This window comes from Paenibacillus sp. FSL R7-0272, assembly GCF_037969905.1.
GTDB lineage: Bacteria > Bacillota > Bacilli > Paenibacillales > Paenibacillaceae > Paenibacillus > Paenibacillus polysaccharolyticus.
On record NZ_CP150221.1, the window covers coordinates 5,418,874 to 5,534,216 of the forward strand.

A 115,343-nucleotide genomic window follows, 5' to 3' on the forward strand; every position below is an offset into this window, starting at 1 on the left:
TATTGGTCATTCTGAGCCAGCATAGCTCCGCCGTGTACACGCACGAGCAATCCCATACTCTCCAGCTTATCGAGATCCTCTCGCACCGTTTTGCCAGTCACCTGCAACAGTTCGCTCAGGTCACTAACCGTGACCTCCTGGCGTTCCAGCAGAGCCTCCATGATCTTTTCATGTCGTTTCAATGGATTCATCTAATCAACTTCCTATTTCTTTCTTATTTCAGATCCTTCATCGCTACGCCGTCCATGTCTTCGAACGTTTGGTTTTCTCCAGCCATTGCCCAGCAGAAAGTGTAGTTGCTTGTGCCCACACCGCTGTGAATAGACCAGCTTGGAGAGATGATCGCCTGACGATCACGTACAACGAGATGACGCGTTTCCGTTGGCTCGCCCATCATATGGAATACAACGCCATCTTCAGGCAGGTTCCAGTACAGGTACACTTCGGAACGGCGGTTATGCGTATGTGCCGGCATCGTGTTCCACATGTTACCTTTGTTCAACTCTGTGATACCCATAACGAGCTGACAGCTCTTGATCCCGCCTTCACCTTGGTGAATGTAACGGTAGATGGTACGTTCGTTGGAGGTTTCGATGCTGCCGAGGTGGTTCGGCTGTGCTTGCTCTTGAGTTGCTTTTACCGTTGGATAGGTATGGTGAGCTGGTGTAGAAACAAAGTAGAACTGAGCCGCCTGCTCTGTGCCATTGCTCTTGAATACCACTTCCTTAACCCCTTTACCGATGTAGAGGCATTCTTTGGCTCCAATCTCATACACTTCTCCGTCCGCTGTTACTGTGCCTTGTCCACCCACGTTAATGATACCGATTTCACGACGCTCCAGGAAAAAGTCCGTTCCGATATCTTTCAAGTTAACTTCAAGAGTGATGTCCTTGCTCTGTGTAACTGCAGTTCCGACAATGTAACGATCCACATGGGAGTACACAGTCACCAGTTCGTCTTTGGCAAACAATTGCTCCATAAGGAATTCCTCACGCAAACGAGCTGTATCATACGTTTTTACTTCATTCGGGTGTGCTGCATAACGGTTTTCCATTAGTAATCCATTCCTTTCGTCTTGTGAATTAAGTTTAGAGTTGAGCTCATTGATGCCTTGTGGCTTTCAATGAAGTTCACTATGTTTATTAAAGTTCATATGAGTTCATTTTAGTTCATTTCCTATCATTTGTGTACCCTTATTTTTATGATTCAACCAAATCACTGAATTGTGTTGGCTATTTCTAGTAAAACTTGTGACTCCAGTAACAATAAAACTCACTACGAAAAAAAGATGATTTCTGCAAGATAGCAGAGATCACCCTTTTTTAGTCAACTCTCTTTTTTTAGATCACTTGATGAATAGAACTGTATTTACATTAGATCAATTCGGACTTTTGAAGAAGCTTCCGGATAATCGTGGCTACCTCAGCTCTTGTAATATAAGCCTTAGGTACAAGTGCTGTGGCACTTCTGCCAGATATGATGCCTGCTTGTACACTTTCCATAACGCTACTTTGTGCCCACTGAGAGACACTAGCCGCATCTTGGAATGAATGAAGTATTCCATTTGTCGATTGTACAGGCTGCTTTTCCTTCAATCTGGTCAGAGTCATTGCCTTGGAAAGGATCACCATTGCCTGTTCACGTGTAATCTTATCCATCGGACGGAAGGTACCATCTGGATAGCCATCAAGCAATTCGTATGCATAAGCCGTACTAATTACACTGCTGTACCAATCGGAAGACTTAACGTCCGAGAAAAGCGTAGTCTCGTTCTCAAGTTTAAGTCCCAGTCCTCGAACAATGCTGGCTGCGAATTCGGCACGTGTAATATCTTGGTCGGGATTGAACTGTTCATTGCCGGTACCGTTGACAATCATTCGGGAACCCATATCGTTCACAGCTTCTTTAGCCCAGTGCTTTGCAACATCACTGAATTCTAGTGGGTGCCAGACAACGCTATAAGTGCTGTTTGTTAAACTGTTGATCTGAGCGTAATACATTCCCTCCTTGAAAATCACTTTGGTTGGTACATGCCTTACCGATCCATCCGGCTCTACCACCAAGCCTGTTGTGATCTTATTCGGATCAATACCGTTCGGAAGAGCAACGCTTCTTTCAACATATGCGTTAAATTTTGATACGTCAATGGTCGTACTTCCATATGTTGCGCTAATCTTGAAATCCGTCGGTGGAGCAACGAGCGTGAGCCCAATCTTCCCTGCCGCTTGGTCTACCACTTGCATCATATCCGTTATTGGAGCGGCAATTTCAATGCGAACTTTGATGTCTTGCAGGTTCAACTCTTTACCCAATTGGGCGGATAGGGCATTAATATTTATTTGTTGAGCTGGCAAGGTATATGTTGCTCGGGCTGTTCTAATCTCCAATGTTGCACTATAGTTTTCCAGATTTTTAATCATCTGACCGTTCAATTCACCAATCACAATATCCGATTTCGTATTAACCGGTAAAGTCACTACGGCTCCTGAACCTTCCGATGCAAGCTTGTTGTCCAGCTTGTTCTGGTCGACGGATATCGTGGTCACGCTTTGATTGTTGCGTTGCGATGTCGTGGCTGTACCCGCACTCTCCACTTTCCCGTTAACAAGAATGTCTACTCCAGTAGTGCCGCTTGAAGGAGCGATGCTACCAGAACCGCTATTTATCGAACTAGTCGGCGAACTTGGTACGTTAGGGTTGTTAGGTACGTTAGGGTTGTTAGGCACGTTCGGTGCATTATCCGTCGTGATGTTCGAGACAACGTTCGATGTACCGGCATTCGCGCCGCCAGCGACTACGAGGCGGAAATTATATGACGTTGCCGGGTTCAATCCTGTTACGGTTGCACTTGTGGCATTGGACGCAAGGGCTCCGCTTGTAGAGGCCGTAGTCCACGTATTCGTGCCTGCTGGCGATTGTTCAATCACAATCCCTATTGCTCCGCTGGCTGCTGTCCAGCTAAAGCTTGCACTTGTACTCGTCTTCGCCGTATTCGCAAAGTCGGTGATTGGCACGCTCGGTGCATTATCTGTCGTGATGTTCGAGACCACATTCGATGTGCCTGCATTCATACCGCCAGTGACCACAAGTCGGAAATCATACGATTTGGCTGGGTTCAACCCTGTTACCGTGGCACTTGTGGCGTTTGCTAAAATCGCTCCACTCGTTTGTGCCGTTGTCCACGTGTTCGTGCCCGCTGGCGATTGTTCGATCACCAGCCCTGTTGCTCCGCTCGCTGCTGTCCAGCTAAAGCTTGCACTTGTACTCGTCTTCGCCGTATTTGCAAAGTCGGTGAGTGGCACGCTCGGTGCATTGTCTGTCGTGATGTTCGAAACAACGTTCGATGTACCGGCATTCCCACCACCAGTAACCACAAGTCGGAAGTCATACGACGTGGTTGGGTTCAACCCTGTTACCGTGGCACTTGTGGCGTTGGTCGCAAGGGCCCCGCTTGTAAACGCTGTAGTCCATGTGTTCGCACCTGCTGGGGATTGTTCGATCACGATCCCGGTTGCTCCGCTGGCTGCTGTCCAGCTAAAGCTTGCGCTTGTACTCGTTTTCGCCGTATTGGCGAAGTCCGTAAGAGGCACGCTCGGTGCATTATCCGTCGTGATGTTCCAGACCACATTCGATGTGCCAGCGTTCGTACCGCCAGTAACCACGAGTCGGAAGTCATACGACGTGGCTGGGTTCAATCCTGTTACCGTGGCACTTGTGGCATTGGATGCAAGGGCTCCGCTTGTAGACGCTGTAGTCCACGTATTCGTGCCCGCAGGAGATTGTTCGATCACAATGCCAGTTGCTCCACTGGCTGCTGTCCAGCTAAAGCTTGCGGTTGTGCTCGTCTTCGCCGTACTCGCAAAGTCGGTGAGCGGCACGCTTGGTGCATTGTCTGTCGTGATGTTCCAGACCACATTCGATGTGCTAGCGTTCGTACCGCCAGTAACCACGAGTCGGAAGTCATACGACGTGGCTGGGTTCAATCCTGTTACCGTGGCACTTGTGGCATTGGATGCAAGGGCTCCGCTTGTAGATGCCGTAGTCCATGTATTCGAGCCCGCTGGCGATTGTTCAATCACAATCCCTATTGCTCCGCTCGCTGCTGTCCAGCTAAAGCTTGCACTTGTACTCGTTTTCGCCGTACTCGCAAAGTCGGTGAGCGGCACGCTTGGTGCATTGTCTGTCGTGATGTTCCAGACCACATTCGATGTGCCAGCGTTCGTACCGCCAGTAACCACGAGTCGGAAGTCATACGACGTGGCTGGGTTCAATCCTGTTACCGTGGCACTTGTGGCATTGGATGCAAGGGCTCCGCTTGTAGATGCCGTAGTCCATGTATTCGAGCCCGCTGGCGATTGTTCAATCACAATCCCTATTGCTCCGCTCGCTGCTGTCCAGCTAAAGCTTGCACTTGTACTCGTTTTCGCTGTACTCGCAAAATCGGTGAGCGGTACGCTCGGTGCATTGTCCGTCGTGATGTTCGAAACCACGTTCGATGTGCCAGCGTTCGTACCACCAGTGACCACAAGACGGAAGTCATACGATGTAGCCGGGTTCAATCCTGTTACCGTGCCACTTGTGTCGTTGGTCGCAAGGGCTCCGCTTGTAGACGCTGTAGTCCACGTGTTCGCGCCCGCAGGGGATTGTTCAATCACAATTCCAGTTGCCCCGCTGGTTGCTGTCCAGCTAAAGCTTGCAGTTGTACTCGTCTTCGCCGTACTCACAAAGTTAGAGATTGGTGCCATCCTGTTGATACTGATCTTGTAGTACAAGGTTGTATTGTCTTCTGCAACGACTTTGATGTATACATCTGTTCCTGAACCCGATGTAAGGTTTACTGTCCCGACCTCAGGCGTCACGAATGTACTGTCTGTTCCGTAGAAAGTCACCATTGCACCTGCGTCGTGCTTGACGATATCCCCGGCCAATGCAGATGATACTCCATTGCTTACCTCGATGGTTGCAGTCTTCGGAGCTGACGTTGTACCCGCTTCCGCTCCTGTTGTAATGTTTTGCCCCAATACACTGCTCAAACTTGCATCGTTGCTTGCGCTGGAAGAAGCAAAAAAGTCGGTTTGTTTTCCATAAACATAACTTGCTTTAGTTGTGTCCTTTTCAAAGTACTGCAACATCAGATTCCCGGTTGACGGAACAAAAGGATGCAACCAGTCCAAATTCTTGCCTATCATATTGCTTAATTCGGGAATATCATTCTTCCCTTTCATCCAAGTATTACTTCCAGCGAATTTTCCATAATAATAATAAGAGGTAGCCACATAATTTGATGGATCAATGGAAGCTGCAAGGACAAACATATTATCATTAGCATCGATAACCAAGCGGCTCACCGCTTGAGGAGAATCGTTTGAAGTTGCGACGTAGTCGACATTATCAATTACTGTTGTTTCCCATGAACCCCCGTTTCCGGTATTAGATACAACTTTAAAACCTGCATCCCCATAGAGAACATGAATGTGATCCGATGAATCTATTGCGGATCCATAATAAGAATAATAGTTATTGTCTCCAGTTAGTACTTTAGTGGAAGTGGCAAAGGGGGCGCTGGATACATAAATATCTGGACCAATCCCCGTCTCAACTGAATAAACAACACTTAAATTTCCGTTATGATCGCTCAAAAGGCTATTAATGCTTACGGAAACTCCTGTATTCAATATGGTCTCGGACCAAGTGGTATTTGAATTCGAACCGACTTTAATTTTAATATGGTAATTCTGATTTGGATTTGTATTTTTCACATAGGCAATAGCAGCCTCACCCAATGAATTCACTTGAAGTTGTAGCGATGTATAAAAGTAACGGGTTGCACTTAATTGTGTAGGAAGACCCTGTGTCTCCATTTCCGAAAATTCATTTGACCAAGAATTGCTGTTTGTATTGTATGTGCCGTAATATACTCCTTTGGTATAGGCGTACCAATTCGAATCATAGAAAGAACCTGTTTTTATAAAAGCAATGTATAATGTGCCGTTGGTGTCAACTGCCATCTTTAATTCCCCATAATAGACATCAAATTGGTTCAGTCCAACCGCTGCGTTGACACTTGTTTCTAGTGAAAAAGAATTGCTCGCTGAAGTCCATTTATAAATTTTAAAATCCTTAATACCCTGGCTTCCACCTTGAATAGTTCCCATTTGAGGATATGCGAGATACATATCCCCATTCGAGGCTTTGGCCACTGCCGATGGTATGCCATTAAATTCAGGATATGAATTGCTTGTAATTCCTGAAGCAGCCGATACAGGAAAAGAATGCAAACTAACGAAAAGTACAATTACCATGAAAGAAGAGAACACCTTATTAAGGTAGCTCTTCGCATTTTTTGTTGGATGGGATAAATGTCTTTGCAGCCCGGTTTCCTCAGCTATGGCCTTTTTCATCGCTATTCTCCTTTTTATTGAACCGTAGATTATGCAAGAGTTATTACAAATCTTATTTTGACCGAGATTACATCACTAATTTTAGAATCCTAAATTTAAAGTTTCACCCCAGCCCCTCCCACAAATCATCCCTATAAAGTCTATATCGGTTTGTAACCATACCGCCATCAGACCTAATTGAAAAAAAAAGAACCTTCCTGTCTGAAAATTCAGACAAGAAGGTTCTCGTTAAAGACTATTAATGTGCAACTGCGTTGTTCAGCATGATCCAGATCGAACCAATAACGATAGTCAACATCATCAGCAATCCGAAAATAAGAGCCATCACGTTCCAGCGAGGTTTCTCTGTTTCACGGATATGCATGAAGAAGAAGAGTTGAACGACAAACTGCAGTGCCGCAGTTCCCAGAATAACAATCATCGTTCCTGTTTTGCCCATCATGTCGTTCAGCACCACTACCAGAGGAATGATGGTCAGAACGATGGACAGTATGAAGCCGATGACATAAGACTTCAGGGAACCATGTTGTTCATGGCCATGAGAATCATGTGCGTTGTGCTGTGCCATCTACATCACCCCCATCAGATAGACGATGGTCAGGAGGAAGATCCATACAACGTCCAAGAAGTGCCAGTACAAGCTGATTACGTTGATTTTACCGCGAGTGACATCGGTAATACCCCGTTTTTTCAGTTGGAACATCAGGCCGATCATCCAGATCAGACCGAGCGATACGTGAAGTCCGTGAGTACCCACGAGGGTAAAGAACGCGCCGGATGCTGCACTTGTTGTGTAGCTGAATCCTTCGTGAACCATCTCAACAAACTCATAAATCTCCAGGGCAAGGAAGCCTGCACCCAGAACGGCTGTAACAATCAGCCAGTTAATCAATTGTTTTACTTTGCCTTGGTTCATTGCCAGAACCGCAAGTCCGCTCGTAAATGAACTTGTGAGCAACAAGAAGGTTTCAGCAATAACACCAGGCATTTTGATCAGTTCAGACAAAATCGGTCCGCCCGCCGTATTGTCACGCAACACAATGAAGGTTGCGAACAATACGGAGAACAGGATAACGTCGGAAATCAGGAAGAACCAGAATCCGAGAATTTTCATTTCCTGTGGATCATGGTGGCCATGGTCATGACCGTGTGCATGATTCTCACCGTGTTTAGCGGCTGCTTGAGCCATCTATACCGACCCCCTTAACGACGCTTCGGTACGCTTGATTTCATCGACCGGAATGTAATAATCCGTATCGTAAGAGAAGGAACGAGCAATCATGCAGATACCCACGCCAGCGAGTCCGAGGATTGCCATCCACAGCCATCCAAAGACGAAGCCGAAACCAGCAACGAACCAGAAGACAGACATAATGAACGGAATCGAGGAATTTTTCGGCATATGAATTGGCTCATATACAGGCTCAGGCGGATGAATGCCTTTCGCACGACGTTCTTTCTCTTCCCACCACTCATCCACATCGTCTCCGCGCGGTGTAACAGCGAAGTTGTATTCTGGTGCTGGTGAAGGAATCGACCACTCGAGCGTACGACCATCCCATGGATCGCCAGAAGCTTTGAGTGTTTTGTATTTGCGAATACCGTCTGCAATTTGTGCAACTTGGAACAAGAATCCAACACCCATCAGGAATGCCCCGATTGTGGATACGAAGTTCAGTTCCCACCAGCCGGTATCCCAGCCGTAAGTGCTCAGACGACGAGTCATACCCATCAGACCGACAGCATACTGCGGCATGAAGCACACGTAGAAACCAATATTCCAAGTCCAGAATGCCCATTTGCCCAGTTTCTCTTCCAATTGGAAACCGAACATTTTTGGCCACCAGTAGTACAGACCTGCGAAGTATCCGAAGACAACGCCACCGATCAATACTTGGTGGAAGTGGGCAATCAGGAAGTAACTGTTGTGGAACTGGAAGTCAGCAGGAGCAACGGATAACAGAACCCCTGTCATACCCCCGACGATAAAGCACGGGATAAAGGCAAGTGTCCACATCATCGGAGTGGCCATGCGTATCCTTCCTTTATACATCGTAAACAGCCAGTTAAATATCTTAACCCCTGTTGGAATGGCAATCAACATCGTCGTAACCGCGAAGAATGCATTAACGTCCGCTCCGGAACCCATCGTGAAGAAGTGATGCGCCCAAGTGAAGAAGGACAGGAAGCTGATGATCAGCATCGCGAATACCATCGATTTGTAACCAAACAGTTTTTTCTTCGAGAATGTACTTACAATCTCGGAGAACACACCAAATGCCGGCAAGACGACAATGTATACCTCAGGGTGACCCCACATCCAGATCAAGTTGATATACATCATTGGGTTGCCGCCCAGATCAAGTGTGAAGAAATGCGCCCCGGCAAACCTGTCGAGGAAGAGCAATGCAAGCGTCACAGTCAAGATCGGGAATGCAAACAAGATAATGATACAAGTGGAGAATACTGACCATGTGAACATCGGCAGTTTCATCCATTTCATGCCTGGCGCACGCATTTTAATGATGGTAACCATAAAGTTGATACCGGTTGCCAGGGAACCGATACCCGATATCTGGATACCCCATATATAGAAGTTCTGTCCTACCCCTGGACTGTGTGACAGCTCCGATAGAGGCGGGTAACTCAGCCATCCTGCATCCGGTGAACCACCGATGACGAAGGACAGGTTGAACAGCATTGCGCCTAGGAAGAATAACCAGAAGCTCAGTGCGTTCAGGAACGGGAATGCAACGTCCCTCGCTCCGATCTGTAACGGCACAATAACGTTAAACAAACCGAACATAAATGGCATCGCCATGAACAGGATCATGATCGTACCATGTGTTGTGAAGACCTGATTATAGTGTTCTGGATGTAAGAAATCCATATTAGGCATAGCCAGCTGCAGACGCATCATCAATGCATCCACACCACCACGGAACAACATGATAATGGAAGCAATGATATACATAATACCGATCTTTTTGTGATCGACAGTAGTTAACCAGTTACGCCAGAGCCAGCCCCATTTTTTGAAATAAGTCAGCACCGTTACGATGGTAATCATCGTAATCCCGATCGCCACGTCTGCTCCATAGATCAGCGGGTCACCGGTAACGAAAAACTCCGATGCAAACTCCTTTAATCTCTCTAACATTGGGGGCCTCCTTTCGAATCTTTAGTTCGTACTTGTATTTAATTTCGGTACAGACAAGGATTTATCTCCAGCAGCAGACTCGTTCGAGCTTGAACCTTCATGCTTGCTGTGAGCACTTTTACCGTCAACAACATATTTAGTTACGATTTTCTGGAACAGTCCTTCAGGGAATGCAGAATAATACGCAACATTGCTTGTTCCTGGCTTAGCCAGTGTGTCATACGTTTCTTGAGTCATTGGCTGGGATTGTTGCTTCACTTCAGCTACCCATTTATCGAATTCTTCATCCGACGTTGCATTAACATCAAAACGCATCTCTCCGAAGTGTTCACCAGTGAAGTTGGCTCCTGAACCCCAATATTGACCTTCATGGTCAGCTTGCAGGTACAAGGTCATTGCCATTCCTGACATCGTGTAAATCTGTCCACCCAGTTGCGGAATCCAGAACGAGTTCATCGGTGAATCCGCAGTGAGCTCAAATTTCACAGGCCGGTCTGCAGGAATATTCAGTGTGTTAACTGTTGCAATGCCCTGCTCAGGATAGAGGAACAACCATTTCCAATCCAGTGAAGATACCTGAATCGTAATGGGCTCTTTCTCATGTGCCAGTGGTTTGGAAGGCTCCAAATCATAGGTGTAGCGCACAGTAACGATGGCCAAAAGTCCGATGATAACAATCGGAATTGTCCACCAGATGACTTCCGCCTTTGTACTATGAGCCCAATTTGGCTTGTACTCATTTTTGTTTTCTGGTTTGTCGCGGTAACGCCAAACGATTACAGCGGACATAATCAACACAGGGACGATGACAACAGCACACAGAAGAGTTGAAATAATAATCAAATCTTTCTGTGCGGCGCCAATAGGCCCCTTCGGATCCAGAACAACATACTGCCCGCCTGCCAGCATTGGCCAGACAATCAACGCAATTGTAACCAACGTCAGGACAACCGGAATAATAATCCGGATAAGCGACCTAGGTTTCTTGTTCATTTTGATCCCCTCTCCTTAAATATTCGCTAATACTAAAAAATCAGTATACTACTCTCTTCCTACTAAAGATATCAGAAACGAACGACTTTTTTGTTCATGTTAACAAATTTGTCGATTTTACACCCCAAATGTGTGAATTTTTTCTCACAAATCGCTTGATCGGTTGATATTTGTACATTGTAATCTTTACACTCCAGGTCACAAAATAAAACCCTTTGCAGTCCCGTTGAACGATTGTCAACGTATCCGCAAAGGGCTTTATTGACTGGATTTCCGAGGAATACTCCAGTCTTATTATGGACGATATTACGCAAGATTATAATTAATCTGCACCTTCATCTTCATGCCGTGTATGAACCAGACCAATCGATTTAGCAATGACGTAGATAAATACGCTACCTACAAGAAAGCCAATGCCGACCATTAATCCTAAATTGCGATCATTAAAATCATTCAAGTTGATGAGGCACAGTACCACTCCAGTGATGAGCGCAACCCATGCCAGAACTGTCATCGTTAAAACTGCGCGACGCATATTTTTATCTTTACGCTCTAATTGGCTGACCATTGCTGTTTTAGATGCCATAGTAAACACTTCCTTTTCCCTTTTTGTAAGTGCTTTCCTAATACCAATATACCACATCAGTATGAATTTTAGTCAAGAAATGTTCAAATTTATTTCTCATTTTGGACACTTTATTTCTTTTAATTGTATTGACAAAGTTATTATCACCATCTCTATACTTCTTATAACCCAAAAACAATCCATTTATAACAGAAACTTAGTTAACCTTATGAACAGTTTAGTAAATTCCGATTTCACTTGTGACAACAGAGATGCTTAACGATTATCTGGCTCTGTTCTTTTAGTTAAACGAAGAGGAAGTTAGATTGGGAATGCTAAGATGCTGAGACGGCTCGATTTTCTAACGATCACCAGAGACGCTATTTAGGGTATATCACACCTTTTTATTTTCTAACGATCACAGGAGAGCTTATTTGAGTTGTTTGGCGCTAAAATGGGCTTGTTTCTTCTGTTTTTGTTGAAATAAGCTTTGTGGAGATCGTTACAATTTCAGAAGGCTCTATTTCGCTCAAATAAGCTCATCTGAGATCGTTAGAATAAGAAAAAGACGGTCTGCCTTAGAAGTCCGACAGAACCGCCTATATAATAGTAGAAAAAATAATTTTTGTTAAAGAGTTATTCGTTCAAAGTTTAATTCCGGATCTCAAGCCAATTATTTTTGATCACGTTCTGATACCAGTAAAAGCTCTCCTTAGGCGTTCTCACAAGTGAACGAAAATCAACATGCACCAAACCAAAGCGCATCCGGTAACCTTCAGCCCATTCATAATTATCCATCAGCGACCAGGCCATATACCCTTTCAGGTTGATGCCGTCATTGATGATGCGATGGATCTGGGCCAAGTGTTGCTCATAATACGAAATGCGGCGATCGTCGTTAATTTTACCATTTTCCAGATCATCGTTAATACATGCACCATTCTCTGTAATATATACATCCACGTTACCGTACTTTTGCAGGTAATGCATGAATTCATACAAACCGCGTGATTCCACAGGCCAGCCGATGTCTGTTTTAATTAATCCCATGTTCATTTCTTCCGACTGAAGCACACCGGCTTCGGGATTATGACGGTTAATGCCCATCGTATAGTAGTTAATGCCAAGCAAGTCAATCGGCTCTGAGATAATTTCCATATCTCCATCTTGAATCGGTACAGTTGCTCCTGCTTCTGCAAACCAGTCCACCAGAAACTGAGGATAGGAGCCTTTATAGATTGGATCAAGGAACCAGTCTGTATTCAGTGCGATAGAGCGGTCACACGCTGCCTGATCCTCAGCAGATTTACTATATGGCTCAGCCCAGCATACATTCGGAGCGATACCGATCTGACCCGTAATGCCCATACGGCGGAAAGACTGTACAGCTTTGCCGTGTGCCACGAGCAGACCATGAGCCACATTAATAGCCGTTTGCACATCTTTATTACCCGGCGCATGAATGCCAAGCATGTTGGACAGGAAGGCAATACACCATGGTTCATTGAAGGTTAACCAGAAGTTGATCTTGCCTGAAAATTCTTTGAAGATCACTTCAGCATATTTTACAAATGCATTCACCGTTCTACGGTTTCCCCAGCCTCCGTCATCCTCCAGCGTCTGTGGTAAATCCCAGTGGTACAGTGTAAGGAACGGTTCAATACCAGCATCTAACAGAGCATCTACAAAACGATGATAGAAATCCAGACCTTCACGGTTGATCTCTCCATCCCCATCTGGAATAATGCGTGGCCACGCAATAGAGAAACGATACGTGTTAATGCCAAGCTTTTTCATCAGTGCAATATCTTCTTCATAACGGTGGTAACTGTCACACGCAACATCACCATTATCACCGTTAAACACTTTACCAGGAGTACGTGCGAATGTATCCCAGATGGATACTCCACGCCCTCCCTCTTGTGCAGCCCCCTCAATCTGATAGGATGCGGTTGCGGTTCCCCAGCGGAAATCTTGCGGAAATTGAAAAATAGTCATAATTAAATCCTCCAGTTCAGATGACGTACGGATCGTGCTTCCCACGTCATTCATTAGTAATAGGTCGTGCATGTAAGGCATGATTCAATCTCGCTTAACACCTATTTTTTTCTTTTTTTGAAATAAGGAGTTAGCGAAACTAGTTTCCTAAAACGTTTTCGAAAATGCGAAAATAAAAAAGTTTCAATGGTGTAAACATGCAAAACTTAGAATTCATCCATTATGTTGACTGGAAGTGCTTACAATAAGAGGATTATATGCGATTTCAAAAATGTCGTCAATGATTCTCGTTACAGAATTCTCAAAAGATACTACTACAGAAAAAAGCCCTCACAATGAGGGCCTTTTCCTATTACTCCGATTCAAAACTGGAATAAAGATAAACTCTAAGATGAACTCTTATTATTTAACGTCTTTACCCGTCCACAGGGATACACGATCTTTAACCCATTCCGTGTATTGTTTCTCCATTTCTACTGCACCGGCTTTATCCAGTTCAGCCAGGAATGCATCATAGGTTGCATCGAAGTTCGCTGGTGAAGTCAGAACAGCTTCCGGAATACGTTTGCGCACGATATCCTGTGTTTTCTGGAATTTTACACTGTAATCTGTACCGGAAGGTACGGGCATATTGTACGCTGCCCCCCACTCTTTCAGCTTCAGATCGTCTTCAGCAGGATAGAAATCCTTCCACGTGTTAATACCATAAGCTTTCAACGTTTCCTTCTCAGCCGCTGTGTATCCAGCCTGAATCTGCTCAGGGAAGTTGGTCGTGTAATAATTGTCCGTTGCATCCTTCACACCATCACCGTATCGGGCACTGAAAATGTTGTACATGCCAATACCTGTTTCTTTGGTGAATGCGGAGTTATCGTTTACTTTGCGATCCTGAATATCTTGTGGAATGACACGTTTGCCATCCTCTACTTTGTAATGTTCATTTTCAATGCCCCAGTTTCTCAGGACTTGACCTTCATCTGATGCCAGCCAATCCATGAACTTGATGATGCGAACCGGATCTTTGGCAGACGTCGTGATCCCGATGCCATAACCATCAAAGCCGGTCGGCTGGAACGTGTGGTCTACGATGTCCTTGTTCAGAGACACAGAGAAGTGAGCATACGTGCTGTCATCTTTGCCTGCGGATTTGAGCGCATTCTCTGCTTCACCATAGTTCCACTCCTGATCAATCAGACCCAGAACACGGCCGCTGGCGATTTTGGACTTGTACTGGTCATCCTTTTGCACAAATGTATCTTTGTCCAAGAGACCTTCATTGTACATTTTGTTCAACCAACGGAAGTACTCTTTCTCCTCTGGACGTTTATAATGAAGCATCGCTTCATACGTCTCAGGATTAATGTAATACTCCCCATCATCCGGTGCACCCGTTGCCTGGAAGGCCGGATTCGTAACCGTGATCATGATTTTCCAGTCATCGGCATTCAGCGTCAGTGGAATCGTTGGCTGTCCGTCGATGGTAGGATGTTTTTCATAATAGGCACGAAGTACATTTTCATAATCTTCAAGTGTTTTTACTTCAGGGTAACCCAGTTCTTTCAATACCTTTTGCTGGATTTCGAATCCGCCTGTAGCGTCAAAAACAACGTTGTCTACCCCCATATTGGTCGGGATGGTATAGATCGCCTGATCTTCGGTGCTGTATTTCAGACGATTCATCTGGTCACCATAGATTTTTTTCAGGTTAGGAGCATGCTCCTCGATCAGATCGGTAAGGTCAATCATTGCACCTGCATCCACCAATTTTGACAAGTTTCCTTTTGGGAAAATCATGTCTGGATAGTCACCGCTGGCCGCCATCAGTGCAACCTTCTGGTCACCGCCATTGTTCACATCATACTCAGCCTCAATCGTAACGCCGGTTTGCTTCGTGATCTCTTTACCAACGGCATCCTGCATGTTGTTCCAGGTTGGACTTGGATCTGCGCCAAAGAATGAGATCGTAATCGGGTCGGTACCACTGGATTCAGTAGTCTCTTTGCTACCGGAGTTACCGCATCCAGCTGTAACCAACATTGCACTAGCCAACATTAACATCGCAAACGTCTTGGGTGTCTTACCTGTCATTCTGCCTTTCATTTTGCCTCTCATTTGTCTATCTCCCCTATTTATGAAGGTTTTATCTGTATAACAGGCTTGGTGCCTGTGAATACCACGTCTTATTTGAGCCAAGCTTAATCCTGAAAAATATAATTACATTTTTCCTTCAATGCATTTGTCATGCTAAAACTTATTTCACATCTTTACCTGTCCAGAGGGATACACGATCTTTGATCCAGACGGTATATTGTTTTTCCATCTCCACTGCGCCTGCTTTATCCAATTCAGCCAGCAGCCCGTCATACACACTGTCAAATTGATCCGGTTTGGCCAAGATCGCTTCTGGAATACGTTTGCGGATGATATCCTGTGTTTTCTGGAAAGTCACGTTGTATTCTGTATCGGAAGGCACCGGCATGTTATATGCTGCACCCCAATCCTTTAGTTTCAACTTATCCTCAGATGGGAAGAAATCTTTCCATGTTGTGATGCCATACGCTTTCAACGTTTCTTTCTCAGCTGCTGTATATCCAGCCTGAATCTGTTCAGGGAAGTTCGTTGTGTAGTAGTTATCTGTGGAATCTTTCATACCGTCACCATATCTGGCACTAAAGATGTTATACATTCCGACTCCAGACTCTTTTGTGAACGCGGAGTTATCGTTAGTTTTACGATCCTGCACATCATCTGGTACGATGCGTTTTCCATTCTCTACTTTGTAGTGCTGGTTCTCAACACCCCAGTACCGGAGCACCTGGCCTTCGTCAGAAGCAAGCCAATCCATAAACTTGATGATACGAACCGGATCTTTCGCAGACGTTGTAATACCAATGCCGTAACCGTCAAAACCGGTTGGCTGGAACGTATGATCTACGATGTCTTTGTTCAGGGACACGGAGAAGTGAGCATATGTGCTCTCGCCGTTGTTTTTGGATTTGAGCGCATTCTCAGCTTCGCCATAGTTCCACTCCTGGTCGATCAGACCCAGTACGCGGCCACTGGCGATTTTGGACTTATACTGGTCATCCTTCTGAACAAACGTATCTTTATCCAAGAGACCTTCGTTGTACATTTTGTTCAGCCAGCGGAAGTATTCTTTTTCCTCTGGACGTTTGTAGTGCAGCTTTGCTTCATACGTCTCTGGATCAATATAATATTCACCATCGTCTGGTCCGCCCGTTGCTTGAAAGGCCGGGTTTGTAACCGTAATCATAATCTTCCAGTCATCCGCATTCAGCGTGAGCGGAATCGTAGGCTGACCATCAATGGTTGGATGTTTCTCATAATAAGTGCGTAGCACGTTTTCATAATCTTCAAGGGTTTTCACTTCGGGATAACCCAGCTCTTTCAACACTTTCTGCTGAATCTCGAATCCGCCGGTAGCATCGAATGCGACGTTACCTACACCCATATTCGTTGGAATCGTATAAATTTTCTGATCTTCATTGCTATATTTCAGACGGTTCATCTGGTCACCATAGATTTTTTTCAGGTTAGGTGCATGTTCCTCAATCAGGTCGGTTAGATCAAGCATGGCACCTGCATCCACCAGCTTCGACAGGTTTCCTTTAGGATAGATAATATCAGGGTAATCACCACTAGCAGCCATCAGCGGAATTTTCTGGTCTCCACCGTTATTCACGTCAAACTCAGCTTCAAGCGTAACACCGGTTGCCTTCGTAATCTCTTGCCCAACAGCATCCTTCATGTTATTCCAGTTCGGACTTGCATCGGCTCCGAAGAATGTAAAGGTGATTGGCGTTGTTGTATCCCCCGTATCCACCGGTTTTTCTTCAGCTGATTTCCCTCCGGTAGTTCCGCATCCTGCTGTGATCGCAAGAGCGCTCGCTAACAAAAGCATTGCAAATGTTTTTGGTGTTCTGCCCTTCATGTATAATCCCCCTTTGGATAAAATGAAGCTGTGTATTTGTACAACAGGACACGCCTGCTCATACCATATCCGGGTGAATCAAATTGCATTTCTCAGATTCGGGTAACATTAAAAGCGCTTACTTTTCCCCCGTCTGTGGGGATGAGAATCTGACCTAGCTGAGCTTTGATGAATCACACACTTACTCAATTTAGTATTAACGTGTAAGTCTATTCAACATCGTACAAGTTTTGTAAGTGCTTTCACAGTTGAATCATAATATCTAAAAATACCCTTGTCAATAGCTAATTATAAAAATCTAAAACGGTTTCACTAAAACGTTTTCTGTATAAAACAAACCCGATATTCCGGGTTTGTTTCCATTTTTGAAACAGACAAGTCTGTACTACTCCAACACTAATCAGCGTTCCACAAACGAACGCGATTTTGAATTAAAATGGTATATTGTTTTTCCATTTTTTCTGCTCCTGCCTGGTTTAGTTCAACGATCAAGCCATCATAAATGGCATCAAATTGATCCGGCGAACTTAAAACAGCTTCGGGAATCCGTTTGCGAATGATATCCTGTGTTTTCTGGAAAATGACATTATAATCCGAGTCTCCGGGTGTAGGCATGTTATAAGCTGCTCCCCAAGGTTTAACCGGGAATTCCTCTTCCTTTGGAAACAGGTCCTTCCAAGTGGATGCACCATATGCCCGTAGGGTCTCTTTCTCCGCCTGGGTATACGAAGCCTGAATTTGCTCAGGAAAATTCGTCGTATAATAATTATCAGTCGAGTCTTTTACACCATCCCCGTAACGTCCAGACATATTTTTATATAGTCCAATGCCAGACTCTCTCTGGAAAGCAGAAGCATGGTTTGTTTTTTGATCCTGGACTTCTGCGGGAATTACACGTTTGCCATCCTTGATTTCGTAGTGCTTGCCTTGAATGCCCCAGTTCATCAAGATCTGACCCTCTTCGGAAGCCAAATAATCAAAGAACTGGATGGTCCGCACCGGATCAGGGTTAGAAGTCGTTATACCAATTCCCCAGCCTGATACAAATCCCGTGTCTTGAAAAGAATGATCCTTCATGTCTTCGGACAACGTCACCGGAAAATGTGAATAGGTTGCCTCCGCTCTGCCCGCCGATTTCAATGCGTCCTCAGCGTCGGCATATCCCCAATCCTGATCGATCAGGCCCAGTACGCGTCCACTCGCAATCTTGGATTTATACTGATCTGACTTTTGTACAAAGCTTTCCTGATCCAGCAAACCTTCGTTATACATATGGTTCAACCATCGGAAGTACTCCTTTTCCTCTGGGCGCTTATAATGTAGCTTCGCTTCATAGGTAACCGGATCAATGTAGTATTCGCCGTCATCCGGCGCGCCTGTCGCCAGAAACGCAGGATTCGTAACGGTGATCATGATTCTCCAGTTGTCAGCATCCAGCGTTAACGGAATGGTCGGCTGACCATCCGTCATGGGGTGTTCTTCGCTGTAAGCTCGCAATATATTTTCATAATCCTGGAGTGTACGAACCTTGGGGTATCCCATCTCTTTGAGCACACGATGCTGAATACCGAATCCACCGCCGGCGTCAAAATACTTCTGATCCACCGCATAATACGTCGGCAATACATAAATAGACTGATCCTCGTTGCTATATTTCAACCGATTCATGGAATTACCATATAGCTTCTTCAGGTTGGGAGCGTGTTGTTCAATCAGGTCTGTCAGGTCGAGCATCGCTCCAGCATCAACCAGCTTGCTAAGTTCCCCCTTGGGAGAAACGATATCTGGATAGTCTCGGCTTGCTGCCATTAATGAAATCCTATCCTGTCCCCCGCTAACGGCAAATTCACCGTTCAGGGTGATGCCTGTTTTAGCTGTAATGACCTTGCCCACTTCATCCTTCATGCCATTCCAGTTCGGACTCGGATCAACACTGAAAAAATCGAACGTAAGTGGAGATGGCGCTCCACTCGTATTCGTAAGTGACGTTTTACCGCCAACGCCTCCATCACAGGCTGTAAGCACAAGTAAAGCCAGAACAGGCGCCAGTGCGACCTTCATTTTGAAACTGGACATAATGGTAATCCTCCCTATTCATACGTCTGTCTTATACGGAACTGTTCTGTTCCTCTCTATAGCTTCATGAGTATCCTCTGCCGCCGTAGCTGAAAATCATGCCGTTACGGCAGCAGTTCGGATATCCCGAGCTTCTTGTATAAGTACTTTATTATAGGTGTACAATCCATTATTAAGCCAGTCTTTACATCGGATCACAGGTCTATGCTTTTACCGCTCCAAGCGTCATTCCGCCAACAAAATACTTTTGCAGGAATGGATACACAATCAAAATTGGAACGGTAACGACGATTGTAATCGCCATTTTGATCGACTCTGGAGAGATTTGCGTCATTTGCTGTGCCATATCATTCGCATTTCTTCCGGCTCCCGAACCTTGTTGTGTACTTTGCAGTACTTTCATCAACTCGTATTGCAACGTCGTCAGATGTGCTTTTGAGCCGTTATACAGATACGTATCAAACCACGCATTCCACTGACCCACTGCCAAGAACAAAGCAATCGTTGCGAGTACCGGCTTACACAGCGGTAGAATGATCCGGTAATAGATTTTGAAATCATTCGCACCGTCCAGCTTCGCTGATTCCTGCAAGGCATAGGGCAAGCCGTCAATGAATGAACGGATGATAAATACGTTCCAGGCACTGATCATACCAGGCAATACGTATACCCAGAATGTACCGATCAGGTTCAGGTCACGCATCAGGATGTATACCGGAATCAGACCACCCGAGAAATACATCGTCAGCGCCAGTGTTGTAGATACAAATTTCCGAAGACCGAAGTCAGGCCTGCTTAGCGTAAAGGCGATCATGGATGAACTGATCAGTCCAAGCAGTGTACCTACAAGCGTACGCATAATGGAGATTTTCAAGCCCTGGAGCAGACCTTCATACTGGAAGATCGTCTGATAGTTCTGTAATGTAAATTCACGAGGCCATAAGTAAATTCCGCCGCGTACTGTATCTGCTGAGTTGTTCAGTGAGATCGCCAGTACGTTAAGAAATGGATAGAGTGTTACAACCAGCACCATGGTCATCGCGAGGATATTGAATATATCGAACACTTTATCGCCCCGTGTGGCATTGAATGCTTTGTTCGCCATAATGTCTCCCCCTCCCTACATGATGCTTTCTTTGGTGAATTTTTTGAACAAACCGTTGGCCGTAAACAACAGGATGATACTGACAACAGAGTTGAAGATACCTATCGCTGTACCGTACGAGAATCGGCCCATATTCAAACCGTAATTGAGTGCGTAGAGATCAAGGACTTCCGAGTAATCCAGGACCAGACTGTTCTGTAGCAAAAATTGTTTCTCAAAACCGATGCTGATCAGATGTCCGATGGACATGATGAACAATACAGAAATCGTCGTCCGGATCCCTGGCAGTGTGATATGCCACATCTGTCTAAAACGGTTTGCACCGTCTACACGGGATGCTTCATACAGTTCTTGGTCAATACCAGTGATGGCCGCCAGATAGATGATCGCATTCCAGCCCGTTTCCTTCCACATATCTGAAGCGGTTACAATGTACCAGAACAGATTTCCCTTAGCCATAAACTGAATCGGCTGATCAATAATATTGAGACCAATGAGCAGGTCATTGATAATGCCTCCATCCGTGGACAGCATCTTGGTAATAATCCCCGCAACAACGACCCAGGATACAAAGTGAGGCAGGTACGATACGGTCTGTACAGCCCGTTTGAAGAACATGCCTTTCATTTCGTTCAGGAGGATCGCGAAGAAAATCGGCACGATAAAACCGACAACCAGTCCCATCAAACTCATCGCAAGTGTATTTCGAAGCACCAGATAGAACCTGTCATCACTGAACAATTCTACAAAGTGTTTAAAACCAACCCAGTCCTGTTCACCAAACGACCTGGCTGGTTTATAGTTTTGAAAAGCCATCGTCCATCCCCACAGCGGAAGATAGTTAAATACAAAAACCCAAGCGACGAATGGCAATGACATAAGATAAAGATACTTCTGCTGTTTCATTCTGTCCCAAACTCCGTTACGCCTTGGCTTCAATGGTGGCTGGGAGTCACTGCCTCTTTTCGCGGAAGCGGATTTCTTTGTTAGCGTTTCCATCTCCGTTCCCCCTCCTCTGTTTTTATAAAATAATCATAATCGATAGAGCGTTTTCAAAATACCATCTGGATTTTAGAGAAAATCATATAAAAATTAGATATCCCCCTCTAGAATCAGACATTTATCCGTTAAAATTAGAGATATTAAATACTTATTAGTGTCATAAAATCTATATGAAGTAAAAAATAACTTTTTAAACTAAAATACGAAAACGTTTTTCGGAAATCGTTTACTTTACATTTTATGCATCAAAAAAGAGACCTGGTTAGGTCCCTTTAGTGTCTTGATTCGTGTCTTATCACAATGTGAATTGAATAGGTTGAAGTTTGAATACTCCTAGCAACTCGGCGGCTGTAACGGAGCTTTCCGGATGAAACTGCTCTCCGCAGGCATAAGACAACATCTCTTGAAAAAGACAAGCAGCTTCCGGACGCTTCATCAAGGCGGTGTCGGTAAAAGGAAAAGTGGATACCAGGATACTCCCCTTCCCTGCTCTGGCCTCAAAAGCATAAGCGAGCCGTTTCGCTCGGTGAAAATGATCTACCACCTCGATCAGCGGTGTAGCCCCCTGCATGGTATCCAGGCATATGGCCGGCGTATCATTCACAAGATGATACCAATGCCAGTCCGAAGCTCCATCCTGCGGAAAAGCTCCGAGAAGAGCTGTTTCTTTCTCCATATACATACCCATCGTAGCCCCCGGCTGGGTGGCAAACATGAGATAATTCCAGAACACCGGCAGGTACTTCGTTTCCACTGGATCATACAGATCCGTTGCACCCGGCATAAGCCAAACTCTTCCACCATTCAAGAGAAGATCCAGTACATTGGAGGTTAAGGACTTTACAATCAGCAGGTCATGCTGATTTTCCTTTAACCATCGGAAACCATTCACATGATCTACAGCATCATGATAAGAATCAGCGAGTAGGGGCTGTAGTTCTTTTACCGTATTCCAGATGCGCTTCATCTCTCCATAACATTCGTTTTGCATCTTCATCTGTGGAAAAGACCAACCATGCCACTCATTCTGAGCTACCGTAACGGTTGCTAAACGATGGGAAGAGTGAACCGTGGAATACTCCGCATTACCGGGATGCAGCGGATCATTCACATGGTCGCAACGTAGCTCAGCCTCCACTCGAAACGCAACTACACCTTCGGCCTGAGAGTTAACCATTATACTCCCGAGAGATGTTACCGCACCGCACGGCATATCTCCGCAGCTCCATTCTCCTTCAGCCAGCATCCGTTCGTCCGTAACCGTAACCATTCTCCAGTGAATGGAAGCATTTTTTAACACCCTTTTGCCAAAGTGGGATACACGTACTTCGATTTCAATCGGTTCTCCAGCATAGTATGTCCGCTCTCTGGAGCCAAGAAGGATGACTACCTCAGCATTGAATTGTTTTACTTCATTCGGTGTGGTTATCCCTTTATCGTCCCAAAAAACGTCCAGAAAACCAGTGGTGGCGTGTCCCTGTCCCGGGAAATCACGGATATCCAGCAGTTGGATGCCCGCAGCATCTGGCGTACGTCTTACTCGCTCCATCGCTTCTTTAAGGGATCGCATCAGATGTATGCCCGTTGCCTGCTGGTATTGTTCCAGCTTTGCCATCATGCCTTTACGTGTAAGCGACTCTTCGACGGGTTCTAACCACGTAGGACGAAGGACACCTGTATACTTCTCTCGTTCCTGGGGACGTACATACATCGTAAATTGCGCATGTTCATGCCCGATCACCGGATGTGATGCAAGCCGTGTAACCGCATGATAATCCAGCGTAGTGTCGGGTACCGCCGCCAATACAGACTCCAGCGGGGGATGCCAGTTGAATGATTGAATAAAATAATCACTCTCCCTGCCTTGAGCTGGAAGGTGTCCAAAGCCTGTGTTATCTGTATATAGTCTCGACGGATCTGTATCTCTCGCTCTTGAGATAAGCGCATTCAGTTCTGGATGCCCGTTAGCGTCAATTAACTCATTGCCGAGGGAGAACAGGACAAAGGAAGGATGACGATGCAATGCTTCCAGCAACCGATCTAGCTCCTGTGTCAGATACGTACGTATTTCAACTGGAGCAGGCATATCCCGCTGTTCAAAAAAACGTGACCAGTGAGGAAGCTCTGCTTGTACAAGCATACCCTCTTCATCGGCAGCTTCCCAGAATGGTTCCGGTGGACTCCACCCGTGTAAACGAACATGGTTGAAGCCATATGACTTGGCTATGCGAAATTGCTCCACATAGTACTGTGCATCCCAAACGGGATATCCCGTAAGTGGAAAGATACAACAGTCCACATACCCGCGCAAAAACACTGGTGTTCCGTTCAGGACAAGTTGTTTTCCACTGGATGCAAAAGAACGCATGCCAAACCGCTGCTCCACATGGTCAAGCTTCTGTTCGCCTGCCTGCAATTGAACTACCGCCCGATATAAGAGGGGATTCTCATCGCTCCACATGGCAATCGCATTCTCGGAGTCCAATGCAATCTGGCATACCCCCGTCAACCAGCCCTTCTCAACACTGCTATTCAAGGAATTATCATCACTTCCAGTGTTTGCACTGTTCCCAGTACAATCGATATCCAAACACTCGCGCTTTAGCCATGAGCCATCCGGATGCTGGATATTGATTAGAAGCTGCAACGGTGCGACTGAGTCTGCAGCTGGATTAATAACCGTGTACCGAACTGCTATCTTTCCGTTAGCAGGATCAGGTTCAATACGCACCGTATGTACCCGCTGCATGGGTTGCCTCTCCAAATAGGCTCCTCCTGTAATACCTCCCCAAGCGGTAGCCGTATGTATTGAATGAATGTGACTGCCGGCGAGAGGAAGCTTCATCGTGTTATCAACCCAAATCTCTACACGGTTCATCTCGCCAGGCTTCACCCAAGGGGTCACATCCCACGTCTGTTCCGTCAGCAGACTATCCCTTTCTCCCGCTTCGTTCCCATTGAACCACAGCCTTGATGTCCAGCGTACACCTTTCAGTCTGAATACATAGTGTCCGTTCTGTGCATCATGTGGAACATGGACATCCTGCGCATACCAAGCCGCCCCCTCATACTCTCGGATTTTGGTCCACGTGTCGATTCTGGCATACCCCGGTTCTTCGCCATATCCTTGCTCTTCCCATGACCCCGGAACTTGAATCGTATCCCATAAGGCATCATCCCGGTGCGGGGGGATGTATGTCCCAGCATTCTCTCGCTCTCTTCGTTCTCCACTCGGTTCACTTAATTGAAAATGCCATGTTCCGTTCAAATTGATCGTGTGACGTACAGTTGTTAAATCAGTACGATTCATATCCTGCAGCCATCCCTTCATCTGGACTCTTGTACTTTGTACAATCAGTCTACGGTGTACAGCTTGGACATACCATTGCTTATTCGGGGAAGTACATGGACTATATTATGAAGAACTCCAGCACCACCGCCGGTTATTCATCTTCATTGTCATGGTGATTCGTTTCTCTCGTGTGAGATTGGGATCTGGATTGTTTATACGCCGAAGGAGATTCTCCTACGTATTTTTTGAACTTACCGTGAAAATAGTCCACATTGGCATAACCGACTCTTGAAGCTACCTGATGCACCTTTAACCCTTCGTCAAGCAATGCTTTCGCTTTCTCGATCCGAACTTTATCCAGAAAGGCGTTAAAAGATTCGCCCGTGTGGTTCTTGAACAATTTCCCCAGATAACTGCTGTTGTAGTTAAACACCTCGGCCAGAACCTCCAGCTTCAGATTCTCACCGGGATTACGCTGAATGAACTCAATCATCTGCTTCATCACGGTATCTGTACTGCCTCCGCCCATACGCTGAATCAGACGATGCAAATGTTCCGCCGCCATCGCTTTAAGATCAGCCATCGTGAACTGATGATATACCTCATTAATCAGCACGGAGTGATCCTGCATAATGGTTTGCATGTGCTGATTCGCCGCAGCAAGTTTATTGAACGCGAGCGAGAACACCTGCGAAAATGCCGTTTTGATTGCTTGCTCCGTCCAATGATACGGAATCAGTCGCTCCTCCATCTCTCCAAGCACACGCATAACCGATTCACTGCTGCGAATGTCCAAGGCATAATACAGCTTGTCCGCCAGCTCAACTTCATCAGGCTCTTGAATGCCGTCTGCCTGGGCTCCCATACCGTTACTCTCCGCACTTGAAGGAGACAATCGCCCTTCATCCCAGCGTTTGATCCGTTGCTCTGTGAACAGGAACCGTTCTGCCATAAGGCTGCTCGCCTGTGTATATGATCTGGCAATCTCGGTAGTAGACTGTACCGGTTCTCCAGCGGTAGCGTACATGTGAATGTTCCACTCTGCGAGTAATGTTTGCAATTCATCATATAGATTCTGTGATGAGGTATTCTGAGTAACCGCTTCTTTGATCAATAACCCCAAGCCGGAATGATATGAAAATACGATACCTTTGTCCTTCTGATCGAATGCTTCAATCAGTTTGCGTTTCATCTCATTGCCCCGTTGCAGATCAAGCGTTGCATGAATCTCCAGCAAAATCACTTGGTACTGAGGCCAATGCAGTCCAAGACTGTCCTCTTCCTTGCTCCCCTTACCTTGTAAAGAGTCATATAATAATGCTTCAATCTGATGTTCTCTGTATGCCGTATCTTCGCCAGCGTAGCGGGCCTGCGTTTCCTGTTCCTGATGAAGCTGTCCCGCAATTCGTTCCAGTTCAGCGATGATCTCTTCTTCGTCAACCGGCTTCAGCAGATAACCATCCACGCCGAAGCTGATTGCTTTCTTGGCATAATCAAAGTCAGCATAACCGCTCAAAATCAGAAAATGTGCGTCAGGTTCATGCTGGCGGATCTCTTCGATGACTTCCAGGCCAGTCATGCCTGGCATCCGTATATCAATAATGGTCAGGTCCGGCTTGATTTCGTTGAAACAGGCGATGGCCTCGCGCCCGCTTCCGGCTGTAGCCATGACCTGGAAGCTGTATTTTTCCCAATCGATAATCGTGGTCAATCCCTCGCGAATGCTTGGTTCATCGTCTACCAACAATACTTTATACATGCTGGTTCCCTCCTGCTGGCAAGGTGAAAGAAACCTCTGTTCCTTCCCCGTACACACTGTTAATCTGTAACCCGGCATTTTCCCCATACGTCAAAGTCAAACGCTGATGCACATTTCGCATGCCAATCCGGCTCTTCTCCTCTTCTTCAGGACCGCTGACAAACTGCATCACTTCTGCAAGTCGTTCCGGCGTGATGCCCGCTCCATCATCTTTCACTTGTACCGTGACCATACGATCCACCATACAAATCAGAATATGCACCCGCACGGTTCCTTCTTTGTTCTCTAGTCCATGCACAATAGCGTTTTCTACAATCGGCTGAATAATCAAAGGCGGGATATACATCCTCTCCACCTCAGGGTCCAGATGAATCTCAAAGGCTAACCTGTCCCCATACCGAAACTTTTGAATCTCCAGATAGGAACGCACCATTTCCAGTTCTGCCCGAAACGTTGTTTTGCCGCTGCCAATCTCCAGACTTTTCCGCATCAGCTTGCCAAGCAACCTGACAATATTCGCAATCTCTGCTTCTCCCTTGATGTGAGCCTTCATGCGAATGGATTCAAGTGCGTTAAACAAAAAATGAGGATTAATCTGGCTGGCCATCATTTTCAGTTTAATCTCTTTTTGGGCGATTTCCAATTGGTTGTTCTGTTCTGTTGTCTCGACCACCTGAGTCATCAGTTCGTTAATACTTTTCACCATGTAGTTGAACTGACGTGATAATTGCCCGATCTCATCGTTCCCGTCAATGCGCGAAGTGACGTTCAAGTCTCCAAGAGCCAGCTTGTTCAGATGTTTACTGAGGCGCAGTAGCCGGTTGGAGGTGAGGAATGAAATAATGTAAACCAGAAGCAACGCAATCACCAGCACCATGGTAATAAAAATCATGCCGATCTGGCTAATCTGGTTGGCATCTTTCACGATATTTTTGGTCGCAAACACCGAGATAACCTTCAGTTTGTTAAAGCTTGATCCCGGCCCCAATTCATCAATGACAATATTCGAGGGTTCCCCCTGAAAATCAGCTTCAATGGTTCCCTTAGGTTGACTCTGGAGGTCTACGCCAAAATCAAGCTGACCCAGCGTTTTCCCGACCAGGTCGGTATTTTTTGCTGCAACAACGTAACCCTGCTCATCGGTAATCAATGTCTCGAACTGCTCTTGGCGCAACAAACCGTTAAGTTCTTCCTGATTGATTACAATCATGAGCACACCTTCGGTCTTATATTCGGCAAAAGGAACTTTACGTACCAGACTAAGCCGGTGAACCGGATTGTCTTCGTTGCCAGGGATATAAAACCAGCCAATGCTCGTTGTTTTCAGCGCTTCCTTGTACCAGTAACTCTGCTTGGTTCGTTCATTGACCGGAATAAATTCCAGATTATTGATCAATGTCGGGTTCGTTGAGTAAAAACGAATACCCGCAATTTCCCGATATAACCGCCTGTATTCTTGAAAATCTTTATATGCGAGGTAAGCTGAGGTCAGCTCCACCACACTTTTATACTGTCGATTCACGATCTCCTTGAGATCGGTGTTAAACATGAGCAAGTTGGATATGTCTGTAGGTACGCGCAGCATCGTTGCCGTCTGGCTTTTAATTTTATCCACATTGATGATCGTTTGCCCAATGGCATTATCCAGCGCTTGCTGACGAAAATAACTGGTCACTGCGAGACCAATAATCAGGACGGGAACCATGACAACAAGCACGTAGGAAATGAGCAATTTATGCTTTAATTTGAGATCATTTGTAATACGAATCAGCCGTTTTAACATATCCGCACCTTCCGTCATCTTGTATAAGCGCTTACAACTTGCGATCATCCGAAGCAGGTCACTCTCACCTGCGCATCCATCATACCACATAACTGCAGCCTTCGATTTGACATTAAAGTGGAGATATGGACCTGAGTTGTTATGGATACATCGATGGGATTCAATAAAATATGACTATGCTAAAAAGACACTTCCGCGATTGGAAGTGCCTTTTCATTCAAACTAAAGTGAAATTAAAGCTTTTTAAGGACGAGGTGTGCTCACGCCATTGAGGATCAGCTTCGGATGGATATCTGCGCTCAGTGATGCGGAAACGGCGCAGTATTTCTCTTCAGCCATCTGGATGGCTTTCCAGATCCGGTAATCCGGTATATCTCCGTCCACTTTGAAGATCAGGTCAATGGACGTAAAACCTTTGGGCATATCCTCGCTCCGCGTCCCTTGTGCTTCAATCTCAATCGAATCGATCTTGTCCAGAAAAGCATCCAGAATCATCGTGATGTCGATTCCCATACAACCACCAAGGCCAGCGAGTAACAATTCCATCGGCGTAGCGCCTTGGCTATCACCGCCATATGCCGCTGTGGCATCCATGCCTACAGCATACCCTGAGGGTCCTTCGGAGGTAAACGCGCGTTTTCCCTTCCATACTGTGGTTACGTTCATGATGTTTTCCTTCTTTCTATAATTAGTTTACACATACACTCCGATGACAGAATAACCTTCCCATCACTGGGTGGTTTAAAATTCGGTAATCTGCCGCAGGAACTGGCGTGTACGCTCTTGCTCCGGATGTTCAAAAAAGGCTTCAGGGCTAGCTGTCTCCACAATGGAGCCGTCTGCCATAAAGACAATTTTGTTCGCCACGTTCCGGGCAAATTTCAGCTCGTGTGTCACGACCAGCATCGTCATGCCTTCCTGCGCCAGCTCTTTCATCACCGACAGCACCTCTCCAACCAGTTCGGGGTCGAGGGCCGAGGTCGGTTCGTCAAACAGCATCACTTCCGGCTCCATCGCCAGTGCCCGTGCAATGGCTACGCGTTGCTGTTGTCCACCGGATAAACGGGAAGGATAAGCATCCTGCTTATCCGACAGCCCTACACGATCCAGCAAAAGCCGGCCGCGTTCGGCGGCTTCGTCCCGCTTTATTTTTTTCACCGTCACAAGACCTTCCATAACATTACCAAGCACCGTCTTGTGCGGATACAGGTTAAACTGCTGGAACACCATACCGGTCTGGCGACGAATCTCCAGCACCCGGGCACGTTGCACACGCAGCGGATCTGCGCTGTTTACCACAATGCCGTTCACTTCGATCTGTCCGCCGGACAACTGCTCGAGTCCATTGAGACAGCGTAGCAGTGTACTTTTGCCTGAGCCACTGGGACCCAGCAGGACAACAATATCCTTGGCATCTACATGCATATCGATATTGGTGAGCACTTCATGATTTTGAAAACGTTTGGTTAATCCAGTTGTAGTAATCACCCGGTTCTCTCCCCCTTTAGTAAGCCCGGGCCAGCCGGCGCTCCACTTGTTCCAGAATGGCCGAGAAACCGATGCTCATAATCCAATAAATCACGCCGATTGCCAAATAAAATGGCATGTTGAGCGCATACTGCGAAACCAGAAGCTGCGCAGACCGCAACAGCTCGGTAACGCCAATTGCAGCAACAAGCGATGTTTCCTTGAGCATTCCGATAAAGGTATTCCCCATCGGTGGAATGGCAATGCGCACAGCCTGCGGGAAAATGATCCGTCTCATCGCCTGTGCCGGAGTCATACCGGTAGCGTATGCCGCTTCCGTTTGCCCTTTCGGTACAGCTTGAATCGCACCGCGGAACGTTTCCGACAGGAAAGCCCCCGCGTTCAGACTGAGACCAAGACAAGCGGCCGTTAGTGACCCGAGAGTTACGCCGTAGTCCACAAGCCCGTAATAGATAACGAATAATTGCACCAGCAGCGGGGTTCCCCGCATGATGGATACATAAAATCTGGCGATCAATCTTAGCCACATCGGTCCTTTAAGCCTGGCAATGGCTACAAGCACCCCGATAATAAAGGCAAAAAACATAGAGATCACCGTAACATAAAGCGTATAATAAGCCCCCTTCAAAAAGAAGGGGATATTTTCGAATATCAGTTCCATGGATCAAACTTCCCTTCGCCTTGCAGGTTCATTATTGCGCAGGCTCTTCACCAAACCATTTTTTGAAAATGGTATTGTACGTGCCGTCATCCTTCATGCCTTTCAGTGCATCGTTCAGTGCCGCTACAAGTTCAGGGTTGTCCTTACGCACCGCGATACCTGCCTCGTCACTCTTGATCGCTTCGCCAACAGCTTTAATTTTGAATCCATTCGCATCTACGATAGGTTTCAACGCATACAGGTTGTTGATCGTTGCATCGATCCGTCCTGCGTTCAGGTCTTTCAGAGATGAGATAACATCATCATACGTTTTAATTGTAAAATCTCCGACTTTGGGCAACACTTCGTTGCGCAGGTACGTTTCATCGTTTGTGCCCAAACCTACACCGATTGTTTTGCCTTTGAAATCTTCCAGTTTCGTAATATCGTTGTTGTCTTCTTTGACAATAATTTTGACCTGGTTGGTGATGTACGGATCACTGAAATCCAGCACTTTTTTACGATCGTCCGTAATCGTCATTTGGCTGATAATCGCATCCAGCTTTTTCGCTTGCAGACTTGGTGTCAGACCGGAGAACTCCTGAGATACAAACTCAACCTTAACGCCAAGACGCTTCGCGACTTCACGTGCGATATCCGCATCAAATCCGTCCATTTCTTTCTTGTCATTCAGGAAGTTGTATGGACGATACGTACCCATCATGCCGACTTTCATGACACCTGCTGATTTGATCTGTTCCAGTTCGTTGCCACCAGACTGTGCTGCATTGTTTGTATTGCCATTCTCCGCCGCGGGTTTGCTACCGCAAGCACTCAGTACGAGCACAACCATGAGCAGAATCGTGGTGATAGACCACCCTTTGCGAATTTTAGTTCCATATGTGTTATTCATGACGTTAACTTCCTCTCATTCATCTTATGTTCTCTTGGTGATTCCATTATTCCCTGTGACTGGCTTAATCATGTGAAGAAGTGTGTTAAATGTGAATCCTTCCTGCATCTTTTGCCTGAAAAATAAAGCCCCAGGCCCTGCCGACATTATGTACCGAGCAGGCCGTAAAACTCAAAACTCGCCGCTTCAGCTGCTAATGCTGTAGCACTCATCTCCGTGAAACGGCTGTGCAGTGCGTCTGAGCCGAATAACCAGCGCGAGATCATGCCCTCGATCATACTTACAAGCAATGCCGCACGTAAGGGTACATTCATATCTGCCGGCAACATCCCCAGTTCAATGGCACGCTCCATGTTGTGACGGAATGCTGTCTCCACGGCATTACGAGTCTCTTCAACTAACCTCTGGACGGATTCCTCGGTCACGATGCCCTTAAGCAACAACTCCATGAAATATCGGTTCTGCGCAGCAAAGGTGAACAAATTGGTAAACAGCTTCTCCGAGGCCTTCACCATATCTTCAACCGACCCGGCATCCTTCCGGTACCCCTGCCCGATTGCTTCAAGTAGTTGTTCTCTGCCCGTTAACAAAATCTCGGAAGCAATGGCTTCCTTGCTCTTGAAGTGCCAGTAAAAGGTGCCTTGAGCGACTCCAGCTTCGCGAACAATATCAGAGATTTTCGTCTGATGGTACCCTTGAGTTGCGAATCGTTCCATCGCTATGCGAATAATTTGGTCCCTTCGTTCTTCTCCGGGTCCCAAACCGTTAACTTTGGCCATGCTTTTTACCCTCCCGATTGATCAGTCAGTCAGTTAATGTATATCCTATGGGATAACTAGGTTTTTGTCAATATAGTTTTAAACAACGGGTTACAAGCATAGAGTTGAAGTGAGAGGCAATTCTGAGCATAATAGAGGATAGTCTTGTTCGAAAGGACAGACATCGTTATAGCAGGACAGGCCTTGTGGCTGCTGTCATCTGCATTTCAAGGAGGAAGAGAATTGGACTTTATATCATCCATTATTATGGGCATCATCGAAGGTTTGACTGAGTTTTTGCCCGTGTCCTCTACAGGACACATGATTCTGACAGCTCACTTGCTGGGTCTATCAGAGGACAACGAGTCAGTCAAAACGTTTGAGGTGGTTGTCCAGCTTGGTGCTGTACTGGCTGTTGTTGTACTGTACTGGAACAAATTCATTGATATGTTTCGCTTCACCGGGGGCAAAAGGCCGTATTCCCGACGCCTTAATCTGGGACATATCATCTTGGCGATGGTTCCTGCCGTTGTCATCGGACTTGTGTTCCGGGACTGGATCAAGGCTCACTTGTTTGGTCCACAAACCGTACTGTACAGCCTTGTGATCGGTGGTATATTGATGATCGTAGCTGAACGCTGGAGCCATAAGAGCTCACGGATTACCACACATGATGTAGACGATATTACCTACAAACAGGCATTTGCTGTGGGGATGTTTCAGATTTTGGCGTTGTGGCCAGGCTTCTCCCGTTCCGGCTCTACGATCTCGGGCGGCTTGTTTGCCGGAATCAGCCGGGTAGCTGCGGCAGAGTTCACCTTCCTCGTGTCCGTTCCAATTATGATTGGTGCCACTGGATATGATATGTACAAAAGCATCGATCATCTGAACAGCGATGATTTTCTGATCTTTGCGATCGGATTTATCGCAGCGTTCATCGTTGCCATGCTGGCGATTAAGACATTCCTGTCTATTTTGAAAAGATTGAGCCTGACTGTCTTTGCTGTGTACCGCTTTGTACTGGCAGCTGTATTCTTTGTGATCCTGATGATGTAATTCTTATAAATTGAAAGAATAGGTTTACATGTCTCACTCCGATGACAGAATAACCTTCCAACCGCTGTTATCCCCAGATTTTTTTGATTCCCTTTTCCCAAGGGGAAAATCCGGTGATAAGCATATGCTTCCGATGTAGCTTTCTTTCAGAAAGCTTTCAGGCGGCCGCTTCGCTTTTCAGGTTTTTTCTGTCCTCTCCGTTTCTGTGTAAACATAGTTCAATTCATATCAAACATCAAACAGATCCGTTGATTTTAATTGGAAAATGGCGGCCCTGTCTTCCTCACGGAAGTCGGGCCGCCATTTTGCTATCACTTCATATGTAAATGTACCATTATGATATTTCTAAGGCATGTTCAGGAAGTTAGATCATTACTCCCAACGATCTGCTTGTATGCTTCGTTGTCTTCTTCGCTCCTTAAGTCTTCCCAGCCAGCGATATCTGTTCAGCTTCTGTTCATGTAACATTTGCTTGACACCCATCATCAACAAGTGATATCGGCGATCATCATTGTGGCTTAATTGGTGCATCTCATCTATAATCTCTCTGCTCATGTGGCTCTTGTTCACTCCAATATTCAGTTTGTTCTATCAAGTATACCGAACGATACTGAACAAATTCTAAACAAGGTGCTATAGCAGAACTAAAAAAATCCCCTACATGTCTGAAGACAAGCAGGGGATGTGGTTATGCTCTGAAACGATACATAGGGTTAATTGAGCCATATCAATATCAAAAACAATATCAATCATAATATATAAGGCTATTCCGCTTAGACTTTAGACTCAAGAGTCTCCAGATACTCCGAGATTTGTGCAGGGGTTTTTGCCCATTTGCTGTGAAGATGTGCAAGCTTTTTGCCGTTCTGGAATACCAGCAGGCTTGGAATGCCGCGTACACCGTTCTCTTCAGCAAACGGCTGGAATTCTTCTGCATCCAGCGCATAAAAAGTTTTATCGGCATGCTGATCAATAACGTCACCGATGAACCGATCCAGGTTTTTGCAGTCCGGGCACCACGTTGTATCAAATTTAATGACCGTCATACCGTCGGAGTTAATCAGGTCGCGATATTGCTGTTCACTTTGAATTCTTTCCATATCTATTCTCTCCTTATGTCGTTCTAGTTAATAGTTGTACTGTACTTTGTGTAGAGATGGTGCTTTTATTGTACCTTAAATAGTTACACTTGAAAACAGGCAACCCATCCATTAGCGATGCTGCGTGTAACGGTTAGCAGGGCTCTGTTCCCGTATGACCTGAATCTCGGCAGGGGTGAGCGGGGCCGATGAAGCAGCAGCAATGTTATGCAACAATTGTGTTCTGGAACTGGCTCCTGGAACGACAGCAGCAACGGCAGGTTGCGCAAGCGCATAACGGATTGCCGTCTGTGCCATGCTGCGATCATCTGTGACCAGTCCAGCCAGGCCTTGGCGGATGTGATGCAACTGCTCTGGCGTATAATCCAGATACCCTTTATCCGCCTTCGCCGTTCCCGATGCTGCCAGTACACCACTGGCAACCGGGCCGCGAGCGATGATACTGATTTCTTTTTGCTCAAGTAAAGGTAATACTTCCTCTTCCGCCCGGCGATCCACTACACTGTATTGATTCATCACGCTGACAATGGATGATTTCTCTACATACTCCCGAATCACGTTCGGACGAATGGAAGAGATGCCGTAGTATCGGATAAGTCCTTCCTTCTTCAACTCCTCAAACGCTTCAATGGTCTCAGCGATTGGATCATCCAGCGTGCCACCATGAAGCTGATACAGATCAATGTAATCGGTCTGCAGTCGTTTGAGGCTTTCATGCACGGCCTGTTTAATATAAGCTTTGGACGGGTCCCATGACCAGCCCTCTTTGCCAGGAATACGGCGGTTCCCCACTTTCGTTGCCAGAATGACTTGATCCCGGTGCCCTTTGATCGCTTGTCCCACAATCTCTTCGTTCCGTCCGGCATCATACAGATCAGCTGTGTCCAGCAGATTAACCCCGAGATCCAATGCTTCGTGAATCAGCTCCACTGCAGGTTTCAGTTCCGTTCCGAGCGACATACAGCCCAGTCCGATCTCCCCCACCATCAATTCCGAATTACCCAAACGATTTTTCTTCATAGAAGTGCCCATTTGACCTTTATCCACAAGTGCATCTCCTCTCCATACGTTCTGCAAGTATTCATTGTATCATTCTTCATGGAAAAAATCGCATAGTGTGCAATCTCCAGTGATGCTCAGACGCACATAAGAAAAACCCGGAACGATCGTCCCAGGTCTCTTTGATGTTGCTCACCATATGCGCCTGCTAGTAGCAAGCAAGTACGTTTATTTACTTTTACGTGTATCGAACAGATAACAGGGCTTCCTTACACTGCCCACGCTATTGGTTAGCCGTCATGTAAGACTCCTGGATTACTCAATTTCTCCACTCTTGGTTGCTAACCTCTACCCGCGGTCTTGCGGTACGAGATGATGATCCGTTCTTTTTCACCATATTAGATACGGTGCTAATGACTTTGTCCCTGGCCTGTTTATTCCTCATCAGATACGTCACGCCAGCTCCAATCGCCGTCATGAGCAATTTGCGTTTCGACATGTAACTCTCCTCCTTCTGGATTCATGTACATCGTGTCTTGTTTGAGTTTTACCCGATCTAGCACAAACGAAACGATATCCAAGCTTGCCTGCCTGTAAAAAATAAAATATTTCTCCAACTGGCACACCCAGTTATACGATTGAGCAGTACAAAAAAAGATGATCACCGAAATGAAGAATGGTTCGGTAATCATCTTTTGCTCGGTTATTATGCTCCGTAACGTGAGCCTATATGAGCCATACAGGACTTTATTTTGAATCCATATGTGAGCCATTAGGTTAGGAGCTTATAAGGAAACATGTAGTGGTTTCATATGCTTTATTGAGTCCTGTTGCCCTAACCCCGCGTCATCAGTCGGATGGTCGGGCTACTTGGCTCATCTCTTCATGCTTGTAGGTCGAGCCATCGGCGGTCAGATAAAAATGACCGGTCGGGTGCAGCTCTTCGTTCAACTCATAGACCAGCGGAATGCCAGTCGGGATGTTGAGCGCCATCACGTCTGCTTCGGACAATTGGTCCAGATGCATGACAAGTGAACGGAGCGTATTGCCATGCGCGGAGATCAGCACTCTTTTTCCCGAAGAAACCATCGGTTTAATCTCTGCATCCCAGTACTCCAACACCCGCTTGGACGTATCCATTAAATTCTCCGTACGCGGGATGGTGCAGCCAAGGCGCTTGTACTTGTCCAGATCCTGCACATATCTGTCGTCATTCTCATCCAGAGGTGGTGGGGAAATGTTAATGGAACGACGCCATTCGTGAACCTGATCCTCCCCGTATTTCAAAGCCGTCTGCTGCTTGTTCAGTCCTTGCAGCGCACCATAGTGGCGCTCGTTCAGCTTCCACGTCTTCTCAATCGGAATCCACATCAAGTCCATTTCATCCAGCGCAATGTCAAGTGTACGAATGGAACGTTTCAATACCGAAGCGTAGGCACAGTCAAAATCAAACCCCTGCTCTTTCAGGATTTTCCCGGCCTTGCGCGCTTCACCATACCCATCCTCGGTCAGATCCACGTCCGTCCAACCCGTAAAGCGGTTTTCCACGTTCCACATGCTCTGTCCATGGCGAATCAACACTATCCTGTACATCACGTGACCCTCCTTCCTTGGATACATTACCCGCAGAACCAGCGAAATTATACATCATTAGCCCTGCGCGTAATTGGTGGATATCGTTAATGGCATAAAAAGAAATCAATAATACGGTGCCATCATCAAGTAAACGACTACACCTGTAGAACTGACATACAGCCAGATTGGCATGGTCCAGCGTGCGATTTTACGGTGTTTCTGCAACTGGTTTGTCCAGCCCCATACGAGCGTAAAGAGCGCAAGTGGCACGATCAGGGCAGCCAGAATGCTGTGTGTGATCAAAATGAAGAAGTAGATCGAACGAACAATACCTTCGCCACCAAACTTGGACGTTTCCGGAGACAGATAATGGAACGTCAGATACGTCACCAGGAACAGCAACGTGGTTGAAAATGCCGCCAAAATAAAGCGTTTATGCAGCTTGACGTTACGTTTGATAATCGCAATCAGCGCAGCCAGCAAAAAGATAAAGGTAAAGCTGTTAAACACGGCATTGAAGCGTGGCAACACGGTGATGTCGAACGTAACCTCACCTTTGTACCCGATCGATGGTGCGAAAAACAATAACAAGATGATAACGTTAGCAAGAATGGAGATGGTAATAATGATACCTGCGAAATTTTTATTACTGGTCGGGGTTGTCTGATTCGATGAAGCATTCAGATTCCCTCTTTCCTTGTTAGCCAATGCAAAATCCTCCTCATATCCTAACTTTCTGTGTTCTATATCATTATATCGCGGCAAATCAGGGCTGTTAAGTGACAACACTCTGAACAAAAACAGGCTGTCCTTACGTATAAATGCCCGTTTTAAACTGTTTTCATGCCTTTTCGTGCGAGTATGATTTTACCCTAGTCTTAAATTGTGGTATAATTAATGCACTTAATCACATACGCGTCGACTATGGAGGAGCCTGTCACCAAGGGCCCCTCTTTGTCTTTTACAGGCATGGAACGGTAACTTGTTATCGTTGTTCCGTGCCTTTTGTTATGATCAAATTGGGTGGAACAGGGATGTTTTCCCTTGGAAAGGATATTCTAAGGTTGCCGCGATCAGAGAGGAGAAACCATCTGTGGAATTTATTTTAGTTCTTGCCCTTATTTTGATCTTCACCAAACTGGCTGGTGATCTCTCCGTTCGGTTAGGCCAGCCATCGGTGCTGGGTAAACTTATTGTGGGTGTTGTCATTGGACCTGCCCTACTGGGCTGGGTGGATAAAAGTGATTTTGTGCATTATATGGCCGAGATCGGGGTATTATTGCTCATGTTCATCGCCGGTCTGGAAACCGACCTGGAGCAATTGAAGAAAAACTGGAAGTCCGCTTTCGCTGTGGCAGTGGGCGGAGTCATCTTACCTTTTATCGGAGGATACAGTTCGGCTGTTGCTTTTGGCATGTCTCAGACACACGCACTGTTCTTTGGTCTGTTGTTCTGTGCCACCTCGGTAAGTATTTCCGTGCAAACCTTGAAGGATATGAACCAGCTCGGTTCACGTGAAGGCACCACCATTCTGGGGGCAGCGGTAGTGGATGATGTGCTCGTCGTTGTACTGCTCGCTGTCATGATGAGTGTGCTCGGAACAGGCGGCGGAGATGTCTCCATCGGCTTGTTGATTGGTAAAAAGCTGTTGTTCTTTGTCATCATCATTGCGGCAAGCTGGCTACTTGTACCTCGTATCATGAAATGGATGGCTCCTCTGCGGGTAACGGAAACCGTTATTACGGCAGGACTCATCATCTGCTTTGGCTTCTCTTATTTTGCAGAATGGATGGGTGTTGCAGGGATTATCGGTGCATTTGCGGCAGGGATCGCGATTTCCCAAACTGGATTCAAACATGAAGTGGAGCAAAAGGTGGAACCGATCGCGTACAGTATTTTTGTACCTGTTTTCTTCGTTAGTATTGGACTGAATGTAACTTTTGACGGCGTAGGCTCACAGATCGGTCTGATCATCGTCATCAGCATCGTTGCCATTGTCACCAAGCTTCTCGGCGGCGGGGCCGGAGCTCGGTTGACTGGTTTTGATCGCTCCTCCTCAATTGCAATCGGTGCAGGCATGATCTCCAGAGGTGAAGTTGCGCTTATTATTGCCTCGACTGGACTTGCATCTGGCTTGCTGGATGCCGAATATTTTACCAGCGTGGTTATTATGGTCATCGTCACCACACTGGTCACACCACCGCTACTCAAAATCACGTTTGCCCGTAAAAAGGGTGAACAACGTGTGGAACAAGGGATTGAGGATCCTCATCTGAACAGGTGAGGTGAATGGTACGTGGAAGCGTTGCTCTCTTTTAGCAGAAACGGTTAAACGACTTGGTTGTTCATCCAATCCGACATAAACTTACTCATAGTAAAAGTGGTACTTCTGTGTTAAGCCCAAGACATCCTTACCATAATGAACTCACTCTTAACTCACTCTTTAGAACTCACTCATACTTGCGTTGTAAAATCTTCATGCGATTAACTACACAACTTAGTAGGCGCTGGAGGTAAGTGGGAGTAGCATCAAAACCGGGTCTAGGTTATACTTGGAATTATTGTAGAAAAAGTAGCTATAGATGTTAGTAAATAGATATTAATTAATCGGTCGTGAAGCACACGCCGCTTTGTCCATTTTTCCAACCTTCCAATTATGGAGGCAGGAAAGATTGGGTAAAGCGGCTTTTTACATTTTCCCACTAACTTATCTTAGGAGGTTATCATGCCATGAGTACAATAATCCAAAACTTTGATGAAGCATATGAAGAATGGATGAGAACTCTGCTCACAAAAGAAACCAACCCCCGCGTTCGATCACGGATTGAACATGGACTTGAACATGGTACATTGGAATTTTTGCGCTCCGTCTGGTTCCCCGTCATGAAAAATTTCAACCATTTGCATCCCGAGTGGGAAGTTCGAGATTTTCACAACGGTTATCGTTATCTGGATCTTGCCTACTTACCAGGGAACGGTGTGAAAGGCGGTATTGAGATTCAGGGTTATGGGCCTCATGCTCGTGATCTTGATGCGAGACGTTTCAAAGATCTATGCTGGCGACAATGTCTCCTAACATTGGAAGACTGGCTTTTCCTGCCGATTGCCTACCTCTCCATTAAAGATGAACCAAAACAGTGTCAGCAACTGGTGCTAGCATTTATGGGAAAATTTATGGCTTCAGATGCGCCCGCAGCCCTCAACTGGTTGGATGCTGAGGCCGTGCGGTATGCGAGACGTATAATCCGGCCGTTTACACCTTTGGAATTGGCAACACATCTGCGAATCTCTGACGCACATACGAGAAGAGTCCTCCGCAGCCTGTTGGATCAAGAAATTATATATGTTGCGAGCGGCATTCAGCGGTATCGCACTTATGCTCTACGAATGTAAAACGGAGTAAGTGCATATGTCTCGGACGTGGCTCGACTACGCAGTCGAATGTCCCAGGTGCAGTGATCGCTAGTGTTATCATATACATAGTGAAAGTGGGTCCGTGGTGCGGGAGTTAGGCGTAATTGGCAAACGTGGGTCCGTGGTGTAACCACTGTGTTTGATCCCGTAAAGCAAGCATGTGGACGGGCATTGCACTGTTTATGTTAATGATTACTTGCTCGTGGCTGATTTATGAGTGAATGAGGCTACGCTATGTCACGTTGAAAGTATTTCCTTATGTGTGCACTCATCTCCGCAATTCTAACGATCACCAGAGACGCTATTCGGCGTATATCACACCTTTTTAATCTCTAACGATCTCAGGGAAGCTTATTTCGGTAATTTGGAGCGAAAACAAGCCTATTTCATGTATTTTTGTTGAAATAAGCTCCCTGGTGAGCGTTAGAATTTCAGAGAGCTCAAAATCGTGCAAATAAGCTCATCTGTGATCGTTAGAATTTTCAGGAGGAGTTTTACATTTCATTGGCTTTACTCTAGCAGGTTTGTGGAGACTTCTAATGGAGATTTGTACTTTCTGTGTATTACGTTTTGTTTTGTTTCTGAGTTTCCATCTGTATGGTAGTGATGTCCTCAGATGTTTGCAATGTGCAAATCAGATCCGCTCCCTGGTTGGCACAGATAAGAGGGTTGGGTTGGGTATCTTGTTTCGAAGAACAACAAAAAAAAGACCACCTTACACACGAAGAGGTCTTTCATCCTAAGTTGTATTTGTCAATTTTCTGAGTCGCTTCTTATCCGTTTGTTGCTACTTGTACGTTCACTTTGCAAAGGATTTCACTAACTATCAGAACTCATTCATGCAACAGTATCTCCGTCTGCTATTAGGCTTGTCCAGCCTAAGTTAACACACCTACATAGAAACCAATCGAGATAAACAGAACACACCAAACAAATGCACCGATTCCAGAAATAACAGCATATTTCCCCATCCTCATGCGGCTCATGCCAGAAAAACAGCACATTAGATTACGCACGCCTGGGATGAAGTAACCCAGAATAACGGACCATGAGCCATATTTGAGAAACCACGTTTCTACCCTGCTAAATCGCTTGGCATTTACCCCAATCCATTTACCATACTTGTCAAACAGGGGCCTGCCGGCTTTTCGGCCAATCGTATAACTCAGTATGCCTCCCGTAAAGGCCCCGCCAAAACAGACAGCGATGGATACGGAATAATCCAGAACGGAGATCGAGGCGAGATAACCGACAAAGGTCATCAACACCTCATCCGGAATCGGTAGCCCAATAACACCAAGAGCGAGTAAACCATATATTGCGAAATACCCATATTGACTAATAATTTCTTTAGCAAATTCCATAACTTAACTCGCTCCTTATTTCGGTTCCACAATATCCTTCTCATGAGAGGGCAGTATTTGCTTCAATGAAGGGAAACGGATTTGACTAACCATGAGACCGGATAATACCACAATAACAAGATATGCTACAGCATGATTAAAATAAGGACTCCATAGAGCGAAGAAGGACATCAGTCCACCTGCAAATGTAATCGGCATTCCGACAAAACCACTAACTGGTGTTTTCTGGCAGTTATATCTTGCAAGACGAAGCGCTCCGCACACCGGGAACAGTGCTGTCAATACCATGCCCAGCATACCAACTTCAGTCATCGAATTAAGGTACAGAATTAGCACAGGTGCTGTCCCGAAGGAAACGACATCAGCGAGTGAATCAAGCGCTTTACCAAATTCCCCTTCACAATTAAGCTTGCGTGCCGCATATCCATCAAATAAATCAAAGAACATCGCTACCCATATCATTGTCACAGCCAAGGCAAATTCCCCATGAATCGCCATAATGACCGCGAGCATCCCCGAACTTAAATTCCCCAAGGTTAAAATGGATGGTAAAGACTTCATAAAATTTAACTTCCTTTCATACTAGGCTTTAGGAAATGTAATATAAAAACGTACGCCATCCGGTGTATTCTCCACTCCATAACCACATCCGTGCAGATCGAGAATCTGTTTTGAAATGGCCAGGCCTAGCCCGGTCCCTCCCATTTTGCGATTGCGCGAGCGCTCTACACGGTAGAACCTCTCCCATATATATTGCCGTTCCTCTTCCGCAATGTGTTCACCTTTATTCTCAATCGTGACGTGAACACAACCTTCATGCCTGTTAATCTCAATCATTATATCGGTTTGCGGAACCGCGTGACGTATAGCATTCATCATAATATTGTAAAACACTTGCTCTAGCTTGCTTCGATCCCCTTCGACCGTCTGCTCCGTCGTGGATATAAGCACCACTTCAAGCCCTTTATCTTTCAGCTGAGGCCCGAGGCGCCCAGCAATATCTTCAATCATGTCAGCCAAAGCAATCGCTCCGGTATTCAGTTGAATCGCAGCAGATTCCAACCTGACCAGATCCAGCATTTCTTCAACCATCGTTTCCATCTTAATGGCTTCATCTACAATGACTTCAATGTAGCGCTCCCGCTTGTTTTCACTCACACCGTCTTTCAGCCCTTCAGAATATCCTTTGATAATACTGATCGGTGTTTTGAGTTCATGAGAAGCATCGGCAAAAAACTTACGCTGACGCTGTTCAATCTGCTGTTTCAATTCCATGTCGGTACGCATCTGTTCATTCGCCTGTTTAAGCTCTTCCAGCGTCTGACCCAGTGTGCCTGATAGAGCATTCAGACTATCAGAAAGGCTACCAATCTCGTCCTTGCGCCGGATCGATGATCTGACCGTGAAATCCAGCGTGGACATCTTTTTCGCCACATGATTCAAAGCGAGCAGCGGCTTCGTTATGATTTTGGACAATAACAGGGCGAGCAACAGAATCAGCACAAACGCGCCCATACCGAAGTACGCATAGAATAAACGAGTAGCCTCATTCGCTTCCCGAACCTCCTGCAGGGAGGTGAGCGAGAAAATCAACTGTTGTTCCGCGCCGACACGTTGCACAGGAGCAATGGTAACGACGTTACGCACTCCGCTCCAGCTTTCCTTCCATTCTTCATTAATCATTTTGCCATTAGACAGCTTTTGCTGATCTTCTGACGACAACGGGAACCGACTGTCCAGAGCCTGCACGAGCAGGCCTTGTCTCTGACTCCAGGTAGCAAGATCCGGTAACACAACCTCCGTCAGAACTCCCGTCCATTCCTGCACAGGTAGCAACGATTCTTGAAAAGTTTCTGTGCCCCATGCAGCAGAAGCTGCATCTTGAATTTTGAAGGGATATACCGTAGGCTCAGTTTTACCCTGATCGCTGGAAGATCCCTTTACGGTCAGTTTTTGTCCAAATTTGAGATGTGACCTGATCCAGCCTGCGTTTTCACCATTAATGAACAACGACAGAGATACCTTCACACGTTTGCCGTCTTCCTGAAGAAGCGTGATATGAAAGGGATCATCCACCAGCTTGCCTGTGTTCGTTAAAATAATGAGATGAGACTGATTTTGCCGCATGAATCTGCCCATTTCCTTCGCGAGTTGCATATCACTCCAGTGACTGGCAGAGAATTGCTGTTCAAACTTGGACAGCTTCTTTTTCATACTGCTAATCTTCTGATGCTGGTAAAAATCGGGGAACCAGATCAGTTGGGCAAGCACCGTTGTCCCATACAGCAGGACCACAAATCCGGCCATGACCAGAAACAGCTTCATCGTTACACCATTTCTTCTCATTCTTCTGCCTCAAAACGGTACCCCGTACCAATCACAGTACGAATGCACTTTGCTTCATCGCCCAGTTTACTGCGAAGCTTTTTGATATGCGTATCTACCACACGAGAATCCCCTTCAAAATCAAATCCCCACACCCGATTTAATATGGCTTCACGGGATAAGACAATGCCAGCATTCCGAGCCAGATAGAGTAGCAGATCATATTCCTTCGGTGCAAGCTCAACTTCAATCCCATTTCTCTCCAAACGTCTACCCCATGGATCGAGAATAACATCGCCAAAACGAATGACCCCCTGCTCCCGCCCCATCGCACCTTCCACTCGTTTCATCAGCGTCTCAGCCCGTGCAACCAGAACCCGGGGACTGAACGGCTTGGTAACATAATCGTCTACACCTAACTGGAATCCATGGATTTTGTCATCGTCTTCCGACCTTGCGGTTAGCATGATAATAGGTACGGCAGAAGTAGAGCGAATATGACCACATAATGTCCATCCGTCCATTTCAGGCATCAGTACATCCAGAATGACCAGGTCTACCTGATGCAAAGCCAGCTGTTCCAGCGCTTGGACTCCATCTTCCGCTTCAATAACATTCCATTGTTCTTTTATAAAATAATCGGCCACAATCTCACGAATGCGGCTTTCGTCTTCTACCAGAAGCACGGTTCTGATCATGACCGACTCTCCTTCTTTATTTCTATAGATAACATACCTGCTCAATGTGTCGTTCATGTGTCCTGATTCATCCAGATCAATCCAGTTATACCGAGTAATCGACTCCACCATATATACGATTAATATATACCAAAAGTTACTATTTTTTATCAAAAATACGCAAAAAAGAAGCAGCCAACTAGTATTACACTGTTCGTTGACCGCTCCTGAGATGAAATTTGGGATATGCTTTATTCAAATTATGCGCTCTGATGCGGCCCGTCCTGTTCTGGACAAGTGCATTCCAAACGCTGATTAACGTTGGTGCTCCAAACGATGTGCTACATGCAGTGTAGGTCCAACGAAGCGGTTCAACGGGAACCCGCCAGCAATCGCTTTGGTTACAAAAGCTTTCCCCTCACGTACAGCCTCTTTCACGGAAAGTCCGCGAGCGAGCCCGGCAGTAACGGCTGCAGATGTTGTGCAACCTGCACCATGGGTATAACCGGAACCGACAACATCAGCTTCGAACCAATCATAATTGGTTCCGTCATAGAGCAAGTCCATGGCTTTACCCGGGTTAATTACACCGCGATCTTTAATCAGAACATGTTTGGCACCATGCGCGTGAATGGTCGCTGCCGCAGCTTCCATCTGCTCTTTGGAACGAATCGGACCGCTCTTCGCCAGTTGGGAAGCTTCGAAGAGATTAGGTGTTACAAGATCCGCACCCGGGAGCAAAAATTCGATCATCGCTTCGGTGTTTTCTGGCTGCAGCACCTCATCCGTACCTTTGCACACCATAACTGGGTCAATAACGATTTGCGGCAGACCGCTACGGCGAATATGTTTGGCAACAAGCTCAATGATATCCACTGAACCGAGCATGCCCGTTTTCATCGCGTCAAAACCAATCCCATCCAGGACGGTGCGAAGCTGAGCCTCGACTACATTTAATTCTACAGGAAAGACCTGGTGATCCCATGTCTCAGGTTCCATGGAAACAACCGTTGTTAATACGGTCATGCCGTATACACCCAGCTCCTGGAATGTTTTCAAATCGGCTTGAATGCCTGCGCCACCGCTCGTATCCGAGCCAGCGATAGTTAACGTTTTTGGAATCGTCATGGTCGTTCTATTCTCCTTCGTGTTTCAGTTGACACTATCCTATCCCTTGTACGAGCGGATGTCAATGGCATGTGAGGCTGTATACAGCCATGCTTTTTCAACACAAAAGAGATCATATCTTAATTCAGATCTTTGGTTTCCAACCTTGTCATGGAACGTGTAGCGATCCATAAGCCAATTGCACCCAAGGTCAACGGAATTACGATGATGTTATTGACCGACATTGTAGGTCCACTGGAACCGCTGACCCCCCCGCATACGATGAGAACAAGGAAAATCGAAGCAACCATTGTAGCCGTTACCGAGTGCTTGCGCATACCGAAGAATAGAGGAATCAGAGCCATGGCGGCAGCAGAGAGCGAACTTATCGTATATTTCAGTACGATCTGCCCCAAAGCAACAGATTCTACAGGCTCGGTAATAAAACCATAGTACTGATTGGCCGCCAGCAGGAGCACACCCATTAGAATGTCCGTAAACATGATCATCGTAAACGTAAAAATAAAAACTAACATTAACTTCGCAGCGATAATTTTATGCCGCTTGATCGGATAGGTAAACATCACATTCATCGTTTTGTCCCTATACTCGCTAATGATCAATTTGGATATCAAGGAACCAGCAAATATAATAAACACTGCTCTGGAAAATGTATCAATTAGCATAAAGGCACCCTGGTAATCGGCAAAGGCATAATCTTCAGCCGCGAAATCTGTAACACCAATCATAATCATAAATAGAAGAATGCTGACAATGGCGATGCCTGCACCCACAAAATTCCGGGCAAAGCGATGCTTGCGCCATTCCAGACGAATGAGTTTAAGCAACGTCATCAGCCCCTTTCATCAGACCCATGAAGTGCTCTTCCAAGGAATGCGAACGTTTAGAGATCGACTCCACCGCAACCCCGTGCTGAACCAATTTGCTGTTAAGATCGGAAGCCGTTATATCTGAGTCATAGACACGTAACGTCTGCTCATCGAACAACTTATAATTGCTCAGATGCAACAAATGTTCTACGACGTATGCAGCTTTCTTAGGATCTGCAGCCTGTACTTCAATATAATCGGTGTGACTGCCACGGATACTCTCCATGGATACTTCTTCGACAAGCCTTCCCTCGCGAATGATGCCAACCGTGTCCGCAACCTGCTCCACTTCGCCCAGAATGTGACTGGAGATCAGCATCGTAATGCGATATTCTGTGCTCAATCGTTTGAAGAGATCACGCATCTCTTTGATCCCCACCGGGTCAAGTCCATTGATCGGTTCATCCAGAATTAACAACTCGGGTGTTGTAATCAGAGCACGAGCCAGACCAAGACGTTGCTTCATACCGAGAGAAAAGTCCTTCACAGGTTTCCTGCCCGCATCCTTCAAACCGACCATTTCCATATGTTTTCCAATCATCTGTTTGCTCGTGAATCCCATATACTCACAGTGCAGATCAAGATTTTCCCATGCAGACAGTTTGTCATAGAAAAAGGGATACTCGATAATACTGCCCATTCGTTTCAATAACTCATAAGAGTCCGGGTTTAACTTTTCGCCGAAGAGTTCGATCTCACCCGCAGTAGGTTTAACAAGGTTGGTTAACATTTTCATTAATGTTGTTTTCCCTGCTCCGTTCGGCCCTAAAAACCCATAGATTTCGCCTTGCTTAATATTCATGTTAACACCGGATACGACCTCTGTTCCTTCGTACACCTTGGTAAGATTTATGGTCCGTGCAATATAACTCATCTGGTCATTCTCCTTTACGTCCCCCTCCTGGGGTGCTTATAACTGTATTGTAAAGAAAAAAGTCTGCTTTTTTATTAATCAAATCTTACAAAAACCTTAAGTTGGAACCTGTGCTATATCAGTTGAACTAAAGAATTTACACAGACCACTCCGATGACATGTAAAACAATAGTTCAACTCATATAGTTCGACCGTTCACGTCCTGCATTTCTTCCAACGTAAAAGAAAACACCGTCCGCTGATGTGGCACGCTATGAACATCAATACGTCCACCCATCCGTTCAACGAGCCGCTTCGTGATGGTTAGGCCGAGACCGCTGCCCTGATACATCCGATTACGGGAATCTTCCAGCGTGTACATTCGTTCAAAGACACGACTGTGTTCCTGTTCCGGGATACCTTTTCCTCGGTCCCATACCTGCACAGTAACGGGCTCTCCTTCTCTGTTCAGTATAGATATTCCGAGTTCCTTGCCATCGGCGCCATATTTCATCGCATTGGTGATCAGGTTGTCCAGCACGCGATCCAGTGCCTCTTCGTTGGCGCGAACGAACACATCCTGCTCTGGAATGCTCAGTTCCACTTGTAACCCGAGCTTTGTAAGCAATTCGTAAAACGATAACATTTTTACCCGGCACAACTCACTGATATTCACCCGGCTAAGCTCCAGCTGACGGTCTCCCGATTCAAGCTTGGCGAGATCAAAAAAAGAATGCATCAGGCGCAGCACTTCCTGTGCTTTATCCTGTATTTTCTCCGTCATTACCCTCCGCTCCGCATCGGTCAGAGAAGAACTGTACAGCAACGTTTCACTGTACCCGAGTACCACCGTAAGCGGGGTCTTCAAATCATGTGAGATGTTGGAGAGCATATGACGCATTTCTTTCTCCTGGTTGGCATAGTCTGCTTTGGCCAGATGGGCGTGTTCAAGCAACCGGTTCATGTCGTTCAACAGCCGGCTTACCTGTGCATCACTATCAAATACAAGCAGACGTTCAAACGTGCCCTGTTCGAGAATACCCGACACTTTGTTGTGAATATACGTTAGATGCTTACTTCGTTTATGAAGGCGTAGTCCAAGCACAATAACAGCACACGCAAGCAGGATCGTTGATACCGCAAGCAACCAGAGCATCATCATCATACCGGCTCCGCCTCCAGCTTATATCCAATGCCCCATAACGTTTTAATGTAACGTGGAGCAGAAGGATCAACTTCCAGCTTTTCTCGCAAGCGGCGCATATGTACGTTGATAATATTTTCATCGCCATAATAGTGATCATTCCAGACGGACGCGTATATCTGAGCCTTGGTGAACACTTTACCGGGATGGGTGACCAATAATTTTAAAATGCCAAACTCCTTGGACGTTAATTTGATTGGCTCTCCCTCGCGCTCTACCTCATACGTTTCCATGTCCACTACAAGTCCGCCGAGAATTATCCTGTGGTCGTGGGCTTCTTCTTCCGCAGGCTGAGCAGTGTAATTGGCACGGCGGATGGCCGCTTTGATGCGAGCTGTCAGCTCAATCAGCGAGAACGGTTTGCTCAAGTAATCGTCAGCCCCGAAGCCAAGACCCAGTGCTTTGTCTACGTCCCCATCTTTGGCAGATAGAATGAGTACGGGCACCAGACTTCTCGCGCGAATCGTTTGCAGGACTTCCATCCCGCTGCGATGCGGAAGCATCAAATCAAGAATAATCAGGTCAAAACCAGGCTTCGCCTCGTTGAACAGCCGTTCTGCCTCCAGACCGTCATAGGCATATGTAAGGTCAAAGCCCTCTTTTTCCAAATAGGGACCAACCATCTCACTAATCGAACGATCATCTTCCACAAGCAACAAGCGATGACTTGACATAAACTCCCCTCCGGCATAAAACATTTTCTATGAAGCTATTCTATAAGACCGTTTTCTTTATTACCTCACAGTTTGATGAAATTGGCAATGACAGATCAAAAAAACCTGACCAAGCAGGCACTTCGGGTTGAAGTGTGCTCCATCAGGTTTATTAATGACGTTATTTATGATTTCGTTCGTTCACTAAACGATACGATGTGGATCAACAGTTATCTTGCAGCTATGCTTGTTCACCACGAATCCAGCACAATCCGATTGTACCGGCCCCGGCATGAATGCTGACCACTGGGATAAACGGCATAATCTCGGTTTTCAAGCGTGGAAGCAGTTCAGTGATTTGTCGTTTAATCGTGTGTGCTTCCTCCTGGTTGTTTGCATGCATAATACACACATGTTTAACCTTCTCCATGTCCTTTTTCAGCATCTCGAGCATGCGCTCCTTGGTCCGCTTAAACGTGCGAATCTTCTCGTTCACGACCACTTTGCCCTCTTCGAATCGAAGCAACAAGTGTATTTTGAGCAGTTGGCTGATGATCAGTTGAGTCCCGGTCACACGACCGCTGCGATGAAGATTTTGAAGACTCGCAGGAATCAGATAAAAAGACATGTTATCAATCATCTGTTCGATGTGGTGTTTAATCTCGGAAGCGGAACACCCCTGCTTCTGCCATTCCAGACCTTGCATAATCATCTCGCGAAGAGGATAAGCGCCTGCCCTTGAATCAATTGCGGTAACCGTCACGCCTGCCATCTCCGCTGCCTGCATCGAGGTGTGGAGCGTTCCGCTAAGTGCCGTGGAGCAATGAATCGTTATAATCTCATCATACTGATCCTTAATGGATTCATACAGTTCGATAAACTCACCAATCGGCGGCTGTGAACTGCTCGCGCGTGAAGAAACTGCCAATTTCTCATAAAATGTATCGGACGAGATTTCTTCGGTTTCCCGGTAACACTCCTCGCCAAATACAATGCGCAGCGGCACGATATAGATATGATTTTGCTCCGCAAAAGCGGAATCCAGTGTACTGGTGCTGTCGGTGACCCATGCAATTTTCTTCATGACATCCTTCTCTCTTGCCGGATTGTTCGTGCTGGTAATCATCTACCCATCGTCAGGCACATGCCCGGCCGTTATTTTAAATTTGAATAAAAACAATTGTAAACGCTTGCGGTTTTACCTCTTAATTATAAAGGATTTGACCCTCGCCTGTCTTGTGGCGCATTCATGAACAATCCCTCAAGTTCCAATATTCTCTAAAAAAATGTCTTGCCTGTGAAGGGATAAATTGGTATGCTGTTGTCCTTCTCTCTTTTTCGCCTTGACTGAAGTGAACGGGTCCGCCGTTCAATCCACTTATCGGAGGTGTCATATGCTTTATTTCACGTTGGCTTCCAAAGCCTACGCCCGAAACCTGCAATACCGCGGGGCACACATGGTACATAACCTGGCAAGCGCCATGTTTGGTTACATGTATGCTTGTCTCTGGATCGGCATCGGGGCCGACCACCAGCTCGGAGAATACGGGGTGCAGGGGATGATCAGTTACATTGCATTCACGCAAGCATCACTCTGGATTTCAGGTTTCCTGACGAACGGACTCGGTATTCCGCTCAGTGTCAGGACAGGGCAGATTGCACTGGATCTCATGCGTCCGGTACATCTGTTCACTCACCTGATGGCACGGGAATGGGGGCAGATCGCCTACCAATTCGTGTACAAAAGCCTTCCCATCTACCTTCTCTACTCCATCGTTTTTTCCCTGAAATGGCCTTCAGAGGCCTGGACTCTGGGCTATGCCGCACTTGCACTTGCTGGCGCAGCATACTTATCCATCTGCATGAACTATATTATCGGTGTCACATCCATGTGGACTACGGAATCGTCCTGGCTACACTGGGCCAATCATGCCTTGATGAACCTGATGGCTGGTTTCTTCATCCCGCTGGAATGGTTGCCGAACTGGCTGGAACAACTGGCCTGGCTGTCGCCCTATCCCTTTTTACTCTATGTACCTACCCGAATTTACCTTGGTTTTGAAGACGGCTCCTTCCTATGGGGAACCTTGCTTTGGTGTGTTTTCATGACCCTGCTCTGCCTTGCCGTCACCAAAGTGTTACGTCGTAAAGTGGAGGTGCAAGGGGGATGAAACCTATCTCGTGGTTCCACTTATATAAAATACTCATTCGAACCAGCATCCGCAGCCGCATGCAGTACAAGTTTAACTTCGTGCTGGGAGCTATCCTGGCCGCTCTGATTCAAATCTCCGAATTTCTGATGGTCGCGTTAGTACTGCACAAATTCGGTGCGATCAAGGGCTGGTCGCTACATGAGATCGGTTATCTTTTTGCGATTATGACATTATCCAAAACGCTATATCGCACATTCGGAAATGAAGTGCATCATTTGGAAAAATATTTGGTGGGCGGTGAGCTGGATCAACTGCTGACACGACCTATGCCTGTCCTGCTCGCGCTGATGCCGCAGAACTTCCGCATCATGATCGGTGAAGTACTGCAAGGTGGATTCATTCTATGCTGGTCGCTTGCGGGCATGATGCACAGTGGGCAGATCGGCTGGACGGTTGTTCCGCTCTCCCTGTTTGTCATTGTGACTGGAGCTATCATTCTTTTTTCCATCGGACTCGCTACAGCCACACTTGGTTTCTGGACGACACGTATTGAAGAGTTACAAGTCATCACAGAGGATGCGGCCCGTACCGCGGCTCAATATCCGCTCACCCTCTATCCCAAATGGATGTCCGGTCTTCTGCTGACCGTCATTCCTGTAGGATTTGTAAACTACATTCCATCCCTCTACTTGCTTCGCGGCGAAGGCGGCGCTTGGGTGTTGGCAGTCATTGCTGCGGTAGCGGTGATATGTTTAGTTGCCAGCTTACGTTTCTGGGCGTTCGGCATGACCAAATATCAAAGTACGGGTAGTTAGAGAAGTTATATACGTTGAACGATATATTTACACATTAACGGAGAGGACAGAAAAAACCTGGAAAAGCGAAGCGCTCGCCTTTATCACCGGATTTTAACCTTTATTAAAAGAATTCAAAAAATCTGGGGATAACAGCGATTGGAAGGTTATTCTGTCATCGGAGTGTCTGTGTAAAATCATTTTTTCAATTTATATGAATTAACGGAGGAGGCGTAATACACATGAATATGATTACAGCACGCAACCTGCAAAAACAATTCAAAACTCCTGTCGTGCGGGAAGGCCGCTTCTCAGGCGTACGCACCTTGTTTTCACGCCAGTATGTAACCAAAGAAGCGGTACGTGATATCAGTTTTGATGTCAGGCAAGGAGAGTTTGTTGGTTATATCGGTCCCAACGGGGCTGGCAAATCCACTACGATCAAAATGCTGACAGGCATTCTTCACCCGACTGCGGGTGAGGTGATGCTTGGCGGGATGAATCCACATGAGGAAAGGCGCAAGACAGTGCGCAAGCTCGGCGTTGTGTTTGGACAGCGAAGTCAGCTCTGGTGGGACTTACCCGTGAAAGATTCCTATGACATTTTGGCAGAGATGTACGGCGTGAGTTCGGAGGTCAAAAAGAAACGGTTGTCCCAGTTTGCTGAACTGCTGGACCTCGAATCATTCTGGGCCACTCCGGTTCGCAAGCTCTCTCTTGGACAGCGCATGCGGGCCGATCTGGCGGCATCCATGCTGCATGATCCAGAGCTGCTCTTTCTCGATGAACCCACCATCGGACTGGACGTGAATGCGAAGCGAAATATTCGCCAGTTCCTGCGCACATTAAATGAAGAGTTTGGCAAAACCATTCTGCTCACTACCCACGACATGGATGATATCGAACAGCTATGCAATCGTGTCATGGTTATTAACCACGGACAACTGACCTATGACGGAACCATCGCCTCCCTTCGAGATACGATCGGTTTGCCTACATTGATCCGTGTCGCCTTCCGCGGAAGGGTTCAACTGCCAGATGCATTACCTTCCGCCATTCAGGTTACAAGTATGGACAATCAGGTGCTGACGGCACTGGTGAATCGGAAGGAATGGCGTACGATGGATATTTTGAAAGAGCTGGAGCAGTGGGGAGAGATTGACGATATTGAGATGAAGGAACCCGACTTCGAGGATGTTATACACAAAGTATATTAATTAATCTAAGGGTTGGCCTATCTTATAGTGAAACGGGTTATAGGGCTGTTCAAACGCCGTTACAGGAGAGAGGGACATGACGTACTGTAGTAACGGAGGTGAGGGTCATGCTTGTGACCAGACATGTTCTTGCTGCACCCAGTCCCTATGCTACGCCTTATTACATCGTGCGTGGAACGAATCCCGGACCCGTCATGATGATTACATCCGGAGTTCATGGCAATGAAACCGCGAGCATGGCTGCTGCACAGAAGCTTGCCGATGATTGTGCTTCGGGGCGGCGTGTGATTCATCGCGGAACCTTGATTATTGTGCCGAGAGTCCACCAGCAGGCTTATGCGAAAAAAATCAGAGGCAAACCTGACCTGAACCGCACCTTTCCTCGCCGCAAGTCAGGAAAATCGAAGCATCCACTGGCAGCCGCCGTGTTCAAGCTTGCACGCGAGCATCAGCCTGACTGGTGGCTCGATCTGCATGAGGCAAATGGTCTGTCTCAGCTCAGTCCACGCGTGCTTGGACAAACGCTGATCACCAATCCCGGTAGCTCCAGCGTGCCGATCTGCCGCAGGGTGATTGAGCGCATGAACCGCTCTATACTGGTGGGCAAGCATCATTTTAATCTGAAGCGGCATGAGTTGCCCGGCTCCGCTCGGACAGCGGCTTCAAGGTTGCTACATGCGAAGTCTGTCACCGTGGAAACGTGCTGGAGCCTGAAACGCGCTGTACGGATCAAGTACCAGACGGAAATTGTTCATCATTTTCTACGAGAAGCAGGCATGACTTGAGCGAAAAAAAAACAAAACCACCTCCATTGCAGAGAAGCCGATGAATGACATCGACGGGCGCAATGGAGGTGGTGATTTTTTTGGTATGGATTCAAGTATAGTCTATGTAGTCAGAAGGTAATGCAACAGAAAAGAAATTTGAAATATCCTCAATCTAACCATCGTTTTAATCAGACCATTCTTTAAACGCTTTGAATAACTCCATCCTTACGGCTCCTTATCAGTAAACTGAACTTGTGAAATCGATTTTGAAGCAGCGATTCTATTCTTTATTGCTCCATGCTTTTTACATCAGATACAACTTGGAAGCCTTTAGCTTTTCCGCTCAGGTATCCCTGTTCGTAAAAATCAATTCCATTGGAGGTTATTGTAATTGCCACCATTTCAACATCATTTTCTACCGAATCAACTACAATATATTTTCTATCTGATAAATAGGTTATCGCCCTATGTTTTTCTATATGTTCTGTTTGGTAGAATGCGCTTTTAGGAACAACGGCAGACTCACTTGCTGAAAACCATATGGAATAAAGTTCTGCCAGAATATCGTACCTCTCTTGTATCCTCTCTTTTATGGCTATTTCCAACTCATCAAGCATCCTGAATACCTCCTTTAATATATAGGAATAAGCAAAGCACGACTTCAACCGGGGGTATTTTTTCTGCATCACGGATTCCAGTATATCCTTGCCTACAGGCTCCAGAAACGTGAGCGGATACAGATCTTTTTTCGTAAAAAACTTATAGATCGCATCCAGATACTCGTCCACACGATCGGCTGATCCAACGCCGTATCCTCTTGCCAACCGAAATAAAGCTCTGTTTCTCCGATTCGAATAGGTACATGACGCTAACCAACCTCGAATGGAAAATTCAAACGTTGTATTCGTTATATTCGTTTCTCTCCCCCCGTTTCCTGCTCGTTACATACGACTAGTCTACTCTTAAAAAATAGAAAAAGAGCCGTGATCACGGCTCTATGGCTCTTTTTTCTCCACTCTAAAGGACTGGATATAACTATCGATTTCGTCCTCAGGTACAAGCAACAATCCGGCCAGCTGTTTTTGCATCTGCTCCAGATGTTCAATGTGCTGTTGAATATCGGTGATCCGTTCACGTACAAGTGTTTTCAACGTCTCTTTTTCCATATCGTCATTGCTTAGCAGCTCCAGCGTTTCCTTTATTGCTTTGAGCGAATAACCGAGCGTCTGTGCACCCTTAATGAAGTTGACTTTCACCAGATAATCCTCGGTATATACGCGATATCCGTTGGAGGATCGATGCGGAGCAGGCAGTATGCCGCTGTCCTCATAATAACGAAGGGTTGCCATACTTACTCCCGTCTCTTTAGCCAATTGACCTCTTGTCATGGTCTGCACAACGCTCTCCCCTTTCCAACTGACTCATTGCGCTTGTTTGTTACGTATCTGCGTATACTCATGATCATAAGATGCCTCGGGAAATTTCACTGAACTTCCTTGCAGTAGAGGTTGTGCTTCACCTTTCAGATAACGGTCAAAAAAGGCAAGTGCATAACTTCTCGTAATATCGATATTATGCTCCGCAGACATATTCTTGGCAAACAAACGCGGTGAGATTAACGCAATATCCGTGAAGCTCTGATGGAAAAATCCATCCACGGTCAGATAATAAGTATCATTCAGACTATTATTCATAACATGTTTCAGATCAGGTTCAAATTCGGGATAGAATAATTTTTCATGCTCGGTAGGATTGGGTCCCAGGCTTTTAGCTGTCTTGCCAGACATGATGTACATAAACGGCTGTTTCAGCGACGACTTGGAAACACTGCCCCAGAAACCACCTTCCAAACTTAGTCCTGCATGAAAACGTTCATCCTGTGCGAGCGCTTCGGCTGTTGTTGCCCCGCCATACGAATGTCCCATAATACCCGTGTGGCTCAGGTCAAGTCTGCCCTCCAGCACCTGATTCGGGTCACTCACATTCCACTGTTCAAGCGTGTCGAGTACAAAACGTGCATCGGCCGCACGAATGCCCACTCCCTGTACATTATATTGATACAACTCTTCTGATGTTGCAAATTCTGGCCCGGCATCATAAGAAACCTTGTGACCATCCGGGAAAGTTACTCGAGCCGACGTATACGGATGATCCATCCCTACGACGATATAACCATGGCTAACCAGCTCCTCCACGGCGGTCATACTCTGAAAACGAGCCGAACGGACACCCGGAGAGAATACTACAACAGGATACGAGCTACTTGCATTAGACATCGCTGCACCTTTTACCACATGGGTGGGTATCGTATCCAGATAACTGAATACTTGAGATGGGATGCCAAACACCAGACTGATCGCTTCCCCCAATTCAGCAGGATATGACTCCGGTTTAATGCCTTTTGCAACTTCCGGGTCTACTGGATACCACACATTAATCATCAGTTCCCGCTTGTCCCCGGATTCAGGCGAAAGAGTCTCCTCACGAGATTCATCTACGATATGTTGTGAAAATGTACCGATGGCAAATCGCCCCGTTGGCTCAGGCATTGTAAATGCCGGGAAATACCTCGTAAACATTCCTGATCCAATTCCCGAGAAAGCGGCAAGAAGAAGGATGAAGAGACCGCGCATCCAGGCACGTCCTTTTGACTTCTTCTTATGTATTTCTGGTGCTACGCTTCCAACACTGCGAGTCCATTTCATCACTTGAATCATTAACAGGATAAATAGAATGAGCGCGACAATATAAGACGGCAGTAACATCACCCGTACTGAGTCCATGATCGCATGTAGCAGAAAAGCAATCACCAAGGCACTGAGCATGCCTATCGCAAGCTTTCGCCTTTTCGCATAAAACGGTAAACCCAGCGCCCCTGCTATCGTTACTAGTACGAAAATCCATTCGAATATCTTCATGATTTTTCCTCCAAACGTTGTTGATACAACAACAATAAACCTTGAAGTATACTTCAAGGTCAAGGATTGAAATGAAAAATCATTAAATTATTCGACAGTCACCTTCGTACGCGGCATGGTATGCATTGCACCCGAAGTTACATGTGCCTGGACAACATATACCCCCGGCTCCTGAAATGTATACTTCACTTCATATATGCCATCACCTACAGAACTAGCCTTCACTGCCCCACGTGCCTCAAGCTCATCGGCATTCATCATTCCTTCTTCAATGGAAGGTGCCGCAGGTTCGTTCTGTTCGTCCCAGATTTGGAATTGTACCTGATCAGCATCATCTACAGGCTTCTCTCCCTGGGTTAGTTTGATCTGTAAAGCGACTTCTTCGTTCACCTTCGCCTGATCTGGCATCATCAGTTTCACTCGAATCATCTCCGGCATCTCGCCAGAGGCCGACTGCTCCGTATAAGAGCAGCCGGACATGATCAGCACCAGTATAAGCAGAGGTGTAAACCAGCGAGCTTGTCCCTTCATCACCGTTAGTCCTTTCTGCGTGTTTTACCGATTCCCCACAACATCACAATAATGATGATAAAAGCGATCAGAGCCAGCAATGGAATCGTGATAAAACCAAACCAGTTCAAATAATCGGTATAGCATGGAACCTTACCACACGCCACAGCGTTGCCGGTAGCCGAGAAGATCCGCTGAATTGTTACGTGATACAAAGAAATGCCGCCCCCGATAAAGCTGAGCGGAAGCACGTACTTGGCAATCCCCACATCATCCTTGAAATACGCAATTCCTAGCAAAATCGTTAACGGATACATAAAGATGCGCTGGAACCAGCATAGATCACATGGCAGAAACTGCTTGATCTCACTTAAATAAAGACTTCCCAAGGTTGCAATAACAGATACAGCCCAGGCAATAAATAATCGGGTATCTACACTCCGTGCAGGCTTCTCTGAATTGGATGTTGCACTCATACCTCTGTCCTCCTCTTCCATTGTTCGTTTTGAATGATTTTATCATTCCTTTGTATTCTCTGAGTTCACTGCATGCTTATGTAATTGATTACGCGATTAATTATACCAAATATTTGCTCTTTCAGGTGAATACAAAAAAGCTGCCACAGGGGCAGCCTTTTCGGTTTGAATGTGAGATTAATTATATCAACATAAGACCGTATGGGATCACAGTGTTGATTGTTGCATTAAGCTTGCCTTACATTGCTTTAGTCAGTGTAATAGATCCATCTTTTTGAGCCCATTTCACATTCCATTGTAACAATTCAGCAATGAAGCGCAGCGGTACTTGTGTACGTCCGTCTTTGTTAACAAACACGGTAGAACCTACGTTTTTCTTCATACCGTTGACTTCCATGACCGTGTTGTTCACCCAGAATACGAGTGTATCATCACCAGCCATAACGGTAACTTGCTGTGCTTTTTTGTCCCATTTCACCGTTGCGCCGATTCCCTCACTCAGGAAACGCAGTGGGATGTATGTTGTATTTTTCCAAAGCACAGGTGTGGTGTCCATGTTCGTTGTTTTGTCGTTAATTTTCAGCATTTTGCTGTTCAGCTTCATCCAAACCGTTGTCATATCTGGCGCTGGTGTTGGTGCTGCCTCTTGGAACTTGTCATTGAACTGAGTCACAATGGCATTACCCAGCGCTTGACCTACCCCGAACATCACTTTGAAGCCTTCGCGATTCGTGGTGTAAGAAGCATCATAGTTGCCTGCCGCATATTGATCCAGCACTTTTTGCACTTGGTTTTCATGTGTTGTCAGCGCTTGTTGTGCTGCAGATTTAGGCAGGTTGCCTGCTGTTGCGGAATCCAGGAATGTAGCAAACTCCGTTGTGAAGCCGTCGATCCGTTTTTGCACAGCTGCACGCGCAGTCGCATCATTATCTTTTACAGCTTTAACATAATCACTCTGAGCGTTAACATGGTTAGTTACCCAGATTTTTTCGAATGCATTCGCTCCTTCATTTCCATAAATAGAAGCAATTGCAGCTTTGAAGTCCGCTGTATTTCCAGCTTCTGCGGTTACGAGGGCATTCGATGCCGCTGTGCGTCCATCATATTGCTCTTGCATTTGCAGAGCGGAAAGCGCAAAGTGCTCCGAAGCCAAGTGGTTAAGTGCAGATCTCAGGTCAGCTGCTTTGGTATCCGCTTTGGTGTTGTTAAACTTCTCAGGCATCTGTGTTGTAATCGCGGTGGAAAGTGCTTTACTTACGTCAAACATCTCCTTGAAGCCTTCGCGATATGCCTTGTATGCATCGGTGTAATCTCCGGCTACGTACTCGTCGAATACTTTCTGCACGAGATCTTCATGCACTTTCAATGCTTGTTTTGCTGCGTCTTTAGGCAGTTTGCCTTCTGTCGCTGTGCTCAGGAATGTGGAGAATTCATCCACGAATCCGTTGATGTTATCCTGAGCTTGCTTGATACCAGCTTGGTTACCCATCTTGGTTGCTTTCACCAGATCATCGGTGTATTTGTTATGTGCGCGGAAGATCCGTTCGAATTCTTTGGCTCCCGCTTCACCGTAGAGAGAAGCAATCGCCGGTTGCATATCCAGTGCATTTTGATCAAGTGCTTTGTAGGCTGCATCTGCATCTTTGGCTCCATCATAAGCTTTCGCCATAGCTGTCACCGCCAGAGCAAAGTGCTCAGACAACAGATGATCCAGATTCGCTCTCAGGTCAGCCGCAGGGGTGTTCACGGATGCTTTCATCATGGTCATGGAAGTGGATGTCTGAGGCGCAGAAGCAGCTCCCGCGATTCCCGGCATTAACAGCGACAAGCTAAGTACAGGTGCAATAAATGTTTTCATTTTCATCTTCATTGGTGAGTCACTCCTTAAGTATGTTTTTGGTTCGTTTGTTTCTTTGTCGTTGTCTTCATAGGGTGTAACGCACGGTTCTCCATTCTGGATCACTCCGCAGGCAAAAAAAATTACAGCTTTCGATAAAGAAAGCCGCAAATGCTTGATACATCTATGTTTTTTTATCTATAGATACATCTATGTTTTTTTATCTATATAAGTTAAACTAAAGATTTTACACAGTCCACTCCGATGACAGAATAACCTTTCAATCGCTGTTATCCCCAGATTTTTTTGAATTCCCTTTTCCAAAGGGAAAATCCGCTGATAAAGGCGAGCGCTTCGCTTTTCCAGGTTTTTTCTGTCTTCTCCGTTAACGTGTAAAAGAAGTGTTCACCCTATAATATTTCAAACTGAATAAATTTCCTATATTTCTCAATAATAGCTTACATTGCGAGTAAACCTGAGATACAATAGAGGCAAACGCTCTCCATAGACTGGAAAAGGAGGTCAACTCATGACTTGGCTACCTTATGCATTGGTTATCGGTATTGCCTTATTTGGTGGGATTGCTACACTTATCATCGGGAATTCGAAAGCCAATCGCATCAGTAACCCCGAGTATGATCGCCGTACACGGCAAAATCTGAGTAAACTTACATATGTATACGTCGGCGCCATCGTACTGGGTATAGGCGGATTTGTCCTGTATTTGTACAACTGATCATCATCCACTGAATGCTAAAGTAACATCTCTTTGAATACGGCAACTCTCCGCACGCCTCGCTCCATGTGTTGCACCATCGGGGAGGTAACTCCCCTCTCCCTGATCCACGCCAGCCAGCCGCGCAGCAACCATAGATGAATTTGTTCATACAACTGTTCTCTTGTGAGCAGTCCCCCGGCCTCAGCGTACCCTTTCATCACATCTTCTATGATTGATAAGCACTCATTCGCTCTTACGGTTGCAGGAATCATCGAGGTAAGCGCGGCAGCCACATCAAAATGCGGATCACCTCTTCTCACCTCTCCAAAATCGATCAAAAGCGTCTTTTGCTTCATAAATAACATATTCCACACACCCAGATCACCATGAATCAAGCTATCATTTCTCACGATGTACTCCGTACATTGCTCTACATGCCCCTCAAGTGAACCGATAGTAGCTGACGAAGATCCCCTGACTTCATCACGGACTTGTGACCATAATAGAGATAACGCAAAACGATCCTGCTGATCCATGATTTCAAGCTTGTTAGCAGCATGGTGGAAGCGAGCAAGCATGTTCCCAAATTCAACAAAATGCATGGTTTCCTGATCGTACGGTACCGTTTCTTCCACGTAGTACTGCAAATTATAAATTTCATCATTCAAATGCACATAGGACAACCCATTCCGCGCAATGACCATTGCTGGAGAGATGTTTTGCAATGACAGAACGTGATGAAGTCTCTCTTCGTTTACAGCCTGCCGCTCATCTCTAAGTTTACGCAACACGTATCTACCTGCTGAAGAATCAATGCATTTTGCTTCAGAGCTCGTCCCCTGTTTCATCACTTCCACGCGCTGTATCCGACCAATATCATAAAACTCTTCAATAAACTCTTTCATAACGCGATGATCCATCTGCTCCCCTCCTTAATTATGAAACCCAAACAAGATGCTTCCCCTATAATCTTTACATCGCAACTACCCATCATGATGCAAAGATCGTTACACATGTTTACAAGTTGGAGATAATTCAGAATTATTCTGGATAAGTTCGGGGGGTAATATAAAGCCATAAGGAACAGCAAGACAACAAATAACCCAACTTAAAGGAGAGATATATGATGAAGAAAAACATGAAGAAATCCGTAGCTACAATGATGGTGCTGGGTATGACCTTAACCGGAGCAGCCGGTGTATACGCCGGAACACAATTGGAGAAAATCTCGGCTTACCTCAATCATGGAATCAGCTTTAATGTAGACGGTGCAGCATACTCGCCGACTGACGGGAACGGTAAAAAACTGGCTCCAATCACGTACAATAACTCGACTTATCTACCGGTTCGCGCACTGGCTGATGCACTGCATGTGACTGTAACCTACGATGGTGCAAACAAACAAGTCATTATTGGTGAAGCGAACAGCAATCCAACTGCACTAAGCAATGTAACCTATACCGCAGCACAAAAAGAAGCGATTCAAAAAGCATTTGCTCAATTTGATGGCTTTGAGACAGCATATGCTCCACAGCAAATGACTGCAGGTGATACATTCAAAAGCGTAGCCGTTGGCGACGGTGTAAGCTTCATTTTCAATCACATGAAGGTTGATGTTTCTCCAAGAGATTATTCGGACGGCTACACGAGCAAAGAGGTTAAACTGTCCAATGGCGTTAGTGCAAAATGGTATACACCAAGCGATATCGGCATGTTAACCTTCGAACTGGATGATCGGTATGTCACACTCAGCTCGCCAGATCATAAGCTGTCCCAAGCACAGTTGCAACAAGTCGCTGTCTCTGTACAAAAAGTAAAAGGCGGCAATGATCAAGGTATTACGGCTTTTGAAAATGTAAGTTACTCCAAACAGCAAATGGAACAGATCCGTAAAGCATTTGCTCAATTCGATGGCTTCACCACTGCTTATGCACCACAGCATATGGTTGCGGGAGACGCCTTCAAAAGTGTAGGTGCAGGCGGTGATGGTGTGAACTTTGTATTCAACCGCATGAATGTAACGGTATCTCCTAGAGACTACTCATTCAGCTACGATGGCAAAACGGTAAAACTGCCTAACGGCGTATCAGGCAAATGGTACACACCGGACAAAACCGACATGCTTACGTTCAAGCTGGATGATCGATATGTCACACTCAGCTCGCCAAATAACCAATTGACGCATACCCAACTGGAACAGATGGCCGTAGCTGTGCAAAAACTGAAATAATGCAATCCTATTCTGCATAACGCTCATAAAGCATCATCTGATCATAAACCCATAACATCATAAATAAAATAACAAAACACATACGATATCGGCTCTTCCGTTCTTCAGACTTGGGAGCCGTATAGTGTGTGTTTTGTCTTGGTTATAGGCCGTTTATGCTGCTCGCAAAACGCGGCTTTTGTCCGGCTTCATTTTGATGCGGAAAGGGTTATAATAAATAAAGTTATCCCGATTTTTGCAAAATACAAACAGAAAGGAATGAGTGTACTATGAATCAGCGCATTGATCTGTCGCCAGAGGAGCTGCAGCAGCTTGCCGTCCAATTCAACAAAGCTTCGCAGAATGGACAAGACATCGTTAACCAACTCAAAACGATGATTAATCAATCCGAAGGTCAATGGGAAGGCAATCGGCAGCGTGATTTCCTTGAGCGTATGAATAACAGTATGACCACGGTGAGCAGTTATTTACGAGGTTTAATGGAGACAGGCACGCAGCTGCAGCAGACTGCAGAACGTTTCCGTGAAACGGATCAGTCACGTTAGTACTGATCCGTTTGTATCAAGAATACCAGCAGCCGCGGCCAACATCAGAATTGGCGTAATGTATTGTCACGCCTGCTCAAGCTCTGCCGCAAAAACCTCTTCTTCTTCATCACTATACCCCTTGAAAATAACTTCATCAATGTCTCCGTGATTAAATACATAAGTGTAATCTGGATTAATGTAACCTTCCGGGTACGGGCAGCCAATATAGTCAAACTGCCGCGGAGGTTCGGTCATTAACATTTGTTTCCTTCCATAGATGACGAGTTTTTTTGTACCCTCTTTCAAACGAATTACAGACCCGTTGGGCAGCAGTGCAGGTATATTATTTTCCAAACTTTTCATCCTCCTCATATCTAGTGACCTTGTAATTAGGCCTGCTTTTCGCTGAATTATACCGATTTTTGTCTGTTCATGACTCGGCGAAGCCAGTAATATCGATGCAGATCCATAACAAAATGAAAGACAACAAAAGCCAGCAGGATGTATACACATATCAGAACAACAGCCACTGTCTGCTGTGTTACGAAGGCCAATGAAATGTTGGCCAGCAAGTATGCCCCTCCTGTAATTGCGGTCAAGGTAGCAATGGGCATACCATTACTTTTCTCCCCCTTTTTACGCTGGGACGGCTGCTTTAATTTTTGTAAACGAAACCTTACATACTGAGATAAGGCAAAGAAGTATACTGCAAAAGATCCAATCGCATACCATGGCGTAGTCAGTCCCAGTGCTTCATAGGCGAATTTCTGTATAACTACCATAAATGAAGCTGAACACACCAGTCCGAATACGCCTCGAAACAAGACATAATTGAGCTGTAGCCTGCGCGGGAATGCAATCAGGGCAATGGCCCATAGATTCATAACAGCTAACGGCGGAAGTAGCAGATAGGCATACAGAGCTTGAAACGGAACACTGAATATAGGTATCAGAAGAAATACATTGAGAAAAAACAGAACCAGTGTGCCTGCGCTGAGCCGAATACCATCCAGCGCATAGATGACCAGATAATTCTCGAACGTTTCCTTGGGATACGATGTCCCTTCATACATCACGGGACCAGCAGCCGTATTTCCCTTATGCACTGAAGGTTTTGAACGCTGTTTATTCGCCATCTACTTAAACCACCCCGCCACGGTAGACCAGGCCTTCTTCGCGCCATGCTTGACAACATCCTTCACCGAATCATCCTTTCCGTCACCGTCCAGGTCCATATCCAGCTTTATCCCTTCCGCAAGATAGGTTAGACCGACCGAAACCCCCAGGCCAACGGCACCTACTGCCAGTACAGGTGCTGCTGCTGGCAGAACGGCCGCAGTTAGAAGAGTCGCTCCTACAGTGGTGGCTCCTCCTACGACAACATTCCCGATAATGTCACCCGCGATCTTGTCGGTACCTGCATTCTGACTAATATTCTCTTTCGTATCGTTGAATACATCTATACCCACACTGGCCCAACCCAGCTTGTCCGTCAACGCTGATTTGACGGCATAACCTGGTTTGATCATGGCGGCAACTTCTTTCATCTGCGGGGTGGCCGTTCCGTTGGCAATTTTGGCCTCAATGTCACGTACATAATGGATTTTATAGTCTCTTGGCCGCCCGTTTGGAGCCTTATTTCCTTTGACTGCATCATGACTCTCACGAACCAGAACCCGAGGTGTATTTCGATCCAGCTGAGCTTTCACCATGTAACCGTTCTTCACTCGATATCCCAAACGGGCAACCGCCATAGCTGCAGTTAATGTACCGACCGTGCTGCCCAGCCCATCAAACGGAGCAAGCAGATTAATGCCCGTCACTCCAAATTGGCCACCAGAGCTATCCTCCTGCTCCATCGTCTGCCGGGTTGTTTTCACATAAGCGGCCAGCTGCTGCATGCTTTGCCCTGCACTTTGGAAACGTTGCTGATGCGCCTGATACAGCCCAATAATCGTCTGCCGGTTACCCGATTGCCATGCGGCTCCTTGGATCGCATGCTGCAACATACCATCAACCTGCTGTAGCTGTGCAGTGACTTGTTCAATCTGCTGGGCCAGAGCATTCAGATATTCTGCTTTCATAACAATCTTTGTCATGTTCAATCCCCCTAACTTTTCGGACGTAATGTTCCTCCCGTTCAGCGCACATAGGGAAGAACGGATATGGAACGTGTTGTCAGCAGAAAGAGACTCTGTACCAGCTCTTCCTCAGTTACGATGAATGCAGTAAACACATCCTCTGTCTCCCCTTCAAGAAAGAGCCAGTTTCCACTCGTACTGCCGATAAAATAAATGACTTGTGATCTCTCATCTGTACCCCGGGTATATACTTCAAATCGGCCCTGCTGCTCTAGAGCAGCAAAACTGCAGCACAAGGGCTGCACCCAGCCCTGATCCAGATGTTTATCTTCTTCCAATATGACCTGCATTTTATCGGTTGCTTCGGTTTCTTTAGCATCTTCGGTTCTTTCGCTTATCTCCGCTTGTTCATCACCATGTCCCGCTGGACTTATCTCCAATTCAAACAAGCGGCGCAATGTGTCGGCCCCGATGGACGTGCGCATACTCTCTTGTCCCAGATCAGGAACAGCTTCTGGCGGAGTATCATTCATATCCAGTCGGTTACCGAGAACTTTAAACATATCCTGTAAGGAGGGATATGAAGTGAATACGGACTGATGATGCATAGGCTTCCAGATCCATTCGACCAACAGATTACTTGATAAAAAACCATACGTTACGGATCTGCCCTGATCCGTGTTGAATAACTCCAGACGAGTCACCGCACTGCTCAGTTTGCAAGCCGTAAGCAGCGTATGTACCTGAGGTTCTAACGTAATTTCCTGATCGCTAATGTTTATTACATGATCCTGTACCAGGCCTTTGAGAATCTGCGTGTACGAAGGTGCAGCCTCTCCCCGGCCTGCAGCAGCATGCGATTCTGCCCGAAGCTGTTTTGCCTCTGGTATATTCATGATTTCAAATAGAAAGAGCGTCTCCGAACCGTTACACTGAAAGGATGTATAAAATGACACGTGTATTCCCCTTTTCAAAAATGAATACCCTTAAAAAGCACTCATTCTTTTATTGTAAAAGGAACGCGAGCGCTGCTCAATGTGCCCCCATTCCTGAAGTTAAGCAGTCAGGCCTGATTATATATACCCAATTATAAATATAAAAGGCACAGCAAATATGCTGTCCCCCTATTTTTTTGCTTTAGTCCATCTTCATATCTGTTACTCGGATCACTCTTCTGTAATACAACGCATCCATCAATTCCTCCCAATCCAGCTCATCCACATTCACGTCCCGGAAAAATACTGAAGCAGCAGGCAGGAAACTAAGTAATGGCCCGGTTCCTCCACAGATCAGAGCCCCGCCATCTCCGCCTTTTGGCATCACTTCTCCATCTGCACCCAGTGTAAGCTCGTACTTATATGGATCTCCGGCAAACTGTACACCGAAGAAGTTCGGCAACTCCAGATCATAAGGGTGATGATGTTCTCCATCTGTTTCTGTATCAGCCGACGCCTGCTCAGACTGAACCGGACTCTCCGGCTTCCCCAGATGTCTTAATCTCATCGTATAGTCAAAGCTGTCTCCCCAAGGAAATAACGTGCGACAACCTCCACCATAGATATACTCCCACTCGTCTTCCGTCAACAAACTGAATCCCGCCGCTGTTTCTTCCTTTACAATGTCCTCCAGTTCGATTCCTTCATTAAACCAGAGAATTCGAACCTCTCCTTGGTCTTGAATCAGTTTGAATTCCAGATGAAGTTCATATTCATTCAGCCCCGATTCCTTGAATTCGGCTAAGGCTTTAGGAAAATCATCATGCTCCTGAGCAAATGCTTCTTCCTCGGTTACCTCAATCCACCCCAGGGAGATGGTCTCACACTCCACAAGCATCGGGCCAATATTGACCTCTCTCACAGGTGACATCTGGCCTGCCAGAAACGATTGTACGTCCTCAATCCCGTAACTGCTTGCAGTTTCGTGCAGATCAGCAGTCGTTTCCTTATCCATTCCGTGATGCCACTTTTCCCAGCCTAATGTTACCTGATCACCTGGAACAAATACGAATCGCTGTTCATCCTGTGTAAACACTCCGGTCTGAGTCCGCTGTCCATATCGCTCAAACGTCTGCAATCCCTCATACTGCATCCCTTCAGGCAACTGAAGCGCAATACGTTGCATCCATTCCTGCTTGTCCTGTTCAGAAAGCCCCTGCCAGACGCTTCTCGTTAAAGCTTCCATCTCCATCCACCTCTCACTGCAACTTTTGGCGTCTAATACTTTAGTTAATGAGTCACCAGGCCCGTTTATTTGAATTGGTGACAGCTCGTTTATTTGCCTGCGGCATGCGACAGCCTCAGTAACAATTCTTTTCGTTTGCCCTCCGCCTTACGGGCCAGTGCAGCCAGTTTCTCTACCTTGCCAAAAATCGGGTAGAGCACTCGCTGAACTTCATATGATTCCAACTCCTGAACCTGTTCCAGCAACCACTCAAGCTTCTCGTCCTGCTCGAACTCCGGCAACAATTTGAGTTTCAATCCGTCCGTTGAACGGCGCAAACTCTGAACGAGAACCGATACTGAGTCTGCTGTCACACCATACTTATCGGCAAAGGCAGCAATAAATTTGTCCTGAATCATCTGATGTTCGTCATCGACCTGCGCCATATATTCGTAAATCAGAGGAAAATACTGCTCGCTCGTAAGTCCAAGCCCAAAGGCGGCATAACTTCCCGGCATCCCACTCTTCTCCCCTTCTGTATCTGCATAAAACTCAAATTCCTGGATGGCTGCTCGTGCGTATTGTTCCAGAAGTGAACGCAGCTCAGGATATTCTAGAGCATTCGCAAAGAATCGGTGTGTATCCGATTTGGCAAGTCCTTTGATTGGCAGATACTGTTTTACTTTGGATTTCAGTTTGATGTGATAACTCTTGGGGAATCCCTGCTCCAGCAAACGAATAATAAAGGCTATCGCCTGTTGATATGCTCCTGGTTCTTCCTGATGTATTTGAATCGCTATCCTCGCAAAAACATCATTGGCCTGGCATTCCACCTGCTCCGTCTTAACATAAGTATCTTCCGGCTTATATGTACCGCTGCCCTCAGTCAACATCCGATCTGCCTGCTCACTACCGAGCTGCTTGGCCAGTTCCAGAAACCTAAGCCCTCTTGGCTTGCTGTAGCTAGGTTCGAAACGCAAAATCATCACCGCTGCATAGAGTAGCAGATCTATAGAGTGTGAACTCTTAACCTGCCCGTCCAGCTTCTGATCTGGCTTCAACGAGTATTCATTTTCACAATATTCTGAAATCTGTACGTCGAAATACTGTGGTAAAAACTGCTTCTCCGCCCATAGCGTCAAGGCATAAATGATCGTATGACGGTGCTCGGCGAGAGCATCCTTTCGCTCCCGATTTAACGTTTGAATCTGTTCATATTGTCTAATGATCCATGTTGCATCCATCGATGGAAACAACACGGGATCGAGCAGATGTTTTGCCAAAAAAGTCGTTTCGAGCGGCTTGGTCGGGTATACACCATTCTCCAGTTTTTGATCCGTATACGTCCGAATCCGTTCGAGCAGCTTCTGTCTTTTCTCTTCATTGATGTATTCCAGCAACGTCAGCTTCAGCATCCCGTTGCTTGTAGGAAACTTTCCTCTAAACGTAAACCGGTAATCAATCAGCGGTGTATCTGCCCATTCGGCTAACTTCTCCTGAACCACCTCGACCAGCCGCGGCTGTATCTCGGTGCGTACCAGTTCTTCTGTAAACCGGATCGTCTGCGTCGATAGTGAACCTTCATCCCATCCCATATCCAGGCTATCCACGATCGTTCTTCCCGGCTTGTACAAAACAAAAATATCATCAAATATGCCCATCTGCAGTTTCGTTCTTTGGATCGTCTGCTCTAAATCCTTACGTGCCGTTTGCTCATCAAACCATTCATGAATAGCCTGAATCATCTCTTCCAAAGCTTGTTCCACTACTGCTGTCATTCTATCTCCTGCCTTTCCGAAAAACATGTTGTATGTACTCTTGTTCCAACACCACGACGGCTTCTATCTCAAACTGCCTGAGCAGTCTGTACATTGAATGATAAAAATAAGCATTAACGTTCGCATTCCACCTATATTTTACACGCTCGGTCATACTCGCAACAATAAGTCTTACGCACGGTTGTCCCTCACTTGATCCTAATTAAGAGTTTCTTCTCTGACGTGAAACTTCGGAGGAAGCACAAAAAAAACACCGAAATGAGATGTCAGCAACGTCGTTTCGGTGTATTTGTGAAATGGGTTGTTTCCTTGTCAGACTTTCGTACGATTACTTGAAGACTAAACTCCTAGAACTAAGTAAAACAGAAATCATTCAGGTTATAAAATATTCAGGTCATGTATGATATAGGTATCCCCAAATTTTAACAGACGCTATATAATGTAAATAGATATTGCATACCACACTTATGAAGGAGGATCCAATGATGAAGTTGACGGAACAAGGTGTGTTAGTGCTTGAAGAAAAGGATATTGACTATATGTACTGCTACCGGGATCGAGACGGATTTAGGTTTGATGACTCATTTTTCATTGAATTAGAGTCACAAAAAATAACATTCTCTGAAGGCGATGTCCGAACGATTCACTTTCAGTTTGACAAAGAAGAGTACCCGCTTTACGAAGAACGCGAACGACTTGTTTCGGAGGTTCAGTCAGCCGTTCGTACACTTGACCCTAGCTACGATGGTTCGTATGTGAAATGAAGCGTTTAGCATCGTTATATTCATTAATTAATTCATCCAGCACCATCGACTGACGAATGACTTCTGGATGTTGCAGACTCGTATATTGGTTTGCCATCTGGTAAAGTCTCTGCCTTGCGTTTTCGATACATTCCTGAAGGGTTTCCGGGTTCCGTACCATCGTTCTGCCCCCATTCATTCCTTGAATTCATCATCCAAATAAGACCATATATTATAATATTCGGAATGAAGCAGGATTCAGATTACCTTTATTTCAAATTTTATATATTATTTTTCTAAAAGCAGCGTTTATCCTTATTGAGTTCGAAACTCGAATGATATGCAAAAAAGACACCAGATTGGCTTATCGCCTTTCTGGTGTCTAACATGTCTAGATGTACAGCTTATTCGATGTTAAAGTGTCGCATTGTTATCTGAGCCCAATATCCGAGAAGCGATTGTTGATCGTTTCAGGAAAAGCATGTTTAATTGCATCAATGGCAGCCTGTTCCGTACCCCCTGCGTTTCGAATCAGTTCAATAACTTGCTGTACACTTTCCGGTTCCCTTGCATCCCATGCCGCGGAATCATCCAGTACTTCAACAATAGATGCATGGAGATCAGCGAGCTGTGTATATTTTACAATGACTTGATCCATATGCGGCGATAAATGTTCAAGCGCTCTGACATATGAGGCGATGTCCCCTCTTGTATAAGCATAATAGCGAAGCACCGCTGCCGCCTGATTGCTCTCATAGTTTCCGGACTGCAGCACATCCGCAACCGCGGTGTATGCGGCAGAACCGCAAGCGTAATCTTGCGCTGGCAGCATATAGTCATGCGTTTCCCATTTGTATATGGCCTGTATTAACGACTCCTTGCACACTTCCCACATATCGATGGACTGTTGAGCTTCCAACACTTGATAATACCAATAGGGCGAGTTATTCCGGCCGACTAACGTATAGGGTAAACGACGAATCTCAGACTCATCTCCTGTGCAGAAAAATAGGACTTCCTCGTCATCATCGTATCCGACAGCCACCACAAATTGATCATGCCATAACACCGCCCCGGTTCCCCGGTCGATCGAATTTTTGATATTCAGTAATGCATGCTTCTGATAGAGCGGAAACGTCGGTTCAAAGGAAAACCCGGCAGCCTGACTCGCTGTCACTCCGATGAAATCGGCAGCAACAAAATTTTCTGCCATCCAGTTATATGCCGAGATGGATTCTTTCGTCAGACGACGGTCCACCACGAAACGAAAAAGACTTGCTGTCATGCCTGCAATCATATATCGCGGAAGATGTGTCCACTTTTTGTGTAACAAAATAGGGTATAACGCATCTGCATAGGTGCCTGCTCCGTATCGCCGTGTGTCCGTGTTCGTGGTACCCGAATTGGTCTGAGGTCGCTGAATTAAATCAGCCAAATCGGTCAATAACCTCGTTTTTTTCATGCTTTGAGCCCCATTCCTGCATCCATCCTGCCTTCCTTTTCTTCTTCGCACATCCCCTTCCCCAGTTCTACCGTGCGGAATGTGTGCCCCAGCGGGGTACCGTAGATCGTTTACGATCGGCATACTGCGCTGATACGGTACGAAAAGAATCTACCGCCTGCTCTTCGAGCAACTTCGCCTGTCCAAGCCACTGTGCTAGTTGCTCCTTAGCATCCTCCCGTAGTACAAGCCCGTTTTCTTCCCTTACCAGAAGTGCTCTCATTTGCTGGATCAGCTCAGCAATCCGGTTATAACACATCCAGGCCTGCTCCAGTTCAGTCCATAAGCCGCGAACATCATGCAAATACATTCGAATCTCGGTACGCGATTGGCAGTACGAATCCAGAAGGTAAGCTGCTCCTGCACCATCGTAATCTCCAGAGCGAAGTCCTTCTATCCAAACATCATATGCAAGCCGTCCAGAAGCTATATTTTGATCAGGTAACAAACGGTACGGAATATCCCAATCCTCCATTGCCAGGCGTAAAGATTCCAGCACCATCTCCTGCTCTGTACGTTGCACCTGATCACCAAAGATCTGACAGTACCAGAAACCGGTGAAATTCAATCCGAAATTATCATACAGCAAAATATGCGGCTCTTTGCTCCAGCCATCCTGCACATAAAAGACCCGATCTGCATCATCATATCCAGAAATGACACCAAACTCGGGCATCCAGTAGATCGCACCTTTACCTTCATCCAAACTCCGTCTGACCCCATTCACGGCGTCTTGCTTATACGAAGCAAATGTCGGATGTCGGCTTCGCCCTGCACCATATATTGTGAATAGGCCAAGATTGTCGATACCGCCTTGATGAGACACTCCCCACTGTCCGTATGCCGTTACCGACATCGGCAGTAATCTCTTATGGACGGAAAATTTAAAGGCCATGCCGGTGTACCCTGCAAGCATATACTTCTCACCCTGGAATTGACCTGTATGCCGCAAAATCGCATGTAGGCTGTCCACAAATGACTTTGACTCCCGCTTCATCACCAGATGCTCCAGCATGTTCTCAGCCATCCTGTTCTCTCCCTTTCTGTCCCTTGCTGAGCCGCTCTGTCATTTCTTCTACCCGTTTCATCAGCTTGCGTCTAAGCCATCCTGGTGAGAGTAGTTCCTCCCACTCCGCAGCGTACAGATGTTGCAAAAATACGTCTGCATCGTGAAATTCAATCAAACAGACCTGCCCCTTTTGCTCCCGAATCCGGTACCCTCGCCACAGCTCCGATTGCTGCATCTCACGGAAACGAATCTCGGCCACAAACGGTTTTCGAACAGGCAATGCATCCCCCCAGGTGCTCATCCATGTATCCTGGTTGCATTCAAAGCGTTCCTCCAGCAGCGTCAGCTGCACGATGCTTTCCAGGCGAATCGGTGTCTGTTGCAGCGGGTCAGTCTCGTAACCGACTACATAGTCTGCATTAAACTGAGCGGTTAGCTTCACTGGGCAGAAGGTGATCTGATGCTCTCCCTCGTGATCCTTGTAATAGATATGCACTTTTCGTGTATCCGCTATCGCATGGGACAACAATTTAAACCATTGAAGGTGCCTGGGAGGTGCTGCAAACACCGGATACTGCTCTTTGGGCAGGTGTTCCTCCATCGTAAAACGTTCCAATAAGTGTGCCACCCGTTTCACCGTATCCGCACGCTCATAGTCATAATGCCGATATCGATGAGCCAGATATTTGAGAACGCCTTGTTCCTCATCCGTCATATATAAATGCGGCAAACGAAAGGTCTGATCCTCGTAACAGTACCCTCGATACTTGGCTACATACACCAATGGGGCTCTGAGAGTATTTAGCATATATTCAATATCACGCTGTGCCTGACGCCGAGATATCTCGAATTGTTGTGCCAGACCACCGCTGTTCGGAAAACGTCCGCTTCGAATCTGTTCATCAAACCAATGAATCCGATGCATGCTACTCAAGCGATTTCACCCCCTGAATCATTCCAACGTTTATTCCTGTATTATATCAAAAGGACATAGCCTGTTCCGAAGAACAGGCTATGTCAGGGTATCCGTCTACATTTCCTTACGTGATTTGTCTTTCAGCTCTACACATTTACCTCTGCCAGATCTACTCTGGACTGCACAGCTTTGGAGCATTTTTTACACACTTTCAGACTCGTACCATCTGTTTTCGTTTGCGTATACAACAATTTGATTCGTGTACTCTTGCATATTGGACATGTTCCCCGTCCTCTGGACGGAAGACTCCACAGAACGCGACCTCTTTTCGTTTTAGCCAATGATTGTGAACCTCTTTTCAATAGGGTTTATGTGTTTTGTTCACCATCAGTATAGAGGCATTGGGACGACATAGAATGTCGCATCAGGAGTAATCTTGTATTAAGTGAATATGGAGTCATTCATATGCTTCTATCCAAAAATAAAAAATGCCCTTCTTCATAAGGAAGAAAGGACATTCATTCGGACGAACCGGCACTTGTCTGCGCCGCAGCTTGGAGAAGAGGTTGTAGCAACCCTGGGAATCGCTCTTCCAGATCCTCAGACCGCAGTGTAATAAAATGCTGTGTTCCCTGTACTCGGACTCGGATCACCCCCGCCTCCCGTAAGGTACGGATATGGTGCGACATCGTCGATTTCACAACGCGAGCATGGAAATGACTGCATGGCTGTTCCCCGCTTCTAGCGGCTTCTGCTACTATTCCCAGCCGGGTTGGATCGCTGAGCGCATATAGCACGGAGGAAAGCTCAATATCCGCCACTTGTGGATGATGTAAAATTTTCATACGGCAGTCTCCTTTTTTTAAGACTATGCATTGTATTCTAACATACATCCATGATATATTTCTAATGTTCGATACCAATCGAACTTATATCATTTCGCATGCATCCCTTGTTGTGAAACACAGGGGCTGACATTATACACCATTTTGCAAATGTTACACACCGTTTCTGAAATGTTGCGAAATACACATCATGATAGGAGGTTTTTATGAACAACACGACTACGGCAACTCCGATGGAACGGACTAGCATACAAGAAGGATTAATTGTGGCATTACTTGGATTCACCGTTGTGCTCGTCGTAATGAACACGATGATGTTTAATCTGGCTCTGCCCAAAATTGCGGCCGAATTCAAGCTGACCTCTGTCGCTTCATCCTGGATTGTTACGGGTTATTCCATCGTATTTGCGATTTCCTCGATTACATTCTCACGTTTGTCCGATTTTGTACCGATACGCACCTTGTTTACAACCGGGCTTACGCTACTTGGAGCCGCCTCTGTTCTGGGTTTTTTCAGTGACCATTTCATTGTCCTGCTCATTGCGCGTCTGGTTCAGGCTGCAGGTGCAGCATCCGTTCCGGGACTAGCGATTGTGCTAATTACACGCTACATTCCGAATGACCGCCGGGGTAAATCGATGGCCGTCATCATGTCCGCCAGTTCGCTAGGTCTGGGACTCGGTCCGGTACTTGGCGGTAGCATTACACAGTTTTTGGGATGGCATGATCTATTTATCGTTACCGGTTTAGCGCTATTTTTAATACCTGTTTTTTATAAACTGTTACCGCGAGAAACGCCGCAAAAGGGTTCCTTCGACATGCTCGGTGCGGTCTTGCTTGCCATCGGTACAACCGGGATTCTATTATTCCTGACTTCTCGTCAGGTCATTACACTTATTATCGGGGTAAGCGCACTATTGCTGTTCTGGTTCCGCATTCGCCGTGCAACTGATCCGTTTGTGCAACCCGCATTGTTCAAAGACAAAAAATATATGATCCTCAGCTCACTGGGAATTGTATCGTATATTAATAACTTCGCCACGCTGTTCCTGTTGCCACAGGTTCTGGCACATCTCTATGGACTGACACCTGCACAATCAGGACTGGTGATTTTCCCGGGTGCGCTTGTGTCCATGCTACTGTCCAACCGCATCGGGCGTATGATTGATCGTCACGGCAATACGTTGTTATTGAAGTTTGCACCTTGGCTGCTCCTGGCCGCTGCCGGGCTGTTCGCTCTGTTTGCAGACCAAAGCATCTATGCCATCATGGTTGTGTACATGCTGCTCAGCGTTGGTTTCTCTTCCTTGACGACCAGCGTATCCAACGAATTGTCGGGCAATCTGTCCATGGATCAAGTGGGCGCAGGCATGGGACTGTTCCAACTCAGTCAATTTTTCAGCGGTGCATTCAGCGTAGCTGTAACCGGGGTTGCTCTGACCGCGATGCAGAACATGCAGCTATCTTCAGCGTATAGCTTTATTTTCTGGGGTATGACCGCGGTTGGCCTCGCATCGGTTATCTTTTCGCAAATCTATCTGAGGATGCAACCACGGAAAGATAAGGTGGCGTAATATTAACCTCTAACTAATTTAAAAATACTTCAATAAAACAAAGGAAGAAGCCAATAAAATTAACGGCTTCTTCCTTTGTTTTACCTGAAATTGTTCAGGTTCTTTTCCGATCTCATTATATTTACATTTCGTTATTCAAACAGATCCAGGCGCAGACGTTTCAAGCTGGTGTGCTTAATGCGCCACTGTCCATCGATCTTGACAAATGTTTCGTGATAATGCCCGAATCCGTGGAAAGATTTGTTCTCGTTACCTTCAGGAAACGTTACCCAGTCCTCCATCGGAGAAATAACCTTCGCTTCAGTGGCAGATACAAACTCCACCTCCGCACTATGTACGTGATGCACAGTCACCGCCGGGTCTACAAGGTCACGGAATACCTGTACAATCGTGTCACGTCCAGTCAAAACCGGAATCGGATTGCCTTCCGTACTGAAATCGGCAACGGCATCGGGAGCAAACACGTCACCGAGTTCATCCCATGCTTTTGTATCAATATAGCGGCAATAACGCGCCTTGGTATTTCTAATATTTTCGAGTGCAAGCAGTTGCTCCAGTTCCGTCATCGTCGTCGTTTGGCTCATGTGTTTTCCCTCCAGAGGTGTAAGATGTGATTAAGTATGTATTTATAGTATCTTCCTCTTCCTTATTGTAGCATTGCCCTTCTGTCAGGCACAACGCCGCACCAAGTGAGAAATCTAGAAACATTACCCAATCTTACTGGAATAGAAACATACATGAGCCACACTAGAGCGATAAATGCTACAGCGAATGAGCTTCCCTCATCTGGGATGCGAGCTCAGACATTTTTTTATGTTGCAGGAAACTTTCCATCTCTTCCTCCGCCTGAACCATCACCTGCTGGATCAAACATGCTGCATTATGATTCTGTGAGCATTCAAACAAGGAAGCCTTGCCTTCGATGGCATGAATGATTTCCAGAAAAGAAGGATCAGGGTTCTTGCGACTAAGTCGATAACCGCCATTGGCACCGGATGTGGATTCGATCATGCCCGCTTTGACCAGTTTGGTTAGTATTTTGGACAGGTACGTTGGGGAGACTTTCTGAAATTCAGCCAGTTGATGCACGCTAATCAGTTGCTCAGGCGCAGTGCTAACCAGATATAACATTGTATGGAGCGCATAGTTGGTCGCTTTGGAATATTTCATGAGAGGACACCTCATATATACGGATTTAATTTATCCATAATAGACCTGATTGAAGGCCCTGTCAAACGAATCCACATGAGAGTCCCAAGGTAGATGGCTTTGCTGAAGGTTTGATTCATCCATTTTTCTTTTTTATTTATGGTAAAGCCCACGGTAATCAGTAGGTGTCATGCCCTCATGCGCCATAAACTGACGGTTAAAATAACTCGCATTAGGATATCCCGCTTCCTCGGCAATCTGCCCAATGTTGGCCGACGGGCGTTCAAGTAGCCACTGCTTGGCCATCTGTAGCCGTGAACGTGTGATAAACTCCATTGGCGTCATCTCTACGGCATTCTTGAACATTTTGCAAAAATAATACGTACTCACTCCTGCGCGATCTGCCCAGTCTTGTAACAGAAAAGGCTCACAAGCCTCCTGCTGCATCTGCGGCAATAACGACAGCACTCGGCTCTCCGTTTTGCTCGTGGTACGTGTGTTCTTGAGGGGTACCGCATGCTGTACAAATTCCGCCAGCAGAGCATAGGTCAACGTGGACAACTGGGCTGGACGAAGCATCCGGTTCTGTTCCACCTCTTCAAGCAACGCCAGATGAGCGTCCTCCCAGGAAGTACGCTGTCTCAGCGTCCATAAAAGGTTGCGGTGCAATCCCCGTTCCAGCATATAATCATGCAACCGTTCCCCGTAAAAATGTACCCAGCGTACGTCCCACGGCTCATCTTCGCTACTATAGTAATGTTGCCGTTGATGCGGAAAATAGAGCACCGCTTGACCTGCCCGAAGCTCGTGCACTATCCCATCGGCCTCCACATATCCTTTACCTGCCGCAACATAGTGAATGTTGAAATTATTAAGCACCCCTGCCTCACGTAATACAGCGTGCTGGGTATGATCCGTATAATGTCCAACGGACTCCGGGTAACAGAAATAGGGGATATCCTGCAGGGTCAGCAATACGGTTTGTCTCATCATGTTTGGTTCACCCCATTAAGCAATATTGTGTTAATTCAATTCAATATATTATCATTTTAATTCATTCATCTATTCTTTATAATCACAATATACATTCAAATACAGGAGGAAACAAGTTATGAATTCTGTTCAAAAGTTACGCTGGGGCATTCTCGGCAGCGCCAACATTGCAATAGGTTCCGTCATTCCTGGCTTGCAGCAATCGGAGTTGAACGAGGTTACCGCTATTGCCAGCCGTGATCTCGATAAAGCACAGCAAACCGCTGATAAACTTGGAATTGAAAAGGCTTACGGAAGCTATGAGGCCATTTTAGAAGATGATTCAATTGATGCCGTTTACATTCCACTTCCGAATCATCTGCACCGGGAATGGACGATTCGCGCAGCACAGGCTGGCAAACATATTTTATGCGAAAAACCACTCGCTCTCACGGAAAAAGAAGCTCTTGAAATGGTTGAAGCTTGTGCAGATGCAGGCGTGCATTTGGCTGAAGCGTTTATGTACCGCCATCATCCGCGTTATGACCAGATTCGGGAGATTATTGCCAGCGGCGAGATTGGTGAAATTCGTGGCATCCACAGTACGTTTTCGTTTAACAATTCGGGTTCGTCCGGCAACGTGCGTTTCCGTAAAGAATGGGGTGGCGGCGCGCTGTACGATATCGGCTGTTATTCCATTAGTGCGGCTCGCCTCCTGCTGGGACAGGAGCCGAAGGCAGTGACTGTTATCGGTATGTTCTCACCAGAGCATGATCAGGTGGATATGATGGCTTCCGGACTGCTTGAATTCGATAACCATGTTGGTGTTACGTTTGACAGCAGTATGTGGGCAGCCTTCCGTAATACGCTGGAGGTACTTGGCTCTGAGGGTATTATTGAAGTCCCTTCGGCTTATATTGCTCGTACAGACAGCACCTCAAACTTCTTTGTTACGGCAGGTGGTGAACGTCGTGAAGTGGAGGTGCAACAGGTCAATCATTATGCATTACAAGGGGATGATATGGCTCGCGCTGTACTTCAGGGCAAAGAACTTCGTTTCGCCCCTTCCGATGCGGCAGCCAATATGAAAGTCCTTGAAGCTTGTCTGCGCTCGGCAGAAGAACGTACACGAATTACGTTGTGAGGAACTTTATATAAGAGAGGACGGTTTAATCTATGGAATTTATTGAAATCGCCGGTGCTGGCAAAAAAGTCTCAAGGCTAATCAAAGGAACAGACTATTTCTTTCATGATACGTATGAGAAAGCTGCAACCAACCTGGATGCGTTTCTGGCGATCGGCGGCAACACGGTAGATACAGCGCACATCTATTGCGGCGGACAGAGCGAAGAGGTACTGGGACGTTATATGAAGGAACGCGGCAATCGCGACCAGATGGTGATTCTCACCAAAGGGGCACACCATGACCAGAACGGCCCTCGCGTGAATGCGGATGCCATTCGCAAAGACCTAACTGAAAGCCTTGAGCGTTTACAGACGGAACATGTCGAGCTGTACGCACTGCATCGGGATGATCCTAACATGCCTGTGGCTGCCATTCTGGAGGCACTAAACGAACATATCGAGTCTGGCAAAATCGGCGCCATCGGCGCCTCCAACTGGACCTGGCAGCGGTTAGAAGAAGCTAACGCTTATGCCGCCTCCCATGGTCTCAAAGGATTCACGTTCAGCAGCCCGAACCTCAGTCTCGCCAAAGCGAACGAGCCATTCTGGGCAGGCTGTGTATCGGCGGATGCCGAAACGCTCGCATGGCATGAGCAAACAAAACTGCCGCTCCTGTCCTGGTCTTCCCAGGCTCGTGGTTTCTTCACTGGTCGATTCACACCAGAGGTACGCGACAATGCAGACTTGGTGCGTGTATTCTACAGTGATGGCAACTGGGAACGACTGCGTCGTGCCGGGGAATTGGCTGCATCCAAGAATACAACGGCGATTCAGATTGCGTTAGCCTATGTATTGAATCAGTCCTTCCCAACCTGCGCATTGATTGGGGCACAAAATCAGGCAGAGTTGCTCTCCTGTGACGAAGGCTCCCGCATCACGCTAACTTCGGAAGAGATCGCCTGGATTGATCTGGCGAGTGAGGTTAAGCCAGCCGGCATCTGAAGATAACGTCCTGAAATTCTAAACTTGCTAAACGCAAAGAACAAATCTTAAAATAAACCACAAATCAAGCTAAAACGGGATCAAGGTAACGGATTTTCCGCCTTGTCCCGTTTTTTTGATAGCTGTGCAACTGAACTAATGGAGAGACGCCGGTTAAACAACATGCTCTACGAAGTTGAACAATAGCTGGAGCTGCTGTTTTTGGCATTACACCTCGCACCCGCACCCGCACCCGCACCCGCACCCGCACCCGCACCCGCACCCGCACCCGCACCCGCACCCGCACCCGCACCCGCACCCGCACCCGCACCCGCACCCGCACCCGCACCCGCACCCGCACCCGCACCCGCACCCGCACCCGCACCCGCACCCGCACCCGCACCCGTCGCAAAGTATAATTACTCACGGATACACAGTAAACCCCTCATTTGTGGCACTTTGAGCCGAGGATTACAGCCAAAAGACTTGCGCTAGATTTCTAACGATCTCAGATGAGGCTATTCTGCCGATTTTAGCCTATTCTCAAATCTAACGATCACAGGAAACGCTATTTTCTCATTTCACCCTCAATTTTGCCCTTTTAGAGGCATTTTTAGAGAAATAGCGTCGCTGGTGATCGTTACATTTTTCAGCCTGCCAAAATCATGCAAATAAGCTCATCTGAGATCGTTAGCGCAATCCTGATGTTTGCACATACGATTTCTCCCTAGATTACTCGCAAAAAAACATTCCCAAGTATAGTTTACTGGAAAATGTCCCTTCGATTAAATTTATATTCTGCCTGTATCCTATGCGGATATGAAATCACCTCGCGTAATGTGCTTAACACTTGTCCTCCCCCCGATAACTCACATAAAAAGGACATCCACCAGCACACTGCGCTGGGGAATGTCCTCTAAATTTATTGATTGCGAACCAATAGCAATTCCTATCCTAAATATAGCCTATTATTGCCCACTAATGCCTATAGATGCCCACTAATTCCTACGAATGAATATTAATACCTTTTATAGCCTGTTACGACCTATCAGGTCTGTTACAGCTTAACGATCTGACCTGTTTTCTCGGATTCAAACGCAGCCAGAATGACTTGCAGGGAACGCAAGCCCTCTTCACCCGAGATGGATGGAGGCGTCTTGGTTACGATGGATTCTACGAATGCATCGATCACACCGCTTGGTACTTGTTTTTCATTGGTAGCCATCGCGCCAACTTTGTACGTTTCAACCGTACCGTTGGTCAACTCAACGATGACCTCGTCACCTTCCACTGTACCGATCTTCATTACGCCGTTCTCACACCACAGCACGGTGCTGTTGTCTCCGCCTCTGTATTGTGTCCAACTGGCTACGAGTGTGCCGATTGCGCCGCTCTTCATGCGCAGCAAACATGTCGCATTGTCATCCACATCCGTACCTTCTTTGTGCAGCGTGCTGATGAAACCAGCTACTTCGGATACTTCGTCGTTCAGCAAATAACGGATAAAGTCGGATTTGTGTACGCCAAGGTCACCCATCGCGCCCATAATAGCTTCTTCTTTGCGGAAAAACCAGCTACCTGCTCCATCTAAACTCCAGCCTTCCGGACCCGGGTGACCAAAAGCAGTACGGAAGGTCAGCACTTTGCCCAATCGGCCGGAATCCAAAATTTCTTTTGCTTTCACGTGAGGAGGCATCAGACGTTGGTTGTGACCTACCATCAGATATACCCCGTTTTTCTTAGCCGCCTCAATCATTTGCTCGCCTTCTTCAGTGGAAACCGCCATCGGTTTCTCAACCAGCACATGCTTCCCCGCATTAGCAGCGGCAATCGTCATTGGGGCATGCAGATAGTTCGGTGTGCATACGCTCACCGCTTCCACTGTTGTTTCGTTTGCAAGCAATTCCTCATAACTGGAATATGCTTTACCGCCGTACATTTCAGCCATTTCCTGCGCACGCTCCACTACCGGATCAGCAAATGCGACAAGTTCTACGTTCTCATTGGCAGCGTACTCTGGAATATGTCTGCGCTGAGCGATGGCTCCACAGCCGAATACAGCAACTTTAATTTTACTCATGTACAAAATTCTCCTTTGACAATTAGATTCATGTTTTGCACGGTCAGATGTTACGTTGAGTCGTTTAACTCTTAGAACTGGTTCAGATAGTTTTGTTTCAGCCAGTTGTGGCTGTTCTCAACGCTCTCAAGCGGAGGGTTCTGACATACGTCCTGTTCCACGATCAGCCACTCTACCCCTGCATTTGTTGCGCTTTCAATTACAGCTGGCAGATCCACTTCACCTTGTCCCAGCTCCAGTGTTTTCATCTGCCCCTGCTCGTCTTTGCTGAAATCTTTCAAGTGAAGCAGCGGCAAACGGCCCGCATATTTATTAATATACTCGATTGGATTTTGTCCGGCAAACTGTACCCAACATACGTCCATTTCCACTTGTACCGCTTCTGGAGTCGTTTGAGCGAACATCGCATCAAAAGCATTTGCATCCCCAACTTGGCCATGGAATTCAAAGTCATGGTTGTGGTAACCAAAGATCAAACCTTGTTTTGCGGCTTCTGCTCCGTACTGTTGCAATTCTTCAAACAGCTTTGTCCAGCCTTCTGCATTGTCCGGGCGATCTTCCGGCATCAGATAAGGGCAGATCATATATTGTGCACCAATTGTTTTCAGGTAATCGATTTGTTTTTGCAGGTCTTCGCGCATCGCATGAAGGGACACGTGGCTACTGAAACCTTTTAGACCTAGCTCATCTAGTAGCGCTTTCATTTCCTCTGCTGGAATGTCGCCATATCCGGCAAATTCAACCCCTTCGTATCCAAGGGCGGCCACTTTGCGCAGTGTACCACGAAAATCTGCTGCAGTTTCATCACGAAGTGTAAAAAGTTGCAAACCAATGTTCAATTTTTTCATGACAGATACTCCTCTGCTCTCAAATTTGCTTACATTGCTCTATCTGGTATCATCCTAACGCAAAACAGGCTAAAATGAACATATACAATATAATCGAAACATGAACTATCTGATCAAATTTTATTTCCATCCTAATGTAATCCGTGAATTCAGTTCTATGGCTGCATGCTGGCAGTCCTATAATTCCGTTGATTCAATAGGATCGAATGATTGGGGGACGTACATCTGTGGAAACTTTGAACACATCCGTACTGATCTGTGATTACTCCTATCACTACAAGGCATTCACCCATAATATGAAAGGCGAGCTAGCCACCTATCTGTTCCGCTTGCAGACGGAAGGCTCATGCAAAGTATATGTACAGGAAAAGGAATTCCGCATGACCAGCGGTGATTTGCTTTTATTAAAACCAGGGGACGATTATCGCCTCGTCGTAGATGAACCACACAAGGAAGGGCGTTTGTCGAGTGGGGACTACTATCTCTTCTGTGAAGGCGACTGGATTGAAAAGTGGTGGAAACGCCAGCAACGTCCGACAGTAAGCCGTATTGGTCTGGATGACAAATTGATCAGCCTGTGGCGCAACATGTTACTGGAGAAACGTCGCGGCCCGCTGGAGGAAAATACGGAGCTGAAGGACGCCCTGCTACGGGGATTATGCCTTTACATTGATCGGGCGATTACGGAAAATATTCAGACCGACCGGGCTGTTTCTTCTGCACTTAAGCTGAAGCGTTTTATCGAAGAACATGCCACAGTCACGTTCAAATTGGAGGAAGCCGCCCGTTACGCCGGACTGAGTCTATCGCGGGCCGTGCGTTTATTCAAAGAACACTACAATCAGACCATGATTCAGTATGCCATCGAAATCCGACTGAATGCGGCACTGGAGCGTATGAAATACAGCGAGATGACACTAGAGCATATTGCCGAGTCCTGCGGTTTTGCCAGCTACTCCTATTTCCACCGGGTGTTTCGGGCGCATTTTGGCGTGTCTCCAGCGGAATACAGGGAAACAGAATAGGCCTCCCTTCCTTAAAAAGGGAGGGGAGCCTACTGGTTATAATCTTCCAATTATGTCATCAAAACCGTCACGATCCAGAACCTTGATCGCCTCTTCCCGCATTTCCTCACTTCCACGGCTTTCACCTACCAGTTCCATTGCTGCAACGGAGTTGGAAATGCATCTTTTTGCATCTTCATATCCTAATACCATTAATTCTTCAATACGTTCTTCTCTAAAATCAAGAAGGCTGGATGCGATTCCCTTCGGGTGGAGAGATTTCTTAGGCCTGATCTCAATGACATTAGCATCCGGAAATTCATGACGGTTAAACATCGATCCATCCGATAGATTTACAACGAAACACTTCTTGAATCCATTTTGCACTAACGGGGCCAAGGGGGTATTTCCTCTGGCTGTGCGCTGCCCTCCAACTCCGCCGTCTACATAGTGCTCTCCTTTCACAATGTGGCTGCCGTATACAACCGGAATGGCCGCACTAGCAAGAATAACTTGTAATCTCTCCTCGATAGGAATCTTTGCAAACTCAAAATAATCCGATTCCGGATTATCCTTAATTCCTGATGATGATAACAGATAAGCAAGTATATCGTTAATAGTCCCTCTACTGCGGTATGCAGATATCCAAATAGGAACGCGATAAGTCATTTTATCGAGCACCAACTCATCGTTTAATAATTTTCTCAAAAATCCGTCATCAAACAACCCCTTTTGCAAAGAAGCATACATTGGATTGTTATGAATCTTCTTGCTGACATCTGAGACATTGCCCAGGAATTTAATGTTATCCTTTGCCAGCTGGTACAACGAACTCAAAACAGCCAACTGCGGATGGGAATGCAGTACCCTTGCTCCTAGCGCGTGAAGCATGACCAAACCAAAAGCTCCGGGGTCCAACTTGACGATCTCCTCTTGCTGTATCGATCTCCATATCTGTTCCAATCGGGAGATCCCCTCCTGAAACGTTGGTGCGGTGCCCAGCAGAACAGCATTGAGAGCGCCGATGCTGGCACCTGAGTATGCACTAGGCTCATAATTATGCTCTGCAAGGTATTTTGCTACCCCAACCTCGTACGCCCCTCTGGCTCCGCCGCCTGAGAAAACTAACCCAAACCGTTTAAAAACCCGAGACATAAAGCCCCTCACTCTCCAGCCTTACACAAGATTCCTTGTATAACCTCTTGCTTAGTGTCCTTCCATTAAAAACATAAGGCAGATCCCAACGTTGTATAATCGCCTCAATATCCTTTCCTGTATGCGCATTCGGTTGAAGTTCAAGTGTATCTTTTATTGCTGTATTGAGAGCAACTTTTCTATGATTATTCTCGCTCGAACTAAGCATATAAATCAGTGATTCTTTAGCTATTGCCCGATCTTTGCTCATAGCCGATAGCCATTCTTTCGTTGGAATCAATCTTGGGGGAACCCCTTCAAGCCGCTTTAGCGTAATAATGCATTTATCGAATAATTGTTCCCTAAATTCGGAGTTCTGCACGTCATATTTTCCAAAGGCACCCCAACTAAGGCTTTCCAGCACGATCGTGAGTTGAGCGAGAGGAGAAAATCCTGCATAGCTACCGCTCTCCCATCGATCAAACTCCTTATGCATTTGCGCCATAGCGCTTTGTCTCATATCGATAGAATCCAATCGCAGATTGGCCTCTTTCATTTGCCACAGAAATCTCTCTTCCAATTCGCCCATTCTTTCGCAGAGGAGGTTAACCTCATTCTCGAGTTCCAGGTGGCGTAAAGCCAATTTTTGCACTCCCGCCCTGGTTTCAGTAAGTTTATAAGTCACATGAGCAAGCGCGCGGTCACTGCGGATCTGCTGAGCTTGAAGATGCTCAAGCCAAACCACTGCGGATTCAAAACCTGTCGACAAGTTCTGATCGATCTGTTTTTGCCGTAATGCCGATTTTCCAGAGAACGCGTCAACCATCCTTTGAAAGAAACTATTGTTGGATCTCTCTCTTACACGTATATGATCTTTGACCACTTCCAGGCCATTCACTAAGTCGACGATATGTTTATCTTGAAGCACCGGAATTTTCTCAAGAAGGTCTTCCAATTCCCGTTGATCGTTATCCGTGACAGTCGTCATGCTTGTACAACCTCCCTGGCAGGATTATTTATCTGCTTCAATTCCAAATGCACGGGAGTAACATCTTCAATGTGATTCTCAGCTACTGAAAGATACTGTTCCATAGCTACTAATAACTTTCCCAACACTTCCTCACCTGCTTGCTTGTCAGAAAGGCCATCTAAGATATTCCCACGGTATTTGTCTAGATACTGCTTAAGTCCATCAAAGTACAATTTTACGTTGTCGCCTAATTCTTTGGTTACGTACGAATTTAAATCATTGTGAAGCTGCTGATGTGCTTTTTTCAACTCTTTTACAGCCTGCTTGCCTATTTCTTTAGTATCCACGTGATATTCTTGCTCGCTGACTTTGTAAGAGACTGCATGCTCTTTTAACCACAACGTATACCATTTTCTTTCATAACTAATTCTGGTTTTTTCCACTGTCTTTTCTTCCATAAATTTATTACCAAGCTGGTCAAAATCTACTTTTATCGGCTTTATTTTATGACTTTCAAAAGATAGATTCAAATCAAAGAACTCATTTAAAATATCTGCGGCATGCTCCAGAATGTTAGAAACATTCATTTGTACTTCCTTATTTATGTCACTTTCTAAGATGTGGATAATTTGGGTTACACGAGACTGAATCTCCATTGAAATGACGCTGATATCCTTTTCGAGTACTTTATTGATTTTCGCAATAAAGTATTCTGCTTCTTCTTTGCTGGAAAAAACGTTGGGCCCGTTTGTTTCTAAGATAATGAAATCTTTTCTAGGCACATTGAGAAAAGACTTGAACGTATCGAACACACTCCTTTTGCGTCTCCCTTCTGTCTCAGCTTGGTTGCGTGCATCTTCTAAACGCTTCCCATGATCAAATAATTGTTCAATAACGTGTTTTATCGTTCGTTCACCATCACTAAAAAGATCATCTGTCATGGATGTTAGTTTTCCCAACGTTTTTGAAGACAGATCGTCAGCTCTCCGACTTGCCTGAGCGATTCGTTCAATATCCTGCTCAAGCTCTAAGATCAGCTTCTTCAGTTCGTTTATGTCAATCGTAATGCTGCCGCTGCGTATTTTCAGGTAATCGATCACCTCATTGTCATAATGAAGCATTTTGTCCACCGCGGATGAAAGGGAAACGAATGCTGCCTTACTGTATGACTCCGAAATCACCTGTTCCAGAGGCTCGGAAAAATTACTTTTTTTCCATAACTTTTGTGCCCCCCTTCTTGCCAAGTCGGCATCCTCAATATCTTCCTCCCAATCAACTCCAAGAGCACGCTGTCCAAAATCCTCTACCCACTTGGCTTCTTCCGGAGTCGGCAAATTCCCGGTTGAATCAAGTTCATGTAGTGCATAGTTTGCCAAATAGCCGAATTGGCTTGAAACAGGGAAAATCCGACCAGAAGGAATTTCTTCTTCAAACAATTCTTTGCCTACATACTGTTGCACTTCAGAAGCATCCATGGAGTTGCGATCCTTTTGATCGAATTTATTGACCAGCACATACAATCGATCTTTGGAAAAGCTAGATATGTAATCAATTTCTTGTCTGACTGCTGCATCAGCTTCAGAATTCAATTGAGTATAATCCAGAACAGACAGTACCGCCGAAGCCTTCTGCAGTTGTTCTTGGAGAATTTTTTTCAAATGCCCTTGCCCTGCCTCATTAGGTCCCGGAGTATCAATTAAAGCGAGACTGCCTTGCAATTGCTGTTCCTTGCCCTTCAGGTGGTGAAATTCCACTTCGATGACCGGGAATTCTGTAATGGATGAATACTCTAGTATCGGAGAGGTTACATTTAATATCTCTTCATTACACAGACGGGAAATATCATTAAGAACCTTCAAGAATAAATAAATTCCTTCTGCGCCCGAATAATTAGCTTCCAGTTCCTTTAAATCTCCTGACAAAATTTCTTGAATCAAGCTCTTGCCATCTTCCGTAGATGCAAACGAAAGCTGATTTATTTCATCTTCGGGTAAACGCTCCATTGCTGCTCGCAAAGCACTAAGGGCACGATTAAACGGCTCTAGTTTAGGCAGCATAATGGTCGGAGTAGTCTGACCAACTTTGTGGCGGATAATGGTGGGGAGGGTTGTCATTGGACGATTTCTATTCGGTAGCACTTCTTGTCCAACAATCGCATTGATTGTGGTTGATTTGCCGGCTTTCATCGTGCCTACTACAGCCAGCGTCATTTCCAGCCCGTCTACTTTGGTTATTTCATCTTCAAGCGTCTCTATCCATTGTTCTGCCAGCGCCACATCCACAGAACGTTCTTGGCTCTGTTCATCCTTCAACAATTCTTCCTGTTCTAACATACTTTTCAACAGATTTCTCTGCTGGTTTAGAAGTCGGATCACTTCTTGAACTATGGCATTCATCGTATTGTCGTACATTAATTTTCCTCCTATAGCATTTATAGGTCTATTATATCAGAAGAATGGGCAAATTTGACTACCACTATCTCCTCATATTAATATGCTACCTTGTCTACGCGACAGCTACTTGTCTCGAACGTACGTTCTGAATTTGAAATAGTTATATTCAAATAAGCCTCGCTTATTGCGAGGCTAGCTCAATACTACTCCAAATTAACAAGCTCTTTGGGAACCAGAACTCCGTCTTCAGCCTCAACTTCAATCTCTTCATCTAACGATGCGGCGAATTTCCATTCATCATGATGCATGTATTTCTTGAGAATTTCTATAATTCTAAGAGTATAAGGCAACTTCGTATGCTTATCATAAGTTAGACCAACTCTTCTTAACTGATCGACCAAAATAGCTAATTGATCTCTCTCATCATCACTGAATGGACCAAGTGGTATATACTCAACTGCGGTCTGCTGCAAAAGCATTTTAGAAGGTGCATTAAACTTGATATCTTTATTTTTCACCCCAGACCATGCCGTAGGTCTTCCACCGATCCCATAGTAAATACCTAGTACGTCTTTGAAAATTCCAGACTCCTTATTAAATGCTTCTTTTCTCATTGTATTAATGATCCGATACTGCGGCACATCCTCATTGGTATTGATCCGAACAAATTTTAGGCGAGTTTCGTTTTGTAATCGCTCATCCAAAAAGGGAATTTCATCGTAATTAATTCTGCTGTTGGTGATTGAAGGTAGCCAGCCATTTCTCAGAGAAGCGTTTAACAACACAACAATATCACCAGACCAGTGCCTTAACTCTTCCTCAAGTATAGATATCATGAATTGATAGAATATCGCACTAGTGCTATTACTGTTTTTCGGTTTATCTAATGCTTTAATATGGTCAACATAGAATGGAGCATCGCCTAGCCAAGTCCACGATTCTACCCCCAGCATCTTTATACAAACTTCGGTACCTGACATTCTAGAGGCCACAGGAAAGTACTTATTATTCAATTTTAATAAATCAAAAGATAAGACACATTTTTCCATAGGAAGCCGGGTTGCATTATTACTTAATATTCCCGCATCATTGAGTAAATCCAAGATTGAACTTATCATACGTGAATCATCCATCTTTTTCTCGTCAGTCAACGGATGAATAAACTGCGTCAATCTGCCACCTTTTCGTAGTGCTTCTCGAACAGCAAATTTTGGATCGGCTCCCTCTCGGAATTCCTCTTTATCATTGATTTCCACTAAAGCTAATGTTCGCACTTTCGAACCATAATGCTTACTACCTATTCTTTTCAAAATTTGATTCACTCGCTTATTATATGCCATTTCTTTGGTATATCTGTCGATCTCAAGTTCAGTAACAATCTCATCGGCAGTATAATGCTCGAACTCAATAACCAGATTGTTATTGCTATTTAATAGATACGTATTACTTGAAATGTGTTGATTAAATATGGCCTCAGGTGATTTGGCGTGCTTGCCTAATGATTGTTGTTGTGATAGATATAGCTCTTCCATCCTATTGAACATTTCCTTGCTCCCATAGAACTCAATAACAAGCTTCTCTTGTTCATGCACGATTGCCGGGAGGCGCTGATCGTTCATTTTAGAACCTAATCGTTCTATTTCGGATACGTGAGGTAACGGAATAATTTGAAGCTTTGACAAGGAATCTGCAAAACAGTTAAATAAACCGCTTTTTTCTGAAAGTCCCAAACCTGGTTTTACCGAATTTCCTTTCCCGTTAAACGAATTATGATTAATTACCCAAGCTGTTATCTGTTCAGAACCTTGCAAATAACGTTTGGGGTCTAGCAGAATCAAATCCGGTTCAAAAACTTGGCCATGAATGACGTCCCAATAGATACGATCTATATCCGATATCCATGAGGTAAACTTGTTACCTCCTTTGTTGTCATCCAATTTCTTTTTTCGTTCGAATTGAAATTGAGAAAAGGAGCGGCTTGAATGTATTGAATATGGGTCTTCTACTGAGATTAATACAGAACAAGCGTGATTATTTTTCAAGTAACATTCGTTCTTTTTTGCATCAATCTGAGGTTTTTTCAAATATCGTCTTCTACCGATCTTCAACACCAAAAGTAACTGATCGGATTTCCCACCACGATATTGTAGACTAACTTGAATTACGTACGAAAATGGATCATAGTAGGATGATTTAATAATTGGTGTAGTCACGCATTCATGTTTTCCATTAAAGAATGTGTGATGGAAATGCAATTCCTCTTTTAATCCAGATGCCAGTTCAACGACTCTGGGGGTCTGGCAGAACTTAATTGCTGCTAGGCCGGGAATCCAATCATATTTTTGCACATTCTGATGTATTTCACCAAATGTATTCATAGACCATGCTAGTTCCGCATTAGAAATCTCCGGTGGAAGTTCTGCAATTGACTGTTTCCGCAACGAGGCAAACCATCCTAATGTTAACTGCTTAATGTGCTTCTCTGGTATTTCTTTTGTAGAAACAATCCAAGGGATATTTTGTTGAAGCACTTTAAAATTAATATTTCCTGTAATAATCTTTGGAAAAATACTTCGCAGTTTCTTGCCAAGTGAATCTACTTTACTGGCAAGCTTATACCCTCCCGCTGTTGTTTGTGTGTTAAAATAGTTTCGCCAACTGTCAGGCATATACATGACATAGACTGTTTCATCAAAAAAAGTGTCTTCATTAATTTCTAGTGCAAATAATTCTAGGCTTTTCATTCAAGTTCTCCCCCCAAATCTAGTCGATTTATTGCATCTATAAACGAGCCGTATAGACTTTGAAATAAACTATCTTCTTGGTTATCACGCATAATACATTGCCATACTTCAAGCATAGATAGACCTTCGGAATTACCAGCAGGTTTAGCAGCAAATTTAGAATCGCAAAAGAATACACGAGCATCTAATCCACCACGTAACAGCCTTCCAATCATTTGCCATGTGGGTACGAAGGTGTACCATCCCATGATTATTCGATCTTGATCACTTAAAAGAGACCAGTAGTCTGGCTTCAGGTACATCTGCTCCAATTTCCAGCTACTCTTATGTCGTAAGTTGTTCATAGCCTTGTCATAATGCAAACCTTGGCTTCGAATACGGTTCAGATACTCTGGTAGAGAGGTATGTAACATCTGCACCAGATAATTTAGATCATGAGGGATCGGGTATGGTCTAACTAGAAAAAAAACGGATCCAAATAAAGCAGTTCCATCCTCTCCTAATATATTGTATCCTCTCCCCACCGACAACATAGGCACAATTAGTACCTCTGCCGTTTCATCCTTAAAGGACTCAATAAGAACCCTGGAAACTTGATCCGCATTCAGATCACCTTGCCTCGAAAGTAGCTTATATCTCTCAGTCCAGCGTGAATCGTTTTGGAATGCGGACCCTACTGTTTCCACATCGTCATATGAGTTAACAACTAAGAGAATCTTTCTGGCTGCACCTTTCGTACGCCAATACTGCAACTCGTACTCAATATCTTGCTTAATATGCCTAACCATACCGTTCAGTGCTTCTCTTTTTCTTTCTTGGTCTTGCTCTCCAGATATGGAATAGAAATCTCCACGATTCATATCCAATACCGGTTTATAGAAAATATCAATATTTGATTTTCTGCGATCGGCTTGCAACAACCAATTCGTCGGAGTGAACAGATCGAAGTGTGCCGACCCTGGTGCGTGACTTGTTCCCGACAAGAACACAACGGAAGGACCTTCCTTGTTGTCACTATCCCTGTAGAGATGATTCCACTCATGTAATAACAGTCTGCCGACCGCTGTATACTCGATCAATTTAAACTTTCCCGTCGTTGCCCCATCAGGAAGGTCATATTTATAACCCAGAGTAATACCAGTCATTGCTTCTTTCATAAAAGGCTGAAAATCTTTTTGCATCGTGAACAATGGTGAAAAATCGATACGTAGTCCGAGTTTTGCCTGCACCATTGGAAAGGCAGTTAGTACATATTTAATACTTTCCTCAGCACGCGATAAATAAAGAAAGAATTCCAATTGAGCATACAATAATTCCTTTTTTATTCTAGGTTTCATCTGCCCCCCAACTTTTTGAATGAGTTCATTCAATAAGGCTTCTTTAGCTGCATGGTCTTCTATTTCTATCAATTGATTAGCAAGTTCCGATAGTAAGGGGTCTTTATATGGGTCTAGAGCATATGCCGTCAACATATTGAAAATTTGTCTCTGAGTTGTATCCGTCGTTGCCAATTTATCACTAATCTCACTAGCAAGTGCAGCAACCCGAATTAGCTCGTTTCGAATTTTTCGCCGTAAAGTTTGGGATTTCTCCAACTTGGTATAAATACGCCAAATCATCAAATCTAACATTCGCAATCGATCATTCCATTCATTAATAATGGAATCCCCAGCATATTGTCCGTAGTTGCCACTTGTTAACTCATAGGATTCACGCCGCAGTTTCTCAAAGATATCATCCGGTGATCCAAACACGTTGTATTCCGTTAGGAAGGCTTCATCGAATTGTTGTTGTACCTGATCTGCTTCGTCCACAAAAATGACATCTAACAAATCATACATTGCTTCATATATTGTCCTCTCTAATGGGTCGAGCATAGCAGGAATATGTGTCTTCAACACACTAGCTGTTGTGGTCACCCACACCTCAGCTTTATTAAGATCTGCTAAGTCACGATATATTCCGCACATCCCAGCCAAAGGACATTTTCGCAATGATAAGTCTTGTTCCAATCGTAGACAAGGATAATCTGCTATAGGCTCATAGTCTTTGGCAAATGATTTGATCATACACACATCTGATAAATGTTCCAATGAACTGTATTCGGAGTTCCCCCAGTCACTCACCTCTACAATCTTCTCACTATTAGCCAGTAAGTAGTTTTGTTGATGGTGCCTTCTTGAAGACCTACCGATCACTGGAACAGCATAAATACCTAGATCGTGCAGTTCCTGAACTCGCTTCAGAACTTGAGGCACACTTCCTTCTATAAAACCGACTGTAGCATTCTCGTGCTTGACTAAACGATAGGTTTCCAACATCATGAACGTTGACTTTCCTGAAGCTAGTCCCCCACCAATATGAACGTTGCCTTTGTAGTTCAACTTTTCTTCTCTTCTATTTAATGGCTGTAAGGTGACAGTTTGCGCTCTTCTTTCCCACATAGAAGATTCACGGTGCAGTCTAATATCCATTTCACGACCAATGCCAACAGCATTGTAAGGTAAAGATAACTGAAGCGCCTTTTTTTCACGATAAGCAGGTAAAGGTACCGGTACACAATCCAAAAGAGGTCCAGGAATCCTAAAAAAGTAACTTTGGGATTTCCCTCCTCGGATCTTCCTAGAATACTTGAGATTGGATTCACTGGGGAATTCCATTGCATTAAAACGACGTGAAATTGGTTGGCCTAATAGTTCCTCATATTTGATAATACGCTCCTTCATGAAACGAGGCTCACATCGGGTTGCCTTTCCTTCTTCTGTCAAGTGATATAGACGATATTGCTCATTAATTGTGCTGTATGCTCGTAATCGCTTGTGAAGGGTCCTTTTATGTCTCAATTCAGGAAACAAAATCCGTAAACGACTCACTGTATCTTTGGGCGCCATCACTTTCAGTACAGGCTCGTTATACCCCACCAAGATCGACCAGGCATCTTGAATAGATAAACTCCTATCAATTTGATGGCACCCTGTTATGAAAAGTTCTATACTGATGAGCACTGCAATATCTGACTTCTCTAACGAAAACGACTCAAATAACTTAACTATCCCCTCGGATAAATCCCAATAACTCTGCCTCATCCGTATAGAGCCTCCTTAAGCATTACGTTTAATTCCTTTTCCGTAATCATGCGAATAAAGTCCTTCGCTGGTTCTATCAAACGATTCATACTACGATCGACATACATTGGATAACGGTCATTTCTATATTTAGGAACCACGATATAACACTTCTCATGATACTTCTCCAAATAAGAAGCAGACTGGCTATTGAAAAAATTCGCGAGTGTACTGGGATCTCGGAAATCTTTCACATCCAGATAAATTAGTCGATCATTTTTCCTAACGGATAAGTCATACTCATCCAGATTCGGGTAAAGTTCTACTTCATACCCCCTACGTAGCAAGCGCTCTGCTATACGGATTTCAGAGATTCCCGGCAACAACACATATCGCTGAATACCAGGTCGAAGTCGTTTCACCCGGTTACTGCCAAAATCAAAGGTTTTCAAATTTTCCATGTCAGCGAGCCAGTGACAAATATCCTCTTTGTTGCAACGCCATTGATCCTTCTTATATTCCATTGTCCAGCCACAGTGCGGGCATATTCTATAATTGACTAAACTTTCAGTAACATCCTCATAGCATTGATGGATCAACTCTGTTAATTCGGCATGACGAAATTCCGCAGCAAAGGTAGATAAATCATAAAACGTGAGTACAGCATTTCGCGAATTAGAAAGAAATGTCCGAATCTTCACATAATCTTGTTGCAACTCAGTCCCTTTCTGGCGACAAAACTTGAGAATATTGAACATGCACTGTTGTTCAGCATCTTGCGGAGAGATGTACATATTAAGAAATTCATCCGCTTCGGCGGTTAATCCAATAAACTCTTCAAGCAGGGGAGCATTCTCTGGGTAGTAGTTCTGGATGTTGGGGATACCCCATTCGTTGGAGGGCTTATGTAGTAAGCGAATTAACTGGTGAATGTCTACAGGAGGCTTAGTGTGGGGTGAGGCTGATAAAGCTATAAACCTCATCATCCCTTCGTATAACTCGTCCGGTATTCTGCTATAGTTATTTTGCCAAGCAGCAATACCCCTGACTAACAAAAGTAGCATATTCCTTGTATCGTCCATTGAATTATCATTAACATTTTCCAAATCTTGATTCACCCCATCCGATATCACTTTATATATAAAGATATAAGAATTCAGTGACAGATGTCTGTCTCGAATGTATGTTCGGTCCCAAAAAAAATATAAAAGCCCCTTCCCATATATAATGGTCGGAGCCAAACATTCATTCCTAATTTACCAAAGAGTTGCGAATCACTTCTCTCAGTTTCTTCTCACTGAGTATAGTCCTATCCTTAACGATATACATACACGTAAAATCTACGATATCAGTTAAGTCTTCAAGGTATTCTTCGATGGTTGATAATCCTGGCTTTCAGTTACGATAATAAAACGTGGTTCCCCATTAAATCTTTCACTGTAGAACACTCTCACGTGCTTTAGGCTCTTTAATCAGCATGCCAGACATAATCGTTTTTCCTGCTCCAGGATCATCCGCAACCTGCGGCATTTGAAGCGTGCGACTATACACCGCTTCGATCTGATGTCGCAAAGGTATTAAATTATTATTGCCCAATGCCCTTTTCGAATAATATTTACTATTGACTGACAATGCATAGCAACGCAGATAATGCAGGAGATCACTCGCATCTATCTGCTGTTCCATCTGCCACTTAATCTTTTTAAAGATTCAATGTCAGCTTCATCCAACATCAACTCATAGTATCGATTCGAATCCCGTCCTATTGCAGAAATAGAAAAGAAGCATTCATCGAAGGCCTCAATTTTTTTAATTTCAACACTCTCTGGAAACTGAGCTCCTTGTACGACTTCACCTACTTTAATCATTCATTCACTGCCTTATCTCAACCCAATCATCACCATGTCTAAACCTTGCCGCGTGATTTGTAGCTGACCATTTCTCAAATCGCTTTCAGTTATATCTAGACTAAATGGGAACAAACAAGGTTCCACAGCTATTTGCTTTAATTCTATGGCTGATTTTTCGGCTGATTTTAACATGACCTCAATAAGCCATAGTTTGTACTCCAACTTGTAAATCGATATCTTTGCAGCACTCACATATATTTTTTTCTGCTCACTAATTATCCCTAAGTGTTTGTAAGTTCCAAGTACGGCGTTTAATGCTACACTTACGCGTCTACGTTCACCATACAACGCGAATATTTTACGGCTTAACTGCATAGTTGAAAATTCCCCATGAAGCTGAAAAAGACGTCCCACTTGATCAGCAACATCCCTGAAGAATGGATAAGCAAGAAGTATCATTCCCCAGTGTAGAAGCAATCGTTCCTCTCTTGAGGCGTTAACAAACAATTTCAATCCTCGATCCCGGATTTCCTCATTTTCATTGTCGACTAAGACCCAAATTTTAAATAAAATAGTTCTAGCATTCATTCTGGCCTTTGAACCACCAATATCCGCCATCAAACTCTGATCAACAACATCATATAGCTGCTGTCTACTATCCGATCTTGAGAGTTCCTGTACGATACGGTCTAACTGGTGTAATTGCAATTTTTGATCGAATCCAACTGCTTTTTTCATTCTGACACCTTCATTCTTTTCTTAACTCGTACGAAAGGCACGATAACCTCCTCAATGCTGGTTCCACCATGGCTTACAACAACTTCACCTTCTTTAACAAAAGCTTCTCCACTTTTAGCCGTCAACACATAAAAATCATCTGGAAGTCCAATGGGTTCCCATTTATCCGACGAGTACTTCTGAGCAGCCCGATCTCGTAACTCCTCTGAATTGTAGATCCGAACACGCTCTCCTCGAGTATCCGCCAACATGCCTTCACGAATGCTTCCGATACCTATGCTTTCTTTGTTGCCATGATCAGAGGTTATATATACATCATATCCTGCATCCAATAAATCTTGAAGTAATGATTGTAAGTACTCGGTTTTTAACCATATAGATATTTGCCCATGCATCCCTCTATGGCCCTGAATTGTGTTATGTGTTAACTTATCAACAATATCAACTACGAGTCCAGCAACTTTAATACTAGATTTAGATAATGCCCTAATTTTAGCCTTTTCATATTCCCCTTGCCCTAATGATTTTTCATATGTGATGTGAATCGGCGGAATACCATATCTAGCCCAACAAGCCTTCCATTCTTTTTCCTCATTAGCTGTTGTACCAATAGTTGAGTAGTATGCCTTTGGAATTTCTCCTGAGAATATGGCCTGCCTAGACACTGAAGTCAGTGTAGGAATCCAAGCAAATGTACCATTTTCCTTAAAATCGAAAGAAGACTGTAGCTCAGAACGTATCTGAACCCACTGCACAAAGCTCAAACCATCCATTACGATTATAGCCTTTTTGGGGCTTCCTTGGAGGTGCACATATTCAGCTACTTTATGAAGCATAACTGGTGTATGCTGATCTGATAACGAAGCCAAAGCCCCGTAGTGGTCCTTTAACCAGTTAGCAAATCGTACTTCTATGACTTCTTCAAGAAAATTTAATTCATTACTGATTTCCGATGGCGACTTCAACGCAAACATGATTGTTTTCGCTGTGCTGAATAATCCAATAAGATTGATCCAGCTACGTCGATCAATTTCAATTTCTAGCATTTTTTCGATCTGATTAATGTGCTCCTTAATAGACATGACTCTGGACTGTTCTTCATCATGCGGCTTTACTCCAAATAATAAAGTATCAGGCAGTATATCTTTCTCAATCGATATAGGTAATAATTTGCCTATACGAAATAGACCAGCAAGTGCATCTAGTAATTTAGTATCCCAAAATGGATGGGTTTTCGAAGCGCCCTCTTCTAAGAAAAACCTCCATTCTTTCTGCAAAAATGAATACAATACATCTGGATCCTGAATAAATTCGGACAGACTCAATCGTGGATCGGTGTTTTTATGATTCAATACTTCAATAAGATATTTATCAATAATTTCAGGTATGGAAAAGGAAAGTTGATGACGATTTATACAAAGTAAGATAACTTCTGCAACAGAATCAACGGAGTCATATGACAATTTGTAAATGCGTTTCAATAAGAAGTCAATGGTATCATTGTCTGATCTTCTGACTGGAATATCATCAACCAAAGATAGTGCATCAAGGGTTCTAAAATCGAGTTCCTTTACTATTGGAGCCGATAACGTTGGGAAGAGCTCATTTTTACTTATTGAAATTTGTCTACTACTGACCCATATATCGTAGGGGACATCACTAGTGTCATTAGACTTGGGATGTATTAGCATATCCTTATTGCAAGTGTTCCGTCTATATTCACTTTCGTACCAAAATCTAAATACAGCCCTATCATGAAATTCTAAGAATTCTACCCCTAGCTTCTGTAATTGACTAATAATGATCTCATCTTGCAGCAAGGAATCAGGGTCAGTCACTAACGTAATAGAGTAGAAAGGCGCTTGAAAATGTTCAAGCACCTTTTGACGCCAATTATTATTCAAATCGTATACACTTCCTTAACTAAAGGCCAAGTCTGATCTGTGCGTTATCGTAATACATTAACAATTTATCATCTTCTTGCAGTACTTTTTCTGGAAGATGCTCACCAATGGTTACAATGGACTGGTAATCTTTACCTCCCCAAGCTTTCTTAAATCCAGCACGGATTGCTTCTGTGCGGAACTGTTTAAGCTTTTTTCGATTATCAACCAATTCTTCTCGATATGCCTCAAATTCTCGAAGTAACGACTTTTCACGTAATTTTTCTAAATCTGCTTGCTTGTTGGGATCTGGAACATACCATCGATCCTTTGCTTTTAATTTGAGATCAGGATCGTTTTTTTTGAGATTTCGAAGATCTTTATAGTCTGTACTTAAATACGTATGAATTTGACTTGGGACATCTTCTACGCTATCGTATCGTAAGAAGTTTTGCTCAAGTAAGGCATCTAATTCTGGTAATACTTCATGCTTTGCAATATGTTGAATTTCTTTCATATAAATGGGATGAAGGTCCTGACGAGTCTGTGGTTTCTTCATGAGTTGCTGACGAATCCATTCAATAGCACTATTTTCATCACAAACAAATATACTCATTTGAGCAAATTCTTTAGCTATGGTTCGTTTCTTATCATATTCAGCAACTTGTATTTCTAAAAATGCCATACCATCACGCATTGGAAATCTCTGTTCAACACCAATTTGAAAATCTGCAGAAGAAATTGGTACTGTATAACCATGTTGTACATGATATGCAACCATTCTATCGAAGAGAATTCGAGGAGTTCGCTCAACGATCAGTTCAGCAGTCCCCTTCTCCCCTACATATACCGGTAAATTTTCCAAGTATTGATTCACAAATGTCCATGCTGACTCTTCTGTATTTTGTTCATTTGCGATTTTATCAACAAATATAGTCTTTGGTTTATATGCTGAAATAACAAGATCTTGCTTGACAGCACTAGTTGTAGTAACTGCTTTGAAGCTTCCTTGTTTTTTATCTAATGCAGAAACATTCGCTATGATAAAACCAGCCTTCTCAATTGCTTCTCTTATCGCATTCCAAACACTTGCTTGTGAGTTACTGAATTCAACGGTCATCCATCTCCCAGGTTTCAATGCTTTATAGTACGTTTTAAAACTCTGTAACATTAAAGTTTGATATTCTTTTAGCCCTTTTTCCTGTACATGATTAATAATTGCTTCATTTGAATTGTTTGTAAAAACCTTTAGCCATGACTCCCAAATAATATTTAGTTCTGAATACATTATATTGGCACCAAATGGCGGGTCAGTAAAAATATAATCTATAGAGTTTTCCTCAAGAAGATTCTCAGTTATGGAATTAGTACTAATAACTATGTTTCTTAACTTGTTTTTATTAATCATTCCCCTGCTAAAAGCTTTAATTCTGTCTACTAATTGTTTAACTACAGAGGTTTCTATAGGTAAAGATGAAATATATAAGGTGCCCTTCAGATAGCCAGCGTTATAACCTCCACCACCAAAAAAATAGTATTTCAAATGAATTCTATTCATTTGTGTTGCTCGGGTTAACATACTTGAAACTAAGAAGTTTATCGCACTATTTTTATATTTATTCGATAAACGAACTAACACTGATAAAGCAATTAAATTCCTTTTTGTATAAAAATGATGCACATTTGTAACCCCATGACTGCGAATTGGTTGGTTCGTGTTAACCCCTGTTGATAATTGATTAGTAGGAACCCAATCCTTTATATCGTAGTTATCTATCTTTTGGAGTACACTGAAGTCATATTCGTCAGGTTTTTTTTCAAAATTTTTGTTTTCAAATGAATAATTAATAATAACAGGAACTTGTACTGCTCTATTCGTAACTGTATCTATTTCTTTATCATATTTTTTTTCCCAGAGGTGTTCATACTTAGTTTTAGGATTGATCGATAGGCAGTAAGGACACTTAATTTCTTTCTTAATTTCTCCTTTTTCTTGATCAACCGCACAATCCCAGAAAACTAATTCATTACTGCAATCAATACAAGTAAAAACATCAGACCAGATAACATAGTTTATACTTCCCATTACAAGATCGGGGGTATCCTTTCTTATCTTTTCCTCATTAAAATTGTGTATAGTTTCGTACATCCAGCTACATTCAGCCCGCAAATGCATTTGTATTTCATCACTAATTCGCGTGAATTCATCTCGATTGAACGAATTATTATAGTTATACGTAATAAAACTAGCTATGGTTGATAAATCGCTTAAGACAGCTTTTCTTTCACCCACTTCAACATTGGTGTTTTTTTGAAGATTTAAACTCTTTACAACTTCACTATCTCCGCACATTTGAGCAGCTAGCCCAGTCATTCCAGTTCCAGAAAAACCATCAAAAACAACATCACCTGGTTTAGTATAATGCAAAAGGTATTTCATGATTGCTTTATAGGGTACTTTTGTATGGTAACTATGAACATTATAAACGGGGTCTGTTTTCCCTTCAGAAATATCAATAGCAAGTGGTTCTCTATGATATTCTACTCTATCTTGTCTTTTTTCATTTTCCCATTCTGAAACAATATCTTTAACCCACGGGTTCGGGCAAACAGTGTAATATGGAGGATCTGATAGATCCAAAATGGCCTCTTCATCCCCTATAGGAAATCCATCAATCCCCCTCAGTTCCGGTATTTTTTTGCGTAATTCCTCTGTGAAATATGCACGACGCGTTTCGTCATTTTTAAATGTCAAACCCAAACAGGTCACTGGATCTGTTTGGGTTTCATTTCCCATCTGGAAAAGTGTTTGCTGTAATTCATCACTCATATCTTAGTTACTCCTTCTTTAACATAATCCGAACTCGATTAGACGATTGGGAACCGACCTGTTCTCTTACTAATTGTTCAAAACGCAAGCGTAGCTCTTCAATAGTCAACGGGCTTCCGTTACCGACCATCTCTAGCAACCGGGTTAATGGCAATTCAACCTTCCGTATTCCTTCGAGCACTTCTTTAATGGTTTGGACTAATCGCACATCAATTGGAACCCCGAATGATTTATCATCCATAAACTGTTTGATTAAGTGCTTTTGCTCTCCCGTGAGTAATTCAATATTCTCTTGAAGTTCGCGATCATTTAAGTTAGTCAACAAGGTACTCGTCCAAGAATCAAGTAAATTTTCCAAGTCCATTTCCAACTGTCGCACTGTTACCTGTTGAGAGAACTTTTCATCCTTTGGACGGAATCGGCAATGTGGACAAATCGGAGAATGCTCTAACTCACTTTTTTGTAACTTCCAGCAAATCCTCAATTCATCGGACTTTTTCTTCCATTCTTGTAATTGTTGAGCAGGCAGAATCGGGATTCCAGAAATCTTTTGCAAAGTATCGATTCGTCCATCACGTTTAAGTTGATTAAGTCGATTCTCATCCGTAGCCCCTAAGCGTGATGCTGCGTGTTGCGCAAAATAAGAGTCAATATATTGAGCTTTTAATTGGTCTATCACCTTAAGTTCAGCACCGCAGTCGCTATTAGCCTTTATAGCGTCGTATAAGTCTCCCAATGCACCTTCAGCCTGTACGTACCATCCATCAGTAATTGAAACATGGTTACTAGCGCTTACGATATAGTTCGCTTTCTTAGTAATTTCAGAAGCAAGCTCACGCCAATTAATAATCTTATCCACTAACAGGAGTTTTTCATGCTGGTCTTGAATTTCGTCCATGCTTTTTTTGAAATTTTTCAGTTTCGCTGGTGTATCGAACACTTGAAGACTCTGAAGAAACTGATTCAAACTTTGGAGTTTGCTTTGATACTCCTGCAATTCCTCATCCGATAGGATCGGCAATTCCCATGTAGGAATTTTATCTTTAATCTCGTGCTGTAATTTAACCAGTTGGGTTAACAGTTGCTGTACTTTGGTTTGCAGAGTCTGAACCCCATTGGTTTGGGAGTCTGGTAGAAGTAGTCCATGACTAATATTAAATAAGTCAAACAATGCTCGCAACTCTGCTAATGGTAGATCACTTGGTTTCTTAATGTGGCTAAATTCAGCAATTCCTTCTGCCTTCAAAGCAATTAATCGGTTGAACTTCATAGAATCATAAGTTTCCCCATTAATCGTAATCACTATATCGCCAGTGTAGACTGAAGCAGCTAATATTACACTCAGAAGCTCAGGTTCTAATTGAAATTCTATCGTCTTCTTGACTTCCCAATCCCCTTGAGATTGGAGAACTTCAATTAATTCAGAAGAATTAAGTACCTGTCCATGGCCTTTGTTATTTAACAAGTTCAAGACCCATTTGGCATATCCGGAATTCTGCACATTTATTTTCTCTCCATCCAGTAACACTAGACCTTCTAGTATAATTCTTGCCGTCTTGGTTTTTGGATTAGAGATGTTTGATAGTGTCTCTGGAATATAATTCTTTAGCATGGCTTCACGAGTAATACTAATGTTACTAAGTCGAAATGTGGGATAATCCGTATATTTCTCCTCAAACCATGTAGTTAAACAATCATTCGCCGCTGCATCAATGATTTCCCGAACTGTTGCTTGAGCTGGAGCCGATAGGCTCCATTCAGCGAGTTTCTTCGTTACGCCTTTATAGGTCATTTTATAAGCGGATGGCATGTTCTCAACAAGCCAGTTCATTAAGTTTCTTGAAAACTCCGCGGCTTTATCATCATACAGCTTTTTCGTTGCACTTGAAGCAGTAATGGACATTTCCCTCGCGCCTGCGTAAAGACGAAGTGCAGTATGGAATGATTCATCCTTTGTATCTAGCTTAAAAAATACTTCATCCGGTTTCGCTTCATCTTTGAATTTAGGGAGATCATATGGCTGGAGCATGTAAATGTAGAAATCTCTCTCTGGTTGTGCAGTGGAACGTTCATTCGGCGCACCGAAAAAGATGTATCCCGGACGTGTTACCTTTCTTGACCACCAATTCAGCTCGTGATGCCAAATTCGGTAACCAGACGCTATACTTGGAGATCCGTCGTCAGTTAATTTTTCTAGAATTTCAAAGTAATACCGATCGAGTTGGTTGCCAACTAGCATCCCTGATTTTTCTTCAATTAGGGAGTCAACGTCGGTCACCTTGTCCAAATCAAGATAATACTGTCCATTATCTCGATTAAGGGATATAAATTGATAGCTTACCGATTTCATAATTTCGTTCAATATCGTATCTATTGTTGCGTTGAGAAAATCAGAGTCCAAATCTGGAAAATCAAAATACAGAAATAATTGGTCCCTTAATTCTGCTGAAGTGACACCTATCTTAACTTTAATATCGTCCGTTGAAAGTCTGAATACGGAAAGCGCCCGCACGATACGTTTAGCAATTGGTTTATATGCCGCCTTTGCTCTAGGAAAGGAATTTTCTATCCGATCCATCAGGACATCCGACTTTTCCAATACTTCACGTACATCTCGATCCGTACGCAAAGTACGATCATCTTGTATATACATCCAATAGTTATCGTAAGAGACCATCCCAGGGCTGTTTAAAGGAACTTCCGTATCAAGAAGCTTCTCAATCTCATCACTAATGGTAGTTAAGGCTACACGTTTCTCCACAACACGTACATTCTCAAATGCTGTTAAGTACGCGGGGTGAATAGGAAATAATGCTGTATACTTCTCGATTTGTTCTCCAAGATTCTCATAAAGTGGGGCAAATCTTAACAAGTGTTCTCTTATTAGTGCCTTTTGACGGTCATCCTTTCGTAACAAGCGTTGAGAGACAACGAATTCGATATCCTCACGAACTATGATCGCTTGCTCAGTACGCTCCTTAACTCTACGAAGCTCGTTGGCTACGAACTGAAACTTGGGATTCTCGAATAGCATCTCCTGCACGCCTGTAATAAATCTAAATCGAGTAGACTGTACAACTTCCCCCATAGCTCGTAAAAAGCCCAGATCAAGAATGAGTTCTTGCTCTTTGCGCGTTCGCAAATAATCAAGCAATTCATCTATTACCAACAAAAATCCTTGATCCGGATATACCTCATGAAATGCCGCCATCATTCGTTTAATTTCGTCCTTGTTACTTACCAATGTAGCTACATTTGGCATTTCATAATCCACACTATTTTCTTGAAGAAAATTGCTCATTTCACGGAACAGCACTTCACCAAGTGGCAATTGGATTCCATCAAATTCAACCCGTAACACTTTGAATTTTCCTTCAATTTCTTTAGCCCTTTTTGCAATTTTCTCATGATGGATGTATTGTGATGTCCCAATAGTTTCAGCAATAGCTGCTATTACACTCATTAAATGGGATTTACCAGTACCATAATTACCAACAATCATAATCCCCTTATGGTCAATAGGACGTTGAAATTGAAGTTGTTCAAAAATTATATCATCGATAACTTCTTCCATACGGCCCGATACTACATAGGTTTGAACTAATTGCTGAGCTAATTGCTCTTCAGCAGCATCCTTCAAAACGACGACAGATTTTATAGGTTCGAATTGAATTAAATCTTTATACTTCATAATTAATATATCCCTCCGCTATTAATAAAACAGAATGCTATTTCCGTATTCAGTATTCTTATAATACTCTGGATGTTCTGGGGCTGCATAATAAAGTACACCTTGTTTCGCCTTACCAGGCCACAAAACTAATAGAACTGTATTCCCGCTGTTTGCTTCTAGCAACTTTACTGGGTTTACTTGTAACTCTGGATCGAATAGGTACTCTATATTATACAAGCATACAATTTCTCTATTTTTATCGTTAATCAGTTTTCTCAACAGTGCACTAACTTTAAATGGACGATGATCAGGAGCAACTATTTTTAATTGTTCTGATAAGTACAAGCTCGTATTTACAATAGGTATATTCATTTTTTCTATTTCATTAGATATATAATGAATACTTTGGATTTCTGGAATTAAAAATGCAATTTTACGTCTTCTCGTTGCAATGTCAGACAATTCAGAACGGATGAATTCTAATTTAGTATCTGTCATAACACTTTTCCCCATTCGAAAGGAATAACGATTTCTCGTTCTTACCTTTAACCTCAGTATTTTATCAGAATTATGGATTAAAATTAATGAAAATATATAACAGTTCTACTTAAGATAACTCTACCATCGTACTCCGACAGTACCCTGTCTCGAACTTACATTCTATTTCATCGTTTCTAACATACTTTCAATTATTTTGTATACAGAATCCTTCCCCAAACTCAAATCAATAAAACCGATTTTTACGTTCACTCCATCTCCGCTGTCATACACAACCGGTTTTGTAATTATTGAAAGACCAGGATGCCAAGGATAGAGCAAGTACACTGTCCTTGCTCCATATTTCTTAGCATAAACGTACGCCTGATACATATCTGCCTGGGAGATCCCGTAATCCGGCCTCAGTGTCAGCAGTTTCCATTTGGTATCGAGAACCACAACCTTTCCATTTCCCTCCACGACAATGTCCGGGCGCAGATTAAACCTTGAGGGGCTTTGAAACAAATGTTGCGATTGATCCTGCGTTCGAACTTTCAGTCCCTCAGGTGTAAGGGATTTACGCAGTAATACTGCCACGTAGCGCTCGAAAATCTTTTCCATCGGGAACAGAAGCGCATAGGCTGCACCATCCCCCCGAAATGGAGTGAAACTATGACCAAGCAGGAATACACGGCACCATTCCATAATGGTTTGATACTCCTTATTGGATCGATCCATCGTCACGCTGGACCAATCCTGCTTCCAATTCAATGAACTTTCTACTTGATCAAAGGAATTCAACAAAATATGTAAATCCTTCTTGTTACGCGAGCCCGTACTGATTTTTAACAGCAGCTCAATGGTTGATTTGATCAAGCGATTTTCCGGGCGATTGACGCTAAACAGATCATACTGAATGTAAAAACGTTCTTTATGTGCTGCATTATGTTTGATATGCTCGGCAAATTGCAGTTTACCCTTAAGAAACTGTTCATTGCTCTGGTGTACTACATAATTAGATTTTAATCCGTGCTTCACTAAACGATTTGCCTCATTGATGAACATACGAATAAAAATATCGGATATGGTGTGCCGTTCAGTATGGAGACCCGATTGCCGGAATATCTTATAAGGGATTTCGCCTGTCACACTTAGCATATGAAGGAAGATGCGCTTCGTCTCTTCATCCGAGCTTTCGTTATTCTTGTCAAACACTTTGGGCAAAATCTCGACCTGTGTGCCATCCGCCATCGTGATGATCCCCACATAGTTTCTTGCGCTAATGAGTTTTCCGATCCCTCGCCTGCTCGTGACACTCAGAAGTTCAAGCGCATCCGTCCCCTGCTCGCCACCTTTGTTTTCCAGTATGAACCGCTCTAATTGATCAAAGGCATGCTCATTGAGATATTGATAACCGAGCGCCTTTCCATCAATATGTTTGCATAGTCCCTCATACTCTTTCAGAGTAACGAACTTTTTCTGTTGTGGAATGTCGCTGATTCTAGTTTTACGACTTTCTATTAGCCAGCTCTTCATGTGATCCCCACTTAATCCAAGTTTGCTGATTCGTATATTTTCAGATAGGATTCTACTTTTTCAAAGGCTGCTGTATTCACCCTATAGACCATCTCATCTTCCAGATTCACATTTTCCAGATTGCCAAACAACCTCTGAACGTTCACTTCGGTCTGAACAATAAATTGCTCTTCTTCAGGTTTATTGTTATCTCCAAGAACAAGCCGAATCTTCTCAACATCGTCGTAGAAATATTCCTGTAGCAAAGGAATAATCGTGTGCTGAAACAAGTGACCCAGCAACTCCAAAGACGGAGCCTTGTTCACTTCGATAAAATAAGCATGTCCAATCGTATGCTCACGGTCATATAATACTTCGATTCGACGGTTCATCGTCTCCAGCATCTGTGATAAATTGATGAATTCCCCACTAACCGTATGTGAGGCAAGACATCCTGGATCAGGCATCATCTCTGCAAAAGTAAACCGCCGTCGCAGAGCCGTATCCAGCCGGGCTATTGAGCGATCTGCCGTATTCATCGTGGCTATAAGATAGACATTTTTAGGTACGCCAAAGAGCTTTTGTGAGTAAGGCAGCGTTAAACGAGTTTCCTCTGCCATACCAAGACGCTTGCTACCCTCAATAAGGGTAATCAGCTCACCAAAAACTTTGGAAATATTACCGCGGTTGATTTCATCGATAATGAATACATAGTTTTTCTTATTATTCTGAATGGCCGACTTCATGGGAGCACTCTCTTTTTTCTCCAAGATGGATAATACGTCTGCCAATGTAATTCGACTAAGACGGTAGACGGAGCTAAGGGTCAGGTTGGTATTGCCGTTTAACTCCAGTACGTTCTCCCGGATATTCTTGGCTAGCCAGCTCACCTTGCGAGACCGCTTGAATTGCGGCGTGTCCTGAAGCCATTCGTAGTCTCCTGTGACGACGCCGATTGCGTCAATGGTCGCCTTATCATGCAGAACGAGGACCAAATCTCCGATAGCCATCTCCACGATGAAATTATTCAGAACAGCTTGTCCGCCGTGCTCATAGTTCGTTACTTCATTCAAGATTTCCCCATAAGAATCCCACCTGATTCGAATCCGGTCATGGTTGAAGCAATCCGTTTTGATGGCATTTTCCCCGGATCCACCTAACGAAACTTTCCATATCGTCGGGTCCTGGCGAATACCATAATCATTTTGATCCTGAACGATAGGTTTTTGCGCCGCTTCGCAAAAGCGTCTGAAAATTCCAGGAGCAATTTCATAGGAAATGTCTCCACCCGAATTTTCTTGCCCCTCATCAGCTAACATCTGAGGTTTAATGCCCTCGATAAATTCTTCATAACCATAAGATTGATGAAATGTTGTGAAAGCAATCTGTCCTTGAGCCTTATAAGCATCGTATCGTGATTTGATATGATCGTAACCAGCCGTCTCCGCTTCTTCGCGGATATCGTCCAAAGGTTTATTCTCTATGATGGACACAGCGTACAAGACGGTATGATACGTTTTCCCAGTCCCTGGAGGACCGTATAGGATGATATTTTTATCTAACAGCTTCAGTCTGGCGTCTGAAATAGCGTATTGTTCTCCCAATGGCTTTGTTTCCAATGCCAGACTTCCTCTGGACTCGAATTCTCTAAGAAACTCCTCGTAATACGCCAAACTGTACTGAAAGGCGCGATTTCCCGCTTTTTCATTGATCTCATTAAAATTTTGAGCCTGCTCCATTCTCAATCGTAACTGAGAATACTCGCTAACCGAATGTACCTCGAATACATTCGTTGTTTCCAATGAGACTCCATTTAATCTTGCCGGAGCCGTAGTTAGTGCTGAAACATATGAGCTGATCGTATTTTCGGAGTAGGACTGTCCATTCGATTTCCTTTTGCGCCTCAACCAATCTGTATAGTTTTTCTTTCGATTCCTCATCTGCTCATCCATCCTGCCTACTTTCTCCTCTCAAAAGTATTATTGATACATTCTCATCCAGGCTGCCATGCGTGCTTTCATCTCTTCTCGTGCCGATTGTGGTTCCAGAATCTCTGCGTCGGGGCCGTACTGCAGTAACCACATGATTAATTCATGCTCATTGTTCACCGTTACTTCAAATAGAAGCGATCCATCTGCTAACTCTTTCATCCATGGTTGAACAAAGAGCTCCTCCTCCCGAATGTAACGAGCCACTTTCGAATCAAAACGAACCCTAAATCGGGTATTGCGCTCTCCCGGGTGAATCGACCATGTATTTTTCAAATATTGTTGAACACTGAAGTCTCCTAGGTCGAATACTCGGTTCGTAATATGTACTTGCTGGAAACGACTCAAACGAAAAATTCTCATATCTTGTGCTCTATGACAGAAACCGATTAAGTAAAACCGTTGTTCTCTTGGAATCAGATAATACGGATCGATCATGCGATTGCTCGTCTCATCCCTAGATTGTGTGTGATATACGGTGTCAATCGTTCGCTTGTCCAAGATCGCTTGAATGATTTCATGTAGATGATTGGGGTACTCCGTTCGGTACGCAGGGGTTCCCATCTGGATGATATCCGTAATATCTCGCACGAGATTGCTGCGTTGGGTCTGATTCTTTCGATGGGAGGCCATTATTTTATCGTAGGCACTGTCGAAACCGAGAGGACGTTTATCCCTTTCGAGTAGTGAAGGAAGCAATGTGAAAGCTAGTTCTTCTTCTTCATTAAAACGAATGGGATCCAAAAAATTTTCGTTCAGAAAACGATACCCTCCGTTTCGTTTATCTTCATCTTCTAGCATCAACGTCGTGAATAAAGAAATCTGACTAATATCTCGGTAAATCGTTCTTTGGGATACTTCGAGTTTGGTCGCAAGTTCACTGGCAGTTATCCCTGGCTTAGCATATATGGCATTTATAAGTTGAAATATACGGCTAGTCTTTTCACTCATATTAATGTTCTCCCTAGATTAGGTCTTGAATTTTATGTACTCAATTTAATAGTACTATTTTCTCTTCCAAAAAAAAACATAATGTATTTAACATGAATATTCCAAAAAATGACTTGCCTTTTAATATAAAACTATTTATTACATCACCTTTACAATGGAAACGAATTCAATTTCACACTATTCTCCTATATGTCAATGTACAATGGATCTTTAAATTTGGGGGAACGAAGTAAAACTTTAGTGAACAAAGAAAAGCATCAGAAGAGAACAACCTACATATTCATATCAGAACAAATAACATTATTTTCTATTTTTCTAATGAGAAATCCCTCACCGATCCTATACCAATCGTTGAGGGACTCTTCTCATCTCAATATATTTCTACTCTTTCCGTGAATAACCCTACATTAAATCTTTTAACCCCGCCACTTCTTTGCCAGCTCGCTGATCTGATGGGGTGTTGTCCGGCAGCATCCACCAATAATCTGAGCACCAGCGGCAACCCATTGTTCTGATGCGTCCTTCATGCTGCCGCAGGAACCTTGGCCACTCCATGTTTTGGTCTCGGCATCGTAGGTTTCACCTGAATTCGGGTACACGATGATTGGTTTATCGCAAGCTTGGCGCAGGATACCAATGGCTTCCGTGACCACTTCCATCGGAGCACAGTTCAGGCCGATCGCCGCAATCTGCGGTTCAGAGCCGAATGTCTGTGCGCATACCTCAAGCGATGTTCCCTCGCTGATGCTTGTCCCATCTTTTAATGAAAAAGAAAGCCACGCATAAGCCTCTGGAAACTCCTTAAGCAATTCGACAAGAACACGAGCCTCCTGCAACGAAGGAATCGTCTCGAACGCCAGAATATCAGCTCCTGCTTCAATCAGCGCAGCCATGCGAGGTCGGTGAAATGCGGCAAGTGTCTCATCGGATACGCCGTAATGTCCCACATATTCCGAACCATCTGCCAGATAGGCACCGTACGGGCCGACAGAACCAGCAACGACAGGTCGCGGACGACGCAACTTCTCGCCATTAGTGTGTTCACCAGTACGATATTCACTCTGCTCGTTCCCCACGTTCTCGGCTCGTCCCGAAGAAACGTCTACAAGCTGTCCTGTTGAACCTTCAACTACTGTGGCTTCCTGCACTTCTGCCCATACATCATCTCTGGCCTTCGCCGCCAGTTCCACTGTTTTTCGAATCAGATCCAGGGCAGCCTCTTCTCCGATTCCACGCTTGCGGAAGCCCTCCACTGTTGCCTGATAACTGGAGGTAATTGCACAATCTGCCCCTGCTCGGAAATAATCAGCATGCACGTTCACGATAACATCCGGGTTCTCCAGCAACACACGTGCAGACCAGAGCGGGTCATCCAGATCACAGCCATGCTGTTCCAGTTCCGTCGCCAGTGCCCCATCCAGAATCATGATTGGATACTCGTCCAGAATACGTTGAACCACATTTACATCATTCGTTTGCTCACGTTGTGTCATGAAGTCAGCCCTCTTTTCTTTTTCGTACGATCCGTCCAATAATACACGATATAACACAAAATAATGAATGGAATACCACAGTATAAAGCAATCCGCTGTGTTGGGTCAAAAGCGATACCTATGCAGGATGCGAGGCACAATACAAATGAAACGATAGGCACAAATGGATACAGCGGCGTTCGGTAAACCAGGTCCTTCACGTCATGTCCCTCCCGCAGATACTGTCTACGGAACATGTATTGAGACACGCTGATGCTCATCCAGACAACTACCACAGCAAGACCTGAGATTGAAACAAGCGTAATATAGACGGTTCCCGGCGCAATGATGCTGGACAATAAAGCCAGTGCACCACCAGCCATGCTGAGCACAAGCGCATTGAAAGGTACTCCGCGTTTCGTCAGGCGCGCAAACCATGGAGAGATCGTCTTTTTATCCGCCAATGACCATAGCATCCGTGATGATGCATACAGTCCCGAGTTCGCAGCGGACAGAATCGCCGTTAAAATAACAAAGTTCATGATGTCGGCGGCATACGGAACACCGACCCGCTCCATGACAGCAACGAACGGACTCTCCAGCACACTTGCATCTGACATCGGAAGCAATGCTGACAGAATAATGATCGTGCCAATGAAGAAAATAATCAAACGCCACAGCGTGGTGTGAATGGCTTTCGGAATGGTTTTTTCCGGATTTTCCGTTTCGCCTGCGGCAATACCAATCAGCTCCGTGCCTGAGAAAGCAAAATTGACAGCCAGCATTGTCATCAGGATCGCAGTTGCCCCGTATGGGAACCACCCAGACGCTGTAATGTTGGAAAAGAACGGAGCCGGTTCAGCATTTGCCATCGGAATAATACCAAACATGGCAGCACCACCAAGAATAATAAAGATGACAATCGTCATCACTTTCACCAAGGAGAACCAAAATTCGGATTCGGCAAAAAGCTTTACGGTGAATGCATTAAACAGGAAGATCATCAGCGCAAACAACGCACTCCAGATCCAGACGTTCACGGACGGAAACCAGCGTTGCATAAGCAGTCCTGCGGCTGTAAATTCTGATCCGAGCGCTACGGTCCAAGTAAGCCAGTACAGCCAGGCCACTGTGTATCCTGTAGCGGGTCCAATATATTTGGCTGCATAACTATGGAATGCACCCGTCTCCGGCATATGAACAGACAGTTCGCCAAGACAGAGCATCACCAGGTACACCACCAAAGCGCCAATCAGATAAGAAAGAATCGTACCCAGTGGTCCGGCTTGTTGAATGGTATACCCTGAGCTAAGGAACAGTCCTGTTCCTATGACGCCACCAAGAGAGAGCATAACTACATGCCTCGTTTGCATTTTTCGCTGAAATTGGCCTTTATCGTTACTATTCTCCATATAACCTGCTCCCTGCTTCTTCATCCAGAACAAACAAAAAAGACCCACTCTTTCCTGAAGAGTGCGCCGTAACTGACAAATAAAAACAAACGCTCCTATCTATCAGGCTTTCACCCGCTGGAATTAGCACAGTATCCTTCAGATCTGTTGCTGAGGTTTCTAAGGGCCAGTCCCTCCACCTCTCTGGATAAGAAAATGATTTTGTATAACTATATCGACTGCTGCCTGATGTGTCAACATTTAAATAAACACGATAACCGACCCAAGCAGAGCTTTCCATATTCTTGTGCTGAAATTAACACATTAACATATAAAGTTTTTGCGAACGGGGAGTAAAGAGCTACTCTGTAGAGGAACCCGGATTTATAATACTCGTTTTAATCTCATACGTAATAGGTACTGTTGCAAACACTTCATCCCAGTTATCTTTTACCTTTTTCCACGTTTTAGGATAATGGATTCGGAGGCTATCCCGAAAACCGGCAACGTCAGCTTTATACGTATGCTGGAGTTTATAGAGCATTTGATCGATCTGTTGATCTACGATTTTAGCAAAATCCTTCTCCAGTTCTTTCAGATAAGCTCCCTTCTCTTCTTTTTCAGGCGCACGCCAGTCCTCCATTAACCAACCTTCGGACTCTGCCTTCACATGGAACGAAATATCTCCGCGAACCACCTTTGGAATAATTTTTGTGGTCTTTTTCTTAATTTCATAGAGGACAGTGAAACCTTCTTTACTGTATGTTTTAATGACACCGCCTCGCTCCTTCGGCTTAATCCAGGATAATGCCTCCAGATCCGTTTGGCTAAGTTCACCAATAAATTTCGTTGTTTTGGCTTTGAAAATGCTGCCCCCTGAAAACTTGTCCTCACCATCTGCATTTAACACGTTTTGAAGCAAAAAGCTAGACCCAGACTGCATCTCTGCATCCAGTTTGGCAAGGGAAACCGGCTCCATTATCTTATTGGATATATACGAGTTATTTGTGATTCCCGTAAGATAAAAAGCTGGAATTCGAGAAGGATCTCTAGAAGTGAGTACATCAAGCGCACGGTGATGGCTGATTAGTACAAGACAATTGGGGCGAATATCGTTATCTCGCAGCACAAAATCAAGGAGTTGTGTCAGCCCATACTTTTTAGCAATATCCTTAGATATCACGATCACTTTCAGATGATGCCCAATGAGCGGGCGATCCCGGCGCAGGGCAAACTGGCGAAAAATCTGGAGCAAGGAATCCCCGGTAAGCTGTTCATTGGAGTAAGAAGATTTACCAGAAGAAGGTGAACCACCCTGTTCGCTCTGCTGACTGCTCGACTTTCCAGGGGCAATCTGCACTGTTGCGGTGACATTTTCTTCTTTTGGATAGCCCCCTCCTTGGGCTGCTATTGTTTTCTCAAATTTGGTTTCCTGGCCAACATCAATACCGAGACCCACATACAGGCTCAAATCTTCAATTTCCCGGCTGCTCCAGCACCCGGAGATCAGACCGAGAATCAGTAACGCAGAGATGATACGCAGCCACCGGAATGGAATCATGCGTGCTTACCTCCCTTTTTTCGAATAATACTCAACAGTAACAATACCAAAGGCATAATGGCAAACAAAACGACAGACGCATTGCCCAGCATGTCACCTAGTGCAAATGTTTCATATACATTTTTGGGAATCATGGCTGCCAAATAAATAAACGGTAGAAGGCAGTACATAATGGTCCGCATCTTTTTCGCTTTAAATAGATCACGAATCCCTACAGAAGCGCAGTAATGGGTGATCGCAAACGTAGAGAAAATCTGCAAAATCCAGATAACCAGCAATAACGATTCGAAGCGCTCAAAGATCAAACCCTGAATCTCAAAACTTCGAACCAGATCGAGTGTTGGCCAGGTTCTCGTTTTAATTCCATCGAGCGATAAACTGCCAACGACCATAACGACCGTGATCAAATAAATCGATGTAGATATGCCCAGCCCCCAAGTCATGGCCTTGTTGCTTTTCTTCGGATTTTGCATATATGCCGTAATGACCAGCATTACTTCATAACCTGTGTATGATAACAAAGAAGGCTTCAACCCTTTGATCACAGGTAAAATTCCCTCCCCGAGAACCGGTCTCAGATTACTGATCTCAAACAGTTGATTACTCAGCAATATTTCCATTACAAAAATGACCAAGGTAATCGGCAAAATGACCTCAAACACACGCAAGATAACTGGAAGTCCGCCGGAAATA

General features: G+C 44.8%; 97 protein-coding genes and 1 riboswitch (2 of these 98 only partly in view). Of the genes, 15 read left to right on the forward strand and 82 right to left on the reverse strand.

Annotated elements, in window-relative coordinates:
- The 22 genes from MKY23_RS23980 to MKY23_RS24085 all read right to left on the reverse strand — a co-directional run.
- Window positions 1-191, reverse strand: partial view of a DeoR/GlpR family DNA-binding transcription regulator gene (locus MKY23_RS23980; RefSeq protein WP_145334811.1) — the beginning only. Its footprint begins 568 nt before the window's first position; only the first 191 of its 759 coding nucleotides appear in the window; the start codon lies at window positions 189-191; the stop codon falls past the left edge of the window.
- Between the two features lie 23 nt (window positions 192-214).
- The gene (gene kduI / locus MKY23_RS23985) at window positions 215-1,054 is read right to left on the reverse strand and encodes a 5-dehydro-4-deoxy-D-glucuronate isomerase (RefSeq protein WP_090924443.1); all 840 of its coding nucleotides are present in this window, start codon (window positions 1,052-1,054) and stop codon (window positions 215-217) included.
- A gap of 319 nt (window positions 1,055-1,373) precedes the next feature.
- A complete protein-coding gene (locus MKY23_RS23990; RefSeq protein WP_339832720.1) occupies window positions 1,374-6,401 on the reverse strand; it encodes a fibronectin type III domain-containing protein in 5,028 nt (1,675 codons plus the stop codon).
- A gap of 238 nt (window positions 6,402-6,639) precedes the next feature.
- A complete protein-coding gene (gene cyoD / locus MKY23_RS23995) occupies window positions 6,640-6,969 on the reverse strand; it encodes a cytochrome o ubiquinol oxidase subunit IV (protein ID WP_090924960.1) in 330 nt (109 codons plus the stop codon).
- Window positions 6,970-7,590, reverse strand: a complete 621-nt coding sequence (gene cyoC / locus MKY23_RS24000) for a cytochrome o ubiquinol oxidase subunit III (protein ID WP_090924959.1) — start codon at window positions 7,588-7,590, stop codon at window positions 6,970-6,972.
- Entirely contained in the window at window positions 7,591-9,561 is a 1,971-nt protein-coding gene (locus tag MKY23_RS24005) for a cbb3-type cytochrome c oxidase subunit I (RefSeq protein WP_090924958.1), read from the reverse strand. It lies immediately after the preceding gene.
- Between the two features lie 21 nt (window positions 9,562-9,582).
- Window positions 9,583-10,554 carry a ubiquinol oxidase subunit II gene (gene cyoA / locus MKY23_RS24010; protein ID WP_154891743.1) on the reverse strand — a complete coding sequence of 324 codons (972 nt, stop codon included), beginning with the start codon at window positions 10,552-10,554 and terminating at the stop codon, window positions 9,583-9,585.
- 322 nt (window positions 10,555-10,876) lie between these two features.
- The gene (locus MKY23_RS24015) at window positions 10,877-11,197 is read right to left on the reverse strand and encodes a hypothetical protein (RefSeq protein ID WP_339832722.1); all 321 of its coding nucleotides are present in this window, start codon (window positions 11,195-11,197) and stop codon (window positions 10,877-10,879) included.
- Window positions 11,198-11,770: 573 nt separating this feature from the next.
- Window positions 11,771-13,117 carry a GH1 family beta-glucosidase gene (locus MKY23_RS24020; RefSeq protein WP_336121859.1) on the reverse strand — a complete coding sequence of 449 codons (1,347 nt, stop codon included), beginning with the start codon at window positions 13,115-13,117 and terminating at the stop codon, window positions 11,771-11,773.
- Between the two features lie 402 nt (window positions 13,118-13,519).
- Window positions 13,520-15,205, reverse strand: a complete 1,686-nt coding sequence (locus tag MKY23_RS24025) for an ABC transporter substrate-binding protein (protein WP_339839657.1) — start codon at window positions 15,203-15,205, stop codon at window positions 13,520-13,522.
- Window positions 15,206-15,368: 163 nt separating this feature from the next.
- Window positions 15,369-17,069, reverse strand: a complete 1,701-nt coding sequence (locus tag MKY23_RS24030) for an ABC transporter substrate-binding protein (protein ID WP_090924954.1) — start codon at window positions 17,067-17,069, stop codon at window positions 15,369-15,371.
- 396 nt (window positions 17,070-17,465) lie between these two features.
- The gene (locus MKY23_RS24035; RefSeq protein ID WP_336121858.1) at window positions 17,466-19,145 is read right to left on the reverse strand and encodes an ABC transporter substrate-binding protein; all 1,680 of its coding nucleotides are present in this window, start codon (window positions 19,143-19,145) and stop codon (window positions 17,466-17,468) included.
- 202 nt (window positions 19,146-19,347) lie between these two features.
- Window positions 19,348-20,250, reverse strand: coding sequence for a carbohydrate ABC transporter permease (locus MKY23_RS24040; protein WP_336121857.1), 903 nt, complete (start codon window positions 20,248-20,250; stop codon window positions 19,348-19,350).
- 15 nt (window positions 20,251-20,265) lie between these two features.
- Window positions 20,266-21,249, reverse strand: coding sequence for a sugar ABC transporter permease (locus MKY23_RS24045; protein ID WP_145334795.1), 984 nt, complete (start codon window positions 21,247-21,249; stop codon window positions 20,266-20,268).
- A gap of 298 nt (window positions 21,250-21,547) precedes the next feature.
- On the reverse strand, window positions 21,548-24,562 hold the full coding sequence (locus MKY23_RS24050) for a sugar-binding domain-containing protein (protein ID WP_336121856.1): 3,015 nt from the start codon (window positions 24,560-24,562) through the stop codon (window positions 21,548-21,550).
- A gap of 133 nt (window positions 24,563-24,695) precedes the next feature.
- Entirely contained in the window at window positions 24,696-26,303 is a 1,608-nt protein-coding gene (locus MKY23_RS24055; RefSeq protein WP_336121855.1) for a response regulator transcription factor, read from the reverse strand.
- Entirely contained in the window at window positions 26,296-28,086 is a 1,791-nt protein-coding gene (locus MKY23_RS24060; protein WP_090924963.1) for a histidine kinase, read from the reverse strand. Before MKY23_RS24060 ends, MKY23_RS24055 begins: the two co-directional genes overlap by 8 nt.
- A gap of 243 nt (window positions 28,087-28,329) precedes the next feature.
- Window positions 28,330-28,752 carry an OsmC family protein gene (locus MKY23_RS24065; protein WP_090924948.1) on the reverse strand — a complete coding sequence of 141 codons (423 nt, stop codon included), beginning with the start codon at window positions 28,750-28,752 and terminating at the stop codon, window positions 28,330-28,332.
- 75 nt (window positions 28,753-28,827) lie between these two features.
- Window positions 28,828-29,574: an amino acid ABC transporter ATP-binding protein gene (locus MKY23_RS24070; protein WP_145405987.1), complete on the reverse strand. Its 747-nt coding sequence runs from the start codon at window positions 29,572-29,574 to the stop codon at window positions 28,828-28,830.
- Between the two features lie 16 nt (window positions 29,575-29,590).
- A complete protein-coding gene (locus MKY23_RS24075; RefSeq protein ID WP_123065900.1) occupies window positions 29,591-30,235 on the reverse strand; it encodes an amino acid ABC transporter permease in 645 nt (214 codons plus the stop codon).
- A 31-nt stretch (window positions 30,236-30,266) separates the two neighbouring features.
- The gene (locus MKY23_RS24080; protein ID WP_339832730.1) at window positions 30,267-31,127 is read right to left on the reverse strand and encodes a transporter substrate-binding domain-containing protein; all 861 of its coding nucleotides are present in this window, start codon (window positions 31,125-31,127) and stop codon (window positions 30,267-30,269) included.
- Window positions 31,128-31,273: 146 nt separating this feature from the next.
- Window positions 31,274-31,906, reverse strand: a complete 633-nt coding sequence (locus MKY23_RS24085) for a TetR/AcrR family transcriptional regulator (protein ID WP_154891750.1) — start codon at window positions 31,904-31,906, stop codon at window positions 31,274-31,276.
- Between the two features lie 246 nt (window positions 31,907-32,152).
- Here MKY23_RS24085 and MKY23_RS24090 point away from each other — a divergent pair, with 246 nt between their 5' ends.
- Window positions 32,153-32,941 (forward strand): undecaprenyl-diphosphate phosphatase, encoded by a 789-nt coding sequence (locus MKY23_RS24090; protein WP_240037061.1) that lies wholly within the window; start codon window positions 32,153-32,155, stop codon window positions 32,939-32,941.
- Window positions 32,942-33,313: 372 nt separating this feature from the next.
- Here MKY23_RS24090 and MKY23_RS24095 read toward each other — a convergent pair whose 3' ends face one another.
- From MKY23_RS24095 to MKY23_RS24120, 6 genes are all read right to left on the reverse strand, one after another.
- The gene (locus tag MKY23_RS24095) at window positions 33,314-33,496 is read right to left on the reverse strand and encodes a hypothetical protein (RefSeq protein ID WP_123065904.1); all 183 of its coding nucleotides are present in this window, start codon (window positions 33,494-33,496) and stop codon (window positions 33,314-33,316) included.
- A gap of 218 nt (window positions 33,497-33,714) precedes the next feature.
- Window positions 33,715-34,041 carry a thioredoxin family protein gene (locus tag MKY23_RS24100; RefSeq protein ID WP_090924939.1) on the reverse strand — a complete coding sequence of 109 codons (327 nt, stop codon included), beginning with the start codon at window positions 34,039-34,041 and terminating at the stop codon, window positions 33,715-33,717.
- A 111-nt stretch (window positions 34,042-34,152) separates the two neighbouring features.
- On the reverse strand, window positions 34,153-35,061 hold the full coding sequence (locus MKY23_RS24105) for an aldo/keto reductase (RefSeq protein WP_339839664.1): 909 nt from the start codon (window positions 35,059-35,061) through the stop codon (window positions 34,153-34,155).
- Between the two features lie 298 nt (window positions 35,062-35,359).
- Complete coding sequence (locus tag MKY23_RS24110) at window positions 35,360-35,539, reverse strand: hypothetical protein (protein ID WP_090924938.1); 180 nt, start codon at window positions 35,537-35,539, stop codon at window positions 35,360-35,362.
- Window positions 35,540-35,889: 350 nt separating this feature from the next.
- Entirely contained in the window at window positions 35,890-36,633 is a 744-nt protein-coding gene (gene gpmA / locus MKY23_RS24115; RefSeq protein ID WP_090924937.1) for a 2,3-diphosphoglycerate-dependent phosphoglycerate mutase, read from the reverse strand.
- A 105-nt stretch (window positions 36,634-36,738) separates the two neighbouring features.
- Window positions 36,739-37,299, reverse strand: coding sequence for a DUF420 domain-containing protein (locus MKY23_RS24120; protein WP_154891772.1), 561 nt, complete (start codon window positions 37,297-37,299; stop codon window positions 36,739-36,741).
- A 409-nt stretch (window positions 37,300-37,708) separates the two neighbouring features.
- On the opposite strand from MKY23_RS24120, the gene MKY23_RS24125 reads away from it, so the two are divergent.
- Together MKY23_RS24125 and MKY23_RS24130 are read left to right on the forward strand one after the other, a co-directional pair.
- Window positions 37,709-38,899 carry a cation:proton antiporter gene (locus MKY23_RS24125; RefSeq protein ID WP_090924936.1) on the forward strand — a complete coding sequence of 397 codons (1,191 nt, stop codon included), beginning with the start codon at window positions 37,709-37,711 and terminating at the stop codon, window positions 38,897-38,899.
- A 458-nt stretch (window positions 38,900-39,357) separates the two neighbouring features.
- The gene (locus MKY23_RS24130; protein WP_221791620.1) at window positions 39,358-40,008 is read left to right on the forward strand and encodes a transcriptional regulator; all 651 of its coding nucleotides are present in this window, start codon (window positions 39,358-39,360) and stop codon (window positions 40,006-40,008) included.
- Between the two features lie 899 nt (window positions 40,009-40,907).
- Here MKY23_RS24130 and MKY23_RS24135 read toward each other — a convergent pair.
- The 10 genes from MKY23_RS24135 to MKY23_RS24180 all read right to left on the reverse strand — a co-directional run bounded on the left by MKY23_RS24135 (window position 40,908) and on the right by MKY23_RS24180 (window position 50,228).
- Window positions 40,908-41,393 (reverse strand): DedA family protein, encoded by a 486-nt coding sequence (locus MKY23_RS24135; protein ID WP_221791574.1) that lies wholly within the window; start codon window positions 41,391-41,393, stop codon window positions 40,908-40,910.
- 15 nt (window positions 41,394-41,408) lie between these two features.
- Window positions 41,409-41,954, reverse strand: coding sequence for a CDP-diacylglycerol--serine O-phosphatidyltransferase (pssA, locus tag MKY23_RS24140; RefSeq protein ID WP_221791576.1), 546 nt, complete (start codon window positions 41,952-41,954; stop codon window positions 41,409-41,411).
- 21 nt (window positions 41,955-41,975) lie between these two features.
- Window positions 41,976-43,739 (reverse strand): HAMP domain-containing sensor histidine kinase, encoded by a 1,764-nt coding sequence (locus tag MKY23_RS24145; protein WP_221791578.1) that lies wholly within the window; start codon window positions 43,737-43,739, stop codon window positions 41,976-41,978.
- Window positions 43,736-44,416, reverse strand: coding sequence for a response regulator transcription factor (locus MKY23_RS24150; RefSeq protein ID WP_090924295.1), 681 nt, complete (start codon window positions 44,414-44,416; stop codon window positions 43,736-43,738). The genes MKY23_RS24145 and MKY23_RS24150 overlap by 4 nt, the downstream gene beginning before the upstream one ends.
- Before the next feature lie 294 nt (window positions 44,417-44,710).
- On the reverse strand, window positions 44,711-45,523 hold the full coding sequence (thiD, locus tag MKY23_RS24155; protein ID WP_090924296.1) for a bifunctional hydroxymethylpyrimidine kinase/phosphomethylpyrimidine kinase: 813 nt from the start codon (window positions 45,521-45,523) through the stop codon (window positions 44,711-44,713).
- Window positions 45,524-45,642: 119 nt separating this feature from the next.
- Window positions 45,643-46,356 carry an ABC transporter permease gene (locus MKY23_RS24160; protein ID WP_339832754.1) on the reverse strand — a complete coding sequence of 238 codons (714 nt, stop codon included), beginning with the start codon at window positions 46,354-46,356 and terminating at the stop codon, window positions 45,643-45,645.
- Window positions 46,343-47,266 carry an ABC transporter ATP-binding protein gene (locus MKY23_RS24165; RefSeq protein WP_221791583.1) on the reverse strand — a complete coding sequence of 308 codons (924 nt, stop codon included), beginning with the start codon at window positions 47,264-47,266 and terminating at the stop codon, window positions 46,343-46,345. The genes MKY23_RS24160 and MKY23_RS24165 overlap by 14 nt, the downstream gene beginning before the upstream one ends.
- A gap of 178 nt (window positions 47,267-47,444) precedes the next feature.
- On the reverse strand, window positions 47,445-48,401 hold the full coding sequence (locus MKY23_RS24170) for a sensor histidine kinase (RefSeq protein ID WP_336122785.1): 957 nt from the start codon (window positions 48,399-48,401) through the stop codon (window positions 47,445-47,447).
- A gap of 5 nt (window positions 48,402-48,406) precedes the next feature.
- Entirely contained in the window at window positions 48,407-49,123 is a 717-nt protein-coding gene (locus tag MKY23_RS24175) for a response regulator transcription factor (protein WP_154891757.1), read from the reverse strand.
- Window positions 49,124-49,343: 220 nt separating this feature from the next.
- Entirely contained in the window at window positions 49,344-50,228 is an 885-nt protein-coding gene (locus tag MKY23_RS24180; RefSeq protein ID WP_312027668.1) for a DegV family protein, read from the reverse strand.
- Window positions 50,229-50,496: 268 nt separating this feature from the next.
- Here MKY23_RS24180 and MKY23_RS24185 point away from each other — a divergent pair, with 268 nt between their 5' ends.
- The 4 genes from MKY23_RS24185 (at window position 50,497) to MKY23_RS24200 (ending at window position 54,051) form a co-directional block, all read left to right on the forward strand.
- A complete protein-coding gene (locus MKY23_RS24185) occupies window positions 50,497-51,273 on the forward strand; it encodes an ABC-2 family transporter protein (protein ID WP_339832764.1) in 777 nt (258 codons plus the stop codon).
- Window positions 51,270-52,070 carry an ABC-2 family transporter protein gene (locus MKY23_RS24190; RefSeq protein ID WP_251511392.1) on the forward strand — a complete coding sequence of 267 codons (801 nt, stop codon included), beginning with the start codon at window positions 51,270-51,272 and terminating at the stop codon, window positions 52,068-52,070. Before MKY23_RS24185 ends, MKY23_RS24190 begins: the two co-directional genes overlap by 4 nt.
- A gap of 227 nt (window positions 52,071-52,297) precedes the next feature.
- Entirely contained in the window at window positions 52,298-53,266 is a 969-nt protein-coding gene (locus tag MKY23_RS24195; protein ID WP_221791626.1) for an ATP-binding cassette domain-containing protein, read from the forward strand.
- A 107-nt stretch (window positions 53,267-53,373) separates the two neighbouring features.
- Window positions 53,374-54,051: a succinylglutamate desuccinylase/aspartoacylase family protein gene (locus tag MKY23_RS24200; RefSeq protein ID WP_336121848.1), complete on the forward strand. Its 678-nt coding sequence runs from the start codon at window positions 53,374-53,376 to the stop codon at window positions 54,049-54,051.
- 269 nt (window positions 54,052-54,320) lie between these two features.
- On the opposite strand, the gene MKY23_RS24205 is transcribed toward MKY23_RS24200, so the two are convergent.
- The 6 genes from MKY23_RS24205 to MKY23_RS24230 form a co-directional block, all read right to left on the reverse strand.
- Window positions 54,321-54,857 carry a hypothetical protein gene (locus MKY23_RS24205; RefSeq protein ID WP_154985099.1) on the reverse strand — a complete coding sequence of 179 codons (537 nt, stop codon included), beginning with the start codon at window positions 54,855-54,857 and terminating at the stop codon, window positions 54,321-54,323.
- A gap of 171 nt (window positions 54,858-55,028) precedes the next feature.
- Entirely contained in the window at window positions 55,029-55,421 is a 393-nt protein-coding gene (locus MKY23_RS24210) for a MerR family transcriptional regulator (RefSeq protein ID WP_339839672.1), read from the reverse strand.
- A 33-nt stretch (window positions 55,422-55,454) separates the two neighbouring features.
- The gene (locus MKY23_RS24215) at window positions 55,455-56,951 is read right to left on the reverse strand and encodes a lipase (protein ID WP_339832779.1); all 1,497 of its coding nucleotides are present in this window, start codon (window positions 56,949-56,951) and stop codon (window positions 55,455-55,457) included.
- 87 nt (window positions 56,952-57,038) lie between these two features.
- Complete coding sequence (locus MKY23_RS24220; protein ID WP_154891812.1) at window positions 57,039-57,482, reverse strand: FixH family protein; 444 nt, start codon at window positions 57,480-57,482, stop codon at window positions 57,039-57,041.
- A 5-nt stretch (window positions 57,483-57,487) separates the two neighbouring features.
- Window positions 57,488-57,937, reverse strand: coding sequence for a disulfide oxidoreductase (locus MKY23_RS24225; protein ID WP_221791593.1), 450 nt, complete (start codon window positions 57,935-57,937; stop codon window positions 57,488-57,490).
- A gap of 238 nt (window positions 57,938-58,175) precedes the next feature.
- A complete protein-coding gene (locus MKY23_RS24230) occupies window positions 58,176-59,807 on the reverse strand; it encodes a copper amine oxidase N-terminal domain-containing protein (protein WP_339832784.1) in 1,632 nt (543 codons plus the stop codon).
- Between the two features lie 496 nt (window positions 59,808-60,303).
- Here MKY23_RS24230 and MKY23_RS24235 point away from each other — a divergent pair, with 496 nt between their 5' ends.
- Window positions 60,304-60,510 carry a hypothetical protein gene (locus tag MKY23_RS24235; protein WP_090924310.1) on the forward strand — a complete coding sequence of 69 codons (207 nt, stop codon included), beginning with the start codon at window positions 60,304-60,306 and terminating at the stop codon, window positions 60,508-60,510.
- Window positions 60,511-60,527: 17 nt separating this feature from the next.
- On the opposite strand, the gene MKY23_RS24240 is transcribed toward MKY23_RS24235, so the two are convergent.
- Window positions 60,528-61,412 (reverse strand): phosphotransferase, encoded by an 885-nt coding sequence (locus MKY23_RS24240; RefSeq protein ID WP_339832787.1) that lies wholly within the window; start codon window positions 61,410-61,412, stop codon window positions 60,528-60,530.
- 203 nt (window positions 61,413-61,615) lie between these two features.
- Between MKY23_RS24240 and MKY23_RS24245 the strand changes: the two genes are divergently transcribed.
- Both MKY23_RS24245 and MKY23_RS24250 read left to right on the forward strand, forming a co-directional pair.
- On the forward strand, window positions 61,616-62,722 hold the full coding sequence (locus MKY23_RS24245; RefSeq protein WP_339832789.1) for a stalk domain-containing protein: 1,107 nt from the start codon (window positions 61,616-61,618) through the stop codon (window positions 62,720-62,722).
- A gap of 269 nt (window positions 62,723-62,991) precedes the next feature.
- The gene (locus MKY23_RS24250) at window positions 62,992-63,267 is read left to right on the forward strand and encodes a WXG100 family type VII secretion target (protein WP_154891809.1); all 276 of its coding nucleotides are present in this window, start codon (window positions 62,992-62,994) and stop codon (window positions 63,265-63,267) included.
- Between the two features lie 66 nt (window positions 63,268-63,333).
- Here MKY23_RS24250 and MKY23_RS24255 read toward each other — a convergent pair whose 3' ends face one another.
- The 6 genes from MKY23_RS24255 to MKY23_RS24280 all read right to left on the reverse strand — a co-directional run bounded on the left by MKY23_RS24255 (window position 63,334) and on the right by MKY23_RS24280 (window position 69,268).
- On the reverse strand, window positions 63,334-63,603 hold the full coding sequence (locus tag MKY23_RS24255) for a DUF4176 domain-containing protein (protein WP_260511189.1): 270 nt from the start codon (window positions 63,601-63,603) through the stop codon (window positions 63,334-63,336).
- 56 nt (window positions 63,604-63,659) lie between these two features.
- Entirely contained in the window at window positions 63,660-64,385 is a 726-nt protein-coding gene (locus MKY23_RS24260; RefSeq protein ID WP_261769636.1) for a hypothetical protein, read from the reverse strand.
- Entirely contained in the window at window positions 64,386-65,348 is a 963-nt protein-coding gene (locus tag MKY23_RS24265; protein ID WP_261769635.1) for a hypothetical protein, read from the reverse strand.
- 41 nt (window positions 65,349-65,389) lie between these two features.
- Window positions 65,390-66,226 carry a hypothetical protein gene (locus tag MKY23_RS24270; protein ID WP_339832794.1) on the reverse strand — a complete coding sequence of 279 codons (837 nt, stop codon included), beginning with the start codon at window positions 66,224-66,226 and terminating at the stop codon, window positions 65,390-65,392.
- Window positions 66,227-66,467: 241 nt separating this feature from the next.
- On the reverse strand, window positions 66,468-67,511 hold the full coding sequence (locus tag MKY23_RS24275; RefSeq protein WP_339832796.1) for a hypothetical protein: 1,044 nt from the start codon (window positions 67,509-67,511) through the stop codon (window positions 66,468-66,470).
- An 89-nt stretch (window positions 67,512-67,600) separates the two neighbouring features.
- Window positions 67,601-69,268: a DUF6138 family protein gene (locus tag MKY23_RS24280; protein ID WP_339832798.1), complete on the reverse strand. Its 1,668-nt coding sequence runs from the start codon at window positions 69,266-69,268 to the stop codon at window positions 67,601-67,603.
- Between the two features lie 482 nt (window positions 69,269-69,750).
- Between MKY23_RS24280 and MKY23_RS24285 the strand changes: the two genes are divergently transcribed.
- Complete coding sequence (locus MKY23_RS24285) at window positions 69,751-70,032, forward strand: hypothetical protein (RefSeq protein WP_139168944.1); 282 nt, start codon at window positions 69,751-69,753, stop codon at window positions 70,030-70,032.
- On the opposite strand, the gene MKY23_RS24290 is transcribed toward MKY23_RS24285, so the two are convergent.
- From MKY23_RS24290 to MKY23_RS24315, 6 genes are all read right to left on the reverse strand, one after another.
- Window positions 70,004-70,192, reverse strand: coding sequence for an aspartyl-phosphate phosphatase Spo0E family protein (locus MKY23_RS24290; RefSeq protein WP_090924319.1), 189 nt, complete (start codon window positions 70,190-70,192; stop codon window positions 70,004-70,006). The two genes, MKY23_RS24285 and MKY23_RS24290, sit on opposite strands and share 29 nt — an antisense overlap.
- A gap of 249 nt (window positions 70,193-70,441) precedes the next feature.
- On the reverse strand, window positions 70,442-71,473 hold the full coding sequence (locus MKY23_RS24295) for a hypothetical protein (RefSeq protein ID WP_090924320.1): 1,032 nt from the start codon (window positions 71,471-71,473) through the stop codon (window positions 70,442-70,444).
- A 67-nt stretch (window positions 71,474-71,540) separates the two neighbouring features.
- The gene (locus tag MKY23_RS24300) at window positions 71,541-72,539 is read right to left on the reverse strand and encodes a hypothetical protein (protein ID WP_339832803.1); all 999 of its coding nucleotides are present in this window, start codon (window positions 72,537-72,539) and stop codon (window positions 71,541-71,543) included.
- Window positions 72,532-73,446 (reverse strand): WYL domain-containing protein, encoded by a 915-nt coding sequence (locus tag MKY23_RS24305; RefSeq protein WP_339839675.1) that lies wholly within the window; start codon window positions 73,444-73,446, stop codon window positions 72,532-72,534. The genes MKY23_RS24300 and MKY23_RS24305 overlap by 8 nt, the downstream gene beginning before the upstream one ends.
- Window positions 73,447-73,583: 137 nt before the next feature.
- Complete coding sequence (locus MKY23_RS24310) at window positions 73,584-73,778, reverse strand: hypothetical protein (protein ID WP_090924323.1); 195 nt, start codon at window positions 73,776-73,778, stop codon at window positions 73,584-73,586.
- A gap of 177 nt (window positions 73,779-73,955) precedes the next feature.
- Entirely contained in the window at window positions 73,956-74,282 is a 327-nt protein-coding gene (locus MKY23_RS24315; RefSeq protein WP_154891801.1) for a helix-turn-helix transcriptional regulator, read from the reverse strand.
- 206 nt (window positions 74,283-74,488) lie between these two features.
- On the opposite strand from MKY23_RS24315, the gene MKY23_RS24320 reads away from it, so the two are divergent.
- Window positions 74,489-75,856 carry an MFS transporter gene (locus MKY23_RS24320; RefSeq protein WP_339832807.1) on the forward strand — a complete coding sequence of 456 codons (1,368 nt, stop codon included), beginning with the start codon at window positions 74,489-74,491 and terminating at the stop codon, window positions 75,854-75,856.
- Between the two features lie 131 nt (window positions 75,857-75,987).
- Here MKY23_RS24320 and MKY23_RS24325 read toward each other — a convergent pair whose 3' ends face one another.
- From MKY23_RS24325 to MKY23_RS24335, 3 genes are all read right to left on the reverse strand, one after another.
- Window positions 75,988-76,440, reverse strand: a complete 453-nt coding sequence (locus tag MKY23_RS24325) for a nuclear transport factor 2 family protein (RefSeq protein ID WP_090924326.1) — start codon at window positions 76,438-76,440, stop codon at window positions 75,988-75,990.
- 178 nt (window positions 76,441-76,618) lie between these two features.
- Window positions 76,619-77,026 carry an Rrf2 family transcriptional regulator gene (locus MKY23_RS24330; RefSeq protein WP_090924327.1) on the reverse strand — a complete coding sequence of 136 codons (408 nt, stop codon included), beginning with the start codon at window positions 77,024-77,026 and terminating at the stop codon, window positions 76,619-76,621.
- Window positions 77,027-77,158: 132 nt separating this feature from the next.
- A complete protein-coding gene (locus MKY23_RS24335; RefSeq protein WP_090924328.1) occupies window positions 77,159-77,998 on the reverse strand; it encodes a helix-turn-helix transcriptional regulator in 840 nt (279 codons plus the stop codon).
- Between the two features lie 118 nt (window positions 77,999-78,116).
- On the opposite strand from MKY23_RS24335, the gene MKY23_RS24340 reads away from it, so the two are divergent.
- The gene (locus tag MKY23_RS24340; protein WP_090924329.1) at window positions 78,117-79,121 is read left to right on the forward strand and encodes a Gfo/Idh/MocA family oxidoreductase; all 1,005 of its coding nucleotides are present in this window, start codon (window positions 78,117-78,119) and stop codon (window positions 79,119-79,121) included.
- Window positions 79,122-79,153: 32 nt separating this feature from the next.
- Window positions 79,154-80,104 (forward strand): aldo/keto reductase, encoded by a 951-nt coding sequence (locus MKY23_RS24345; RefSeq protein ID WP_339832811.1) that lies wholly within the window; start codon window positions 79,154-79,156, stop codon window positions 80,102-80,104.
- Window positions 80,105-81,140: 1,036 nt separating this feature from the next.
- Here the strand turns inward: MKY23_RS24345 and MKY23_RS24350 are convergent.
- Together MKY23_RS24350 and MKY23_RS24355 are read right to left on the reverse strand one after the other, a co-directional pair.
- Window positions 81,141-82,163 (reverse strand): Gfo/Idh/MocA family oxidoreductase, encoded by a 1,023-nt coding sequence (locus tag MKY23_RS24350; RefSeq protein WP_090924332.1) that lies wholly within the window; start codon window positions 82,161-82,163, stop codon window positions 81,141-81,143.
- Window positions 82,164-82,234: 71 nt separating this feature from the next.
- Window positions 82,235-83,011: a sugar phosphate isomerase/epimerase gene (locus tag MKY23_RS24355; protein WP_145334688.1), complete on the reverse strand. Its 777-nt coding sequence runs from the start codon at window positions 83,009-83,011 to the stop codon at window positions 82,235-82,237.
- A gap of 236 nt (window positions 83,012-83,247) precedes the next feature.
- Here MKY23_RS24355 and MKY23_RS24360 point away from each other — a divergent pair, with 236 nt between their 5' ends.
- The gene (locus MKY23_RS24360) at window positions 83,248-84,036 is read left to right on the forward strand and encodes an AraC family transcriptional regulator (RefSeq protein WP_339839678.1); all 789 of its coding nucleotides are present in this window, start codon (window positions 83,248-83,250) and stop codon (window positions 84,034-84,036) included.
- A gap of 36 nt (window positions 84,037-84,072) precedes the next feature.
- Here MKY23_RS24360 and MKY23_RS24365 read toward each other — a convergent pair whose 3' ends face one another.
- The 20 genes from MKY23_RS24365 to MKY23_RS24460 all read right to left on the reverse strand — a co-directional run.
- A complete protein-coding gene (locus MKY23_RS24365; protein ID WP_339832815.1) occupies window positions 84,073-85,170 on the reverse strand; it encodes a patatin-like phospholipase family protein in 1,098 nt (365 codons plus the stop codon).
- The gene (locus MKY23_RS24370) at window positions 85,154-86,137 is read right to left on the reverse strand and encodes a diguanylate cyclase regulator RdcB family protein (protein WP_339832817.1); all 984 of its coding nucleotides are present in this window, start codon (window positions 86,135-86,137) and stop codon (window positions 85,154-85,156) included. The genes MKY23_RS24365 and MKY23_RS24370 overlap by 17 nt, the downstream gene beginning before the upstream one ends.
- Window positions 86,134-88,530 (reverse strand): dynamin family protein, encoded by a 2,397-nt coding sequence (locus tag MKY23_RS24375; RefSeq protein WP_339832819.1) that lies wholly within the window; start codon window positions 88,528-88,530, stop codon window positions 86,134-86,136. The genes MKY23_RS24370 and MKY23_RS24375 overlap by 4 nt, the downstream gene beginning before the upstream one ends.
- A 185-nt stretch (window positions 88,531-88,715) precedes the next feature.
- Window positions 88,716-91,256, reverse strand: coding sequence for a DUF3962 domain-containing protein (locus MKY23_RS24380; RefSeq protein WP_339832821.1), 2,541 nt, complete (start codon window positions 91,254-91,256; stop codon window positions 88,716-88,718).
- Entirely contained in the window at window positions 91,253-94,342 is a 3,090-nt protein-coding gene (locus tag MKY23_RS24385) for a hypothetical protein (protein WP_339832823.1), read from the reverse strand. Before MKY23_RS24385 ends, MKY23_RS24380 begins: the two co-directional genes overlap by 4 nt.
- Entirely contained in the window at window positions 94,339-95,439 is a 1,101-nt protein-coding gene (locus MKY23_RS24390; RefSeq protein WP_339832825.1) for a hypothetical protein, read from the reverse strand. Before MKY23_RS24390 ends, MKY23_RS24385 begins: the two co-directional genes overlap by 4 nt.
- 316 nt (window positions 95,440-95,755) lie before the next feature.
- The gene (locus tag MKY23_RS24395) at window positions 95,756-96,007 is read right to left on the reverse strand and encodes a hypothetical protein (RefSeq protein ID WP_339832827.1); all 252 of its coding nucleotides are present in this window, start codon (window positions 96,005-96,007) and stop codon (window positions 95,756-95,758) included.
- Window positions 95,992-96,189 carry a hypothetical protein gene (locus tag MKY23_RS24400; RefSeq protein WP_339832829.1) on the reverse strand — a complete coding sequence of 66 codons (198 nt, stop codon included), beginning with the start codon at window positions 96,187-96,189 and terminating at the stop codon, window positions 95,992-95,994. Before MKY23_RS24400 ends, MKY23_RS24395 begins: the two co-directional genes overlap by 16 nt.
- A gap of 12 nt (window positions 96,190-96,201) precedes the next feature.
- The gene (locus MKY23_RS24405; protein ID WP_339832831.1) at window positions 96,202-96,909 is read right to left on the reverse strand and encodes a hypothetical protein; all 708 of its coding nucleotides are present in this window, start codon (window positions 96,907-96,909) and stop codon (window positions 96,202-96,204) included.
- On the reverse strand, window positions 96,906-98,813 hold the full coding sequence (pglZ, locus tag MKY23_RS24410; protein WP_339832833.1) for a BREX-3 system phosphatase PglZ: 1,908 nt from the start codon (window positions 98,811-98,813) through the stop codon (window positions 96,906-96,908). Before pglZ ends, MKY23_RS24405 begins: the two co-directional genes overlap by 4 nt.
- A 19-nt stretch (window positions 98,814-98,832) precedes the next feature.
- A complete protein-coding gene (locus MKY23_RS24415; protein ID WP_339832835.1) occupies window positions 98,833-101,622 on the reverse strand; it encodes a DNA methyltransferase in 2,790 nt (929 codons plus the stop codon).
- A 7-nt stretch (window positions 101,623-101,629) separates the two neighbouring features.
- Window positions 101,630-105,313, reverse strand: coding sequence for a DUF6079 family protein (locus MKY23_RS24420; RefSeq protein ID WP_339832837.1), 3,684 nt, complete (start codon window positions 105,311-105,313; stop codon window positions 101,630-101,632).
- Between the two features lie 21 nt (window positions 105,314-105,334).
- Complete coding sequence (gene brxF / locus MKY23_RS24425; protein ID WP_339832839.1) at window positions 105,335-105,793, reverse strand: BREX-3 system P-loop-containing protein BrxF; 459 nt, start codon at window positions 105,791-105,793, stop codon at window positions 105,335-105,337.
- 162 nt (window positions 105,794-105,955) lie between these two features.
- The gene (locus MKY23_RS24430; protein WP_339832841.1) at window positions 105,956-107,308 is read right to left on the reverse strand and encodes an McrC family protein; all 1,353 of its coding nucleotides are present in this window, start codon (window positions 107,306-107,308) and stop codon (window positions 105,956-105,958) included.
- A gap of 11 nt (window positions 107,309-107,319) precedes the next feature.
- On the reverse strand, window positions 107,320-109,227 hold the full coding sequence (locus MKY23_RS24435) for an AAA family ATPase (RefSeq protein WP_339832843.1): 1,908 nt from the start codon (window positions 109,225-109,227) through the stop codon (window positions 107,320-107,322).
- A 39-nt stretch (window positions 109,228-109,266) separates the two neighbouring features.
- Complete coding sequence (locus tag MKY23_RS24440; protein ID WP_339832845.1) at window positions 109,267-110,226, reverse strand: transcriptional regulator; 960 nt, start codon at window positions 110,224-110,226, stop codon at window positions 109,267-109,269.
- 416 nt (window positions 110,227-110,642) lie between these two features.
- Window positions 110,643-111,719, reverse strand: a complete 1,077-nt coding sequence (gene mmuM / locus MKY23_RS24445) for a homocysteine S-methyltransferase (protein ID WP_339832847.1) — start codon at window positions 111,717-111,719, stop codon at window positions 110,643-110,645.
- Complete coding sequence (gene mmuP / locus MKY23_RS24450; RefSeq protein ID WP_339839681.1) at window positions 111,716-113,110, reverse strand: S-methylmethionine permease; 1,395 nt, start codon at window positions 113,108-113,110, stop codon at window positions 111,716-111,718. Before mmuP ends, mmuM begins: the two co-directional genes overlap by 4 nt.
- A gap of 92 nt (window positions 113,111-113,202) precedes the next feature.
- Window positions 113,203-113,304, reverse strand: a riboswitch (SAM riboswitch).
- A gap of 146 nt (window positions 113,305-113,450) precedes the next feature.
- A complete protein-coding gene (locus MKY23_RS24455; RefSeq protein ID WP_339832849.1) occupies window positions 113,451-114,650 on the reverse strand; it encodes a Ger(x)C family spore germination protein in 1,200 nt (399 codons plus the stop codon).
- Window positions 114,647-115,343: the 3' portion of a GerAB/ArcD/ProY family transporter gene (locus MKY23_RS24460; RefSeq protein WP_339832851.1), read on the reverse strand. 404 nt of this gene lie beyond the right edge of the window; only the last 697 of its 1,101 coding nucleotides appear in the window; its start codon lies beyond the right edge, outside the window — the gene reads right to left on this strand; its stop codon occupies window positions 114,647-114,649. Before MKY23_RS24460 ends, MKY23_RS24455 begins: the two co-directional genes overlap by 4 nt.

Excerpts from the sequence above, each read along its gene's own strand:
- kduI (WP_090924443.1), bottom strand. The coding sequence starts at position 1,054 with ATGGAAAACCGTTATGCAGCACACCCGAATGAAGTAAAAACGTATGAT.
- MKY23_RS23990 (WP_339832720.1), bottom strand. The coding sequence starts at position 6,401 with ATGAAAAAGGCCATAGCTGAGGAAACCGGGCTGCAAAGACATTTATCC.
- cyoD (WP_090924960.1), bottom strand. The coding sequence starts at position 6,969 with ATGGCACAGCACAACGCACATGATTCTCATGGCCATGAACAACATGGT.
- cyoC (WP_090924959.1), bottom strand. The coding sequence starts at position 7,590 with ATGGCTCAAGCAGCCGCTAAACACGGTGAGAATCATGCACACGGTCAT.
- MKY23_RS24005 (WP_090924958.1), bottom strand. The coding sequence starts at position 9,561 with ATGTTAGAGAGATTAAAGGAGTTTGCATCGGAGTTTTTCGTTACCGGT.
- cyoA (WP_154891743.1), bottom strand. The coding sequence starts at position 10,554 with ATGAACAAGAAACCTAGGTCGCTTATCCGGATTATTATTCCGGTTGTC.
- MKY23_RS24015 (WP_339832722.1), bottom strand. The coding sequence starts at position 11,197 with ATGTGGTATATTGGTATTAGGAAAGCACTTACAAAAAGGGAAAAGGAA.
- MKY23_RS24020 (WP_336121859.1), bottom strand. The coding sequence starts at position 13,117 with ATGACTATTTTTCAATTTCCGCAAGATTTCCGCTGGGGAACCGCAACC.
- MKY23_RS24025 (WP_339839657.1), bottom strand. The coding sequence starts at position 15,205 with ATGACAGGTAAGACACCCAAGACGTTTGCGATGTTAATGTTGGCTAGT.
- MKY23_RS24030 (WP_090924954.1), bottom strand. The coding sequence starts at position 17,069 with ATGAAGGGCAGAACACCAAAAACATTTGCAATGCTTTTGTTAGCGAGC.
- MKY23_RS24035 (WP_336121858.1), bottom strand. The coding sequence starts at position 19,145 with ATGTCCAGTTTCAAAATGAAGGTCGCACTGGCGCCTGTTCTGGCTTTA.
- MKY23_RS24040 (WP_336121857.1), bottom strand. The coding sequence starts at position 20,250 with ATGGCGAACAAAGCATTCAATGCCACACGGGGCGATAAAGTGTTCGAT.
- MKY23_RS24045 (WP_145334795.1), bottom strand. The coding sequence starts at position 21,249 with ATGGAAACGCTAACAAAGAAATCCGCTTCCGCGAAAAGAGGCAGTGAC.
- MKY23_RS24050 (WP_336121856.1), bottom strand. The coding sequence starts at position 24,562 with ATGAATCGTACTGATTTAACAACTGTACGTCACACGATCAATTTGAAC.
- MKY23_RS24055 (WP_336121855.1), bottom strand. The coding sequence starts at position 26,303 with ATGTATAAAGTATTGTTGGTAGACGATGAACCAAGCATTCGCGAGGGA.
- MKY23_RS24060 (WP_090924963.1), bottom strand. The coding sequence starts at position 28,086 with ATGTTAAAACGGCTGATTCGTATTACAAATGATCTCAAATTAAAGCAT.
- MKY23_RS24065 (WP_090924948.1), bottom strand. The coding sequence starts at position 28,752 with ATGAACGTAACCACAGTATGGAAGGGAAAACGCGCGTTTACCTCCGAA.
- MKY23_RS24075 (WP_123065900.1), bottom strand. The coding sequence starts at position 30,235 with ATGGAACTGATATTCGAAAATATCCCCTTCTTTTTGAAGGGGGCTTAT.
- MKY23_RS24080 (WP_339832730.1), bottom strand. The coding sequence starts at position 31,127 with ATGAATAACACATATGGAACTAAAATTCGCAAAGGGTGGTCTATCACC.
- MKY23_RS24085 (WP_154891750.1), bottom strand. The coding sequence starts at position 31,906 with ATGGCCAAAGTTAACGGTTTGGGACCCGGAGAAGAACGAAGGGACCAA.
- MKY23_RS24090 (WP_240037061.1), top strand. The coding sequence starts at position 32,153 with ATGGGCATCATCGAAGGTTTGACTGAGTTTTTGCCCGTGTCCTCTACA.
- MKY23_RS24095 (WP_123065904.1), bottom strand. The coding sequence starts at position 33,496 with ATGAGCAGAGAGATTATAGATGAGATGCACCAATTAAGCCACAATGAT.
- MKY23_RS24100 (WP_090924939.1), bottom strand. The coding sequence starts at position 34,041 with ATGGAAAGAATTCAAAGTGAACAGCAATATCGCGACCTGATTAACTCC.
- MKY23_RS24105 (WP_339839664.1), bottom strand. The coding sequence starts at position 35,061 with ATGAAGAAAAATCGTTTGGGTAATTCGGAATTGATGGTGGGGGAGATC.
- MKY23_RS24110 (WP_090924938.1), bottom strand. The coding sequence starts at position 35,539 with ATGTCGAAACGCAAATTGCTCATGACGGCGATTGGAGCTGGCGTGACG.
- gpmA (WP_090924937.1), bottom strand. The coding sequence starts at position 36,633 with ATGTACAGGATAGTGTTGATTCGCCATGGACAGAGCATGTGGAACGTG.
- MKY23_RS24135 (WP_221791574.1), bottom strand. The coding sequence starts at position 41,393 with ATGGAATTTGCTAAAGAAATTATTAGTCAATATGGGTATTTCGCAATA.
- pssA (WP_221791576.1), bottom strand. The coding sequence starts at position 41,954 with ATGAAGTCTTTACCATCCATTTTAACCTTGGGGAATTTAAGTTCGGGG.
- MKY23_RS24145 (WP_221791578.1), bottom strand. The coding sequence starts at position 43,739 with ATGAGAAGAAATGGTGTAACGATGAAGCTGTTTCTGGTCATGGCCGGA.
- MKY23_RS24150 (WP_090924295.1), bottom strand. The coding sequence starts at position 44,416 with ATGATCAGAACCGTGCTTCTGGTAGAAGACGAAAGCCGCATTCGTGAG.
- thiD (WP_090924296.1), bottom strand. The coding sequence starts at position 45,523 with ATGACGATTCCAAAAACGTTAACTATCGCTGGCTCGGATACGAGCGGT.
- MKY23_RS24160 (WP_339832754.1), bottom strand. The coding sequence starts at position 46,356 with ATGACGTTGCTTAAACTCATTCGTCTGGAATGGCGCAAGCATCGCTTT.
- MKY23_RS24165 (WP_221791583.1), bottom strand. The coding sequence starts at position 47,266 with ATGAGTTATATTGCACGGACCATAAATCTTACCAAGGTGTACGAAGGA.
- MKY23_RS24170 (WP_336122785.1), bottom strand. The coding sequence starts at position 48,401 with ATGCTCTGGTTGCTTGCGGTATCAACGATCCTGCTTGCGTGTGCTGTT.
- MKY23_RS24175 (WP_154891757.1), bottom strand. The coding sequence starts at position 49,123 with ATGTCAAGTCATCGCTTGTTGCTTGTGGAAGATGATCGTTCGATTAGT.
- MKY23_RS24180 (WP_312027668.1), bottom strand. The coding sequence starts at position 50,228 with ATGATTACCAGCACGAACAATCCGGCAAGAGAGAAGGATGTCATGAAG.
- MKY23_RS24185 (WP_339832764.1), top strand. The coding sequence starts at position 50,497 with ATGCTTTATTTCACGTTGGCTTCCAAAGCCTACGCCCGAAACCTGCAA.
- MKY23_RS24190 (WP_251511392.1), top strand. The coding sequence starts at position 51,270 with ATGAAACCTATCTCGTGGTTCCACTTATATAAAATACTCATTCGAACC.
- MKY23_RS24195 (WP_221791626.1), top strand. The coding sequence starts at position 52,298 with ATGATTACAGCACGCAACCTGCAAAAACAATTCAAAACTCCTGTCGTG.
- MKY23_RS24200 (WP_336121848.1), top strand. The coding sequence starts at position 53,374 with ATGCTTGTGACCAGACATGTTCTTGCTGCACCCAGTCCCTATGCTACG.
- MKY23_RS24210 (WP_339839672.1), bottom strand. The coding sequence starts at position 55,421 with ATGACAAGAGGTCAATTGGCTAAAGAGACGGGAGTAAGTATGGCAACC.
- MKY23_RS24215 (WP_339832779.1), bottom strand. The coding sequence starts at position 56,951 with ATGAAGATATTCGAATGGATTTTCGTACTAGTAACGATAGCAGGGGCG.
- MKY23_RS24220 (WP_154891812.1), bottom strand. The coding sequence starts at position 57,482 with ATGAAGGGACAAGCTCGCTGGTTTACACCTCTGCTTATACTGGTGCTG.
- MKY23_RS24225 (WP_221791593.1), bottom strand. The coding sequence starts at position 57,937 with ATGAGTGCAACATCCAATTCAGAGAAGCCTGCACGGAGTGTAGATACC.
- MKY23_RS24230 (WP_339832784.1), bottom strand. The coding sequence starts at position 59,807 with ATGAAGATGAAAATGAAAACATTTATTGCACCTGTACTTAGCTTGTCG.
- MKY23_RS24235 (WP_090924310.1), top strand. The coding sequence starts at position 60,304 with ATGACTTGGCTACCTTATGCATTGGTTATCGGTATTGCCTTATTTGGT.
- MKY23_RS24240 (WP_339832787.1), bottom strand. The coding sequence starts at position 61,412 with ATGGATCATCGCGTTATGAAAGAGTTTATTGAAGAGTTTTATGATATT.
- MKY23_RS24245 (WP_339832789.1), top strand. The coding sequence starts at position 61,616 with ATGATGAAGAAAAACATGAAGAAATCCGTAGCTACAATGATGGTGCTG.
- MKY23_RS24250 (WP_154891809.1), top strand. The coding sequence starts at position 62,992 with ATGAATCAGCGCATTGATCTGTCGCCAGAGGAGCTGCAGCAGCTTGCC.
- MKY23_RS24260 (WP_261769636.1), bottom strand. The coding sequence starts at position 64,385 with ATGGCGAATAAACAGCGTTCAAAACCTTCAGTGCATAAGGGAAATACG.
- MKY23_RS24265 (WP_261769635.1), bottom strand. The coding sequence starts at position 65,348 with ATGACAAAGATTGTTATGAAAGCAGAATATCTGAATGCTCTGGCCCAG.
- MKY23_RS24270 (WP_339832794.1), bottom strand. The coding sequence starts at position 66,226 with ATGAATATACCAGAGGCAAAACAGCTTCGGGCAGAATCGCATGCTGCT.
- MKY23_RS24275 (WP_339832796.1), bottom strand. The coding sequence starts at position 67,511 with ATGGAAGCTTTAACGAGAAGCGTCTGGCAGGGGCTTTCTGAACAGGAC.
- MKY23_RS24280 (WP_339832798.1), bottom strand. The coding sequence starts at position 69,268 with ATGACAGCAGTAGTGGAACAAGCTTTGGAAGAGATGATTCAGGCTATT.
- MKY23_RS24285 (WP_139168944.1), top strand. The coding sequence starts at position 69,751 with ATGATGAAGTTGACGGAACAAGGTGTGTTAGTGCTTGAAGAAAAGGAT.
- MKY23_RS24290 (WP_090924319.1), bottom strand. The coding sequence starts at position 70,192 with ATGGTACGGAACCCGGAAACCCTTCAGGAATGTATCGAAAACGCAAGG.
- MKY23_RS24295 (WP_090924320.1), bottom strand. The coding sequence starts at position 71,473 with ATGAAAAAAACGAGGTTATTGACCGATTTGGCTGATTTAATTCAGCGA.
- MKY23_RS24300 (WP_339832803.1), bottom strand. The coding sequence starts at position 72,539 with ATGGCTGAGAACATGCTGGAGCATCTGGTGATGAAGCGGGAGTCAAAG.
- MKY23_RS24305 (WP_339839675.1), bottom strand. The coding sequence starts at position 73,446 with ATGCATCGGATTCATTGGTTTGATGAACAGATTCGAAGCGGACGTTTT.
- MKY23_RS24315 (WP_154891801.1), bottom strand. The coding sequence starts at position 74,282 with ATGAAAATTTTACATCATCCACAAGTGGCGGATATTGAGCTTTCCTCC.
- MKY23_RS24320 (WP_339832807.1), top strand. The coding sequence starts at position 74,489 with ATGAACAACACGACTACGGCAACTCCGATGGAACGGACTAGCATACAA.
- MKY23_RS24325 (WP_090924326.1), bottom strand. The coding sequence starts at position 76,440 with ATGAGCCAAACGACGACGATGACGGAACTGGAGCAACTGCTTGCACTC.
- MKY23_RS24330 (WP_090924327.1), bottom strand. The coding sequence starts at position 77,026 with ATGAAATATTCCAAAGCGACCAACTATGCGCTCCATACAATGTTATAT.
- MKY23_RS24335 (WP_090924328.1), bottom strand. The coding sequence starts at position 77,998 with ATGATGAGACAAACCGTATTGCTGACCCTGCAGGATATCCCCTATTTC.
- MKY23_RS24340 (WP_090924329.1), top strand. The coding sequence starts at position 78,117 with ATGAATTCTGTTCAAAAGTTACGCTGGGGCATTCTCGGCAGCGCCAAC.
- MKY23_RS24345 (WP_339832811.1), top strand. The coding sequence starts at position 79,154 with ATGGAATTTATTGAAATCGCCGGTGCTGGCAAAAAAGTCTCAAGGCTA.
- MKY23_RS24350 (WP_090924332.1), bottom strand. The coding sequence starts at position 82,163 with ATGAGTAAAATTAAAGTTGCTGTATTCGGCTGTGGAGCCATCGCTCAG.
- MKY23_RS24355 (WP_145334688.1), bottom strand. The coding sequence starts at position 83,011 with ATGAAAAAATTGAACATTGGTTTGCAACTTTTTACACTTCGTGATGAA.
- MKY23_RS24365 (WP_339832815.1), bottom strand. The coding sequence starts at position 85,170 with ATGTCTCGGGTTTTTAAACGGTTTGGGTTAGTTTTCTCAGGCGGCGGA.
- MKY23_RS24370 (WP_339832817.1), bottom strand. The coding sequence starts at position 86,137 with ATGACGACTGTCACGGATAACGATCAACGGGAATTGGAAGACCTTCTT.
- MKY23_RS24375 (WP_339832819.1), bottom strand. The coding sequence starts at position 88,530 with ATGTACGACAATACGATGAATGCCATAGTTCAAGAAGTGATCCGACTT.
- MKY23_RS24380 (WP_339832821.1), bottom strand. The coding sequence starts at position 91,256 with ATGAAAAGCCTAGAATTATTTGCACTAGAAATTAATGAAGACACTTTT.
- MKY23_RS24385 (WP_339832823.1), bottom strand. The coding sequence starts at position 94,342 with ATGAGGCAGAGTTATTGGGATTTATCCGAGGGGATAGTTAAGTTATTT.
- MKY23_RS24395 (WP_339832827.1), bottom strand. The coding sequence starts at position 96,007 with ATGGAACAGCAGATAGATGCGAGTGATCTCCTGCATTATCTGCGTTGC.
- MKY23_RS24400 (WP_339832829.1), bottom strand. The coding sequence starts at position 96,189 with ATGATTAAAGTAGGTGAAGTCGTACAAGGAGCTCAGTTTCCAGAGAGT.
- MKY23_RS24405 (WP_339832831.1), bottom strand. The coding sequence starts at position 96,909 with ATGAAAAAAGCAGTTGGATTCGATCAAAAATTGCAATTACACCAGTTA.
- MKY23_RS24415 (WP_339832835.1), bottom strand. The coding sequence starts at position 101,622 with ATGAGTGATGAATTACAGCAAACACTTTTCCAGATGGGAAATGAAACC.
- MKY23_RS24420 (WP_339832837.1), bottom strand. The coding sequence starts at position 105,313 with ATGAAGTATAAAGATTTAATTCAATTCGAACCTATAAAATCTGTCGTC.
- brxF (WP_339832839.1), bottom strand. The coding sequence starts at position 105,793 with ATGACAGATACTAAATTAGAATTCATCCGTTCTGAATTGTCTGACATT.
- MKY23_RS24430 (WP_339832841.1), bottom strand. The coding sequence starts at position 107,308 with ATGAAGAGCTGGCTAATAGAAAGTCGTAAAACTAGAATCAGCGACATT.
- MKY23_RS24435 (WP_339832843.1), bottom strand. The coding sequence starts at position 109,227 with ATGAGGAATCGAAAGAAAAACTATACAGATTGGTTGAGGCGCAAAAGG.
- MKY23_RS24440 (WP_339832845.1), bottom strand. The coding sequence starts at position 110,226 with ATGAGTGAAAAGACTAGCCGTATATTTCAACTTATAAATGCCATATAT.
- mmuM (WP_339832847.1), bottom strand. The coding sequence starts at position 111,719 with ATGACACAACGTGAGCAAACGAATGATGTAAATGTGGTTCAACGTATT.
- mmuP (WP_339839681.1), bottom strand. The coding sequence starts at position 113,110 with ATGGAGAATAGTAACGATAAAGGCCAATTTCAGCGAAAAATGCAAACG.
- MKY23_RS24455 (WP_339832849.1), bottom strand. The coding sequence starts at position 114,650 with ATGATTCCATTCCGGTGGCTGCGTATCATCTCTGCGTTACTGATTCTC.